Origin of the sequence: Halobacillus litoralis (assembly GCF_020524085.2) — a bacterium.
GTDB lineage: Bacteria > Bacillota > Bacilli > Bacillales > Halobacillaceae > Halobacillus > Halobacillus litoralis_E.
On the sequence record NZ_CP129016.1, the window covers coordinates 3,657,611 to 3,770,887 of the forward strand.

At 43.1% G+C, this 113,277-nt stretch carries 121 protein-coding genes, 3 pseudogenes and 1 other annotated feature (2 of these 125 only partly in view); of the genes and pseudogenes, 44 read left to right on the forward strand and 80 right to left on the reverse strand.

Annotated elements, in window-relative coordinates:
- Positions 1–576, forward strand: the 3' portion of a protein-coding gene (locus LC065_RS18755) for a DUF421 domain-containing protein (protein ID WP_226588161.1). Its footprint begins 102 nt before the window's first position; only the last 576 of its 678 coding nucleotides appear in the window; its start codon lies beyond the left edge, outside the window; it ends in the stop codon at positions 574–576.
- Here the strand turns inward: LC065_RS18755 and LC065_RS18760 are convergent.
- The 5 genes from LC065_RS18760 to LC065_RS18780 form a co-directional block, all read right to left on the reverse strand.
- Entirely contained in the window at positions 563–1,462 is a 900-nt protein-coding gene (locus tag LC065_RS18760) for an MBL fold metallo-hydrolase (protein WP_226588159.1), read from the reverse strand. The genes LC065_RS18755 and LC065_RS18760 overlap by 14 nt on opposite strands.
- Positions 1,463–1,484: 22 nt before the next feature.
- Complete coding sequence (locus LC065_RS18765; protein ID WP_226588158.1) at positions 1,485–1,784, reverse strand: hypothetical protein; 300 nt, start codon at positions 1,782–1,784, stop codon at positions 1,485–1,487.
- A gap of 36 nt (positions 1,785–1,820) precedes the next feature.
- Positions 1,821–2,036: a hypothetical protein gene (locus LC065_RS18770; protein ID WP_226588156.1), complete on the reverse strand. Its 216-nt coding sequence runs from the start codon at positions 2,034–2,036 to the stop codon at positions 1,821–1,823.
- Positions 2,033–2,362: a DUF1360 domain-containing protein gene (locus LC065_RS18775; protein ID WP_226588154.1), complete on the reverse strand. Its 330-nt coding sequence runs from the start codon at positions 2,360–2,362 to the stop codon at positions 2,033–2,035. Before LC065_RS18775 ends, LC065_RS18770 begins: the two co-directional genes overlap by 4 nt.
- A gap of 63 nt (positions 2,363–2,425) precedes the next feature.
- Complete coding sequence (locus tag LC065_RS18780; RefSeq protein WP_226588152.1) at positions 2,426–2,653, reverse strand: hypothetical protein; 228 nt, start codon at positions 2,651–2,653, stop codon at positions 2,426–2,428.
- A gap of 191 nt (positions 2,654–2,844) precedes the next feature.
- Here LC065_RS18780 and LC065_RS18785 point away from each other — a divergent pair, with 191 nt between their 5' ends.
- Positions 2,845–3,345 (forward strand): CotY/CotZ family spore coat protein, encoded by a 501-nt coding sequence (locus LC065_RS18785; protein ID WP_226588150.1) that lies wholly within the window; start codon positions 2,845–2,847, stop codon positions 3,343–3,345.
- A gap of 47 nt (positions 3,346–3,392) precedes the next feature.
- Here LC065_RS18785 and LC065_RS18790 read toward each other — a convergent pair whose 3' ends face one another.
- The gene (locus LC065_RS18790; RefSeq protein ID WP_226588148.1) at positions 3,393–3,944 is read right to left on the reverse strand and encodes a CotO family spore coat protein; all 552 of its coding nucleotides are present in this window, start codon (positions 3,942–3,944) and stop codon (positions 3,393–3,395) included.
- A gap of 182 nt (positions 3,945–4,126) precedes the next feature.
- Here LC065_RS18790 and LC065_RS18795 point away from each other — a divergent pair, with 182 nt between their 5' ends.
- The gene (locus LC065_RS18795) at positions 4,127–5,149 is read left to right on the forward strand and encodes an EAL domain-containing protein (protein ID WP_226588146.1); all 1,023 of its coding nucleotides are present in this window, start codon (positions 4,127–4,129) and stop codon (positions 5,147–5,149) included.
- Positions 5,150–5,202: 53 nt separating this feature from the next.
- On the opposite strand, the gene fabI is transcribed toward LC065_RS18795, so the two are convergent.
- The 3 genes from fabI to mgtE form a co-directional block, all read right to left on the reverse strand.
- The gene (gene fabI, locus LC065_RS18800; RefSeq protein ID WP_089653955.1) at positions 5,203–5,982 is read right to left on the reverse strand and encodes an enoyl-ACP reductase FabI; all 780 of its coding nucleotides are present in this window, start codon (positions 5,980–5,982) and stop codon (positions 5,203–5,205) included.
- A 637-nt stretch (positions 5,983–6,619) separates the two neighbouring features.
- A complete protein-coding gene (locus LC065_RS18805) occupies positions 6,620–8,482 on the reverse strand; it encodes a monovalent cation:proton antiporter family protein (RefSeq protein ID WP_226588144.1) in 1,863 nt (620 codons plus the stop codon).
- Between the two features lie 15 nt (positions 8,483–8,497).
- Complete coding sequence (gene mgtE / locus LC065_RS18810; protein WP_306163628.1) at positions 8,498–9,862, reverse strand: magnesium transporter; 1,365 nt, start codon at positions 9,860–9,862, stop codon at positions 8,498–8,500.
- Between the two features lie 262 nt (positions 9,863–10,124).
- Here mgtE and prpE point away from each other — a divergent pair, with 262 nt between their 5' ends.
- Complete coding sequence (prpE, locus tag LC065_RS18815; RefSeq protein WP_226588142.1) at positions 10,125–10,856, forward strand: bis(5'-nucleosyl)-tetraphosphatase PrpE; 732 nt, start codon at positions 10,125–10,127, stop codon at positions 10,854–10,856.
- Between the two features lie 61 nt (positions 10,857–10,917).
- Here the strand turns inward: prpE and LC065_RS18820 are convergent, their stop codons facing one another.
- The 3 genes from LC065_RS18820 to LC065_RS18830 are packed head-to-tail and all read right to left on the reverse strand — an operon-like array spanning position 10,918 to position 13,253.
- Entirely contained in the window at positions 10,918–11,772 is an 855-nt protein-coding gene (locus tag LC065_RS18820) for an RluA family pseudouridine synthase (RefSeq protein ID WP_226588140.1), read from the reverse strand.
- A 19-nt stretch (positions 11,773–11,791) separates the two neighbouring features.
- On the reverse strand, positions 11,792–12,598 hold the full coding sequence (locus tag LC065_RS18825) for an NAD kinase (protein WP_160912035.1): 807 nt from the start codon (positions 12,596–12,598) through the stop codon (positions 11,792–11,794).
- A gap of 16 nt (positions 12,599–12,614) precedes the next feature.
- The gene (locus LC065_RS18830; RefSeq protein ID WP_226588130.1) at positions 12,615–13,253 is read right to left on the reverse strand and encodes a GTP diphosphokinase; all 639 of its coding nucleotides are present in this window, start codon (positions 13,251–13,253) and stop codon (positions 12,615–12,617) included.
- A 133-nt stretch (positions 13,254–13,386) separates the two neighbouring features.
- Between LC065_RS18830 and LC065_RS18835 the strand changes: the two genes are divergently transcribed.
- The 4 genes from LC065_RS18835 to LC065_RS18850 all read left to right on the forward strand — a co-directional run bounded on the left by LC065_RS18835 (position 13,387) and on the right by LC065_RS18850 (position 15,581).
- Complete coding sequence (locus LC065_RS18835; protein ID WP_226588128.1) at positions 13,387–13,971, forward strand: CYTH domain-containing protein; 585 nt, start codon at positions 13,387–13,389, stop codon at positions 13,969–13,971.
- A 54-nt stretch (positions 13,972–14,025) separates the two neighbouring features.
- Positions 14,026–14,424 carry a globin domain-containing protein gene (locus LC065_RS18840; RefSeq protein ID WP_226588126.1) on the forward strand — a complete coding sequence of 133 codons (399 nt, stop codon included), beginning with the start codon at positions 14,026–14,028 and terminating at the stop codon, positions 14,422–14,424.
- The gene (locus LC065_RS18845) at positions 14,421–15,308 is read left to right on the forward strand and encodes a ClpXP adapter SpxH family protein (protein ID WP_306163629.1); all 888 of its coding nucleotides are present in this window, start codon (positions 14,421–14,423) and stop codon (positions 15,306–15,308) included. Before LC065_RS18840 ends, LC065_RS18845 begins: the two co-directional genes overlap by 4 nt.
- A gap of 90 nt (positions 15,309–15,398) precedes the next feature.
- Positions 15,399–15,581, forward strand: coding sequence for a hypothetical protein (locus LC065_RS18850; protein ID WP_226588124.1), 183 nt, complete (start codon positions 15,399–15,401; stop codon positions 15,579–15,581).
- A gap of 40 nt (positions 15,582–15,621) precedes the next feature.
- Here the strand turns inward: LC065_RS18850 and pepF are convergent, their stop codons facing one another.
- The 3 genes from pepF to mecA all read right to left on the reverse strand — a co-directional run bounded on the left by pepF (position 15,622) and on the right by mecA (position 19,544).
- Positions 15,622–17,430: an oligoendopeptidase F gene (gene pepF, locus LC065_RS18855; protein WP_226588122.1), complete on the reverse strand. Its 1,809-nt coding sequence runs from the start codon at positions 17,428–17,430 to the stop codon at positions 15,622–15,624.
- 65 nt (positions 17,431–17,495) lie between these two features.
- Positions 17,496–18,659 (reverse strand): competence protein CoiA, encoded by a 1,164-nt coding sequence (locus LC065_RS18860; protein WP_226588120.1) that lies wholly within the window; start codon positions 18,657–18,659, stop codon positions 17,496–17,498.
- A gap of 186 nt (positions 18,660–18,845) precedes the next feature.
- On the reverse strand, positions 18,846–19,544 hold the full coding sequence (gene mecA / locus LC065_RS18865; protein WP_226588118.1) for an adaptor protein MecA: 699 nt from the start codon (positions 19,542–19,544) through the stop codon (positions 18,846–18,848).
- Between the two features lie 295 nt (positions 19,545–19,839).
- On the opposite strand from mecA, the gene LC065_RS18870 reads away from it, so the two are divergent.
- Positions 19,840–20,505: a TerC family protein gene (locus tag LC065_RS18870; protein WP_226588116.1), complete on the forward strand. Its 666-nt coding sequence runs from the start codon at positions 19,840–19,842 to the stop codon at positions 20,503–20,505.
- Between the two features lie 85 nt (positions 20,506–20,590).
- Here the strand turns inward: LC065_RS18870 and spxA are convergent, their stop codons facing one another.
- The 8 genes from spxA to LC065_RS18910 all read right to left on the reverse strand — a co-directional run bounded on the left by spxA (position 20,591) and on the right by LC065_RS18910 (position 29,971).
- The gene (gene spxA / locus LC065_RS18875; RefSeq protein ID WP_008638741.1) at positions 20,591–20,986 is read right to left on the reverse strand and encodes a transcriptional regulator SpxA; all 396 of its coding nucleotides are present in this window, start codon (positions 20,984–20,986) and stop codon (positions 20,591–20,593) included.
- Between the two features lie 283 nt (positions 20,987–21,269).
- Complete coding sequence (locus LC065_RS18880) at positions 21,270–21,860, reverse strand: GNAT family N-acetyltransferase (RefSeq protein WP_226588114.1); 591 nt, start codon at positions 21,858–21,860, stop codon at positions 21,270–21,272.
- A gap of 760 nt (positions 21,861–22,620) precedes the next feature.
- A complete protein-coding gene (locus LC065_RS18885) occupies positions 22,621–23,841 on the reverse strand; it encodes a putative glycoside hydrolase (RefSeq protein ID WP_226588112.1) in 1,221 nt (406 codons plus the stop codon).
- Positions 23,842–24,010: 169 nt separating this feature from the next.
- On the reverse strand, positions 24,011–24,949 hold the full coding sequence (locus tag LC065_RS18890; protein ID WP_226588110.1) for an ABC transporter ATP-binding protein: 939 nt from the start codon (positions 24,947–24,949) through the stop codon (positions 24,011–24,013).
- Positions 24,946–26,004, reverse strand: a complete 1,059-nt coding sequence (locus LC065_RS18895; RefSeq protein WP_226588108.1) for an ABC transporter ATP-binding protein — start codon at positions 26,002–26,004, stop codon at positions 24,946–24,948. The genes LC065_RS18890 and LC065_RS18895 overlap by 4 nt, the downstream gene beginning before the upstream one ends.
- Positions 26,005–26,020: 16 nt before the next feature.
- On the reverse strand, positions 26,021–27,151 hold the full coding sequence (gene opp3C, locus LC065_RS18900; protein WP_226588106.1) for an oligopeptide ABC transporter permease: 1,131 nt from the start codon (positions 27,149–27,151) through the stop codon (positions 26,021–26,023).
- 8 nt (positions 27,152–27,159) lie between these two features.
- On the reverse strand, positions 27,160–28,086 hold the full coding sequence (gene opp3b / locus LC065_RS18905) for an oligopeptide ABC transporter permease (protein ID WP_226588104.1): 927 nt from the start codon (positions 28,084–28,086) through the stop codon (positions 27,160–27,162).
- Positions 28,087–28,267: 181 nt separating this feature from the next.
- On the reverse strand, positions 28,268–29,971 hold the full coding sequence (locus LC065_RS18910; protein ID WP_306163630.1) for a peptide ABC transporter substrate-binding protein: 1,704 nt from the start codon (positions 29,969–29,971) through the stop codon (positions 28,268–28,270).
- A 416-nt stretch (positions 29,972–30,387) separates the two neighbouring features.
- Between LC065_RS18910 and LC065_RS18915 the strand changes: the two genes are divergently transcribed.
- Both LC065_RS18915 and trpS read left to right on the forward strand, forming a co-directional pair.
- On the forward strand, positions 30,388–30,750 hold the full coding sequence (locus tag LC065_RS18915; RefSeq protein ID WP_226591593.1) for a DUF3899 domain-containing protein: 363 nt from the start codon (positions 30,388–30,390) through the stop codon (positions 30,748–30,750).
- Between the two features lie 53 nt (positions 30,751–30,803).
- Positions 30,804–31,000, forward strand: a binding site (T-box leader).
- A 58-nt stretch (positions 31,001–31,058) separates the two neighbouring features.
- Entirely contained in the window at positions 31,059–32,060 is a 1,002-nt protein-coding gene (gene trpS, locus LC065_RS18920; protein ID WP_226588100.1) for a tryptophan--tRNA ligase, read from the forward strand.
- Positions 32,061–32,089: 29 nt separating this feature from the next.
- Here trpS and LC065_RS18925 read toward each other — a convergent pair whose 3' ends face one another.
- Positions 32,090–32,851, reverse strand: coding sequence for a YjbA family protein (locus LC065_RS18925; RefSeq protein ID WP_226588098.1), 762 nt, complete (start codon positions 32,849–32,851; stop codon positions 32,090–32,092).
- A 90-nt stretch (positions 32,852–32,941) separates the two neighbouring features.
- Positions 32,942–33,142, reverse strand: a complete 201-nt coding sequence (locus LC065_RS18930; RefSeq protein WP_226588096.1) for a YuzI family membrane protein — start codon at positions 33,140–33,142, stop codon at positions 32,942–32,944.
- Between the two features lie 174 nt (positions 33,143–33,316).
- On the opposite strand from LC065_RS18930, the gene LC065_RS18935 reads away from it, so the two are divergent.
- Positions 33,317–34,318 (forward strand): LCP family protein, encoded by a 1,002-nt coding sequence (locus tag LC065_RS18935; protein ID WP_226591591.1) that lies wholly within the window; start codon positions 33,317–33,319, stop codon positions 34,316–34,318.
- A gap of 38 nt (positions 34,319–34,356) precedes the next feature.
- On the opposite strand, the gene fabF is transcribed toward LC065_RS18935, so the two are convergent.
- Positions 34,357–35,598, reverse strand: coding sequence for a beta-ketoacyl-ACP synthase II (gene fabF, locus LC065_RS18940; RefSeq protein WP_226588095.1), 1,242 nt, complete (start codon positions 35,596–35,598; stop codon positions 34,357–34,359).
- Between the two features lie 18 nt (positions 35,599–35,616).
- The gene (locus LC065_RS18945; protein WP_226588093.1) at positions 35,617–36,555 is read right to left on the reverse strand and encodes a beta-ketoacyl-ACP synthase III; all 939 of its coding nucleotides are present in this window, start codon (positions 36,553–36,555) and stop codon (positions 35,617–35,619) included.
- A 193-nt stretch (positions 36,556–36,748) separates the two neighbouring features.
- On the opposite strand from LC065_RS18945, the gene LC065_RS18950 reads away from it, so the two are divergent.
- Positions 36,749–36,928 (forward strand): hypothetical protein, encoded by a 180-nt coding sequence (locus LC065_RS18950; protein ID WP_226588091.1) that lies wholly within the window; start codon positions 36,749–36,751, stop codon positions 36,926–36,928.
- Positions 36,929–37,001: 73 nt separating this feature from the next.
- Here LC065_RS18950 and LC065_RS18955 read toward each other — a convergent pair whose 3' ends face one another.
- The gene (locus tag LC065_RS18955; protein WP_226588089.1) at positions 37,002–37,946 is read right to left on the reverse strand and encodes a BMP family ABC transporter substrate-binding protein; all 945 of its coding nucleotides are present in this window, start codon (positions 37,944–37,946) and stop codon (positions 37,002–37,004) included.
- Between the two features lie 87 nt (positions 37,947–38,033).
- Positions 38,034–38,555 carry a hypothetical protein gene (locus tag LC065_RS18960; protein ID WP_226588087.1) on the reverse strand — a complete coding sequence of 174 codons (522 nt, stop codon included), beginning with the start codon at positions 38,553–38,555 and terminating at the stop codon, positions 38,034–38,036.
- 132 nt (positions 38,556–38,687) lie between these two features.
- Here LC065_RS18960 and LC065_RS18965 point away from each other — a divergent pair, with 132 nt between their 5' ends.
- Entirely contained in the window at positions 38,688–38,867 is a 180-nt protein-coding gene (locus tag LC065_RS18965; protein WP_371933374.1) for a YjzD family protein, read from the forward strand.
- A 195-nt stretch (positions 38,868–39,062) separates the two neighbouring features.
- A complete protein-coding gene (locus LC065_RS18970) occupies positions 39,063–39,881 on the forward strand; it encodes an undecaprenyl-diphosphate phosphatase (RefSeq protein WP_226588086.1) in 819 nt (272 codons plus the stop codon).
- 22 nt (positions 39,882–39,903) lie between these two features.
- Here LC065_RS18970 and moaD read toward each other — a convergent pair whose 3' ends face one another.
- The 5 genes from moaD to LC065_RS18995 form a co-directional block, all read right to left on the reverse strand.
- Positions 39,904–40,182: a molybdopterin converting factor subunit 1 gene (gene moaD, locus LC065_RS18975; protein WP_306163631.1), complete on the reverse strand. Its 279-nt coding sequence runs from the start codon at positions 40,180–40,182 to the stop codon at positions 39,904–39,906.
- On the reverse strand, positions 40,179–40,640 hold the full coding sequence (locus tag LC065_RS18980) for a molybdenum cofactor biosynthesis protein MoaE (protein ID WP_226588082.1): 462 nt from the start codon (positions 40,638–40,640) through the stop codon (positions 40,179–40,181). Before LC065_RS18980 ends, moaD begins: the two co-directional genes overlap by 4 nt.
- Positions 40,637–41,155: a molybdopterin-guanine dinucleotide biosynthesis protein B gene (gene mobB, locus LC065_RS18985; protein WP_226588081.1), complete on the reverse strand. Its 519-nt coding sequence runs from the start codon at positions 41,153–41,155 to the stop codon at positions 40,637–40,639. The genes LC065_RS18980 and mobB overlap by 4 nt, the downstream gene beginning before the upstream one ends.
- A gap of 174 nt (positions 41,156–41,329) precedes the next feature.
- A complete protein-coding gene (locus LC065_RS18990; RefSeq protein WP_089654274.1) occupies positions 41,330–41,614 on the reverse strand; it encodes a metal-sulfur cluster assembly factor in 285 nt (94 codons plus the stop codon).
- Between the two features lie 104 nt (positions 41,615–41,718).
- Positions 41,719–42,483: an alpha/beta fold hydrolase gene (locus tag LC065_RS18995; RefSeq protein WP_226588078.1), complete on the reverse strand. Its 765-nt coding sequence runs from the start codon at positions 42,481–42,483 to the stop codon at positions 41,719–41,721.
- Between the two features lie 182 nt (positions 42,484–42,665).
- Between LC065_RS18995 and LC065_RS19000 the strand changes: the two genes are divergently transcribed.
- From LC065_RS19000 to LC065_RS19015, 4 genes are all read left to right on the forward strand, one after another.
- Entirely contained in the window at positions 42,666–43,484 is an 819-nt protein-coding gene (locus LC065_RS19000) for a Cof-type HAD-IIB family hydrolase (protein WP_226588076.1), read from the forward strand.
- 94 nt (positions 43,485–43,578) lie between these two features.
- Positions 43,579–43,725: a hypothetical protein gene (locus tag LC065_RS19005; RefSeq protein WP_226588074.1), complete on the forward strand. Its 147-nt coding sequence runs from the start codon at positions 43,579–43,581 to the stop codon at positions 43,723–43,725.
- Between the two features lie 2 nt (positions 43,726–43,727).
- Entirely contained in the window at positions 43,728–43,937 is a 210-nt protein-coding gene (locus LC065_RS19010) for a DUF3813 domain-containing protein (RefSeq protein WP_226588072.1), read from the forward strand.
- A 374-nt stretch (positions 43,938–44,311) separates the two neighbouring features.
- Positions 44,312–44,857, forward strand: coding sequence for a DUF6944 family repetitive protein (locus LC065_RS19015; RefSeq protein WP_226588070.1), 546 nt, complete (start codon positions 44,312–44,314; stop codon positions 44,855–44,857).
- A 32-nt stretch (positions 44,858–44,889) separates the two neighbouring features.
- Here the strand turns inward: LC065_RS19015 and LC065_RS19020 are convergent, their stop codons facing one another.
- Both LC065_RS19020 and LC065_RS19025 read right to left on the reverse strand, forming a co-directional pair.
- Positions 44,890–45,315 carry a hypothetical protein gene (locus LC065_RS19020; protein WP_226588068.1) on the reverse strand — a complete coding sequence of 142 codons (426 nt, stop codon included), beginning with the start codon at positions 45,313–45,315 and terminating at the stop codon, positions 44,890–44,892.
- Positions 45,316–45,332: 17 nt separating this feature from the next.
- On the reverse strand, positions 45,333–46,160 hold the full coding sequence (locus tag LC065_RS19025; RefSeq protein WP_226588066.1) for a DUF2785 domain-containing protein: 828 nt from the start codon (positions 46,158–46,160) through the stop codon (positions 45,333–45,335).
- Between the two features lie 133 nt (positions 46,161–46,293).
- On the opposite strand from LC065_RS19025, the gene LC065_RS19030 reads away from it, so the two are divergent.
- Positions 46,294–46,557 (forward strand): NifU N-terminal domain-containing protein, encoded by a 264-nt coding sequence (locus LC065_RS19030; protein ID WP_089654261.1) that lies wholly within the window; start codon positions 46,294–46,296, stop codon positions 46,555–46,557.
- 28 nt (positions 46,558–46,585) lie between these two features.
- On the opposite strand, the gene LC065_RS19035 is transcribed toward LC065_RS19030, so the two are convergent.
- The gene (locus LC065_RS19035) at positions 46,586–47,500 is read right to left on the reverse strand and encodes a BsuPI-related putative proteinase inhibitor (RefSeq protein ID WP_226588064.1); all 915 of its coding nucleotides are present in this window, start codon (positions 47,498–47,500) and stop codon (positions 46,586–46,588) included.
- 63 nt (positions 47,501–47,563) lie between these two features.
- Positions 47,564–48,412: a YitT family protein gene (locus tag LC065_RS19040; RefSeq protein WP_226588062.1), complete on the reverse strand. Its 849-nt coding sequence runs from the start codon at positions 48,410–48,412 to the stop codon at positions 47,564–47,566.
- A 181-nt stretch (positions 48,413–48,593) separates the two neighbouring features.
- Here LC065_RS19040 and LC065_RS19045 point away from each other — a divergent pair, with 181 nt between their 5' ends.
- The gene (locus LC065_RS19045) at positions 48,594–49,454 is read left to right on the forward strand and encodes a DegV family protein (protein WP_226588060.1); all 861 of its coding nucleotides are present in this window, start codon (positions 48,594–48,596) and stop codon (positions 49,452–49,454) included.
- A gap of 250 nt (positions 49,455–49,704) precedes the next feature.
- Complete coding sequence (locus LC065_RS19050) at positions 49,705–50,622, forward strand: DUF4349 domain-containing protein (protein WP_226588058.1); 918 nt, start codon at positions 49,705–49,707, stop codon at positions 50,620–50,622.
- Between the two features lie 127 nt (positions 50,623–50,749).
- Here LC065_RS19050 and LC065_RS19055 read toward each other — a convergent pair whose 3' ends face one another.
- From LC065_RS19055 to LC065_RS19090, 8 genes and pseudogenes are all read right to left on the reverse strand, one after another.
- On the reverse strand, positions 50,750–52,162 hold the full coding sequence (locus LC065_RS19055) for an alpha-amylase family glycosyl hydrolase (RefSeq protein WP_226588056.1): 1,413 nt from the start codon (positions 52,160–52,162) through the stop codon (positions 50,750–50,752).
- 261 nt (positions 52,163–52,423) lie between these two features.
- Entirely contained in the window at positions 52,424–53,074 is a 651-nt protein-coding gene (locus tag LC065_RS19060; protein ID WP_306163632.1) for a sugar isomerase domain-containing protein, read from the reverse strand.
- 10 nt (positions 53,075–53,084) lie between these two features.
- Complete coding sequence (locus LC065_RS19065) at positions 53,085–53,807, reverse strand: GntR family transcriptional regulator (protein WP_226588052.1); 723 nt, start codon at positions 53,805–53,807, stop codon at positions 53,085–53,087.
- 5 nt (positions 53,808–53,812) lie between these two features.
- The gene (nagB, locus tag LC065_RS19070) at positions 53,813–54,550 is read right to left on the reverse strand and encodes a glucosamine-6-phosphate deaminase (RefSeq protein WP_306163633.1); all 738 of its coding nucleotides are present in this window, start codon (positions 54,548–54,550) and stop codon (positions 53,813–53,815) included.
- Complete coding sequence (gene nagA, locus LC065_RS19075; RefSeq protein ID WP_226588048.1) at positions 54,550–55,731, reverse strand: N-acetylglucosamine-6-phosphate deacetylase; 1,182 nt, start codon at positions 55,729–55,731, stop codon at positions 54,550–54,552. Before nagA ends, nagB begins: the two co-directional genes overlap by 1 nt.
- Positions 55,724–57,650, reverse strand: a pseudogene (gene nagE, locus LC065_RS19080) (N-acetylglucosamine-specific PTS transporter subunit IIBC). Before nagE ends, nagA begins: the two are co-directional and overlap by 8 nt.
- Positions 57,651–58,323: 673 nt before the next feature.
- Positions 58,324–60,165, reverse strand: a complete 1,842-nt coding sequence (gene asnB, locus LC065_RS19085) for an asparagine synthase (glutamine-hydrolyzing) (protein ID WP_226588044.1) — start codon at positions 60,163–60,165, stop codon at positions 58,324–58,326.
- Positions 60,166–61,014: 849 nt separating this feature from the next.
- The gene (locus LC065_RS19090; RefSeq protein ID WP_226588042.1) at positions 61,015–61,374 is read right to left on the reverse strand and encodes a YisL family protein; all 360 of its coding nucleotides are present in this window, start codon (positions 61,372–61,374) and stop codon (positions 61,015–61,017) included.
- 161 nt (positions 61,375–61,535) lie between these two features.
- Here LC065_RS19090 and LC065_RS19095 point away from each other — a divergent pair, with 161 nt between their 5' ends.
- Entirely contained in the window at positions 61,536–62,732 is a 1,197-nt protein-coding gene (locus LC065_RS19095) for an ornithine--oxo-acid transaminase (RefSeq protein ID WP_226588040.1), read from the forward strand.
- Between the two features lie 39 nt (positions 62,733–62,771).
- Here LC065_RS19095 and LC065_RS19100 read toward each other — a convergent pair whose 3' ends face one another.
- Genes LC065_RS19100 through LC065_RS19110 form a run of 3 tightly spaced genes read right to left on the reverse strand, consistent with a single transcriptional unit; the run spans position 62,772 to position 65,680 of the window.
- Complete coding sequence (locus LC065_RS19100) at positions 62,772–63,275, reverse strand: GDYXXLXY domain-containing protein (protein ID WP_306163634.1); 504 nt, start codon at positions 63,273–63,275, stop codon at positions 62,772–62,774.
- Positions 63,272–64,471 carry a DUF2157 domain-containing protein gene (locus LC065_RS19105; RefSeq protein WP_226588036.1) on the reverse strand — a complete coding sequence of 400 codons (1,200 nt, stop codon included), beginning with the start codon at positions 64,469–64,471 and terminating at the stop codon, positions 63,272–63,274. The genes LC065_RS19100 and LC065_RS19105 overlap by 4 nt, the downstream gene beginning before the upstream one ends.
- A gap of 18 nt (positions 64,472–64,489) precedes the next feature.
- Positions 64,490–65,680, reverse strand: a complete 1,191-nt coding sequence (locus LC065_RS19110; RefSeq protein WP_226588034.1) for a DUF418 domain-containing protein — start codon at positions 65,678–65,680, stop codon at positions 64,490–64,492.
- Positions 65,681–65,766: 86 nt separating this feature from the next.
- On the opposite strand from LC065_RS19110, the gene LC065_RS19115 reads away from it, so the two are divergent.
- The 6 genes from LC065_RS19115 (at position 65,767) to LC065_RS19140 (ending at position 67,672) form a co-directional block, all read left to right on the forward strand.
- On the forward strand, positions 65,767–65,988 hold the full coding sequence (locus LC065_RS19115; RefSeq protein WP_160911940.1) for a spore germination protein: 222 nt from the start codon (positions 65,767–65,769) through the stop codon (positions 65,986–65,988).
- An 11-nt stretch (positions 65,989–65,999) separates the two neighbouring features.
- Positions 66,000–66,227 carry a spore germination protein GerPB gene (locus LC065_RS19120; protein ID WP_226588032.1) on the forward strand — a complete coding sequence of 76 codons (228 nt, stop codon included), beginning with the start codon at positions 66,000–66,002 and terminating at the stop codon, positions 66,225–66,227.
- A gap of 44 nt (positions 66,228–66,271) precedes the next feature.
- The gene (gene gerPC / locus LC065_RS19125) at positions 66,272–66,826 is read left to right on the forward strand and encodes a spore germination protein GerPC (RefSeq protein WP_226588029.1); all 555 of its coding nucleotides are present in this window, start codon (positions 66,272–66,274) and stop codon (positions 66,824–66,826) included.
- Positions 66,823–67,026 (forward strand): spore gernimation protein GerPD, encoded by a 204-nt coding sequence (locus LC065_RS19130; protein WP_226588027.1) that lies wholly within the window; start codon positions 66,823–66,825, stop codon positions 67,024–67,026. Before gerPC ends, LC065_RS19130 begins: the two co-directional genes overlap by 4 nt.
- Positions 67,019–67,390 (forward strand): spore germination protein GerPE, encoded by a 372-nt coding sequence (locus tag LC065_RS19135; protein WP_226588025.1) that lies wholly within the window; start codon positions 67,019–67,021, stop codon positions 67,388–67,390. The genes LC065_RS19130 and LC065_RS19135 overlap by 8 nt, the downstream gene beginning before the upstream one ends.
- 63 nt (positions 67,391–67,453) lie before the next feature.
- Positions 67,454–67,672 (forward strand): spore germination protein, encoded by a 219-nt coding sequence (locus tag LC065_RS19140; RefSeq protein ID WP_160911930.1) that lies wholly within the window; start codon positions 67,454–67,456, stop codon positions 67,670–67,672.
- Positions 67,673–67,896: 224 nt separating this feature from the next.
- Here LC065_RS19140 and LC065_RS19145 read toward each other — a convergent pair whose 3' ends face one another.
- From LC065_RS19145 to LC065_RS19165, 5 genes are all read right to left on the reverse strand, one after another.
- A complete protein-coding gene (locus tag LC065_RS19145; RefSeq protein WP_226588023.1) occupies positions 67,897–68,184 on the reverse strand; it encodes an HNH endonuclease in 288 nt (95 codons plus the stop codon).
- Positions 68,168–71,887 carry a helicase-exonuclease AddAB subunit AddA gene (gene addA, locus LC065_RS19150; protein ID WP_306163635.1) on the reverse strand — a complete coding sequence of 1,240 codons (3,720 nt, stop codon included), beginning with the start codon at positions 71,885–71,887 and terminating at the stop codon, positions 68,168–68,170. Before addA ends, LC065_RS19145 begins: the two co-directional genes overlap by 17 nt.
- Positions 71,887–75,387 carry a helicase-exonuclease AddAB subunit AddB gene (gene addB / locus LC065_RS19155; protein ID WP_306163636.1) on the reverse strand — a complete coding sequence of 1,167 codons (3,501 nt, stop codon included), beginning with the start codon at positions 75,385–75,387 and terminating at the stop codon, positions 71,887–71,889. Before addB ends, addA begins: the two co-directional genes overlap by 1 nt.
- Before the next feature lie 839 nt (positions 75,388–76,226).
- Entirely contained in the window at positions 76,227–76,763 is a 537-nt protein-coding gene (gene lepB, locus LC065_RS19160; protein WP_226588017.1) for a signal peptidase I, read from the reverse strand.
- A gap of 54 nt (positions 76,764–76,817) precedes the next feature.
- The gene (locus LC065_RS19165) at positions 76,818–77,465 is read right to left on the reverse strand and encodes a TVP38/TMEM64 family protein (protein ID WP_226588015.1); all 648 of its coding nucleotides are present in this window, start codon (positions 77,463–77,465) and stop codon (positions 76,818–76,820) included.
- A gap of 211 nt (positions 77,466–77,676) precedes the next feature.
- Here LC065_RS19165 and LC065_RS19170 point away from each other — a divergent pair, with 211 nt between their 5' ends.
- Positions 77,677–78,093 carry a YhjD family protein gene (locus LC065_RS19170; protein ID WP_226588013.1) on the forward strand — a complete coding sequence of 139 codons (417 nt, stop codon included), beginning with the start codon at positions 77,677–77,679 and terminating at the stop codon, positions 78,091–78,093.
- Here the strand turns inward: LC065_RS19170 and LC065_RS19175 are convergent.
- Positions 78,014–78,541, reverse strand: a complete 528-nt coding sequence (locus LC065_RS19175) for a competence protein ComK (RefSeq protein WP_226588011.1) — start codon at positions 78,539–78,541, stop codon at positions 78,014–78,016. The genes LC065_RS19170 and LC065_RS19175 overlap by 80 nt on opposite strands.
- A gap of 305 nt (positions 78,542–78,846) precedes the next feature.
- On the opposite strand from LC065_RS19175, the gene LC065_RS19180 reads away from it, so the two are divergent.
- A complete protein-coding gene (locus LC065_RS19180) occupies positions 78,847–79,293 on the forward strand; it encodes a DUF3939 domain-containing protein (protein WP_226588009.1) in 447 nt (148 codons plus the stop codon).
- Here the strand turns inward: LC065_RS19180 and LC065_RS19185 are convergent, their stop codons facing one another.
- The 5 genes and pseudogenes from LC065_RS19185 to LC065_RS19205 form a co-directional block, all read right to left on the reverse strand.
- Positions 79,294–80,040: an SDR family NAD(P)-dependent oxidoreductase gene (locus LC065_RS19185; protein WP_306163963.1), complete on the reverse strand. Its 747-nt coding sequence runs from the start codon at positions 80,038–80,040 to the stop codon at positions 79,294–79,296.
- Between the two features lie 968 nt (positions 80,041–81,008).
- Positions 81,009–81,308 (reverse strand): hypothetical protein, encoded by a 300-nt coding sequence (locus LC065_RS19190; RefSeq protein ID WP_226588006.1) that lies wholly within the window; start codon positions 81,306–81,308, stop codon positions 81,009–81,011.
- 116 nt (positions 81,309–81,424) lie between these two features.
- Positions 81,425–82,967: pseudogene (locus LC065_RS19195) on the reverse strand (fatty acid--CoA ligase family protein).
- Positions 82,968–83,120: 153 nt separating this feature from the next.
- A complete protein-coding gene (locus LC065_RS19200; protein ID WP_226588002.1) occupies positions 83,121–84,122 on the reverse strand; it encodes a lipoate--protein ligase in 1,002 nt (333 codons plus the stop codon).
- 66 nt (positions 84,123–84,188) lie between these two features.
- Positions 84,189–84,920, reverse strand: a complete 732-nt coding sequence (locus tag LC065_RS19205) for an MBL fold metallo-hydrolase (RefSeq protein WP_226588000.1) — start codon at positions 84,918–84,920, stop codon at positions 84,189–84,191.
- A gap of 120 nt (positions 84,921–85,040) precedes the next feature.
- On the opposite strand from LC065_RS19205, the gene yhfH reads away from it, so the two are divergent.
- Positions 85,041–85,169, forward strand: a complete 129-nt coding sequence (yhfH, locus tag LC065_RS19210) for a protein YhfH (protein ID WP_074735206.1) — start codon at positions 85,041–85,043, stop codon at positions 85,167–85,169.
- 368 nt (positions 85,170–85,537) lie between these two features.
- Here yhfH and LC065_RS19215 read toward each other — a convergent pair whose 3' ends face one another.
- A complete protein-coding gene (locus LC065_RS19215; protein WP_226587998.1) occupies positions 85,538–86,554 on the reverse strand; it encodes a LacI family DNA-binding transcriptional regulator in 1,017 nt (338 codons plus the stop codon).
- 188 nt (positions 86,555–86,742) lie between these two features.
- On the opposite strand from LC065_RS19215, the gene LC065_RS19220 reads away from it, so the two are divergent.
- Positions 86,743–87,687 (forward strand): nucleoside hydrolase, encoded by a 945-nt coding sequence (locus LC065_RS19220; RefSeq protein WP_306163637.1) that lies wholly within the window; start codon positions 86,743–86,745, stop codon positions 87,685–87,687.
- A gap of 38 nt (positions 87,688–87,725) precedes the next feature.
- Here LC065_RS19220 and hemY read toward each other — a convergent pair whose 3' ends face one another.
- From hemY to LC065_RS19240, 4 genes are all read right to left on the reverse strand, one after another.
- A complete protein-coding gene (hemY, locus tag LC065_RS19225) occupies positions 87,726–89,132 on the reverse strand; it encodes a protoporphyrinogen oxidase (protein WP_306163638.1) in 1,407 nt (468 codons plus the stop codon).
- 8 nt (positions 89,133–89,140) lie between these two features.
- A complete protein-coding gene (gene hemH / locus LC065_RS19230) occupies positions 89,141–90,070 on the reverse strand; it encodes a ferrochelatase (protein ID WP_226587992.1) in 930 nt (309 codons plus the stop codon).
- A gap of 34 nt (positions 90,071–90,104) precedes the next feature.
- On the reverse strand, positions 90,105–91,142 hold the full coding sequence (gene hemE / locus LC065_RS19235; RefSeq protein ID WP_226587990.1) for a uroporphyrinogen decarboxylase: 1,038 nt from the start codon (positions 91,140–91,142) through the stop codon (positions 90,105–90,107).
- 107 nt (positions 91,143–91,249) lie between these two features.
- A complete protein-coding gene (locus LC065_RS19240; protein ID WP_226587987.1) occupies positions 91,250–93,400 on the reverse strand; it encodes a transglycosylase domain-containing protein in 2,151 nt (716 codons plus the stop codon).
- Between the two features lie 94 nt (positions 93,401–93,494).
- Here LC065_RS19240 and LC065_RS19245 point away from each other — a divergent pair, with 94 nt between their 5' ends.
- Positions 93,495–94,001 carry an antibiotic biosynthesis monooxygenase family protein gene (locus tag LC065_RS19245; RefSeq protein ID WP_226587985.1) on the forward strand — a complete coding sequence of 169 codons (507 nt, stop codon included), beginning with the start codon at positions 93,495–93,497 and terminating at the stop codon, positions 93,999–94,001.
- A gap of 35 nt (positions 94,002–94,036) precedes the next feature.
- On the opposite strand, the gene LC065_RS19250 is transcribed toward LC065_RS19245, so the two are convergent.
- From LC065_RS19250 to liaF, 5 genes are all read right to left on the reverse strand, one after another.
- Positions 94,037–94,534, reverse strand: a complete 498-nt coding sequence (locus LC065_RS19250) for a thioredoxin family protein (RefSeq protein WP_226587983.1) — start codon at positions 94,532–94,534, stop codon at positions 94,037–94,039.
- Positions 94,531–94,956, reverse strand: a complete 426-nt coding sequence (locus LC065_RS19255) for a disulfide oxidoreductase (protein WP_226587981.1) — start codon at positions 94,954–94,956, stop codon at positions 94,531–94,533. The genes LC065_RS19250 and LC065_RS19255 overlap by 4 nt, the downstream gene beginning before the upstream one ends.
- Positions 94,957–95,110: 154 nt before the next feature.
- On the reverse strand, positions 95,111–95,737 hold the full coding sequence (locus LC065_RS19260) for a response regulator (protein ID WP_226587979.1): 627 nt from the start codon (positions 95,735–95,737) through the stop codon (positions 95,111–95,113).
- Entirely contained in the window at positions 95,734–96,798 is a 1,065-nt protein-coding gene (locus tag LC065_RS19265; RefSeq protein WP_226587977.1) for a sensor histidine kinase, read from the reverse strand. Before LC065_RS19265 ends, LC065_RS19260 begins: the two co-directional genes overlap by 4 nt.
- Before the next feature lie 13 nt (positions 96,799–96,811).
- Entirely contained in the window at positions 96,812–97,567 is a 756-nt protein-coding gene (gene liaF / locus LC065_RS19270) for a cell wall-active antibiotics response protein LiaF (RefSeq protein ID WP_226587975.1), read from the reverse strand.
- Positions 97,568–97,794: 227 nt separating this feature from the next.
- On the opposite strand from liaF, the gene LC065_RS19275 reads away from it, so the two are divergent.
- Entirely contained in the window at positions 97,795–98,232 is a 438-nt protein-coding gene (locus tag LC065_RS19275; protein ID WP_226587973.1) for a ferritin-like domain-containing protein, read from the forward strand.
- 136 nt (positions 98,233–98,368) lie between these two features.
- Positions 98,369–99,538, forward strand: a complete 1,170-nt coding sequence (locus tag LC065_RS19280) for a M20 metallopeptidase family protein (RefSeq protein ID WP_226587971.1) — start codon at positions 98,369–98,371, stop codon at positions 99,536–99,538.
- Here the strand turns inward: LC065_RS19280 and LC065_RS19285 are convergent.
- From LC065_RS19285 to LC065_RS19295, 3 genes are all read right to left on the reverse strand, one after another.
- A complete protein-coding gene (locus tag LC065_RS19285) occupies positions 99,503–100,237 on the reverse strand; it encodes an EcsC family protein (protein WP_306163639.1) in 735 nt (244 codons plus the stop codon). The genes LC065_RS19280 and LC065_RS19285 overlap by 36 nt on opposite strands.
- Before the next feature lie 108 nt (positions 100,238–100,345).
- On the reverse strand, positions 100,346–101,560 hold the full coding sequence (locus LC065_RS19290; protein ID WP_226587967.1) for an ABC transporter permease: 1,215 nt from the start codon (positions 101,558–101,560) through the stop codon (positions 100,346–100,348).
- A complete protein-coding gene (locus LC065_RS19295; RefSeq protein ID WP_306163640.1) occupies positions 101,553–102,296 on the reverse strand; it encodes an ABC transporter ATP-binding protein in 744 nt (247 codons plus the stop codon). Before LC065_RS19295 ends, LC065_RS19290 begins: the two co-directional genes overlap by 8 nt.
- Positions 102,297–102,405: 109 nt before the next feature.
- Here LC065_RS19295 and LC065_RS19300 point away from each other — a divergent pair, with 109 nt between their 5' ends.
- The 3 genes and pseudogenes from LC065_RS19300 (at position 102,406) to LC065_RS19310 (ending at position 104,097) form a co-directional block, all read left to right on the forward strand.
- Positions 102,406–102,864: an HIT family protein gene (locus tag LC065_RS19300; RefSeq protein WP_226587963.1), complete on the forward strand. Its 459-nt coding sequence runs from the start codon at positions 102,406–102,408 to the stop codon at positions 102,862–102,864.
- A 122-nt stretch (positions 102,865–102,986) separates the two neighbouring features.
- Positions 102,987–103,521, forward strand: a pseudogene (locus LC065_RS19305) (tryptophan transporter).
- Between the two features lie 168 nt (positions 103,522–103,689).
- Complete coding sequence (locus LC065_RS19310) at positions 103,690–104,097, forward strand: YtxH domain-containing protein (protein ID WP_226587959.1); 408 nt, start codon at positions 103,690–103,692, stop codon at positions 104,095–104,097.
- Between the two features lie 129 nt (positions 104,098–104,226).
- Here LC065_RS19310 and LC065_RS19315 read toward each other — a convergent pair whose 3' ends face one another.
- From LC065_RS19315 to proV, 3 genes are all read right to left on the reverse strand, one after another.
- Positions 104,227–105,162, reverse strand: coding sequence for a glycine betaine ABC transporter substrate-binding protein (locus tag LC065_RS19315; RefSeq protein WP_226587958.1), 936 nt, complete (start codon positions 105,160–105,162; stop codon positions 104,227–104,229).
- A 72-nt stretch (positions 105,163–105,234) separates the two neighbouring features.
- Positions 105,235–106,080, reverse strand: coding sequence for an ABC transporter permease (locus LC065_RS19320; RefSeq protein ID WP_226587956.1), 846 nt, complete (start codon positions 106,078–106,080; stop codon positions 105,235–105,237).
- Entirely contained in the window at positions 106,064–107,266 is a 1,203-nt protein-coding gene (proV, locus tag LC065_RS19325; RefSeq protein WP_226587954.1) for a glycine betaine/L-proline ABC transporter ATP-binding protein ProV, read from the reverse strand. The genes LC065_RS19320 and proV overlap by 17 nt, the downstream gene beginning before the upstream one ends.
- A 287-nt stretch (positions 107,267–107,553) precedes the next feature.
- On the opposite strand from proV, the gene LC065_RS19330 reads away from it, so the two are divergent.
- Positions 107,554–108,075, forward strand: coding sequence for a GbsR/MarR family transcriptional regulator (locus LC065_RS19330; RefSeq protein ID WP_226587952.1), 522 nt, complete (start codon positions 107,554–107,556; stop codon positions 108,073–108,075).
- A gap of 181 nt (positions 108,076–108,256) precedes the next feature.
- A complete protein-coding gene (locus LC065_RS19335) occupies positions 108,257–108,829 on the forward strand; it encodes an HTH-type transcriptional regulator Hpr (RefSeq protein ID WP_226587950.1) in 573 nt (190 codons plus the stop codon).
- A gap of 57 nt (positions 108,830–108,886) precedes the next feature.
- Here LC065_RS19335 and LC065_RS19340 read toward each other — a convergent pair whose 3' ends face one another.
- Positions 108,887–109,219 (reverse strand): DUF1878 family protein, encoded by a 333-nt coding sequence (locus tag LC065_RS19340; RefSeq protein ID WP_226587948.1) that lies wholly within the window; start codon positions 109,217–109,219, stop codon positions 108,887–108,889.
- A gap of 228 nt (positions 109,220–109,447) precedes the next feature.
- Between LC065_RS19340 and LC065_RS19345 the strand changes: the two genes are divergently transcribed.
- The 3 genes from LC065_RS19345 (at position 109,448) to LC065_RS19355 (ending at position 111,624) form a co-directional block, all read left to right on the forward strand.
- A complete protein-coding gene (locus LC065_RS19345) occupies positions 109,448–109,999 on the forward strand; it encodes a DUF3267 domain-containing protein (RefSeq protein ID WP_226587946.1) in 552 nt (183 codons plus the stop codon).
- 340 nt (positions 110,000–110,339) lie between these two features.
- A complete protein-coding gene (locus LC065_RS19350) occupies positions 110,340–110,522 on the forward strand; it encodes a hypothetical protein (protein WP_035510066.1) in 183 nt (60 codons plus the stop codon).
- Between the two features lie 163 nt (positions 110,523–110,685).
- Positions 110,686–111,624: a peptidylprolyl isomerase gene (locus tag LC065_RS19355; RefSeq protein ID WP_306163641.1), complete on the forward strand. Its 939-nt coding sequence runs from the start codon at positions 110,686–110,688 to the stop codon at positions 111,622–111,624.
- Positions 111,625–111,661: 37 nt separating this feature from the next.
- On the opposite strand, the gene LC065_RS19360 is transcribed toward LC065_RS19355, so the two are convergent.
- The 3 genes from LC065_RS19360 to LC065_RS19370 all read right to left on the reverse strand — a co-directional run.
- Positions 111,662–111,856: a sporulation YhaL family protein gene (locus LC065_RS19360; RefSeq protein WP_226587941.1), complete on the reverse strand. Its 195-nt coding sequence runs from the start codon at positions 111,854–111,856 to the stop codon at positions 111,662–111,664.
- A 139-nt stretch (positions 111,857–111,995) separates the two neighbouring features.
- Positions 111,996–112,547, reverse strand: coding sequence for a GbsR/MarR family transcriptional regulator (locus LC065_RS19365; RefSeq protein WP_226591585.1), 552 nt, complete (start codon positions 112,545–112,547; stop codon positions 111,996–111,998).
- A gap of 84 nt (positions 112,548–112,631) precedes the next feature.
- On the reverse strand, positions 112,632–113,277 hold the 3' end of the coding sequence (locus LC065_RS19370) for an ATP-binding protein (protein WP_306163642.1). It continues 755 nt past the right edge of the window; the window shows 646 of its 1,401 coding nt (coding positions 756–1,401); its start codon lies beyond the right edge, outside the window — the gene reads right to left on this strand; its stop codon occupies positions 112,632–112,634.

Genomic DNA, 113,277 nt, shown 5'->3' on the forward strand with positions numbered 1-113,277 from the left:
TTCGACTTCATCTCTGCTCTTGTCCTTGGGGAACTTGTCGGTAATGCTTTATACGACAAAGATGTTGGAGTCCTTAATGTCGGCTTTGCCATCTTGTTATGGACTATTCTCATCTTCACCACGGAAGTGATTACCCAAAAGTTTAAAGGAACACGTAAGATATTGGAAGGAAGTCCTTCCCTCGTCATATATAAAGGGAAAATCGATCGTGATCAACTTAAGAAGAATAAGTTGGACCTTAATCAACTTCAGCATTTATTACGCTCCAAGGATGTTTTTTCTATCCAGGAAGTTCAATACGCGGTGCTTGAGACAGACGGTACAATCTCTGTCCTTAAATCCTCCCAGTATCAAAATGTCACACGTAACGATATGAATTTAGCCCCTCAACCCGTCCCTCTCCCTCGTACCATTATCAGTGATGGGGAGATCATTTGGGACAATCTCAAAGAAGCAGGCTTTGATGAGAAGTGGCTTCATGATCAACTGAGAGCACAAAGTTTTAATGACACTGCACAAGTCATGTATGCCGAACACAAAGAAGGCGAACCGGACTTATTCATCATTGGTCTGTAATATAAAAACTCCACGTGTTGTTCATAATGCGGTCCTCCACGAGGCCCGCTTTTTTCAATCCAATCAAGTAAGCGGTGACCGCTGTTCTGAATAGCAGCCATTGGGACAAACCCTGAGCTTCAACGTTATAGTGTTCGCACATAGCCCTAACGATTACCTCATGCGCAGCTGGACCTTCTTCAGACAGGTATTGGTGCAGCCACGCGGACAGCTGCTCATGGTAATCCATGTTGTTTTGGATCGTCATGGAAGGAGAAGGCTCAAACTTACCATGCCCGGGAACTGCCCCCGAGCATGGAATTTGAGAAAGGCGGTCCAAACTGTCCAACGCCAAACTGACATCTGTCATGAAGGGAATCTTATGTTTTTTCAGTGTCTCTAAACTAAAATAACTGTCAGCTGCAAAAAGAATGTCATTGACTTTCAAGGCTAACTGATGATAACTATGACCAGGAAGGTGGTAAGCTTCCGCTCTTAACGAACCAAACCCTACCTCCCCTTCTTCCACGACCTCATCCACCCTTACAGATGGTCCTTCTAAAAATTTATTATGTAACTCTGGCAATGGATCATTTCCTCCGAATAAATAAAGAGGTTCCATCCCTGGGTTTCTTAAAATAGCTTCTTCAAACACAGGAGCGACGGTATGAACTTCGTAGTTTTCCTGAACAAACCTCGCCCCTCCATAATGATCTGCATGGGCATGGGTAATAAAAAGGTGCGTCAAAGGAAGCTCTCTTTTCTCGAGTTCCTTGAGCACCTTTTTCACGGATGAAGCATCGATTCCTGCATCGATGAGTACCCCATTCATCCCTTGATGTACATATCCAATATTGACCGTACTATGATAGTAATAACAACATTCATCCAGCTGTTGAAAAGACATATCCACGACTCCTTTAGCTTTTTCATACAGTTTCGCTAAAGTACCGCCCTTTTCCTGTCATATTGGAAAGAATCTTCTCTGTACCGCTTCTTTGAAACGAGGAATGAACACTCTTCATGGCATGGGTATTCTTCGTTATATGGAGCGTTTTCCGACCCTGGTCTTCCACACGATCTTGCTCAGGAGGGTAATTGTGCTTCAAATTGCTATCCAACGTGGCTTTGAATACTTTCTCAAGGACAAAAGGTGAACGTTCATGCTGGGTCGTTCTGATTTGATAATCCTGATACTGATAATGATTCACAGGCAGAATATATCCCATATCGACGCCTCCTTTGTTTATCTTTACCTTTTTTTCCTACTCAAAGAAACGTTCCATCTTCCCCATCTGTTTGGTCAAAAACTTTTCCATGTCTGTCATCCGCTTGGAGAAACGACGATCCCATGCCTGAAAGTCTTTTTCCCACTCATTGAATTTTTTTTCAGGCTGTTTGATGATTCCATTCATTTTCGACGTTTCTACATCAATCTCCTTTAATACTTCATATAATGATTTTTCCTTTTTATCTGTCATTGTCGATCAACCCATGTATAGATGATGGATTGTAATCCGGCAAGGGCCAGCAACAGCACCAACCACTCTCCGTACGGAACAATAATATAGAAGAAAAGCATAATTAAAGCAGACCACACACCGACACACCACTGACAACTTAACCCTTCTCCGATAAAACCTTTAGGTTCCACCCATTCTTCTTCTACGCCGTGCTCATTCTGAATCACCTTGACCTCGATAAAAGGACGGCGGATCCATTCCATAATATAATCTCTAACAATGAGACGGGTCAGACGGAAAGTAGCAAGGGCCAGCAATAGGATTTCCATCACACTTAACATCATTCTACCTCTCTCCCATGAAGAAAAAGCCACTACGATCATTGTAGTGGCTTACTCTTTATTTTCTTAAAACCAACGAAATCCCCCACGGCGATCGGAAGATTCATCCTCATGGCGGCGGTTTCTAGAACTGCTTTCGTTACTTGATTCTTCTCTACGTCGTCTCGGGCCGCCGAAAAATGGATCGACACGGTCGTCACGGTCATGACGGTCATCGCGTTGTGGCTCAATGACAACATTGTCCGCTTTAATAACGAGGTCCTTCACGTGGATGACCTTCTTTTTATCAGACATTCCATTCACTCCTTATTCGAATTCACTTTTAATCTATGGTTTTTTCCCCAGTTGGGTATAGTCTCCTGCCCATGAACAACAAAAAAAGTCCGGATTAAGAGAAAAGAGACAAATGCCCACACCGACCCAGACACATTTCATATTCTAGTAAAGACAATACGTCAATGCGTATGGAAAGGGGAAATTAGAAAATGAGCTGTGGAAAAAGATTCGATTCAGGTTCATGTGTGATTGATATCCTTAAAGATATCGTCGATGCTCAGAATGATGTCATGCACGATTGCACGACAAGCTGTGAGCGTTCAATCGCAGACCTTTTAGGTGACACTGGTGGAGGGTCCGGCTTCGACACGGTTCCTGTCATCCTTTACTGTAAAGATGGATGCACACCTTTCAAAGGCTACGGTTCAAAACGAAGCGGCGATGATTGCAAAGTGAAGGGAAGCTTCTTCTTCAGAGTTAAATCTGTAGATGATGATGGTTGTGCCATCCTTGAACTTCTTTTTGCTGAACGCCGTCATGATGATGACGACGAAGATGAGGTTGAAGGATCACGCCGTCACAAAGGCTTCGATCCAAAATCACCAGCTGACCAAAGCTGCAAAAACCTTCGCGCTTCAGGCATCTGTATCACAGTGGACTTAAACTGCTTCTGCCACGTAACATGTCTTCCGGCAGCAGCAACTCTTTAAGATTCATAAAAAACCGCGCACAGATGCGCGGTTTTTTTTAAAATTCACTAAAACCCTAGAAGTCTAATATCTTTAATGTCTTCAAATACTACCTCCCGCTGAAACGGACGTTGAAAAACTTTCATGTGCACGACACCATCTACATAATCCGTAATGTACCCCCGGTAATTTTCCTCTTCTGTCGTTACTTCACATTTCATTTTAGGCACGTGAGGGGAAAGGTTGAAGAAATATAAAACTTTTTCCTCCAGCGTCATGTCATGGAATCGTTGTCTTCGATCTCGTGGTGCATCCTTTTCCACCTTTTCTTCTGAACTAACAGCTGAAGCATCCTCATTCCTTTCGTCTCCACCCGCCTCAGGCTCTTCAGATTTGTTCAATTTAGCCAGCTCTTGACGGTGAGGGGAGTTTTGTCTGCGCATCCGTATTTCACGTTCATTCGATGGAGCTTCTGCCGGCGGCTGTTCTGTCTTCTCTTCTGCTTTAGAAGGACGCTGACTTCGAAAGCTTGTTTGCATGGGGACTTCTGCTGGTTTCAAGCCCTTAGGCTGGACAATATAAAGCATCGGCTGCTTAGCAAGTCGCTTTTCTTCTGCCATCAAGATCTCTCCTTTTCCATTCGGTCATCATTTTATGTATATGCCTAAGTCACAGACCATGTTCACTTTTGTCCTCATCTGACAAAATCTCTCATGATTTTACACAAATTTAACACAACCCGGTGATTCTTTTATCTTACGGTTGTTAAGGTAAGTGTAGACCACCGATTAGGAGTGTTTTCATGAGCCTTGCTCAACAACGAGAGCGCAAGTCCACAGAAGATGTACTCGCTTCTTACATGAATGAGGAAAAGCTTTTTATGCATTATCAACCCATCATCGACATACATAAAGAAAGCGTCATCGGTTTTGAGGCGCTGACAAGATTTCCGCCGACCACTTATTTCAAAAGCCCTGTGGAACTCTTCCAATTCGCGGATCAGACGAACCGGTTATTTCAACTTGAAAAACATACACGGGAGCTTGCCATCGACTCAATCACCGACCACTTGCAAAATGAACAGCAATTGTGGGTGAATTTAACTCCAAATGTCATTCATGACGATTCTTTCTCTCCAGGTTTCACCCATGCCGTATTAAAAAATACAAGCTTGAACCCGGACCAAATCGTCTTTGAAATCACCGAGCACTCTGCCATTTCTGATTTTCAAAGCTTCCGAAAGCTGCTGACACATTATAGGGAACAAGGATTTAAAGTAGCCATAGATGACGTAGGTGCCGGTTATTCCTCACTGCAGATGATTTCTGAATTAAAACCGGACTATATGAAAATCGATCGATCCTTGATCATCGATATCGATCAATTCCGTGAAAAACAATACATGGTAGAGGCTTTACAGCATATTGGAAAGAAGTTAGGGGCTGGAATAATTGCCGAAGGAGTGGAAACCGAGGGCGAGTGTCTTCAATTGATTCAAATGGGGATCTCCCTTATGCAGGGATATTATTTTGCAAAGCCTGGATATCCTCCTCCCCCGCTACCAAGGTCCATATCTGAACAATTGAAACAACAAAGAAATAGCAAGATGTTTCCTTTAAATATTGATAAGGGTACTACATTTTCTGAACTGATGACATGGATATCGGCTTATCAAGGAAGCTATGATCACCACTCCGCACTGATCCATGATACTAATGGAAAAAAAGTGATTCCATTAACAGAAGTGGTGCGATTTGTTACCTTCAATCATTCCAAAAAGGAAGCAACCGTATGGACACACCTTCAATCCTGGTTTAATAAATGACGAAAACCCGTTTCTACCTAAGGTAGAAACGGGTTTTCGTCTTGAAGATTGGATTAGTAAGCGACAATACTAAATCCGGAATCCACATGAATCACTTCTCCGGTCACGCCGCGAGATAGATCACTCATTAGATAATAACCGGTGTCACCGACTTCTTCTTGAGTGACAGGGCGTCCCAATGGCGCACGTTCCTCAATCACCTTAAGAATTTGATTAAAATCACCGACGCCCTTAGCGGAAAGTGTACGGATTGGCCCAGCGGAGATAGCATTCACTCGAATGTTATGTTTACCAAGATCGTTCGCTAAGTATTTAACACTTGCATCAAGGCTCGCTTTCGCTACACCCATGACGTTATAATTCTTCACAACTTGTTCCCCTCCAAGATAAGTGAGGGTTACGATACTTCCTCCATCTGTCATCAACGGTTGGGCTGCACGAGCGACCGCTGTTAGAGAATATGAGCTGATGTTGTGAGCAGTAAGGAAACCATCGCGACTTGTGTTTAAGAATTCATCCTTCAATTCTTCACGATTGGCAAATGCGATACAGTGCGCAAGGCCGTGAATCGTGCCTACATCTTTTCCAATTTGTTCAAATGTCTGAATGATCGCTTCATCGTCTGTCACGTCACATTCATAAACAAGTGACTCCTCGCCACCTTCTAGAGTATCGGCAAGATCCTGTACCGACTTCTTGAACCGCTCCGATGCAACTGTGAAAATTAAACGCGCTCCAGCCGAGTGAAGCGAACGGGCAATCCCCCAGGCAATGCTTCGTTTGTTCGCCACTCCCATGACGACATACGTACGTCCTTCTAATGAAAAGTTCATATTGAACACCCTCCTTGAGGTAGTAGAATCTAAATTAGTATTTGTTATTAGTACCTGCTCCTATTTTAAACCATAAACTTTTGAAAAACAAACTTCCCTTTATCCTTTCCCTATTTCCGCTCACATAAGCCCATTACCTATCCAAAAATAGGATATTAAATGATTATGTTATTCAATATAATGGCAGGGTTATGAAAGACTTAATTTCGAGATTTTTTCTGAGTGGATGGGGGCTACGGGGAATGACTCGCTTTCCGCGGGAGCGCGATGAGCCTCCTCAGGCTGACGCCTTGTGGGGTCTCACCTAGCACTCTTTTCCCGCTGGAGTCTCCCCATTCCCCTCCGCCCCTTTGCTATATCAGTGTCTCGAAACCACTTCACGAATAATCAGCTATTCAGTTTGATGGGACTATAAGTACAGAACTCTAATCCCAGGTATTTGGATCCTGAAAGCTTGATACAGAGCGTTTTATGCTTGTAACAATCGAAGTAGCGGAAGACAATTTAACTTTGTAAAGGGGTTCCCCAAGAACAACACAATCGTCTCGAAAATGAATCTTCAAGAAAAGGGAGCTATAGTGGAAGAATGGAAATAGAAAAACCGCTCCTTCTCGTGATGAGAAGGAGCGGTTGAGGGTTAACACCATTCACAATATTCCAGTTCCATTTTCAGTTCTTCCACGTACTCATGAGAACCTGTGACGATCAGGCGGTCACCCATCTTCAATTCTGTATCCCCGTGAGGCACGATCGAATCTTTGCCACGGAAGATTCTGACCATAATGACATCTCCGGTAAATGGAAATTCGCGGAGGTGAATGCCATTATAGACTGAATTGTTCATGTTAATTTGATAAAGCGCACTATCTTGTTTGGTTAAGATATCTAAAACATTCGGTGCTTCGATCATCGCTTTAAGGAGCGCTTTAGAAGACAAGAATACGGAGAACACATTGATATCGAGGTCTTTCATTTCCTGAGATAAGTCCGGAGACTCTACTCGGACAATGATCCGCTCTACTCCTTGCTCTTTCGCAAAGCGGGCAATCTCCGCATTTCGTTCTTCGTCACCCGTAGAAGCAACTAACAAGTCTACCTCGAAGACTCCGAGTTCCTTCATCTTCTCAACATCATAACCATCTAACTCTTTAATATCAAAGCAATTACGACTGATCCGTTCATCAACTTTATCCATTTTTGTATGGTATAGATGCGTTTCATAGGCATGAATATCCAGCTCTCGTACAACCGGTAAGGTCATGCGGTTGGATCCGATAAAGGATACGACCGTTTTATGGTCTTCGTCTTCGAATCGTCCATAAACCTTTTTAAAGACAATCGGTGCCACTAGACATGTCAGGACAGCCACTAGGATCAGTGCGCCTTCCATTTGGTCATCGATCATTCCTTCCCGCTTTCCAATGGCAGCCGCAGCAATCACAAGAGAGAGTGTGGAAGTAAGGATAAAACCTGAGCCAAAAACGGTTTTCTTATCATACCACTTACTCAAGATTAAAGCAGGAACAATCTTCGAGACGAGCAAGGCTATAAATAGCAACGGAATCAATATGAGGACACGGGAATCAGTAAATAGACTCCAAATATCAATTTCCACACCAACCATTACGAAGAAGATAGGAATTAAGAATCCATAACCGAAGCTGTCCAAACGCTTGACCATCTCAGGGTTAGGAGACAGCAGGGACACGAGTGTACCTGCTAAGAAAGCACCTAGGATATTTTCTGCTCCTACCGTTTCAGATAAAGCGACGAGAAGAAGGATGAGCGTGAACACAGCACGCGTATCGATCTGAATGGTCCCTTTGGCCATCGTCTCCACGAACGACTGATGACGAAACTTTTTGCCGATGTAATAGAAAAGGACACCTGCTGCGAAAAGCAGGAGCAGTAACCAAGTGTTTCCACCGCTCTCCCCATAAATGGATACGAAAACAGCAAGCAGAATCATTGTCACAAGGTCAGCAATAACTGCAATAAGGAGAATCGTCTGACCGATCGTTGTCTTCATCATTTGTGCATCCTTCAATGTCGGAACGACCACACCTAATGAAATGGTAGAAATGATCAATGTCATCAAGAAGGCATTGTCAATAAAACCTGCCAACACGAATAGATAAGAAAGTGCCAGAGAAATGACGAAGATGCCTATGAAAACAGTGGTCGCCACCCACACCGGATTTGGCGCCCCTGTCCCTTGGTTTTCCGGCTTAGCTTTCTTCTTTCTACTGGCAAAAATAGAGAAATCAATTTCTAATCCACTAAGAAACATCAAGAAAATGAATCCTAATGTGGACAGGATCTCTAACCAGCTTCCTTGCTCTACGATGTCAAATCCACTTTGACCGATGATTAATCCTACGATGATTTCTGCTACTACAACCGGAATGACATTCAGTTTAAAGCGGTGTAGTAAGATGGGAGTTATGAATGCTGCGATAATTACAATAACTAAAGAAGTTACTGATGCACCATGTTCCATACTCGCCCTCCTTCCTTAAATCAATAAATTCATGAAAGCTGTCGCCAATCCAAAGTAAATCAGGATGGAGATCAAGTCATTCACTGTTGTAATGAATGGACCTGAGGCAACAGCAGGGTCGATCTTTAAACGATGCATAAGAAGGGGAACGAGAGAGCCAGCCAATGTTGCTACAACCAAGGTCATAAAGATGGACAATCCGACTAATACGCCTAAGAAAAAGTTTTCATGCCATATATATACAATGAGAGTAATTAATACACCACAGGAAAGTCCAGTAATAATACCAGTTCCTGCTTCTCTCATCATCATTTTCCATTTTCCTTGCTTTTCAATTTCCCCGGTAGCGATACCGCGGACAGCAACGGCTAGTGCCTGCGTTCCTGTATTTCCCGCCATTCCGGCAATCAGCGGAATAAAAATAGCGAGGATAGCTACTTGATCCAAGGTGTCCTCAAAACGGCCGATCAGACTGGCTGTCAGGCTTCCTAAAAAAAGTAAAATGACAAGCCAAGGCAAACGCTTTTTGGCTGATGCAAAAGCATTGTCATCAGGACTGTCGACGTCAGAAACGGCAGCAAGTTTAGAATAATCATCACTTGCTTCTTCTTCCATGACGTCCATAATGTCATCGACGGTGATGATTCCTAGGAGATGGTCCTGCAAATCAACGACCGGCAAGGCAAGAAAGTCGTAGTCGCGCACCATACGTGCCACTTCTTCCTGATCTTCACCGACTGAGACCGATACCACTCGTTCATTCATAACATCGGATATCAGCCATTCTTCTTCAGATATAATCAAATCCCTCAACGAAATAACACCGACGAGCCGTTTATCTTCATTGATGACATATGTGTAATAAATCGTCTCGGCGTCCGGGGCTTCTGTTCTCAGATGTACCATCGCTTCCTTGATCGTCATACCGGCCTTAACGACAACGAATTCTGTTGTCATTATTGACCCGGCGGTTTTCTCTTCATAATGAAGCAGGTCTTTGATTTCGTCAGCTGCATCATCATCCATGATCGTCAAGAAACTCGCCACTTTATCTTTATCTAATTCGTTTAAAATATCAACGGCATCATCCGTCGACATTTCAGCGAAGACTTGCGCAGCAAAAGCTGGGGCCATTTCAGTAAAGAAGGGTTCAATTTCATCATAATCGATGTGCTCCATGACATCTGCAACCTCTTCCGGAGAGAGGTAGGTGTATATCTGCATCCGTATTTCTTCATCTAAATCTTCAAAGATCCGGGCCTGGTCATATGGATGCAGTTCGAGAAATTCTGCACGGAACTGGTCGATATGATCATTGAACAAGGCATCTTTAATATTGGTCCAAACCTCTTGGCGCTCCTGGTCATCTAAGTGTTCCATAAGCAACCCTCCCCAGTGTCTATTTCGTTTTTGACCGTTTAATCTTAATGGCGATACTGATGTTTGTCAACGAAAGTTACTCAATTTCTAAACAGCCAAATTCATCACATAAATGTAGTTTAACAGAAGAAATCATTCTTAGGGAACAAACTCCTCGTATGTTTAGTATTTCAAAGGCTTGGGAAAAATATCTTCTATATATAGGACAGTGCCAAATCCCTTATGGATAAGACAATTATTGAATGACTAAAGGAGACTGACCATGAACTACGACATAATCGGGGACATCCACGGCTGCTTTGAAGAGTTAAAACATTTATTCGATGAACTCGGCTACGAATGGAGCGATGGTCTCCCGCAACACCCTGACGGACGAACTCCAGTCTTCGTCGGAGATATTACTGACCGTGGCCCCTCATCCATGGATTGCATAACCTTCGTCTATCGTTTAGTTACTGAAAAGGGAGCCCATTATGTCCCGGGAAATCATTGCAACAAATTGTACCGCTTTTTCATAGGAAATCCAGTCCAAGAAAAGCATGGACTGGAGACCACCGCTGAGGAATACCGTTCCCTATCTAAAGAAGCACAGAAGGAGATCAAACATCAATTCATACACTTATATGAACAATCTCCTCTGCACTTGATTTTAAAAGATGTGGATGCGGTTGTTGCTCATGCTGGAATCCGTGAAGAAGATATCGGACATAAAAGTAAAAAAATCGAAACGTTCGTTCTCTATGGAGACATTACAGGTGAGAAGCTGCCGGACGGTCGTCCTGTCAGGCGAGACTGGGCACAGCATTACACAGGGAATCGTTGGATCGTTTATGGACATACCCCAGTCCGTGAACCCCGTTTTGTTAACAAAACCGTTAATATAGATACAGGGTGTGTGTTCGGAGGCAAGCTGACCGCTTTCCGCCTGCCCGAAGAAGAAATTGTCAGTGTACCATCGAGCATGCCTTTCGTAGAAGAAAAGTTCAGATATTAAAAAGCAGGAGCACTCGAGTGCTCCTGCTTTTTTATAGACCGTCAATTGATCACAATGCTTCTCAAGCAAATTGTTCCCAATGTTTTGGTGGTTCTGATGTAAAGGTCAACTTTTTCTTCGTCCATGGATGGATGAAATGAAGCCGTTCACAATGCAAGGCTTGACCATCTATACCTCCCATTTTGTTCCCGCCATATAACGTGTCTCCGGCTAAAGGATACCCTCTATGAGCCATATGGACACGAATTTGGTGCGTCCGACCGGTGAGAAGCTTAAACCGGACACGGGAGTAATCATTCTCCTGATTTATCAGTTGGAACTGAGTTTTTGAAGGCTTACCCTCCGGTGTTACGACTCTTCGAATGATGGAGTCTTCTGCACGACCGATTGGCTCATCAATGAGACCTTCCTTTTCCCTCAATTCCCCTTCAATAATGGCTACATACTGTCGTGATATCAAGTCCAATTTATTGGAAAGCAGCCTATGACTATACGCGTGTTTAGAAATTAACATCAATCCAGAAGTATCTCTGTCCAGCCTCGTGACAATATGTGCCGTGCAGGGATACCCTCTTTTTTCATATTCGAACAGCAAGTAACTTGCGATTGAAGGCTCTTTTTGGTCAAAAGGGGGGACTACAGGGATTCCTGCGGGCTTGTTAAGGACCATAACATCTTCATCCTCAAATATAATCGGTAATGTTCCCTGTTGAGGAAAAATCGCCCCTCTTTCTTCTTTAGGAAAAACGACGACGACTTCATCCCCGGTCTCTAATGGACGCCACATTTCCTCCTGATAAGATCCATTGACCAATACCGCACCTTCCATACGGACCTTCTTTATCAACTGACGGGAAAACTCACCTGCTTGCAACAAAAAATCACGAATGGAAGAACCCGTGTAAGCATCTGTCACCCGCCAACTCTTTTTCACATCACTCTGAGTAGTCATCAGCTACAAAGGAGTCGTGGACACGTTTCCAGAAAGGGAATGGACGGAACCGTGCAAACCGTACTTTTTCTTCGGCCACGCGGCATTGAATGGATTTTACGTCTTTATAGGTACGAGTGATGTGATCAATTGTGAAAAGAAAACTGCGGTCGTGCTTTGGCTTGAACATGCATGTATGATGACTAGGTAAAATCAACGGGGACCCAATCGTACGGAACACACGGTTATTGATGGAAGCCATTTCAGCAATTTGGAAGGCTTCAAGGGAAGGGTGCAAAATAGCTCCTCCCAGCGCTTTATTATAAGCCGTACTCCCGGATGGTGTAGATACGCAGAGTCCGTCACCACGGAACGTCTCAAAATGGTCGCCTTTGATTTCAATGTCCATAACAACCGAACCTTCTGATGTCTTGATCGTACACTCATTCAGTGCAAGGTAACGGTCTTCTTCTCCCCCGCTTTTCGGGCGAATGGTAACTTCAAGGAGCGGGTACTCGACCACCTGAAATGGAGTCTTCGCAATTTCTATGATCAGCTTTTCTAATTCTTCCGGCATCCAATCCGCATAAAAACCGAGATGGCCGGTATGTATTCCAATGAAAGCTGTTTTATCCAATCGGTGAACATAGGTGTGGAAAGCTTCCAACAATGTACCATCCCCACCGACAGAAATGGCAAGATCGGGTTCATCTTCATCGTATTCCAACTTAAACTCCGTCAAGTAGTTTTTAATTTTCGAACGGATTTCGTTCGATTTCTGATCACCTTTTGAAAGGATCGAGAACTTCATCGGTCCACCCACTCCTTTAAGTTTTTCTAGGGTTTTTCTTTTGTTCTTCTTTTCTTAAGAACGCGCGTTGAGCTTCTTGAATCTCGCTTTTTATTTTGGACATCTCTTCATCCAACTGAAAGGCAGCCTCACCGGCACGTTTGAGACGTGATTTAATTTCTGCTGGTATTTTCCCCGAATACTTATAATTTAATGAGTGTTCATTGGTCGCCCAAAAGTTCATGGCAAGAGTACGGATTTGGATTTCCGCCAACACTTTTTTCTCTCCATGAATGGTTTCCACAGGATAACGAATAATGACGTGAAAGGATCTATACCCACTATCCTTTTTCCTTGAAACGTAATCTTTCTCTTCTACAATTTCAAAATCATGGCGGTTCCGAAGCATGTTAACAACCGCATAAATGTCATCAACGAATTGACAGACTACTCTCACACCAGCTATATCCTGTAATTCTTCTTCGATATTTTCAGGATTGATCGCTTTCCGTCTAGCCTTTTCAATAATACTTGATTTCGGCTTGACGCGTCCGGTTACAAATTCAATAGGAGATTGTTCCTCCTCATATTCAAACTGCCGGCGCATGCCTTTTAATTTAATTTTTAATTCTTCCACTACTTGTGCATAAGGTGCTATAAATATATCCCAATTCATCAAGCAACCACCTTTATGTATCCAATCTTCATAGTAAATATGTGCGTTTTGTTCATCATTCATTGTATCATAAAGTTAGCCTGCAGAATAAGCAGAGCGCCTGACATTATACTACGATCAGGAGGTCTTAACCATGGCACAGGAAATTGAAATCGAGTTTAAAAACTTATTAACAGAAGATGAGTATGAAAAAGTTTATCATTTTTTACCATTCAAATCAGTTGAACTCATGGAGCAAACCAATTATTATTTTGAAACAGAAGAACTAAATCTTAAGCAGCAGGGAGCTGCATTGAGAATTCGTCAAAAAAATGGGCAATGGACATTGACTCTGAAGCAGCCTCATGCAGAAGGTCTGCTTGAAACTCATGATTCGCTCACAGAAGAAGAAGCTAACCTTTGGATTCAAGACAAAATGACAGACAAACCTCACGTGTCTAAACAACTGAATGGTCTGGGTATTCCCTTGGAAAATCTCTACTACCTCGGTTCTCTTACAACGAGACGGAAAGAGGTTGAATACAAGGAGGCCACCGTCGTCCTTGACCACAGCCTTTATTATGACAAGGAAGATTATGAGTTGGAAGTAGAGGCCCGTTCTAAAGAGACCGGGAAAAAGGTGATTGAAGAAATTCTGCACGCATGCAATATTCCAAAGCGTGAAACAGATAATAAGATCAAGCGTTTCTACGATAGAAGGCGACTGCAATCAGAATAGTTGCTGTTCTCTAGCCCTCATTGCTAAAATGATGAACAGACAGGAAGGGATGCTATGCAACAACGAGAAACGTTTTTTGAGGAAATTGGCAAAGATAAAATTGATGAGCTTGTCGAAGCGTTTTATAAACGTGTTAGTGAGCATCCGGATTTAACTCCAATCTTTCCGGACGATCTCACTGAGACCATACGAAAACAAAAACAATTCTTAACACAGTTTTTCGGGGGGCCACCACTCTATGTTGAGGAGCATGGCCATCCGATGTTACGGGCAAGACACCTGCCTTTCAAAATTACCCCGACAAGAAGAGATGCATGGTTATCCTGTATGTCCGGTGCCATGAATGAGGTTGATATTCAAGAACCTCATCGTTCTTTCATGTTTGAGAGGCTAACGATGACCGCAAACCATATGATGAATTCACCAGAAGATGAGAAAGGAGAATCGATGTGAGTTGGAAAAGTTTAAACAGTGACAGCGAAAAAGCAGGAACAGCAAGCGGTTTTTTCGATTTACTGAAACGACCGATTGAGATCTATGTTTTCATTGATCCCCTATGCCCTGAATGCTGGTCACTGGAACCCTTCCTCAAAAAGCTCACGATCGAATACGGACGCTTCTTTACTCTCCGTCCGATCATCAGCGGGAAGCTTGCTTCGTTACACCAAAATAAAATAAAAAAGCCTGAAAATTTGAAAGAGGCGTGGGACAAAACCGGTTCACGTACAGGCATGTGCTGTGACGGAGATGTATGGCTTGAAAACCCTGTATCCTCCCCGTTAGCCACAGCTCTTGCAGTAAAAGCCGCTGAATTGCAGGGAAAAAAAGCTGGTATGCGTTTCTTACGGAAAGTACAGGAGTATGTTTTCTTGGAAAAACAGAACATTTCAGATGAATCAGTTTTAATTGAGTGCGCCGAAAAATCCCGTCTTGATGTATCTGAATTCAAAAAAGATCTCCACGGAGACGCCGCAAGAAGGGCCTTACAGTGTGACTTAAAACTAGCTCATGAGATGGACGTGGATTCCACTCCCACCATTGTCGTTTTCAACGAATCAGAAGAAGATGCCGGCTTAAAAATCACAGGTTTATACACTTACGACGTTTATGTGAAAGTGTTGAAAGAAATGCTGCAAAAAGATCCAAAGCTAGGAATCAAACCAGCTTTGGAGGATTTCTTGCAACACTATCGCTTCGTCGCCAACAAAGAGATTGCCGTCGTATATGACTGGACGGAACAAGAAGCCAAGCGAGAAATGAAAAAGCTGGTACTCAAGCAAAAAGTCCGTGAAATCCCCGTTAAACATGGAGCTTTCTGGCAGTATATTGAAAGTTGATCAAACTCCCGGAAACGGGAGTTTTTTCAATGGCAAAGTCATGTGCACCCATTCCCCTCCATAAAATGAACCATGGAGGTGTGTGTGGAGATGAAAATGAAAATTTGGGTAGTTCTTCTCTTCGTCATCAGTATTTTATTCCTTGCTGCTTTCCACTTGTTCGCGCTCATGAACTTATACCCTATTTACATTAGTTCCCCTTTATTGTTCATTGCGATATACTTAGTCGTATCCATACCATCCCACAAAAAAACATTCCGCGGTTTTAAATAATGAAACCCACAGAACCATTTGTTCTGTGGGTTTCATTGTGTTATTTCTTCAGAAGCTGTTCCATTTCGTTTAATTTTTCTTCAAAAACATCCAACGCAGATAAGATTGGATCTTTCGATGTCATATCGACACCGGCCTGCTTTAGCACCTCAATCGGATAGTCGCTGCTACCCGCCTTCAAGAAGTTCTTGTAGCGTTCAACCGCTGGTTCTCCTTCTTCAAGGATCTGTCCAGCTAATGCCTGTGCAGCTGCATAGCCGGTAGAGTACTGATAGACATAGTACCCCATATAGAAATGCGGGATACGCGCCCATTCAAGACCAATTTTTTCATCAATCACAATGTTATCTCCGAAGTATTTCTTGTTGAGATCATAATAAATTTCCGTCAGTTTTTCAGCCGTCAAAGCTTCGCCATTCTGTGCCTGCATATGAATCTCATGTTCAAATTCAGCAAACATCGTCTGGCGGAAAACCGTCCCACGGAATCCTTCCAAAAAGTTGTTCAACAAATAAAGCTTCTCTTTTTCACTGTTTGTTTTCTTAATCATGTAGTCATTTAGAAGCGCTTCATTACAAGTGGAAGCCACCTCTGCCACGAAAATAGAGTAATTGCCATAACGGTACGGCTGATTTTTATGTGTGTAATAGCTATGAAGAGAATGCCCGAGTTCATGGGCTAAGGTGAATAAATTGTTTACATTATCCTGCCAGTTCATAAGGATATATGGGTTTGTTCCATAATGACCTGATGAATAAGCCCCGCTTCGTTTCCCTTTATTCTCCTCAACGTCAATCCAGCGATTTTCAAACCCTTCTTTTACTATATTGACGTATTCTTCACCCAGCGGCTCCAGGCCTTTGGTGACCAATTCCTTAGCTTCTTCGTAAGGAATTTCCATCTCTGCATCTTTCACAAGTGGTGTATACATGTCATACATGTGAACCTCATCAAGGTCCAGCACTTCTTTACGAAGCTCTGCATAGCGATGTAAGAGAGGTAGTCTTTCGTTTACTGCTTCCAACAGGTTATCATAAACCGACTCCGGGATATTATTGCTGTCTAGTTTCGCCTGTCGTGCCCGGTCATACTTCCTTACAGACGCGTTGAAGTTGTTCTTCTTCACATGTCCACCGAGTGTTGATGCAAATGTGTTCTTGAACGATCCAAACGTATCGTACATGGCATCAAATGCAGATTTCCGCACTTCACGATCATCTGACTTCAAAAAATTGATATAGCGCCCGTGGGTTAGATCAACCTCTTCGCCTTTTTCGTTTTTAATGGTAGGAAAAGTGAGATCCGCATTATTTAAAGCGCCAAAAGTTTGTGAAGGGTTGGCACCAATCTCTGAGAATCCAGCCAACAATTTCTCTTCCTTTTCACTCAGTACATGAGCACGTTGGCGTGTAATCTCATCGAGTGTGTGTTCATATAGCTCTAGAGGCTCATAAGATTCAATAAAGTTTTTCACTTTCCCTTCAGGAAGAGCAAGAATCTCCGGAACGATGAAACTCATAGCAGATGCAATCTTCGTGTATAAGTTCTCAGCCTTTGCATTCATCTCCTGATAATGTGCATTCGTTGTATCCTGGTCATTTCTCATATGGGCATAAGTGTACAACAAGCCTATTTTATTGGAAATTTTATCTTGAAAGGAAAGAAGCTCATAAAGCTGTTCTGCTGATTCCCCCAGTTTCCCCTGGTACTTTTCTAATTCAGGAAGCAGCTCTTTTGCTTCTTCTAATTCTTTATACCATTCTTCATCTGTTGCAAACATGGCTTCTAGGTCCCAAGTTTTCTCAACAGGTATTTCTTCTCTTTTGGGTAGCTCTTTCGCAGACGACATCCAACATCCTCCTTCAAAATAATTCGTCACCCTAAAAATTTCTCGATTAAGGTGCAAATCCCTTCTTAAATCTTAATTCTTTGTAAATTTTTCAACTGTTCCAACGTCCTGCGGTCATCTTCCAATGCATCCTCCACTCGTTTATGGAAGGAGACCTGTTTCTTCTTGATATAATTATTCTTCCCTGTTTTTTCTATGATATTTAATTGAGTAAGTAAGTCTAGATATTGTTGGCTTAAATGAGGGACATATCCGTTTAAAGTCGAAGGGGTCTTCAAGAAGGGAAAGTCGACGAGGGCTCCTATGGGCAGGTGGAAGAAATGATCGAGGAAAAGGCGGGTTTGCCATATATACGGCTTCCCTCCGGCTTGAACCTGCCCAGGAACAGGTAAATAACAAATGCTCGGGATCAGCGAGAAGTGATAACCCCTTAAGTAAAGATACTGACGATATTGCCGTTCATCAGAACTTACTTGACTCTGATACACCGTGCGATTTTTATACCATAACCTCTCCAGGTCTTTTAAGAAATGATCATCACCGTGGCTGACGGATACTGAGGAAAATAACTGTGCAAAACTCAGGTTCGTTATAGTTGAAGAAAATGTGTTTGCAAAAACCCGGCGTCCACCTGTGGATCTTGCATTGGAAAGAACACAAATGATGTTTTTTGAAGCATGAAAGAAATATAAGTGATAATTATCATGGAAATAATAAAGAAAGGAGCGGGTAAAGTCACTAAGAGAATAATGATGGGAGTTCGAGGAATGAAGGTGCTTTGCACCGAGAATCCAAAGAGGAAAGATCCCCGCATGAAGGTAGGAGAGTGTTCGTTTATTAATTTCGCGCTTTGAAACAGTCGCACACTGATACTCAATCGCAATTTCCTTTTTATTAGCGATTAAGTATAAATCTGGTCGTTGTCTAATCTCTGGCAAGTATTGCTCCAGGTGAACGTCATACCCTTGATTTTTCAACCATGTAAATAACCGCCATTTCCCTCGATCATGTTCGACAGTCTCCCCTCCTTTTATCTCCGTACAATTGCTTTTAGGTAGATGTGAAAAGTGAGGGACTGTACGTGTTCCTGATCGTATCCTCAATATTTCATGACAGACAGGACAAAAATAAGGGGTTTTCCTTGCGTATTCTATTTCCACTTGTGTCAGTTGGTACAAAGATTGTAATTCTCCATTTGTATCCAAAGCATACAACACCTGTTTATTCACCTCCTACCCCCTTTATTCGACATAAAACTTCAATAATCCTGCTTCTCACGCCCACTTGGAATATGTAAAAAATAATAAAACTTGACATCTCGAATCTAGGCCTTTTAGTAGAAAAATGCTCTCTTAGGGTGAAAAGATACCATTTAAGACAAAAAAATAAGCACACGGAGTTGTGTGCTCATCGAATTAATCGACAGGGAAATATTCTTTTACTGATTCCAATGCCTGCTCGTTAAAAATCGTTTTTCCATACTCCTCTAACCTGTGAACCGTAAGGGATGACTCATGTCCGTATTCCATAAGTTGACTCAACACATTTTCTTGGTCATCATCACTCATATTCTCATCATTAAATTGAATATATAAATAGTAACGATCTTCATAATGGAATAAGCGCTGCTCCATGGATTCAGCCGGTAATACGTAATGGCTCAGTTGGATCACATCTTCAAAATCGTTGAACTTGAGAGTGAACGTCAGAGGTTCATCTGACTCCTCCTGATCCTCATCGTACTCATTCCTTTGATCATAGTCTTCGGAAGAATGGAATTTATCATCAAGCAGTGATTCCAGTTTTTCATCCACTGGAACATCAATTGCCTTACCGTCCTCATTCGGAAGTTCGAGCTTTTGGCCATCCTGGGAAACTTGTGCCTTAGTAACGATCACTTCTAGTCCTTTGTCCATCGCCTGAACCTGAATCCACAATGGCCCATCAGCTTGGAAGTTTTCCTGATCGTTCACTTCATCCATCATTTCCCAAAAAAGCTGTTCACTGCGTTCTCGGTTATACCAGATTTCTTCTCTGTCAAAACCTCTTTGTTCTACATCTTGATATGTTACGTAAAATTTAACGGTATTTTCATTAATGCGTTCGATTTCCATACGTTTCTCTCCCTTCTTGTCATGTTTTAAGGGGGAAGGGAACACTCACCCTTGCGTCGCTTATAAAACCTTACCCGTTAGGCCAAAGCTTCAACCGTAAAGATGTGTAGAGATAAGGGTTGATGTACTTCTATTGTATGACAGCAAAGGCTGTTTGGAAAACAAAATGCTCGATTTCAGCATATAACCATTTGTGCCATGAATAAACATGGAAATAGACCCTCATTCGGTTGATTGACTTTTCATTTTAGCTTATTCCCTTAGGTTTGTCACTACATAGCAGGAGGATTTTTCAATGAACTGGGACTTGCTTGAACCATTACTTATCATTATCAGTATTGACATCATTCTCGGCGGTGATAATGCTGTAGTCATCGCACTTGCCAGCCGTAATTTACCCCCTGATCAAAGAAACAAAGCGATTTTTCTAGGGACAGGCTTAGCCATCGCTGCCAGAGTCCTTTTGACTATGGTTGCTCTTTATCTTCTCCAAATCCCTTACCTTCAATTAATCGGTGGGGTGCTTCTCTTTTATATTGCCATGAAACTGCTAACTGATACAGAAGAGACCGATCACATTAAAGCAGGAGACAGCCTTGCTGCTGCTGTTAAAACAATTGTGTTTGCAGATATCGTGATGGGTTTTGATAATGTACTTGCCATCGCTGGTGCCTCTCACAACAACATCATTCTCGTCATGATCGGGCTTCTCGTATCTGTCCCTATTATTGTCTGGGGAAGTCGAATCATCCTCGTGCTCATGGACAAGTTTCCACTCCTCATTTATTTCGGAGCTGGGATTCTGACCTATACAGCTGCCGAGATGGTCATGGAAGACCGCTACATCCTCCAGTATATGGAGAATTATCCATTTATCCATCAGTGGTTTGCCGTGGTTATGGTTATTGCAGTCGTTACTCTAGGGTATTTATCCAACAAAAGAAAAGGCACGGCAGTCTAACGAAAAAAGCACCCATTTTCTATGTCAGAATAAGGGAATTAAAAAAGCTGCGATGGTATGTTCACCATCACAGCTTTTTTATTTATTAATTGACTAAGCGTTGAGCTTCTTTCAATTGGAATGTGCGAACACTTCTAGGTAAGAAACGGCGAATTTCATCTTCGTTATAACCTACCTGCAGTCGTTTATCATCCAAGATGATTGGACGACGTAACAATCCAGGGTTCTCCTGAATCAAGTCAAAGAGATCTTGCATCGGCAGCTGATCGAAATCCACCTTCAACTTTTGAAATACCTTTGAGCGTGTAGAGATGATTTCTTCCGTTCCATCCTCCGTCATACGTAGGATTTCCTTGATCTCATCCAACGTAAGCGGCTCAGAAAAGATGTTTCGTTCAGTGTAAGGAATATCGTGCTCTTCCAACCATGCTTTAGCTTTTCGACATGATGTACAACTTGGTGAGGTATAAAGTGTAACCATACAGAAACTTCACTCCTCAATATTTTATGGTAGAACTTTAATTGCTTTTTAATTGTAATCAATATAATCTAACCATGATTCTACTATAACACACCTGTCAAGTTTCATCTATAAAAACACGAACATATGTTACAAAAAGCAATTTTAAATCGTTTCCATGTACTTATACCACGTTATATGTAGGGTTAAACATCTTTCTAAGAGAAAGATTAAAAACATTCTATTTTCAACTACTAGCGTTCCATTGAAAATACCCACCATAATTAACGGTGGGCATACATGATCAGTTTTTGGTTTTATCCAGTTCTTTTAAGATGTTTTCTGTATCACGATCTTCATCATGAGTCAGAACTTCATCAACAGGCTGGTAGGACTTCCCGTAAAATTCTTTATCCTTATACGTATGAATTTCTGTGTACATCTCTTTCATTTGTTTGTAGATTTGCTCTTCAGAGGCATCTTCTGGAGACCAGTAAAGGATTTCCATCTGATTAAGTTCGTCTGTAACCACAGAACGTCTTGTGTATCCGATAGATTTTGCATGCTTGAATCCTTCACGTTGATAAAAACGGAGCCTTGCTTCGGTATCCGAGTCCTCATAGTCGACAGGTTCCACTTCAAGGATGATCGGCTTCCCTTTCGCCTTCATTTTTTCGATGAGTTTATGACCAAGACCTTGACCACGCGAAGCAGTGGAAACGTATACATAGTCGATAAAAAGAAAAGAATCAAATTCCGCGTACATAAGGACGTGGTTTTCTCCCTCATCTTTGTAGTACACATTACTTTTTTCTTTCAATAATGCTTCCATGTGTTCTTTCGATTTCATTTCCTCTACTGGGAAATACTCGTTCAACTTCTCATACCAATTCATTGATCTACTCCCTTATGATTAGTCATTCTCTATTATACCGAATAATCATTCAGTTGTTAAATGCTATTCTATACACTTACTTTTGCATTTGTAGTGTCAGCTGTGTATAGAATGTGGAAGAATCCTTTAAGGTATGCTTTATTTATCCATTTCCTAAAATGTCCTCTAAGAAACATCCTTCATCCTTTTTTACCTTTAAAAGTTTCAGATAAGCTCCCTATACTTGAAGACTCGATTTCGAGATGCTTTTGGGTTTCGTTGCCGAGGTTGAGCGTCAGGGGTGGCTGGGAAGCTACTCGCTTTCCTGTGGGGGAGTGGCGAGCTTCCTCCCACGGGAGTCTCGCAGCTTCCCAACCACCCCATTCGATATAGGTGAGAAACGAACCCCTGTACCAAGAAGGAGGGCTCCCATTATCCCCTCCCAAGCAAGCACAAAGAGCTCTGTATGAACAATTTTCGCTCTAAATTCCCGCTGACGAGAGTAAATATCATCCACTTCCCACAATCATATAAACTGATTTTTCCAGTAGAGGTTTCGAGAATCTTCCTTGGTAAAGGGGCGGAGGGGAATGGTGAGACTCCTGCGGGAAAAAAGTGCAGGGTGAGACCCCACAGGACGCAGTCCGAGGAGGCACACCGCGCTCCCGCGGAAAGCGAGCTATTCTCCGTAGCCCCCATCCACTCAACCAAAGTCTCGAAACTGAGTCTTCCACAAGACTGCCATTATCTTCAATAAAGGAAAAAGTGTGGAATCTTTTTACTAATCTAAGGGTGTATAGTCTACGCCTTTCGTGTAGTTGTTTCCAGCATTCCATAGGAGGAATTCGTTGATCCCGTTCTCGTTTAAAGCACGGATTTGAGCTTCCACCTCGGCTTTCCCGTATTGTTTCGTAGGTCCAGAGTACAGCCACGGAGCTTCGAAATCCTGAAGCCAAGGACGGGAAGTTGGTGAATTCTCCAATGTTTCCAATACCTCGTTCTCTACTTTAGCGTATTCACTTATTAGACGGTAAGGTTCGGTATCTGGTTTGGAGATTCCAAAATACGGTCCCCAGTGGCTTGGATAAATCATAGAAGAGATGACGTCAACGTTGGATGAGATTTTTGAGAAATTCTGCCCGATATTCGGTGCTTCTGTAATAGTCGCTGCATAACCAAAGATATCCACAGATACATCAACCCCATAATACTCCAACTCTTTACTGGCATATTCTACAAAGTCCGTAACAGCCTGTACACGTTTTTGTACGTTGTCTATGTCCATATCTCCATATTTCCCTTGGCCGTATTCCAATACACCATCACGGCTTCCAAAGCCCTCTGGGAAGCGAACATAATCGTACTGAATTTCCTCAAATCCCATTTCTGCTGCTATTTTGGCAAGCTCTACATTATATTCCCATACTTCTTCCATAAATGGATTGACGAATGATTCACCTTTTCCATTTTTCCAAACTTGACCGTTTTTTGTGAAAGATAAGTCTGGACGCTTTTCCGCTAGTAAGCTGTCCTTAAATACAACCACTCGAGCAATTGGATAGATTCCCTTTTCTTCTAGTTCTTCTAACATCGCACGAGGATCATCTATAAACCCTTCAGCAACGTCCGCATAAGGAGAACCTTCTTCAGGCTCGAACGTGATGTTCCCCTTATCCTCCTTTATATCAATGACCATGGCGTTCAGTTCTGTATCTTCAACCAGCTTCGTAAGCTCTGCCATCTTCGCTCCACCCGCAGAAGGTCCCGTTACAAAAATACCTCTGACGGCATCTGGGTATTCGAAGGTCAGTCCAGAGTTATATGTAAACCGTGCTGCTGGACTAGGAACGGCTAATTCCTTCAAACCCGATTGTTTTTTCGTAAGCATCGCGACCTCTTTCGCTCCTTCTCCACCTTCGGCCTTAACGTTATGTAATGACCCCATCATTCCGAAAAAGAGAATCCCCGTGAAAATAATCATCCATAGTTGTCTTTTCCCCATGTGCATCCTACTCCTATCCTAATTTCTTCTAATCTTTATTATAAAAGAGGATGAGCATTTATAACAGAGCTGCCTGACATTTTTTCATAATTTTTCCCTATTGCACAACCAATTTCCTAAACATAGATAAAAAAAGACTCTGTCACTTCGACAGAGTCTTTTCATCATTTTATTCTCCCGTACCGTGCTCACGTTGGTACTGCTCGAATTCTTTTGTAGTACAAAGAACATAGTGACCAGGACGTACTTCCCGGAACTCTGGTTCTTCACTTGAATCATGTTTCGTAGGATCATAAGTGAAACGCTCACGAGAACGTTCGTAATCCGGATCGGGTAATGGAATGGCAGATAGTAGAGACTGTGTATAGGGATGAATCGGGTGCTTATACAATTCATCTGCATCCGCAAGCTCAACCATTTTACCAAAATACATAACGCCAATTCGATCACTGATATATTTGACCATCGACAAATCGTGGGCGATGAACAAATAAGTTAAGCCTTTTTCGTCTTGAAGCTTTTTCAAAAGGTTAACCACTTGTGCCTGAATGGAAACATCAAGGGCAGATATCGGCTCATCAGCGATGATGAAGCTTGGATCTACTGCGAGGGCACGGGCGATACCGATACGTTGACGCTGACCGCCACTGAATTCGTGCGGGTAACGGTTGGCGTGCTCTTTATTCAATCCGACCGTTTCCAACAACTCGTGGACTTTTGCTTTACGGGCTTTTGAATCTTTCGCTAGCCCATGGATGTCCATTCCTTCTGCAATAATATCTTCAACCTTCATACGAGGGTTCAATGAGGCATAAGGATCCTGGAAAATCATTTGCATTTCACGGTTAAATCTTTTCAGGTCTTCACGAGACTTTTTCCCATGTACGTTTTCCCCATCAAAAATAACTTCTCCATCTGTTGCATCGTACAAACGAATGATGGTTCGTCCGGTTGTAGATTTACCACAACCAGATTCGCCAACCAGACCGAATGTTTCTCCTTTGTAGATGCTGAAGTTCAAACCGTCCACAGCTTTTACTACACTATGCCGGCCTGTTTTGAAATGTTGTTTTAGATTTTTGATTTCGACTAGTTTTTCTTGACTCATACTCGTTCACCTTCCGAACTGCTGGATGAATTCGCCATACCTTCCATACGCTTTTTCACCGCTGCTGGTGGTTCAATCTTCGGTGCATGCTCATGAAGCAACCAAGTAGCTGCGTAATGTGAATCACTAACCTTGAACATTGGTGGTTCTTGTTCAAAGTCGATCTTCATCGCATATTGGTTACGCGCAGCAAAAGCGTCTCCTTTTGGTGGATCCAGTAAATCTGGCGGCGTACCAGGAATAGCGAAGAGCTCTTCATCTTCACTATCAAGAGAAGGCATAGAACCTAAAAGCCCCCATGTGTACGGGTGTTGAGGATTGTAGAAAATATCATCTACTGTCCCAATTTCGACAATTTTACCAGCATACATAACCGCTACTCGATCGGCTACGTTTGCTACAACACCAAGGTCGTGAGTGATGAAAATGGTTGCTGAATCTGTTTTCTTTTGAATATCCTTCATCAGCTCCAGAATTTGAGCTTGAATGGTTACATCCAAGGCAGTTGTAGGCTCATCGGCAATCAAAAGTTTCGGGTTACACGCCAATGCAATGGCAACAACCACACGTTGTCTCATCCCACCAGAGAATTGGTGAGGGTATTGTTTCATACGATTTTCGGCATCTGGGATACCCACAAGTTCGAGTAATTCCATGACACGTTTACGTGCCTGCGGCTTACTCATTTTCTGGTGTTTAATCAGACCTTCCATGATCTGATTTCCAACTTTCATCGTCGGGTTCAAAGAAGTCATAGGATCCTGGAAGATCATCGACATTTCTTTACCACGAATCTTCTGCATTTGTTTTTCAGTCATTTTTGCAAGGTCACGGCCTTCAAAAATGATTTCTCCTTCTTTGATACGACCCGGCGGTTTTGGAATCAAGTGCATGAGAGCTTTAGTTGTAACGGATTTACCGGAACCAGACTCTCCTACAATCGCTAAAGTTTCACCTTTTTTCACATCAAAATTTACGCCACGTACTGCTTTGACTTCACCACTGTAGGTGTCAAAGGAGACGTGCAGGTTTTTAACATCTAGTAGTTTTTCCATTTTGTACACCTACCTCCTATTCGCGCATCTTCGGATCGAATGCATCACGAAGACCATCAGCTAAGACGTTAAAGGCAATCATGATAAGGGAAATTATAATTGCCGGGAACAATAGAATGTGCGGATAAATCTGCAAGGATTGGAATCCGGCATTGATTAGTGTTCCTAGAGAAGCCATCGGTGTTGGAAGACCAAGTCCGATAAAGCTTAAAAATGCTTCAAAGAATATCGCTGAAGGAATTGAGAACATCGTATTGATGATAATCAATCCTAATGTGTTTGGAATCAAATGTCTTTGCAGGATACGGCTATCCTTCGCACCTAAAGTGCGGGAGGCCAGTACGAATTCCTGGTTTTTCAGCTTTAAGATTTGCCCTCGTACGATCCTGGCCATCCCTATCCACCCAGCTATTGCTAGTGCAATGGTAATGGATAAGATCCCCGGTTCAAGAATCAGAATCATCAGGATTACGAGAACAAGGTTCGGAATACCGACAAGTATTTCAATGAAACGCTGCATGTAGTTATCGACACGGCCGCCATAGTAGGCAGAGATTCCGCCATAAGCTACACCAATAAACATATCAATAACTGCAGCTAGGAATGCGATGTATAGAGATACACGCGTTCCCATCCATGTACGTGTCCATTGATCACGGCCCAGACCGTCTGTACCAAACCAGAAGTTTTCGTCCATATCTTTCGCACCATAGACGTCATAAGTGGCTCTAACTTCTGCCGCCTCACCATTGGAGCCATCGTTTAATACTTCTGTCGTGATAAACTCTTCCTGATTGTTAAAACGCATTAAAGCTTTCTTTTCTGCATCTTCCAATGTGCCGGCGGATTGGACATCAGAAAGTGTCCCATCCATTCCAAGCCAACCAAGGCCTTCCACTTTAGGTGGCATTTTTGCACGAGAAAGGTCTTGTTCATACTGTCCATAATCATTCATATATGGACCAAAAGCAGCCATTAATGTCAAAACAATCAACACAGCCAGGCCAATCATCGCTCCTACGTTCTTACGTAGACGGATGAAGGAATCCTGCCAAAAAGATAGGCTCGGCCGAGAAATTTTATCTATTTCTGTCTCTTTTGTTTCTACGGGCACAAATAAATCTTTCGATGGTTTATGGTTATCCATATCTTAGATTACTCTCCTTCCGCCAGTCGAATTCTAGGGTCAATGACTCCATAAAGCAAGTCGATGACCAGGATGATGAAAATAAATAGGAAAGCAATTAAAAGGGTTGTTCCCATAATGATTGGGTAATCATTCATATTGATCGCCTTAACGAACTGCTCACCAATTCCAGGTACGGCAAAGATATTCTCAATAACAAGTGTACCGGTCATCAACCCTATAGCTAGCGGTCCCAACACTGTAATCAATGGAATTAAAGCGTTTCTTAAACCGTGCTTAAATACAACACCGACTTTATTCACACCCTTGGCACGGGCTGTCACAATATAATCAGATCCCATAACCTCAAGCATTTCTGTTCTCATAAAACGGGCAGCAATTGCAATTGGGAAGATGGCCAACGAAACGGTTGGTAGTATGGTATATTCCCAGCCTTCCCACAGGGCAACTGGCAACCAGCCAAATTTAACGCCAATGTAAAATTGTAGCACACCAGCAAATACAAACGATGGAACCGACTGCCCTAATACAGCTAGGAACGTCGATGTATAATCCATGATGCCATTATGATAAATGGCAGACACTAACCCTAACAACATACCGATAATTGTCCCAATAACCATTGCTTGGAAACCAAGCTGCATGGAAGGACCGATACGCTCCATAATGATATTCGTTACTTCACGGTTATCAAACTGGAAGGAAATACCCAAGTCACCTTGAGCTAAGTTGACCATATAGTTGAAATACTGCACTGGAACTGGATCATTCAATCCGTATTTTTCTAACACGACTGCTTGCTGTTCATCTGATAATTTATCTGCAGCACTTAGGGGAGTACCTGGTAAAAACTTCATCAGAAAGAACGTTAAGGTAGCAATCAAAAACATCGTTATAACCATATAAATTAAACGCTGGGTAATATAACGAGCCATTTTAACACCTCCGAATGTGTGTACCTACAAACTTTCTCTTCTTGTTGTAATTGACAGAAATTTGTCTATAATCTGAATAATTTGATGGCAGGGAAAAAGAGAGCATATGCCAACACGTTGGACATATACTCTCTCCCCCCTTTAAAGCAAGCCTATATGTGGTTGGGAATTCTTATTTCAATTATTTACCTTCGATATAAGCATACTTGTAAGTGTAGTCAGGTCCCATTGGCTGAGCAATTACACCTTTAACATAAGGCTTCCAAAGTTGAGCAGATGCACGCTGATAAAGTGGAGCAAGAACTGCATCGTCTTGGATTAGAATTTTTTCAGCTTCTAGGAAAGTTTCAAAACGTTCAACAGGCTCTTGTGCAAGCTCATTGTTCGCTTTTTCAATTAGACCATCGTACTCTTCAGAAGAATAACCAGTCTTATTGTTTCCACCATCTGTGATAAACATGTTCAGGAATGTGTTCGGGTCGATGTAGTCAGGACCCCAACCAGAGTTCTGGATATCATATTCCATGTTTTCATCACGCTGAAGGCGCTCTTTAAAAGGTACAGATTGAACTTTAACAGTCAAACCTTCAAGCTGCTCAAGCTGGTCCTTGATGTAAGCGTCCAAGTTTTGAGCTACTTCACTGTCGCCACCTAGGTAGCCAAGTTCAATTGAATCTTGACCAAGCTCTTCTTTAGCTTTAGACCAAAGTTCTTGAGCCTGCTCTACATTTGTTTCAATTAGATCACCGTTAAGTTCACGGAAATCTTCATCAGTTTCAGGGTGTTTCGTGAAGTTCTGTGGTACGTGACCAACAGCAGGGATAGATCCGTTGTTCAAGATAACATCAACCATGGATTGACGGTCGATGACCATTTGAATTGCTTTACGAGCATTAACGTTACCCAATACTTCGTTTTCATGGTTCATCTTCAAGTAGAACAATACTGGCTCTTCTTCAATTTGGAACTCGTCAGAAGTACGGTATTGGTCTACAAATTCTGCAGAAAGACCAGTACGGTCAATTTCACCAGTGTCATAAAGGTTTACAGCTGTAGATGTTTCTTTAACAACTTTAACGTTGATTTTTTCAAGTTTTACATTTTCTGCATCCCAGTAATCCTGGTTCTTTTCAAGCGTCCAGCCTTCACCGTGGCTCCACTCAGTAAGAACGAATGGACCGTTGGAAAGTAGCGCGTCCGCTTCAAGTGCGTAATCTTCACCTTTTTCTTCAACAAATGCTTTGTTCAATGGTAGGAATGTACCGAAAGCAGTCAAAGATTCGAAGTAAGGAACTGGCTTTTCAAGCTCTACAACAAGTGTGTAGTCGCCATCAGCCTTAACACCAAGCTCTTCGACAGGTACTTCACCGTCAACGACAGCTTGTGCGTTCTTAATAACTCCACCCATCATGTATGGGCCGTACTCAGAACCTGTATCAGGATTTACAGCACGTTGCCAAGCGTAAACGAAATCGTTCGCTGTGACAGGATCGCCGTTTGACCAAACAGCGTCTTCACGAAGGTTGAACGTCCATGTAAGACCGTCTTCACTTACTTCGTGGTCTTTTGCAATTCCTGGTTCTGGCTGAGCGTTCTCACCTAGACGATAAAGACCGTCTGTTGTAGAACCTAGCCATTGGAATGCTACAGCGTCAGTTGCAAGAGATGCGTCCATTGTTGGAATCTCTGCACTGTCTACAATGTTAAGTACTTGTTCTCCTGAAGCTTCTCCGTCTTCACCGGAAGTATCTTCAGTGTCTGTTGTTTCCTCAGAGTCAGCATCGTCTGTGGAATTTGACGTATCGTCTGATCCACCAGAACAAGCTGCGAGGAACATGCTAAGTACTAGTGCAAGTACTAGCAATAACCAATTTGTCTTTTTCATGATCGAAAATGACCTCCCCTAAAAATTTTCTAAAAATTTGTCGTGGCGTTTTGTCCACATATCGAATTATACAAGTTTTCTAACTATTTTGCATTACCTTTTTTTTTGAAAACTCCCAGGATTCCCACCATTATTACGTTTCAGTAACACAAAATGAGACTATATACCCAGTTTATTTTACAATATTATAAGCATAAACTTATTATTTATAAGCTGTTATGCATAAAAAAAGATATGGGATTTTGAAACATTGTTATTTATTACGGTTATACGTTAAAGCGTTTGAATAAACCATACAATATTTTACCAAAGCTGAATTTTCTGTTTATTTATTGTGTTAACAATTCCTTCATACTTGCTAAACGTGCTATAATATAGGTCGAGTTTGTATGAAAGGTGGAAATGATGTGACCATCATGAAAAATAAATGGTTGATGTTCGGTTTAAATATGGCGATCGTTACGATCCTGTTTATCGCTCTCGCCCCTGCTTACGATTTATTTCATTATATTAACCAGCTCTTCTACATCGCATACTTCTATATATTCATTGGTATTATCATGTGGGTCGTTCGTGGTGGATTCTTTGATGGAATCACTTACGGGTTCAGACGTTTTACTAACCGAATGTCTAAACAAAGAGATTACTTGGATGATTGGGAAGAGAAACCCCTCCCCTCTCAAACTGTCCACCAATCTCTACCCAAGTTCTTCTTGTTCCATGGGACATTGTTAAGCATAAGTTTACTGGCTTTACTTTTTCTTTACTATTCAGGATAAGTGCTTGCATACAATGAATGAATCCGATATAATACTGACTTACTAATATAGTACGAAAAGCAATGAAGAAGGATAAGTACGTAGGGTGGATCCTTTACAGAGAGGCTGTGGTCGGTGAAAACAGCTGAGGACGCTATACGGAATTGGGCCTCCGGAGCTTCAAATGACGTAAATCGGCGTTAACGATTCAAGACGACTTCTTTTTATTTAGAAGTAATTAGGGTGGCACCGCGGATCATTCGTCCCTTCCATTACGGAAGGGACGAATGATCTTTTTTTGTTCGAAAATAAACGATGAGGTGATGATGATGACAAAAACAATCTTCTCTGGTATTCAACCAAGTGGTACGCTAACACTTGGAAACTACATTGGAGCTATGAAACACTTTACAGATTTGCAGGACGATAACCACTGCTATTTTTGTATTGTGGATGAGCACGCAATAACTGTCCCGCAAGAGCGCTTGAAATTAAGAGAAAACATCCGTTCTCTGGCAGCTCTCTACTTAGCTTCAGGAATTGATCCTGAAAAAGCGACCCTTTTCATTCAATCCGAAGTTCCCGCTCACACCCAGCTGGGTTGGATGTTACAGTGCGTCAGCTACATTGGTGAACTGGAGCGTATGACGCAATTCAAGGACAAATCTGCCGGCGGAAAAGAAGGTGTATCTTCAGGACTCCTTACTTATCCTCCACTGATGGCGGCAGATATTCTCCTTTATAAAACGGATATCGTACCTGTCGGGGATGATCAGAAACAGCACTTGGAACTCACAAGAAATTTAGCTCAACGATTCAATAATAAGTTCAATGACATTTTCACCGTTCCAGAAGTAAGCATTCCCAAAGAAGGTGCGCGAATCATGTCTCTTCAAGAGCCTACGAAGAAAATGAGCAAGTCTGATGAAAATCAGAAAGCGTTTATTTCCATGCTGGATGATGAAAAGAAAATTATGAAGAAAATTAAGAGTGCAGTCACAGATTCAGATGGCATTGTGAAGTATGATAAAGAAAACAAGCCTGGTGTTTCTAACCTATTGACAATTGAATCTGCTTGCAGTGGTGCAAGTATCGAAGAGTTGGAGCAAAAGTATGAAGGAAAAGGATACGGTGATTTCAAAGTAGGGGTAGCAGAAGCCGTTATTGCTGTTTTGAAACCTATCCAGGAACGTTACGAAACTTTAATCCAATCAGAGGAACTGGATGATATCTTAGATGAAGGTGCAGAGAAAGCATCCTATGAAGCAAACAAAATGATCCGCAAGGCAAAGAAAGCCATGGGTCTTGGCCGCGTGAAGAAGAAGAAATAGCAAAAAAAAGCCAGAATTGAGTATTCCCCTCAATTCTGGCTTTTCATATGTTGAGAAACCCCTTCATTCTCCCCTTGCCATATCGTTTCAAAGAAAGCCTGCCCTTTCACCATCTTTTTGCATAGTTCTTCGTGAGCCATTGACCATCCATTACATGTTCCTTCATATAAACGGTCCCATGCTTCATCATTTGAGAATTGCTTTATGGTCGGATATTGCGCAGGGTTCCATTCCGTCAGCCAATAGCGGATTTCTTCGGGATGATCTGATTGCTTCAACTGATCGAGTGCCATCATCAAAAGCTGTTTTAGTTGTCGTTCTCTCCGTGTCAATCCTGACATTTTCCTAGGGTCTAATGATAATATATGATGTTCTTTTAAAACTTTTTCTTCTATTAAATAGTGCTCAGGTTCTTTTCCTTGTACCATTTCAAATACAAGACGCTCTTGTCTGGGAATTAAACGGCTCTTCTTAACTGGAAGTGTGTAGCCAATCGTATCAAATACCAGGACATCCTTGCCATTCGTTACAACTGCTGCATATTCAACCGTGTGACGTTCTTGATTTTTCTTCATGTACGTTTTGCGATGGACATCCTGAAGCAGCGATGCTGGTAGATCTTGCAAATCATTCTCAATAAAATTGAATAGTTCATCACTGATTAAAATCAAAGGAATTTGATCGATCAGCTCAATTCCATCCTCTTTGCGCCATTCATGAAAACGACAGACGTTATACCCATTCTCTTCACCTTCAAACCAGTTCACCCACAGATCATGCATGTATAACATTTCGGACCCTCACTTTCACTCGGTGATCTCTTTTGGTTACATTATGACCAATGCTGGCTTTTTTATTCTTTGAATCCATATTTTAGAAAATTAATCTTCCATAAGAATTAAGGCTGTCGTAATGAATATCAACCCGACAGGAAAAAAATAGCACTCTACCCGTGTGCGGATCAGGATAAAGAATTCAATCCAATTCAACCCGGCAGGAACGAGATTCAAATACGTGATTGTTACCGTTCCTCCTGCAACAGCAAAACCGAAACCAGTTAATAGCAGCATCCAGTACCACATAACTTCATCCCCTTCGGCTCGTCCTCCTATTGCTATCTTATGAAAGCAAATGCCTTGTCATGCGGTGAATTCCCTTTAAATCCTAGTCTTTACTTCATTGGCAAGAACAGGTACATTTAATACCAGGCAGAATTTAACAAACAAGCTTTTTTAGTGGATACGTTTGAAAGGGTGATGAAAGTGTCGCAGTCGAGATCCTTGCAGAAACGCAGCAAGAAAAGGCGAAAGCGCAAATTATTTATTGGTATGTATGCTCTTATCTTTTTACTAATCATCAGTTACTCTGGGTACGAATACTTAGCAGGTAAGCATCAAGCAAAGAGTCAACAGGCTTCCGCTGCCGAAAGTATCGATCAGGTAGAAGCGGTCGAAAGTATCTATAAAGAGGACTTCAATGGAAGAGATAATGGGGACGGTAAGATGACCGTTCTGTTATTAGGAGTCGATCAACGAGGGGCAGAGATTGCAAGGACGGACACGATCATGGTCGCAGAATATGATCCCGTTTCAAAAGAAGCAAAGGTCGCTTCTTTAATGAGGGACCTTTACGTTGAGATCCCCGGGCACGGATACAACAAACTGAATGCCGCATTCGCTTTAGGGGGCCCTGAACTTCTCCGTGAGACTATTGAAGTGAATCTAGGTATTGAAACCGAATATTACTCAATCGTGGACTTTCAAGGGTATACGCAGATTGTAGACACTTTATCTCCAGATGGCATGAAAGTGGATGTAGAAAAGAACATGCAGTACCGATCTGGAGATGGAACAACAGACATCCAATTACACCAAGGAACACAGACCCTAAACGGAGAAGAACTCCTTGGTTATGTGAGATATCGCAGTGATGCACGAGGAGATTTTGCCAGAGTAGAAAGACAGCAGAAGGTTATTCAATTGTTGAAGGATGAACTCCTCTCTTTTCAAGGAGTTCTGAAAGCTCCACGGTTGATTGGGAACATTCAGCCTTATATTGATACGAACCTAGGTGGAAGTAAAATGATCCAGGTTGGTAAAGACCTTTTGCTAAATCCTGTGGAATCCATGGATATGATCAGCATCCCTACCACTGATAATGTATGGGATGAACGGAAGCCTTACCCGATCGGGCTGGTGCTTAATCACGATGAAGAATCTACGAAACAAACGCTTCACCAATTTTTTGAACAGGAATAAAGAAACCCGATGTCTGGCTTGCAGACATCGGGCTTTTTTTATTCTTCGTACTTTTGGAAAATAAGACTAGCATTGTGGCCGCCAAACCCGAGCGAGTTACTCATCACAGTGTTCACGTCTTGTTTACGTGCCTCATTCGGAACATAATCAAGATCACACTCCGGATCTGGAGTTTCGTAGTTGATCGTTGGAGGCAGTATTCCATCGTTAATAGCTTTTAAAGAAATGACTGCTTCAACCGCACCTGCAGCACCTAAAAGGTGACCAGTCATAGATTTAGTCGAAGAAATCGCAAATTTATTCGCATGTTCTTGGAATACTGTCTTGGCAGCATGTGTTTCGAATTTATCATTCAGTTCTGTGGACGTTCCGTGAGCGTTCAAGTAATCGATATCTTCCGGTTTCAAACCAGCATCATCAATCGCTTGTCTCATTGCACGCGCCGCACCGTCTCCTTCAGGTGCCGGAGAAGTGATGTGATAAGCATCTCCTGTTGAACCATAGCCTTTCAGCTCGCCATAGATTTTCGCTCCACGTTTTTTCGCGGATTCCAGCGTTTCCATGATCAAAATCCCTGCTCCTTCACCCATGACAAAACCATCACGGTTTTTATCAAATGGACGACTTGCTGTTTGAGGATCTTCATTGAGAGACAGGGCACGCGCAGCTGCGAATCCTGCAAAAGACATTTTGTTCATAGGCGCTTCCGTACCACCAGCGATCATGATGTCCGCATCGCCGCGTTGGATCACTTTAAAAGCATCTCCAATGGAGTTTGCTCCTGATGAACATGCGGTAACTGTACAGGAGTTGATCCCTTTAGCACCGAGAGCAATGGATACTTGACCTGCAGCCATATCAGGAATCATCATCGGTATGAAAAACGGACTGACGCGGCGGTAGCCTTTTTTCTGGAATGTCTCAAATTGAGACTCGTATGTTCCCATTCCGCCAATACCGGATCCAATCCAGACGCCTGTTCTGTGAGCCACATCATCTGTAATTTCAAGGTTCGCATCCTCAACGGCCATATGGGCAGCGACCATCGCATATTGGACAAACGGGTCCATTCGGCGCGCATCTTTACGATCTACATAATCAGAAGGGTCGAAGTCTTTCAGTTCAGCTGCCACGTGTACAGGATAATCTTCTTTATTGACCTTAGTGATTTCCCCTACTCCGGACACACCATTTTTAATACTGTTCCACATTTCTTCTACCGAATTACCGACGGGAGTAACGGCTCCCATTCCGGTAATGACAACACGATGTTTATCCATCATTTTATTCCTCCTTGGTTACTTACCCCATCGAAGGGCAACGGCTCCCCATGTGAGCCCGCCACCGAATCCGACAAGAACGACTAGATCATTTTCTTTAATCTTACCTGCCTTCACGTCCTCTGACAAAGCGATTGGAATAGACGCTGAAGATGTGTTCCCATAACGCTTCACCTGCGTAGACATTTTTTCTTCAGGGATTCCTAAGCGTTGCCTTGCCGCTTCCATTATTCTTATGTTCGCCTGGTGTGGCACTAAATAGTCAACATCCTGTTCACTCAGTCCAATTTTTTTAACAACATTGACCGAGGACTCAGGCATTTGTCTCACCGCGAACTTGAATACTTCACGACCATTCATAAACAATGTGTCCTCAGGTGTTTGATACAAGTGAGGTCCACCCGATCCGTCTGCCCCAAGTTCAAAGGAAAGAATTCCTTTATCATCACTAACCGGTCCAATGACTGCGGCTCCTGCTCCATCACCAAAAAGAACGCATGTGTTACGGTCGGTCCAATCTGTAATTTTAGAAAGTTTCTCAACCCCTACGACAAGAACATTCTTGTAGGCATTCGTTTCAATGAATTGCTTAGCTGTGATGACACCATACATGAACCCAGCACAGGCGGCACTTAAGTCCATAGCCGCCACTTTGTTAGCACCAAGCCTATGTTGAAGCATGGCAGCTACAGATGGGAATGGTGTATCCGGTGTAACTGTAGCAACGAGGATCATATCAAGCTCCTCTGCTTTCATATCCGCATCTTTCAAAGCTTCTTCTGCTGCACGAAAAGCTAGGTCAGAAGTATCCATATCATCTGCAGCGATGCGACGTTCTTCAATCCCTGTTCGTGTACGAATCCACTCATCACTCGTATCCACCATTTTCTCCAAGTCTTTATTCGTCAGAACTTTTTCAGGCGCATAGTGTCCAATGCCCAAGAATCCTGCATTCATATATTCATCCCCTTAAAGGTAATATCTAATATCAATTCTTATGACTTGGTACTAATTTTAATTCATCTTGGACTAATCTGCAAGTTTTCTAACAGAGGATCCTTGAACTCGTACTTCTTTTTATTTTCTGTTGTACCTGCCTACAAAATACAGGGCGTTCTTTCATAAATTGTAACAGAGGAGGTGTGCTTGTATGGGCAAAAGAAAGTCATCCCCATTTGATGATTTTTGGGGATTCCGTCAGCAAGAAGAAGAAAACGAAGGGACGAAGAATTCGCAACCGAAACTCAATGATCTCTTTCAAGAAGCTTCAAAAACATGGAAATCCGTGTCACCGATGATCAAACCAATGATGGATAAGTTCAAGAAATAAAGATTAGTTCCCTAAAACTGACTTGAATTCATAAAAAAACCTCTGAAGCTGTTTATCTGCTTCAGAGGTTTCTTTATGGAAGTTCTCCTGTTTCTTTATAAGTTTCTACGACTTCTTCCATTCTACTACGGAATTTTTCTGGAATAGTTGGGCTGTATTCCCCCATTTTTATTGCGCCTTCCTGAAAATCGAACGTAAGCATTTCCCCAGGTAAGTCTCCGTTCATATAACGCTCCATCGCTAGTTTATAAACTTCATCTACCTTTTGGACGGTACTTGTGAGCACCGTATTTTCAGCAACGGAAGATTGGTCCTCTACATAACCGATGGCATAACGCCCGTCATTTTGCGCCTGTTCAATGACCGCAACATTAAAAACATCTCCGGCTGGATAAAAAACATCCGCGCCCTCTTCTTTCATCGATTCATAATACATGAGGGCCATTTCTGTATTTTCCCAGCTGTTTGTAAGTGAAATGTCGACTTCGGCCTCCGGGTTTTGATGAATCACACCTTCATAAAAACCTTCTACTTCTGGTTGCCATTCAAATGCTCCAATGATTCCAACACGATCCGATTGTGTCATCTCCCCGGCTATCATGCCTGCAAAAAATCCCATGGCTTGTGCATCGAAATTGAGGCTTGTTACATTTTCCGCTGAGAATTGGCCATTAAAGTAGACGAAATCCATCTCAGGATAAACCTCATGCAATTCCCTGAAGTGATTGCCATACAAGCTGCTATGACCGAAGATCACGTCAATGCCTTTGGCGGCAAACTCATCAATTGCCTCGGCGGTATGTTTATATGTGCGTATTCCTTCTTTAAAATAAATGTCTACTCCATATTCCTCCTGGATGGCTTGCAATCCTTTGTATCCCTGCTGTCCCCATGCTTTATCATGAATGGTCGTTTCGACAAGCATGCCGACTTTTATATCTTTTTTATAATCCGGAAGACCTTGACATGCGACAAGGAAAAATAATAGAGAGAGGATCATGATGGACTGTAATTTCACATTCAAGCACTCCTAAGTACCTACTTATATCCTCTCCCTATTCTACATTTTTTTCATGACAAAAGTAAATGACCAACATTGAAAGCATTAGATTCTCTGAAGCAGCAACTCACACCGCCACAATGCCTCCACTCTTTCTTTAACGATCCCCTTATCATCCGCTCGTTTTTCTAGGCGAAACGGTTGCTGATCTAAAAAGCTTTTTAGGAAAGTATCCATAAAGTCTCCAATGTAGGTCGCCTGTTGATCCGTAATCCATTGGAGAAGCTCATCTTTTTCCTTCGCCCCTGTCTTACAGATATCCATCCATTCACCATAGAGAAGGGGGATTTCAATCCAATCCCTTTCTGTATCTCCCTGCCTGACTAACAGGCCGTCATCGACCAAGTCCACTTCCCATTCATCATTCGATTGTTGGACATGATTTTCTTTATCACTTCGTTGAAAAAAATGCTGAAAATTACTATTTCTGCCTACATACATATATAGTAGATCACTCTTCGAATCCACGATGGGGTCGATACCGATGACTTCGATTCCTTCTTGAAGAAGACTTGACGTCAAATGATATCCAATCCAATGAAAGCAAGGGTTAATGGTCACCATCATAGGCTATCCTCCTCTTCCTTGTCTTCCTACATATTATTCAATGGAAACCTCAATCATGAAGCGATTTCATATTTCCTTTTCATGTACTCTCTGATATGATAAGGATAGATTGTGTATAAAATGAGGTGAATAATGATGCGGATGATTTGGACAATCATTTGGGCTTTCCTATTGAGCTTAATGGCCGCTTATGTAGTCAGTAACATGGCTGGGAGCAGTTTCGCTTTCTCCCAAGTCATCATTATGACAATTCTTTTCACCCTTGCTGCAGTTGTTCTTGGGGAAGGAATCATCAAAGAAGAAGAAGCATAAGCCACACTCAAGCGTTGCTATCCTTCGGGAGGCAACGTTTTTCATTTGGAAAATGATGAAATCCTCCTCTAGCCACAGGCACAAGGTTCCTTTATAATCGGAGAATACGTGAACAAACTCACAATTGTTCTATCAACATAAATAGGAAATATAGATATACAAAAGGAATACAGACGGGCAGGAGGAACAAATAGTATGGAACAACTATGGTTGATTATTAAATATTTATTTTTGGGGATCTTTCAAGGATTTACTGAACCAATACCGATTTCATCCAGTGGCCATTTGGTCATTGCACAGGAATTACTAGGGGTTGAACTGGAAGGACTTACCTTTGAGGTACTAGTGAACTTTGGGTCTCTTGTAGCGGTTTTAATCATCTACCGGGAAGATCTCATTCGATTGATTCAAAATGGATTCGGATACTTATTCCATCGCAGCCAACGCGATCAACAGCAGAAAGATGATTTTGATTTCATCATCTATCTAATCATAGGAACGATTCCGGCTGGGGTGCTCGGCGTTCTTCTAGGAGATGCTATTGAAGTTTTATCTACCGTTCAAACAGTAGGCATCACCTTGATCATCACAGGAATTGCCCTTTGGTTAATTCGTAACATGAGAGGACGTAAAGGCGACGGACAATTAACGTGGAAGGATGCCTTGATTGTTGGGATTGGACAAGCAGTCGCTCTGATACCGGGAATAAGCCGCTCAGGAGCAACGATTGTTGCCGCTATGTTTTTAGGAATGAAACAAGAAACAGCTCTGCGTTTCTCGTTCTTGTTATTTATCCCTGTCAGTCTCGGCACCATGCTACTATCCATTGAAGATGTCATTCATCACGCAAGTGCTGAAAATGCCTGGTTCGCTTATATTATGGCCTTTGCGGGATCTGTCGTCGCTTCGTATTTCTCATTAAAATGGTTCATGGGCATCATGGCTCGTGGCAATCTGAAATACTTTGCGTTTTACTGTTTTATCGTAGGTGGACTTGTCGTGCTATTCTTATAAATTTTAAAAAGCCAGTACAACTCTAATGGTTGTACTGGCTTTTTCTTATAGAATGACTGCATGGATTTAACCCCCCACTAACCGGAGGAATAAAAGCGATAATATCTCCCTCTGTGATGGTTGTATCCTCAGGAGCAAACTCTTCATTGACTGCCATCATACAATTGTTCACTTGGTCGAGCGAATATTCGGAGCGCACTTTTTCTTTTACCTCTCCTAAAGTCATACCTGCTGCAGCCAACCTCACTTCATCCGTTCCAATCGCTTCCTTCAATCCCGCAAAAAATAAGAGTGTATTCATCTGATTTCCTCCTTTAACGGAACCCCCGGCCGGACCTCTTTTTGATCTCCAATCCACTCTTCACCGTCTTCCCAATGTTCCTTTTTCCAAATGGGGACGATCTCCTTGATTCTTTCTATTGCATAGCGGCTGGCTTCATAAGAGTCGTTCCGATGGGGAGTGGAAACAGCAATGATTACAGCAATATCCGTAATTTCAAGACGTCCGATCCGGTGGGCTATGGCTACTTCTGCACTCGGCCATCGCTGTTCGATTTCTTTGGAAATCTGTTCCAGCTTCTTTTCAGCCATATCTTTATATGTCTCATATTGCAAAAAAAGTGTCCGTTTGCCCTTCGTAAATTCTCTTACAGTGCCAATAAATGTATTCACGGCACCCGCCTCTCTTCTGATTACCCTTTTTGTTACTTCTTCAATCTCAAGAGGTTCTGTTGTAATCCAACAACATTGTTCCATCATGCCCCCTCCTTCGCTAGACGGTAGACTTCTGGTAAGCGCTTTCTCCACTCTTTGAGAGATATGGCAGGAAAAGATATTTGATCAATCATGCGCTCATCCCAGCAAATGACTAATTGGATATTCGTCAACTGGCCAAGCAGAGGAAGATCTTCTTCCCTTTTTATAATGACCGCCTTAGGGTAGTGATCCTGCTTGTATCCTTCCACAGCAATTAGATCAGGAGAGAAATGCTCATAAATCTCCACGAGTTGCGTGAGCGGAAAATCATCTTCGTGAGATAATTCAAGCTGAAATCTCCGTGGGCTGTCCACCCCTGTCAAAAATGCGCCCGATTCATGCAGACGATAACTATCTGTATCAAGATGCATGACCTTCAGCGGTTCCTCATGACCATGGTGCTTGATTGCAGCAACTTTCTCACCACGGTCTGTTCCATAGGCAATTAAATCTGAGAGCAATGAGGTCTTTCCAGTGTTTTTGTAACCGACAATTTGAAAAACCGGCGTTTCGGCCATTCGTCTTCCCTCCTTGGTAATCACTCGCACACGTTCAATAACAATGGGGCTTGGATGATGTGCACTGGACCGCGAACGGAACAGAAAAGACAACGCTCTTCGCCGGATCTAACTTCCTTTGTTATGTAAAAACCCCTACCGTCGTTGATACGGCAGGGGCATATCTTCCATAAATCAATCTGGAATTCCAAGAGCTATCTTCGCATAACGGCTCATACGATCTTTGGTCCAAGGTGGATTCCAAACGATATTGACTTTAATTTCATTCAATTCAGGCAAGTCAGCGAGAGATCGTTTGACATCCTGTTCGATATGACCCGCAAGCGGGCAGCCCATCGCCGTTAAAGTCATCGTTACCGTTGTATCGCCATTGTCATCTATATCGACGCCATAGACCAATCCTAAGTTGACGATATCAATGCCGAGCTCAGGGTCAATGACATTCTCAAGGGCACCCATTGCATTTTCTTCAAGTGCAGTTGTACTCACATTAGTTCCCCCTTCACAATTCTTCAAACTCTATTATAAACAAAATTTCAAAGAGAATAAAATATTCCCACTGGTTACAATACTAACTCCAACCAATTGACCATTTCTATGACAGCAAAACGACTGACTTTATGATCACGTCCGACCTCTCTTAGAAAACGAATATTTTCAGGGTTCTTATATTGAGCAATCGCTTCATTATAGAAATCATAGGAATGATCGAATGGAACAACTGGATCCGCATCGCCATGCCAGAAAAACAATGGACGTCCATAAAGCTTATCCATTTGCTTAGAAAGGTCAATACCTTCAAGTGAGCTGTATAATTCATCAAGGTCTGCTTGTTTCAAAGGAAGTGAAACGCCGGAGTTTTCCACATCCTGTATGAGCTTACGGGCAAATTCAACTGGTTTTGGCGACCCCATCATAACAGCAGAAGCTTGAATCCAGGGATACATCGTCAATGCAGCACTCGTCGTGATGCCTCCCATGGACGTTCCGCCGACACCAATGCGGCGATCTTTAATTAGATCCTGGCGATCGAGTTCATCTTTTATATCTTGAAGCTCTTTCAAATTTTGATACACGATATCCCAGAACTTGAAGTTCAGTTCCTGCTTCGGCAGCTCTTCGTCACGTTCTCCATGATGAGCGCTATCAGGAAGAATGACCCGGTACCCCTTTTGAGCAAGGAGATATGCTTGGGGTAAATTATGCTCTTTTGCAGAGGTAAATCCATGGAAATAAATGAACACAGGCAATGGCTGATCTTGTATCGTGGAATCGACAACAGTTAGAGCAGGTACATTTTTATAAGTATTACGGTAAATCCCAATCATTGTTCCTATTTCCTTTCTCCAAAAACTTTACGTTTTGTTTAAGTTGTGTTTATAAATAGTTTATATAATATGTATCGTAACACTGCCATCTTTAATTGGAAAGTGTTAGGTTTTCACTAGGGAAATTCTTTACAATCAACCGCTCTCCCCGATAAACTATACATACAAATGAGGTGAAGATTATGGAACGACATTTGATTGCATTAGATTTAGATGGAACATTATTAACCGATAATAAAGTCATTAGTGAAAAAACGAAAAATACCGTCCTCAAGGCTATGGAACAAGGTCACATCGTAGTCATAGCGACAGGAAGACCACACAGGGCGAGCATCGATTATTATCATGAACTCGGGCTTGAGACACCTATGGTCAATTTCAACGGGGCGCTGATTCACCATCCGAGAGACCACCGTTGGGATGCCATTCACTCTCCATTAGGGATCCGTACCGCTCATAAGATCATTCATACCTGTCATGAACTCGGTGTTAAAAACATTCTCGCTGAAGTGAAAGATGATGTGTATCTGGATCAATATGACGAGGAAATCATGAGTATTTTCCAAACAAAAAACGATTCCATTACCGTCGGGCGCCTTCAATCAAACTTGAAAGAAGACCCGACATCCATCCTCATCCATCCGGAAGAAGACAAAATTCAAAGGCTCCGCGATGAATTGGACGATCATGCTTCTTTAATCGATCACCGTAAATGGGGTGCTCCCTGGCATGTCATTGAAATCGTGCGGGCAGGCATGAACAAAGCTGTCGGGTTGGATAAAATCGCTCGATACTTTCACGTCCCAAATGATCGGATTATCGCCTTCGGTGACGAAGACAATGACTTTGAGATGATTGAATATGCCGGAGTGGGCGTAGCGATGGGAAATGCCATCAATGAACTGAAAGACCTTGCTAATCATGTCACTCATACCAACGAAGAAGATGGAATCGGTGCATTCCTCGATGATTATTTAAAAATTAATAAGCGTGCAATATAAGGTACATTTTTCCTCGCGTAAAAAAAGGCCCTTCTGCCATACTAAGCTTGAACGTGAAAGCGTTCAGGCTTATTTATGACAGGAGGGTCTTGTCATGGAGCAGCAAAAGAAAACCAATCGTAAACAGGATCGCTGGACAGAAGTTCGAAAATTCGACGAGAGCGAGATGGAGCCGAAAAGACTTTCAGAAGCGAATCGTAAAGAAGTCGAAGCTGACCAGCATACGGTAGGAGGGTTTTAACCATGGAGAAAAACCTTTTTGAAAACGCGCGCGATGCGGTCAACCGTTTCACACAAAGACGTGGGGGCAAACACGACGCGACTAGCCAAAATGATATGGAAGCCGCGAAACAAGCGATTCAGTCTGCCTATAGCCAATGTTCTCAAGAAGAGAAACAACAGCTACAGCAGTTTGAACAAGAAGTGGAAACTCACCATAACAACTTACGATAACCATCGTAGAGGATCAGGCCGTTTACAAACGGCCTGATCCTTTTTCAATAAAAGTTTCGTTTTGTTGAAAACTTCTGCCATATTGTTGAAGAACCATGAGTAATAATAGGTGTTTTCATTTATGAAGTTATAAACTTTTCTTATCGGGTATATAATGAGTACCCCCTAATGATTTTCTAAATACATCGAAGCGCCCGATTGAGTGCACAATCGGGCGCTTCGATGTATTTATTGACATTTTCACTTTTCATCATACTGACCCTTTTTTCTCTTTACTAAATTCGTTATGTCGAGCGCTTACATTAGGCTATCCTCCTCTTTTCCTTATCACCATCAGACCATTCCGGAGTACCATAAAGAGAGGAGGAATAAACATGGGCAGTAAGAACGACCAAACCCTTATCGGCTCTTGGATTGTTGCAGCGGGAACAGTTGCTTCAGCGGTAAATGCGTCGATCCATGCCAATACTGGTGACGATGGTGAAGGTCTTGATCTCATCGGGAATACCCTGCAGGCCACGGGAAATGGAGTTGTTGCGAATGATTCAGACTCTATCCTCTCTGCTTCAGGTAATATCATTCAAGCAGCAGGAAACTCTACGATCATTTACAGTATTCTAGGGGATTTAGATAGAAGCACCGGTCTGAACCTTGTTATAAAAGGAAATTTGTTACAAGCACTAGGGGGAGTTGTTGGATTTTCTGAAACCTACGAGGCGGATCCTTCTTTGACGAATGTGTACAAATTAAATGGAGATTTATTACAAGTCGTTGGAAATTCTATTCAGGCTATTGCTGCAGGACGTGAATTGAAAGAAATGGACGCCAGCCATTTTTCTGCACTTGGAAGTTGGATACAGGCAATTGGAGCCATTATTGTAGCCCTTGCTATTACTAAACAGGAACGGAGCCGAGCATAAAATACATAAAGGCCGGGAGTATTCCCGGCCTTTTACTCGAATCGATAATAAGACTTTTTCAATGTGAATGCATATAGGACATGCCCAATCAACCAATACAGAATCGCTGTCCCATCTGTCAAAGCAGGGGTCTCTTTAATGGCTAGTATTGTCAGGGGTACATAGGTGGTGGAAGCAATGGCTGTAAGGAGAATAGCGAGTCCCCAACGGTTGTGATTGGTTTCCTTCAACTTATGCATAAAGGCATAACTATATAGGATACCGATGATCCAGGAAATAATCATATGGAAAAGCCACTCCATGAAAACAGGCCATTCAATGTCACCAATCACAGGGATAAAATCCACATTCATAAGCAAGGTGTACACTTGCTTCCCTGTTATTTTCTCTACAAACCACATATACAAACCAAGAACAACACCCGATGTTGTTCCTATAAAGATTCCCCATCGAATCATAAGCATCCTCCAAGGTTTTAGTAAGCTTCCTGTTTCCTAAGTTCCCTTAATAGCATCTCTAAAACCTGTCTGAGCTCTCGATAATCCCCTTCGAGCATACGGAAGTAAAGAGCTCTCATAAAGTGTTTGCTGTTATTGATGATGATATCCTCATTTGGGTCCTGCCAGGTGTCCCGGACGTAAAGCAATGTTTCCAGCCATCCGACCCGCTCCGCATGGCTGATCTTACCAAACATTTGCATGACCGCTGTCACCATCCGCTCCTCTTCGTCAAAAAGATACGGATGGTCGATCAGGAACTGATTTCGGATTACAGGCAGCATCTCGAGAATTTCTTCTTTTGTTATTTCTTCACAGGCAGCGACACTATAGATCGCGTCAGCCGCATGCGCCATCGCATGGGCCCACCCTTTATCTTTCACATATCCGCGATGATCTTTTTCCTGCTGCATATATTTTTTCAAGTGATCCCATACACGATGGACTTCTTCTTCCTTCAAAAACGGGGAATGTCTGTGCTTTTCCATGATGGGCGGAATGAGCAATACGGAAAAACTACGTTTAAACACAGCATCCTCTTCTTTTTTTGATGTTCCGATTCGGTAAAATAAATAGTTTTTGTTCAAAACAGACTGCAAAATATTCTTTAACTGTTCATTTGAATAATGACCGCGTTCAATAAACGTTGTAAATATAGAATGGATCAAATCATCTCGCAATACAGGATGGACAGATCCGATTTTTTGTAGCATCATAGTGGTGAGCTCTTGTAAGTTTTGACCTTCAGGCAGCGTGTAATCATTATCTTTGATCGGCTGTAACACTTCAATCAATCTTGATTCCATCGCACACACCTCCTAAACATTGCTCTCATTGTACCACAGATATAGGGCAATCATATATCCAAGAGGTTCAGAGTTTTGAAGGTTATTATTTTTTGATAAAATAAGAGGAGACGTAACAGAGGAGGACACTATTATGGCAATTCAAGTACAGGAAACACCAAATCCTAATGCACGTAAATTTACGACTGAGTCTATGATTTTCCAAGGGGACGGCAGCGTGTCTGTCATGCCTGGTCAAACAAGTGAACACAAAATCATGAATGACTTGATGGAACTTGACGGCGTTGATAACGTTTTCGGCTTCCAAAACTTCATCACAGTCAATAAGCTCCCTCAAGCCGACTGGGACGAATTGACTCCTAAAGTAATGAGTACACTAGAAGAATACGGTTATTAAAAAAAATCCGCCATTATGGCGGATTTTTTTATTCTTCCGGTTGGAAGTTTTCTAATGGGATGTAATTCACATTCGTAGGACTTCCATCTTGTGCACTTTCTTCAAACAATGTAAGGGTCAGTGTCCCAAACATCGGAAGGTCTTCTTCAGGAATATCAATCTCAAGCTCAAATGTAGACCATGAAGGAGCACCTTCATCGACTTGGAAGGCTGTTGGTTCTACTTGCACATTATGACCGTCTTCGACACTGTACATGAAGCTTCCTTCAAACACACGTGCCTCTCCTTTAACTACATAGGAACCATTTTCTCCTGTGACAGTAAGATCACGGAAAGCCTGGCCATCTCCATCATGGTGAGATGTTGGGGTTTCTTTTTCAGAGCCTTCTTCCGCTGACTCTTCGTCCTTTTCTGTGTCCTCTTCAATCGTAAAGCTTTGAGTCACTTGGAAAGGATTCGCATCCAATGGCTGGTCATTGATCGTATTCACAAGAAAAGTCATGGTTGCTTCATAAGTTCCAGGCTTTTCAATTCCCGTCCACGTTTCTTTCACATCAAAGACATCCCCTTGAGACAATTCTTCTGTCGTCAATTCTTGGGTGAACATTTTATCAGCAGAGAAGGTGTACACACTCTCTCCCGCTTCATTCTTGACCTGAATTTCATACTTTTGACTGGAAGTAAATCCTAGCGTGACCGGCTCGTCCCCCGCATTTTCTAAGGAAAAGTTGAAGGTTGCCGTGTCTGCTGTCGTATCAATCGTCGCGTCCATGGCCATTTGTTCAATAAGAGCCTCCATATCCACTTCTGGTTCCTGTTCAGATGGTTCCTCCGTCATCTGATCCTCCTTTTCTTCTCCACTCGCTTCATTTTTTGTTTCATTTCCACATGCTGCTAACGAAAGCACCATGGTTCCTAATAAAATGGCCAAAAACTTTTTCATGACCCCACTCCTCTATTTTTTTCTATTTATTACATGAGTCGTTTGTTTATGGAAAAGGTTTCACTATTGGTCATCTTTTCTGAAGAAACCGAAAATACCAGTCGTTTGCACAATGTTTGTGAATGCTTGAGGATCGACTTCCTGAATAATATGTTGCAAATCGTACAGTTCATATCTGGTTATGACCATGACAAGCATATTCTTATCCTGCTGAGTGAAAGCTCCTCTAGCTGGCAACGTAGTAATTCCACGCACCATATGTCCGTGAATCGCTTTTTCTAAATCGGCTGCTTTTGATGTAATAATCATCGCCGTCAGTTTCTCATGACGTGTGTGAACCGCATCAATGACCCGTGTCGTCACATACAATGTCAGCAAAGTGTAGAGCGCATTCTCCGGCTCATACAGTAATCCTGCAATAGCAATAATCGCGCTGTTAAGTATAAGAAAATAAATGCCGATCGGGCGGTCTTTCATCCGGGACAGTACCATCGCTACAATATCGAGACCACCGGTGGAGGCACCCCATTTCAAGGTGATTCCCACACCCATTCCGCCGATGACTCCACCAAACACTGCATTCAGAATGATATCCTCAGATAGTTGCTGGACAGGAATCAATTCAAGAAATAATGTGGTAAAAGCGACTGAAATAGCACTGTAAACGGTAAAACCCTTTCCTACCTTTAACCAACCAAGAATGGCGACCGGAATGTTAAGTAAGAATAGTAGAATACCTGTACTAATCGGGATCCCGGCAAAATCATTCAGAATACTTGTGAGCAACTGGGCAACCCCCGTAAACCCACTCGCATAAACATTAGCTTCAATCAAGAATAAATTCAGCGAAACCGCATTTAACACGGCGCCGAACAGAACAATCAATATACGTTTTATTTCAACAGTAAACACAAGCGAACCTCCTAGCCTAAATTCATCTATTCATTTTTATCACCGTAGTAGAGTAAAATCAAGATAATTTTGGTAGAATCATGTAAAGTTTTGTCGAATGGTTTGCGTCCAGTATATTTTGACTATCTCACGTTTTGTGCCTAAACTAAAAGTACATCCTATAAAATAGAAGGTGACGCGTATGCATTTACAAGTATTGTGTGATTCTGCAAGTGATTTGAACCAAGAAATGTTCCAGAAACTTTCCATCCAATCCCTACCATTAAAAGTCATCATTAACGACGAAGAATATGAAGACGGCATCGATATCACTCCAAAAGAAGTGTACGACCGGATGCGGAATGGAGAAGCACCTAAAACGGCCCAAGTATCCCCTCAAGCTTTTCGAGAAGCGTTCACTACCTTAGCTGAAAAAGGTCAGCCTTTCATTTATTTTGCTTTCTCTTCCGAACTATCAGGTACATACCAAACGGCAAAAATGATTGAACAAGAAGTAAAAGAAGAATATGAGAACGCCCAATTTGATGTCATTGATACAAAAGCCGCTTCGCTTGGCTACGGGCTCATTGTTCTAAGAGCCGCAGAAATGGCAAAGGATGGTGCTTCTTACAATGAAGTGCTTGAACTTGGACAATACCACTCCGCTCATATGGAACACATCTTTACAGTCGATGACCTGGAATACTTACAGCGCGGAGGTCGTGTAAGTCGAACAGCCGCATTTGTAGGAGGGTTATTGAAAATCAAGCCACTCTTGCATATGGAGGATGGAAAACTTATTCCTCTTGAAAAGATCCGCGGTTCGAAAAAAGTAATGAAGCGCATGCTCGAAGTTATGGATGAGCGTGGAGCAGACCTCCAAAACCAACGGATGGCCATCAGCCATGGAGATGACTTGGAACGAGCCGAACAGCTTGCGGAAATGATCAAAGAAACCTACGGCACAAAAGAAATCCACATTGATTATGTGGGAGCAACCATTGGAGCCCATTCCGGACCCGGCACCATTGCCCTGTTTTTCTTGAATGACACTTATAAATAAACATTCCCAAATACATGTAACCCTACTCCCTTAATTACGAATAATAAGTTAAGTGTGGAAGTGTCCTGGTAGACACGACAAGCATAAGTCAGGCCACGTCGTGGCGTTTTTTGCCACAGAGTGGAAGGACTTATGTCTCGAGTGTCTGGACACTGACGCCGGATAACTAAAGGCGCAGGGAGGTTTGGGATGCTCTTCAATGGAGCATTCCACCTCTTGCCTTGCCAAGTCTAATTTAGGGGGTCTTTTTATGTCCAGAAAAAGAAAAATGATCTTACTTATTTTCACCCTCATCATGCTGCTCGCGGCGTGCAGCGGAGAAGACAGCAGCGGAGAGATTACAAGTGAAGAATCGACTAATGAAAGTACTTTGGACCGTACCAATGACTCGTTGGACACAGATACAGAAGATGCACCGAAAACGGGGCTAACGGAAGCAGCAGAAAATGAAACAGAGCAAACGGAAGCTCAGCAAGAGAGAATGATGATCTACGAAGCACACATCGATATTGAAACTAAAGATTTTGACATGTTCCAGGAGAACCTTCAGACACAAATGAATGAATATGAAGCTTATATGGTGGAAACCAATGTTCACAGGACCGAACGTGGAAACAGGCAGGGTCATATTCGGATCCGCGTCCCTCAACCAAATTTTGAGGCCATGCTAAGTGGGTTCGAAAATATATCAGACCAAATCAAATCCAGGAATATCAATAGTAGAGACGTGACGAAGAACTATGTGGATCTTGAATCCAGGTTAAAAGCAAAGGAAGAAATCGAAGCAAGACTTCTAAGTTTTTTGGAAGAAGCCAGCGCAACAAAAGACCTAGTGGAAATATCTCAGGATCTGGAACGCGTCCAATCAGACATTGAATCTCTTAAGGGGGAGATGAACTACTTAGAAAATCAAAGTGACTTTTCCACTATAACCATTTCCTTTACTGAAACCAAAGTCATCGTTGGTGGTGTCGATCAGCAAGACTTGAACACATGGGAGCGGACAAAACAAGCCTTTTTCAACAGTATCAACGGGATAGCAAATGTTGCTTCCTGGCTGTTCGTAGCAGCAATAGGTTACTCACCAGTCCTTGTTCCCGTTCTACTTGTCCTCGCCTTATGGATCTGGAGTCGCAAGAAAAGAAAGGGCGAGTCTGCTGACCAATAACCCCTTTCCACAAGTTGTACGTTTGGGGTTGGAAGACACTAAAGAAGATATAGAAGACGTTGACGTTGAACAGATAAAGCGGCAAAAACATACTCAAAAAAAACAGGCCTACATGGGGCCTGTTTTTTTACGTTGTATCAGCTTTACGATTCTTCAAGCTGATCACGATGACTGCTAGGACAAACAAGGAGAGTACTCCACCTACGAATCCTATAAACAACCAATTGTAGCCACTATTCGGTTCCACAATAAAAACATCGGCTGTTTCACGCTCCATTCCGAGCCGGTAGGTGCCATCGCTTTGCTGACGGACAAGACCATCGTGAAGCAAGCCTCTCAATTGGTGGTCATCTTCCAGCCCTTCCAGGGTCATCGTTCGAGTCTCTTTAGCATTATTGATGGCAATAACCATTTCATTTCCCTCATAGGTGCGTTTAAAAACGGCTAGCCCGTCCTCGTTATACACTTCGCGGTAATCCCCTCTGGTGAGGACTGGAAACTGTTCTCTCATTGAAGTCAGTTTTTCTATCCGTTGTTTCAGCTTTTCATCTCCGGCCTTAAAATTCATCATCGGGAGGTTTTGCGGATCTCCCCCATCATCTAATGGTGTTTCCGTTCCGTAGTACACCACCGGAATACCCGGCGCTGTAAATACATGCGTTAAAGCCAACTGCCACCTTGTGATAGGGTTTTGTCCTTCTTCGACAGCTTCATGTGTAAAACGGGACACGTCATAAAAGTCAAGCAGATGCGGTTGTGTAAGATCTTCTTCTGTTAAAAGATTGTTTAAAGTGTTTCCAGCTTGACTAAAAGCCTCTCTAGTCACTTCTCTGAACGTATGACCTTCTCTGATTGATGAGTTGTACACAATGAGTGAATCATCCTGTAAGGACGTTTCACTTAAATCCGAATCATTCGTGATGGTCCTGAAACCATCTACCCCTGTTTTTTCTTTCCAATAATCCATTGTTTCTTTGAAGTAAGTGCCTACATCTTTCTGATTTACATCGACTTGAAGCAATTGATCAAACCACGGATGCTCGCTTGAGACCTCTTCACCTGTCAGCCACTCGGACTTAGCTTCATTCTCTGCCCACGGATGGTTTTCAGATACAAATCCAACAGGAAGATCAAAAATCACTTTTATATCACGGGCATGAGCTTCTTCCACAACTTTTCTCGCTTCTTCCATCGTGCCGAAATGTTCTTCAACATTACGGAAGTCTGAAATATGGAAGCCGTGGTAGCTATCTCCCTCATTCTGCATAATCGGGGAAAGTTGAATAGTAGTAAAACCCAATTCTTTTATGTAATCCAATTGATCTACAATCCCTGGTAAATCTCCACCGTGATAAACCTTGGGATCTTCCAAATCTGCTCCATTATTGTTATTCATATCTCCGTTCATGAACCGATCGACAACAATATAATAAACGCTTTCATCCTGCCATTGCCTCTCTCCACTTTTTTCAGCATCCGCCACGATAGGTAACCCCAGCAAAAACGGGAGGCATGCCAACAGCATTATTGCTCTTCTCATCTTTTGTGTCCCCCTTACAGATGTCATACCTCACTCTAGAGTATCCCTTCCAACCTTCCTCCGTCAATCTCCTTCCTGATTCTCCATGAAATTGACACAGGTCAACTAAAAAAACAGACCTATGGAAGGTCTGTTTCTAACCGAACGTGTTTATTTAGCACAAACTACAGATTGTTGGATAGAACAACAACCCTCATTCAGAAAGAGATGCGTTTGTAGGCCTGCATCACATTTTGGTTATGTTGGTCAGAGCCATCAACATTACCACTTTTGAAAACAGGGGGGTTTTTCTCCACTTTCTGCGATTCTCTCAATCGTTCTTGTCATAAGCTCATGTAAAATCCCCGCTCCTACTACTGAAGAAACTGGTGAATAGGATTGATCCCCTTTTTGCATGATCGTATCCCCAACTGGAACTTCCATGTCAATGACCTCATCTACGATATCCTCAATCCTGTAGTTACTGTGGTGTCGAGAATGTTGACTTTCTTTATAATCCAGAGAGGTTAATCCCACAGTGTACAAACCTCTTTCCTTACAATAAATTGCTGTTTCAATAGGAGCTGGATTTCGTCCGGATGTAGAAATAATGAGGACCGCATCTTTTTTCTGCAAGTCTTCCTTCTCCAAATAAGGCTGAACCAAGCCAGATTTGCGTTCATTTTCACTAGCTTGCCTTGCTCCTCGATGCAGCATCAATTCTTCTATCCATATCGGATGCACAGGTACAAGTCCTCCCGCCCTGTAGAATACGTCCTGAGCAAGTAAACTGAAGTGGCCACAACCAAATGTATGGACAATCCCTCCTCCTTGGATGATTCGTGAAAGGTTTTCACTAACTTCAACAAATTTACTAAACTGGGAAGATTCAATGTCCAACAATTTCTGGGATACATTTGTTAAATAGCTCATCTCGAACTCCTTATCGATCAATATCCGTGATGAATTTATACCGATCGGCACGGTAGGTGGATTTAACGACCTCAAACGGAACGCTTTGAGCAAGAAAGCTTTTTCGCTCAATATGAAGCACTGGGGAATGAGGAAAAATATTTAAGTGTTCGGCTTCTTCCTCATCGGCAGCACGCGCTTCGATAATCTGGCGTGCCTGGCTGATGGCCATGCCTAAATCGTGCTCTACATAATGATAAATCGATCCATGCACAATATCTTCGGTTAAGTTCGGCAGTAATTCTTGAGGCATAAACGTAGTTTCGATGGCCATAGGTTTGTCCTCGGCTATCCTTATTCGCTGAATACAGTACACTTTTTCCTCTTCTTCTAAATTCAGCTTTTCCCGGATATCTCTTGGTGCTGCAATGACATCAAAGGCTAGCAGTTGACTGCTCGATGTCATTCCTCTCTGTTTCATGTCTTCCGTAAAACTCGTCAAACCTTTTAGCGGCTGTTCGAGTTTCTTTTCTGCCACATATGTCCCTTTTCCTTTTTCACGATAAAGTACTCCTGCGTTCACCAAATTCGTCACTGCCTGCCTTACGGTCATACGACTGACTTCAAACTGCTCGGAAAGCTCACGCTCAGACGGGATCATTTTACCGACCTCATACTCTTTTTGCTCTATTTTTTGCTTCAGATACTCTTCAATCTGATAATACAGTGGTAACGGAACGTTTTTCTTTAACAAAGGATTCACCCTTTCCGTTGAACTTTCTTATACGCATCCTTATCCACAATTAAAGTAATGTCATCATGGCTTTTCAGTGAAGAGGCAGGAAACTGCTCATCAAGCTCCCACTGGATCAGTTGGAGGATGGCTTCCGCCTTTCGTTCTCCGGAAGCCAAAAGAATGATTTTTCTACTTTTCAATATGGAACGGATGCCCATCGTAATCGCTTTTGTCGGTACATCTTCCATAGATTCAAAGAAACGGGCATTGGCTTCCCGCGTTGAATCGGTCAGGTGCACAATATGTGTCTCACTATCAAACGAAGTGCCTGGTTCATTAAAACCGATATGTCCATTCTCTCCAATGCCGAGTAATTGCAGATCGGGTGGCCCAATCTGGTCGATCACTTTTTCATAACGACTGCACTCTTGTTCCAAATCCTCGGTTTTACCAAAAGGAATGTGAGTGTTTTCAAGATCGATATTGATCAATCGAAACAAGTGTTGGTCCATGAAATGTCGGTAGCTCTGAGGATGTTCAGGAGCCAAGCCGACGTATTCATCTAAATTGATTGTACTTAAAAGAGAATAATCTGCACGTCCCTCGTGATAGCCCTTGATCAATTCATGGTAGGTACCAAGAGGAGTTCCACCTGTAGCTAATCCTAGCACAGAATCCGGCTTTTCTGTGATTTGTTCTTCTATCATTTGGGAAGCTGTCTGACTCATTTCCTTATAATCATTCGCAACAATAACATTCATCAGGCTCCCCCCTTACCATCATAACTGATAACTCCGCGGCAGATCGTTGTCACTACACGACCCTCTTCATCTAAAAGGACCAGGTCTGCATCTTTCCCTTTCGCAATACTTCCTTTTCGGTCATACACCCCTAGCTCACGAGCTGCATTGGCGGAGGTCATTTTTACTAATTCAGCTGGATCCACTCCAGAAAAGGTGCGCATTTTTCTAGCCGCTTCTTCCAGTGTTAATATACTGCCTGCAAGCGTGCCGTCAGAAAGGCGGGCTTCCCCATTATTCACCGTCACATTCTGTCCCGCAAGATCATAGGTGCCTGCAGGAAGACACTTGGCCCTCATCGCATCTGTAATTAGTATCGTTCGATCACTCCCAAGGATTTGATAAGCTAACCGGACTGCTTCTGGATGAATGTGGATGTGATCGACAATCATCTCAACGAGAAGCTCCCGGTTCGTTAATGCTGCTCCAACCAAGCCCGGTTCCCTGTGGTGTAGACCACTCATTTGATTGTATAAATGTGTCACATGACTCGCGCCTTTATCAACCGCCTCATTCGCTTCGGCCAAAGTGGCCTCGCTATGACCCAATGAACAGATGACACCTTTTTTCCTGACCTCTTCAATAAAGGGAAGAGCGCCCTCCAATTCAGGAGCCAAGGTTACGAGTTTGATTTGTTGTTGACTATCTTTCTGCCAATTTTCAAAAAGGCTGAGGCTTGGTTCGGTAATATGCTCCGCAGGCTGCGCCCCCGCTTTTGACGGTGAAATAAAGGGACCTTCGAGATGAATGCCAAGAACTTCCGCTTGTCCATCTCTTTGCTGATGTTCCATATACGTTCCCACATTTGTGACGGCTTGAGTAATTCTCTCTTTTGATTGTGTCATGGTTGTGGCAAGAAAACTCGTCGTTCCTTCCTTAGGTAACTGAACGGCCACCCCACGCAATGCTTCTTCAGTAGCGTCCATCACATCATGACCATTCGCCCCGTGGATGTGTACGTCAATGAATCCTGGAAGGAGCGTAAGGTTTCTGCCTTTCCCATCAATGACAGAATCCCCTTCCTTAATGACGAACCCTTCCTGAATTTCTTCTATTTTCCCATCACTCACTGTCACAGAACCAGAGGGAATCGTCCCGTTTTCCATTACAACGGTTACATTCGAAATGACCAAATCACTCATTTCCTTTGCCTCCTTCCTCTACTCTCATTACCCCTTTTTGTCCTTTTTCCAAATATCCTTTTTTCAAAAGTTCCACAGTAGCTCCTTCCGCATTTGTGAAGATGAACGGTGTCACGATCGAAGGCGCATTCGCTTTGACAAATTCAAGATCCACACGCAGCAACGGCTTTCCTTGTTTCACCTTTTGCCCAGATCCAACAAGTGCTTCGAACCCATCTCCATTCAACTTAACCGTATCCAAACCAACGTGCATCAGCATTTCCAGTCCATTCTCCAGTTCAAGCCCAATGGCATGTTTTGTCGGGAAAACTTGAAGGACCTTCCCATTCACAGGTGAATGAAAAGTATCGCCAGACGGGTCGATGGCAAAACCTGGTCCCATCATCCCTTGGGCAAAAACATCATCCGGGACTTCAGAGAGAGGAAGTACGTTACCATTCAACGGCATTTGAAAATCTTCTTCTTTTACTTTTCTAGATGGAACTTTCTCTACAGCTGGAACTTGTTCATCCTGTACACCTTTAGGAAGGTGATATCCATGTTCCATTTGTTTTTTCATTGCATCCGCGACAAACTCGACAGAAGTACCTACAATCACTTGAAGATTCCTTTTTCCAAGTTTCATGACTCCACGTGCTCCTTGACGCTTCAACTCTTTTTCATTGACTTTCTCACGATCTCTCATTTCAAGGCGGAGACGAGTGGTGCAATAATCTAACGTTTCTATGTTTTCAGGACCACCTAACGCATGGAGATAGTAGGAAGCTTTCGCATCATAATCACTGCTTTCTGTTTCAGTGGATTCCTTTTCCACTTCTTCGTCTTCTCTCCCTGGTGTTTTCAAATCCAGTTTGATAATAAGGAAATAAAAAATAAGGAAGTAGATCGCTCCCATAAATAATCCAATTAAAATCAGAGTGAACGGATTCTGTGCAATATTGTAGTTCAGTAAGAAGTCAATTAAACCTGCCGAAAAACCAAAACCATGTCTGACATCAAACACAAATGCAAGAATCATCGACACACCAGTCAGCAAGGAGTGAACGACATATAAAAGTGGAGAAAGGAACATGAAAGAAAATTCAATTGGTTCGGTAACCCCCCGTAATAAAGGATGTCAAACCAATACTCAAAAACATTCCTCCGACCGCTGCTTTTCTCTCTTTTTTTGCTGCCGCATACATAGCTAGACAGGCAGCCGGCAATCCGAACATCATGACAGGGAAAAAGCCAGCCAGGAAGTAACCAGCGGAAGGGTCGCCATTTAGGAAACGATTGATTTCCCCGCGCACAACTTCTCCAGCCTCTGTCGTAAATGTACCGAAGTCAAACCAGATTAATGCATTCATGACATGGTGTAATCCAACCGGAATCAGAAGACGGTTCAGCACACCATAGACACCAACTCCAAGTTCTCCACCGTTTAAAATCCAGTTTGCCGTAGAATCAAGAACAGCTTGTGGATACACCCATACATATCCGAATACAAAGGAAAGCACGACCATAACTGCTGAGGTGATGATCGGAACGAAGCGTTTACCTCCAAAGAAAGAAAGGAAGTCCGGGAATTTCACATCATTGTACTTGTTGTACAACATTCCGGCGATCACACCAGCAATTACGCCGGCAAAAACCCCCATATCCACGTCCTTATTTATAGCTTCTATTCCACCATCCAAGACCAAGTAACCAATAGCACCCGCTAAAGCAGCTGCCCCATTCCCATCTTTCGCAAACCCCATCGCAATACCAATAGCAAAGATAAGAGCCAAATTACCGAGAATCCCGTTACCAGCTGCCGTTATAAACGGAATATTCAACATATCTTCCATCCCTAATCGCACAAGCAAAGCCGCAGCCGGCAATGTAGCGATTGGGAACATTAATGATTTACCTATTCGTTGTAAAAAACTTAGCATTGTCGCTAACCTCCTTCAAATTGAAAACGTTTTACTGAAGTTATCTTACCACCATGTTTTCTAGTTGTCTATACCAGTAAGTGATGTTTGAATATTCTATAAAAAATAAGATATTCTCCTTACCTACATTTTCTACACATTTCTATGATTTAACCTTATTAAAGAATATGGAAGGATTGTGGAAGACTCAGTTTCGGGATGTTTGTGTGCGTGTAGGGGCTCCGGGAAACCGTTCGCCCCTTGGCCGTATGAGTGTCCCGAAACCAATTCTAGAATATGCAGGCATTCAGCTTGGTGGGAGTATAAGGTTAAAACACCCCCATGACCAGGTGTTTGAATCCTGAGAGCTTAATACAGAGGCTTTATGCTTCTAACAGTGGGATAGCGGAAGACAATCCAACATGGTATAGGGGTTCGTTTCTCACAACAATGAATGGGGTGGTTGGGAAGCTGAGAGACTCCCGCGTGAATGGATTGGCTGGCGAGACCCCACAGAGCGGAGCTCGAGGAGGCTTGCCGTCATCCCCGCAGGAAAGCGAGCTGCTTCCCAACCACCCCTAACGCTCATTATGGCAACGAACCACGGAAACATCTCGAAACTGAGTCTTCAACTAAAGGGAGCAATTCTGGGATTGGAGGAATTGAAAAAACCGCCCTGGCTTGGGCGGTTTGGTTAGAAGGTGACTTTGTAGGTTCTGAGCCAGTGGTCAATCTGACAAAGATGAGCAATGAGCTGCGGCCCTGTCATTAGCTGACCGAACCAAGGTGTATCAATCGACTTCCCTTCCGAATCATTCAACTTCCGCACTTGATCACGATCAAAAATATCAAAGAGCGGAGCATTCGGATCCGCAAGTGTCTCTTCCATCCATGTACAAACAGCCTTCGTATAGTCAGGATGAAAGGTCTTCGGATACGGGTTCTTTTTCCGGAAGAGTACTTTATCCGGTAGAATTCCACGGAGTGCCTGACGCAGAAGACCTTTCTCCTGATCATTATGAAACTTCATGCTCCATGGTACATTCCATACATACTCAACAAGGCGGTGATCGCTGAAAGGGACACGCACCTCAAGACTTGCCCCCATACTCATCCTGTCTTTCCGCTCCAGTAAAGTTTGCATAAACCAGTTCATATTCAGGTATGACATTTGCCTGTGCTTTTTACTATCTTCATCTTCACCTGCAAGCAGCGGTGTTTCTGCAACGGTTTCCTGGTATCGCTTCAACATATACCATTCAATATCAATATCCTCTTTTAAGTCTTGACGGACAAGGGTAACCCTCTCATTAAGGGAGCGAATCCATGGAAATCCTTTTCTCTCTTTATCTTCTATTCGGTAAAACCAAGGATACCCTCCAAAGATCTCATCCGCACATTCTCCGGATAAGGCGACGGTCACGTGACTTTTAATTTCCTCACAAAACCACAATAATGATGAGTCCACATCTGCCATACCCGGCAGATCGCGGAGTTCTACTGCCCGTTTCAAACGTGAAACAAGATCCTCTGTCCTTGCTTCCATCACAGAGTGTTTGGTTTGATTTTGAGCACTGACTAGATTGATGAACGCTTCATCACGGTCTGGTTGGAACGCATTCTTTTTGAAAAATTTCTCTTGATCTTTATAGTCGATGGAAAACGTCTGCAGCGCACCTAACTGATCTTGTTTATATTTTTCAGCTGCCACGGCCGTTATGGCACTTGAATCGACGCCTCCTGATAAAAATGTTCCAAGTTTCACGTCAGAAACGAGCTGGCGCTGAGAAGCATCCATAAATAATTCGCGTACACGCGCAACCGTCTCATCGAATGAATCTTCATGAGGAGCACTCTTTACGTTCCAATACCTATCGACCTTTAGTTTCCCATTTTCAAAGACAGCTCGGTGACCCGGGCGGATTTCATTGATTTCTTGGAAAATCCCCTCCCCGGGAGTTCTCGATGGTCCCAAGGATAAGAGTTCATGGAGACCGTTGCTGTCCACAGCAGATGACACATCAGGATGGGCTAATATGGCTTTCATTTCAGAGGCGAACATGACCCCGTCACCTCTGTCACTGTAAAAAAGCGGCTTGACCCCCAAGCGGTCTCGAGCAAGAAAAAGGCGTTCACGGTTTTTCTCCCAGACACTGAATGCAAAGATGCCATTCATATAGTCGACACATGCCGTTCCCCATTCCATGTAACTGACGAGCACTACTTCGGTGTCTGAATGAGATTGAAACGTCCAACCTTTTGCCTTTAATTGGTCTCTAACATCGTCTGTATTGTAAAGCTCACCGTTATAGCATAAAATGTATTCTTCATCCTTGGCCTTGCGGATCATCGGTTGTTTACCTCCGGCAGGGTCTACAACAATTAAACGTTGGTGACCGAACGCAGCAGGTCCCTCTACCCATTTCTGGTAGTCATCTGGTCCGCGGTGCTGCAACGTGTTTGCCATTCGATCCAATATTGAAGCTTTTTCCTCTGTTTTATGTGATGCATCAATCCATCCGACAATTCCACACATCTAGCCTCACCATCCTTTTTCCATACGAAATGCGCAAGTCACGCTCCGGCGCTGGATTTTTACATAAAAAAACCATCATGACTCACTATATGATGGCAGTGTTTTTCTTATGAAACCCTCCTGCACTATTAAAGGAAATGGCAGGATTGTGTAAGACTCAGTTTCGAGATATGTCCGTGGTTCGTTGCCTTGTTGGGTGTTAGGGGTGGTCGGGAAGCTACTCGCTTTCCTGCGGGGATGACGGCAAGCCTCCTCGTGCTACGCACTGCGGGGTCTCGCCAGCCAATCCATTCCCGCGAGAGTCTCGCAGCTTCCCAACCACCCCATTCGGTGTAGGAGAGAAACGAATCTCTTCACTGTGGGGGGTCTCCACTAACATGATGTTATTAGCATAAAGCGCTAAATAACAAGCTTTACGCATGCAGAATAGCTTTCTGGGGAGTTGATTTCCCTCCAATTATTATGCGGAGGGTTTCGAGATACTTATATGGCAAGGGGCGGAGGGGAATGGCGAGACTCCTGCGGGAAAAAAGTGCAGGGTGGGACCCCACAGGACGAAGTCCGAGGAGGCTCACCGCGCTCCCGCGGAAAGCGAGCTATTCCCCGTAGCCCCATCCACTCAACAAAAGTCTCGAAATTGATTCTTCAAGTATAGGGAGCTTTTAAGGAAGAGAGAAAAAAGTTACATAAATGTGTTGACATATACAGTGAGAATGATTATCATTGTAATTGATAATAGTTATCACCGTTATCCCCCCCAAAATAACGGACAAACATCAGACACAGATACAAAGCCCCCTTTTTTCGATATTAAAAAGCTGCATGCGACGGTCGCATGCAGCTTTATTTTTATGCTGGCAGAATTCCAGCTGGTAAGAAACCAAACCCGAGAATGATCGCGATGATTCCAGCGATGGCAAGCTGTGCCCACCAAATGCCTGTTGGTTTCTTCTTCTTGTATTTGACAGCTACCATTTCCATGGAAGCAATAGTCCAAAGACCGACAAGCAATTTAATAATCACAAGCGGGCCGTATTCGGCGTAACTCGCAAACAGTGAACCACCGGAATAAAGAATGAGCAAATAAAAAAGACGAAGAATCATGTGAGAGATCTTTGCCGCTTTTTCACTGCCTTTACGGCTGAACATGGTTACAAGACCAACAAGTACGAATGCGATGACCCATGAAGTAATATGTAAGTGCGCCATATTTTGTTATCCTCCTTTTCATTTGAATCTACGGTTATGATACCATGACTGTTCCGCATATTCCTATTATTTTGATGCAGACTTCATTTTCGAAATTATAAGAAAATAAAGAGCAAACCTGTTATAATTATGAAAGACTGAAATGAAAATGGAGGGATTGCATGTCTGTAATTAGTAGTCAGAACATTATTGATCAAACCCAGGAATATGGTGCGAAGAACTACCATCCACTTCCGATCGTCATTGCTAAAGCGGAAGGTGTATGGGTGGAGGATCCTGAGGGAAATCGTTATATGGATATGTTAAGCGCTTACTCTGCTGTCAATCAGGGGCACCGACACCCGAAAATCATTCAGGCGTTGACCGATCAGGCGAATCGTGTAACCTTGACTTCACGTGCCTTTCACAACGACCAGCTCGGTCCTTGGTATGAGAAGATTTGTAAGCTGACGAATAAAGAGATGGCTCTTCCGATGAACACAGGAGCTGAGGCTGTTGAAACAGCTATCAAAGCGGCGCGACGTTGGGCTTATGATGTTAAAAATGTGGAAGAGGACAAAGCGGAAATCATCGCCTGTACAGGAAACTTCCACGGCCGGACGATGACAGCGGTTTCCCTTTCTTCTGAGAAAGAATACAAACGCGGTTTTGGACCAATGCTTCCGGGCATTAAACTCGTTCCTTACGGAGATATCGATGCTCTCAAAGAGGCGATTACAGAAAATACAGCCGGCTTCATGCTTGAGCCGATACAAGGGGAAGCAGGCATCGTCATGCCACCGGAAGGCTTTCTTAAAGAAGCCTATGACGTTTGTAAAGAGAACAATGTCTTGTTCATTGCTGATGAAATTCAGGCAGGTCTCGGTCGAAGTGGTAAGATGTTCGCTTGCGATTGGGAAAATGTCAGCCCTGACATGCTCATTCTCGGTAAAGCTCTTGGCGGCGGCGTCTTCCCGATTTCCTGTGTGGTTGCAAACAGGGAAGTCCTTGGCGTCTTCAATCCAGGGTCTCACGGTTCCACATTCGGTGGTAACCCGCTTGGCTGCGCCGTTTCAGTTGCTTCCCTGGAAGTCATTGAAGAAGAAAAACTGGCGGAACGTTCTCTTGAACTTGGAAACTATATGATGCAGGAGCTTAAATCGATCAACAACCCGAAAATTAAAGAGGTACGTGGAAAGGGTCTGTTTATCGGTGTCGAAATGACAGAACCTGCCCGCAAGTACTGTGAAGAATTAAAAGAGAAAGGTCTGCTCTGTAAAGAAACACATGAAAACGTCATCCGCTTTGCTCCCCCTCTCGTGATTAAGCAGGATGACCTGGACTGGGCCATCAGCCAAATCAAAGCAGTTTTAAGCTAAGTATGAAAAAAACGGCAGCCTCAAAGGCTGCCGTTTTCTTTATTTAAGAGAAGCAATCTTCTTTTGTTTCCTGGGGGCCAGAACGACCTCCACCTCCCGCTCTTCTCTCTGCTCCCAAAAAGTCCCGGTATTTTCTTCAATGTAATATCTTCCAAGTCCAATATCCACTTGATATTGTTCGAGTGAAGGATCAGACCATTGATACTTAGAAGAAAGCACCACTTGGTTGCTTTCTGTTTCAGGCCACAGAGTGGAGGCTTCTACAAGCTCGTAGATTTCACCTTCATTTTCCTCGAGTAGTAAAAACACTTTTTCTCCTCGATTCAATGGTTCTTCGACCAACCATTTCTCTTCAGGAATTTGTTCAATAGCATAGTCCAGTGTTACATAATCCCCGTAAAAAGGATCCCGCGGGTCCACAGGGGCTGTCTTGAGTGTAATCGTCTGACCCCAGAAATCCATCACATAATAAGAGGCGGACATGAGAAGGAGAAACAAGAGTTGTAGAGTGACAAGCCCATAAAACCACCAGCGCTGCTTCATTTCTCATCCCCTCCTTTATGGATCGTGCGCCGTTTTTTCTCGAGGAAGTAACTGAGCACAAACAATAAAACGCCGCCGATCAAGAAGAACAACGAGCGATCCATGAAATCCCAGGCGAGTTGAAAGTAAGCAATAAATGTAGTCAGAAGAAAAGCGATCGTCCCTTTATTGACCCACCTTGACACTTCCTGCTGATAACCTGAGACCAGCCATAGCAGGGAATAAAGAAACAAGATGAGGAGCGACAGCATATCTCCTGATTCAAAACGAAAGACAGGGACAAACAAAAGCAAGTCAATCCAGTAGTAGTTGGTCGAACTCATAGCAGACCTTACCACAGAGAAGAAAAACAAAATGGCCCAGGCAAGGAAGAAGTAAAGCGATGACTCCGTCAGTTCCCCGACATATTCGTTTCCAAGGAAAAAAACCTGTAAAGTCAGCATGGTGAAAACGGATAGAATGCTCAGCGTCTTAAATACTCGCACATTTCCTTTTTCAAGTAAGAAATCCTCAACCACATACAGCAGTAAGAAAAACGCAATCAACCAATAGTAGGGCATTCCTTCACTAAATACGAGAATGACAGCGTGAAGCATGTAACTCGCTCCAAATGCTGCTAATTGAGTCACTTTCCTTGAGCTCAACACGAACCATCCCAACCCAAGAATGAATAAAAGGCCAAGCCATATGTGAAAGTGCTGAAAAACAATTCCGCTGTACAGCTGTCCCACCGTCATAATTACAAGTGTCGCGTAAAAAAATGAATCGTCTTTAAAAATAATAAACAAACCAAAGGCCACGATCGACCATAAGAAAAATGGAAAAGCACTATAGGACGTGTAGTGATACATTTGACCGACTAGAAAAATACTGGAACCAAAGATCAGAAGAGCAATCAAAATGAGGCTGATACCGACACGATTGGATTTTTTCCTGTACACCCAGTCTCCACACAAATAAAAGACCGTGAGTGAAGTAAGAAGGATCACCATTCTCCCAATATCCGTCAAATACGACCAGTTTGATGCGACGAAAGTCAAAAAAGCAAGACCTATGAAAAGAGCTGCAAAAGTGAGCAGAACGGGTCTGTTTTGTTTTTTAGGGTAACGTTCCAGCAATTGCTCACGTTGGACTTCACTGATAATCGCATCGTCTACCCATTTCTTGCTTTCTTTCACGAGGTGATCACGATTCAAGACATCTGCCCCCTTATCTTATGAAGCCGCCTCACTCTTTCGTTTCAGTGGCTGCTTCTTCCCGTACGTCAACGTCCGCCATAACCATTCAAGCGGACCATAACGGAACTTTTTCAACCAAGCCTTGCTTACAAAGATTTGACCCGTAAATATAACCAAAACGATCATTAAGCTACCGATCGGTGGGACATCACCATACCATCCAAAACCGACGGAATAAAAAAGGATAAAACTGATCAGCGACTGCAAGATGTAATTCGATAGAGACATCCGGCCTACCCATGTTAAAGGATGAACGATACGGGCACCAATTGATGTCTGAAACAATAGAGTAATAGATGAGACATAAAATATAGCTGAAGCTGAACCGCCGATACTATCCTGAGCCAGCTGAAACCATTCCGGACTTCCGAATAAATGCGGCCCTGCTTTGAAAATGAGGAACAATATACCCGTCAGCACCCATACATTTTTAATGGATCGCAAATGGTCGATCGGTTTATGAAGCCATCGCTTTCGGCAAAAATACATCCCGAATAAAAACATCGGAATTAAACTTAAAGCGAGAAATGGGAGATTCCCCCATTGATTGGCATATACCCAATCCGCTAAGTTTTGACGCCAGATATCAACAAGCGATCCGCTTCCATAGTTCACCAAGGCTTCCTGAATGGCCGGCCGGTGGACGATGCCCTGCACCTGATCCCTGACCATGTATAGCGAAAAAGTCAGTGGCAAAACAAGGAAGGCCAGCATGCCGAACGCCCAGTACAGCAACGCTTTTTCATTCACATTGAAAAAGGCCAACAAAACAAGTCCCAGGACTCCATAAGAAAGCAGAATATCCCCATGCCAGATAAGGAAAGCATGAATGAGACCGAATCCTGTAAGTACAAGGAGACGCCTGAAAATAACACGCTGGTATGAAATTTGTTTTTCTACGAGACGATCCTTCATCATTTGTATGCCAAAGCCGAACATGAAGGAAAACAGCGTATAAAAACTGGCTTGAAAGAAAATATCAATAAAGTTCTGCACGGTATGACTGAGAGGCGATGGCCAAAATTCCGCTGCGCCACCATATAAAAAATATGGTGCGTTAAACGCAGGTACATTGACCATAAAGATTCCGAGAATGGCGAGCCCTCTGGCCGCATCGACCCAGTCGAGCCTTTCCGATTCCCGGAGAGGCGAACCTTTCCTTTTCATATGTATTCCCCCTATGATAGTTATTTTACTTTTCTTACGTCATTTAGACAATGAAGTTTCATAAACTGTAGAAAGGAGTTTTCGTTATGCCAGCAAAAGTCGGAGCCGTTAAAGTCATTTCTCTTTCGTCTTCAAGTATTTTTAACATCGGTGACGTCTACAATATGGCCCCGGAAGCGACAGCAAAGACTTTTGCCGGTGGAGGTTCCTTCAATACCGGTGATGGCATCCGAATCAACATCAACCGATCGGATACGTTCATTAATGATTCCGAGTTTATTGATCAACCTATTGTAAATAATGCATAGGAGGTGTGTCTATGAATCTTACTGTTCATCAGTCCATCTACATCCACATCCTAAGAATCGGCTCGGTAACGAATTCATCTGTTCTTCAAATCGGAAGCTCCGGGGTCATCCAATCAAAAGCTGATCTGTACAACACAGGTGGCTATACAGGACCTGGACCCAAAGCCCAGCCGAAAGACGGAGAGGTCACCATCCCAGAAGCAGAAGGCGGCACGCTTGTTCCACTTTCCATAACATAGATGTCCCCCTCTCTTCATAAAGATAGGTTAGGGGGTGAGCGCACTTGAACCAATACAATTCATGGCAATCGTGGATTCAGCAAATGATGAACCAGATGGAACAACAGCAGAAAATGATTGAACAATTACAAAAACAAATCGAGCAGATCCAGTCCATTGAACACCCACCAAAGACGGTTATTGAAAAAATTGAATATAAATTTGATCAGCTGAAAATCGAGACGCTCGAAGGAACCCTGCAAATCGGACTGACTCCAAATGGATCCGATCTCTCTGAAATCGGTGACTTATATAGCAACCAAGGGAAACAGTTACCACAAACAGATGATCAGGCCCTCCATTTTTTACAGGAATATATGGTGGCCGACATTCCAGTCTGGATGAATCAGTATTGCCGTGATCATGATATACAAGTCAGTGAGGAGCATAAAGAACGTATGATTGCAGATGTTCGTAAACAGCTGCCTCAGCGCATGGAATATTACCGTAATCAAGAGCCAGAAGCTCCACCCGAAACGCTCTTCCATCAAATTCAAACAGAAATCCAACATTCCATAGCGCAATACTTCGAGACTCTTCAAGGAGATGATGATCGTTGAATCATATTGTACACAACTATGGCCTGCACGTAGGGAACATCCGCGTGACAGGCGTTTCTGGTTCATCCGTCTTTTTGATTGGAGATAATAAAACCATCCGTCTTCAATCTTTCTTTGACACCCCTCCTGAATCTCTGATTATAGGTCCTTTTGAAAATGTTGAAGAAGATTCTAATGTGGAGATGGAACCAAATGATTAAGAGGATGGTTTACACGCAGAGCGTTGACATTACGTCTGTGCTTATTGGCTCCATCGTTGATATCGGCGATGTTTACCGTGCCGCTCCATCTTCAAAAGTTTTGGCTGTACAAAAAGAAGAATTAGAATTCAAAGCTGACATTTATGATTTCGAGGATTTCCCTATCTTTTCACAAGAGAGCTCCCCCCCGTTACCTCCTGTTCAAATTAACTCTTTCCATTATCAAAACCGTCCCATTGAAGTGGATCATGTGCGTATCCTCGGGGTCTCAACGGCTGGGATCTTCCAAATTGGGGGCATCGACCATATCGACGCACTCAATTACACAAAACACTTCCGCATTCTGCAAGAGGATGAACAATAGCTGCCCATCATGCATACCTTAAGACTATAATGCTTGAATCGCACCAAAAAGGAGGCGATTGCGATGCCGGCTATTGTCGGACCCATCAGTATTAACAGCGTCGGTGGTGGTGTAGTTAACTTTGGAGATTCTTTCTATCTGTCCCCGAAATCTACAGGCAAAACGAATGCCGGATCGGGAGCTTTGAACACTGGAAACTGGATCATTACGAATAACGGTCTGAGCTCTACGAACCCATTTGACCCAGACGTTGCCGATCAAAATATCACAGCAAATGCTTAGAGGTAGTGAAGCGTCCTTGTTCGTAAGGGCGCTTTTTTGTTCTTTCGTTTGCCGTTTTGAGTTAAGTCACTTTTCCTCAGCGTTAGGGCGCTTTCCACTCGCGTTAAGTCACTTTCCTTCGGCGTTTGGGCACTTTCTTGCAATCTGTTATTCCTGTTCATGTGTTTATGAAGGTATGCTGCACTGCCTCCCGAAAAAAGAAACCGGACGCATGTCCGGTTTCTTCACTTCCTTTTTCTTCGATTCGATTTTCTTGTCGTTATTTTCTTCTCCGGGTCCTGCTTTTTCACCCATCGTAAATACTTCATCATATCCGGGTGGTCTTTCAAACGTTCGACACTATGATAAAAAGCAGCCAGTTCTTCATTTGTAAATAATGCATGAATCTGACGATGACAAGCACTGCACAGCATCGCCGTCGGTCCTTCCACGCCACCGTATTGTTTCGGTATTAAGTGATGTTCTGTCGTCTTGACCGGTGAGCGCGAACATAAATCACAGGTCTCTCCCATGAGTATCGACCTCCACCATGAAGGATCCTTCAAAGAAATACAAACAACTCTTGCGGACAGGCTGCTTCCAAATCTTTTCGAGAGCCGTTTGGTACAAGCTTAATTGTGTTCGGTACCTGTCCGCCAATTTCGCTGCTGCATCGTCTGCACCTTCAGGAATCGCATCCGATTTATAATCGAGAATCATCCAGCCATCTTCATATGGAATCATAGCGTCAATGACACCTTGAATGAAAACCTGCTCCTCCGTTGTTTCTTCCCAGTCTGCGTAAACCTCATCGGCAGGCAAAGTCAAACTGAATGGAACTTCACGTTCAATCTGATCCGTTTGTAATACATATTGCCCTATATCGGTTTGGAAAAAGTCCGCCACGGCATGACAGTCAATCACATCAGCTTCTTCGCGCCGGAGTACTTCCTTGAGAACCAAGTGCTCCACGTACTCCTCCACTTCCTCGCTCGTCCAGGGTTTTGTAAAAGGCAGATGTTGCATGACGGTGTGCATCGCTGTTCCGCGTTCCGCTGCACTCATCTGTTTTTCCTCCTGCATGAAACGAGGGCGTTTAACGATTGGTGCACGGTAAGGGACGAGCAGCTGGTCGCTTGAGTATTCGTCCTTCGTCTCACGCTGACGTTTGATTTCAGTCACGGTCTGCTTGGCTCTGGTGTGAGCTGCTTTGACATGAGGGTACACAAAGTCGAGGCGTTTCACATAGGATTCATCCACCTCATCAGAAACCGCAACCGGTTTCCATTCCTCAACCGCGTGCTGCAGCTGTTCATCCCGTTTTTCTTTCACTTCGTCAAGGACACTAAATTCACTTCCATGAGCAATGTGCACCCGCCATTGAGATTCGTCATAGTGAATTTCTTCAGCCGTCATCACTTCCACATCTCCCCGAAGGTCCATTGTGTGCTGATGACGAATTAACGAGGGACCGACCCAATCAAGGTAAGATTTTGCCTCCAAACGATCGTGTGGTGGGAGCACCCAGTCACGGGCATCCACAAAGTTCTGCCATTTCTCCTGTTTCTTTTCAAAAGAAGCGACATTGCCGACCATGACAAGCTTCTCCTTCGCTCTTGTCAATGCTACGTATAAGACTCTCATTTCCTCCGCTAAAAGTTCGCGCCGTTTGGCTTCTTTCAACGCGTGATAAGCAAGCGTCGGGTACATGAGCCTTTTTTCTGGGTTGATATAGCGTGAGCCGAACCCGTAATCTTTATGCAGTAAGTATCGGTTCTTCAAGTCCATCATATTGAACTGCTTGTCCATGGATCCAAGAATGACGACAGGGAACTCAAGTCCCTTACTTTTGTGAATGGTCATGATCCGGACCACATCTTCCTGCTCACCAAGGGCACGGGCCGCTCCGAGATCATCCCCTCTTTCTTCCATCCGCTCAATAAACCGAAGAAAGCGGAACAGCCCGCGGAAAGAGGTGGCTTCATAGGAGCGGGCACGATCGTACAAAGCCCTTAAATTCGCCTGACGCTGACGCCCTCCCGGCATTCCACCGACAAAGTCGTAGTAGCCCGTTTCACGGAAAATGTCCCAAATGAGTTCAGATAAAGCTCCTTGACGCGCCCGTTCCCGAAAGCTTTTCAACAGTCCCAGGAATTCGTCCACTTTCCGCCCTAGTTCATCCTTGGCTGTATAAGCCTGCATCGCTTCGTAATAGGTCGCGCGCTTCTTTGCAAGACGAATTTGTGCAAGCTCATCTTCATTTAGACCTACAATCGGCGATTTGAGCACAGAGGCAAGCGGGATATCCTGCATCGGGTTATCGATTACTTTGAGGAGGCTGAGCATTACTTTGATCTCAATCGCTTCGAAATATCCGGTAGAGAGCTCTGCATAAATCGGGATGCCTTGCTGCTTCAGTTCGTCCAGAATGGTCGAAGCCCACGTCATCGAACGCATCAGGATCACGATGTCCCGGTATTGTAATGGACGCTTCGTCCCGGTTTCTTTATCCACGACTTGAAGAGGTTCCGCGTCTTCATACCCCAGCCATTTGCGAATCATCTTCCCATAGGCGCGAGCTTCGAGCTGGGCTTTTTCTAAATCCTTATAAGCCTCATCCTCTTCACTGTCGCTTTCCTGTGATTCCCTGTCAATAAGGAAAAGCTCCGCATCAGCATCATCAGCTGTTAATTCATCATAGATTTTGTTGCTGTAAATGAGCTCCGCTTCCTTTTCATACTCCATCTCTCCGACTTCTTCATCAAGCACCTGACGGAAAATATAGTTCGTTGCATCCAGTACTTGTTTACGGCTTCGGAAGTTACGAGCCAGATCAATACGCTCCCCCTCATTTTCATCATTTCCGTAAAGCTTGTACTTGTTTAAAAATAAGGAGGGTTCTGCATGCCTGAACCGGTAGATACTCTGTTTCACATCTCCCACCATAAATAAGTGGCCGGCACCTTTTCCTTCCGTCAAAAGTCGAAGTAAGGTTTCATGGACAAGGTTCGTATCTTGATATTCATCAATTAACACTTCTGAAAACTGCTTTTGGAAACTTTCCGCAACCTGAGAAGGCACAAGGTCCACAGGAGTCGCTGTATCATCAAGCAATATATGCAGGCAATAGTGCTCCAAGTCTGAAAAATCGACGATCGCTTTTTCTTTTTTCAACTGTTCGTATCGCTCTTTAAAATCTTTCACGATGACGGCAAGCTGTTCCATGACGGGATGCAGGTCCTGCATATCCTTCAAATAACTTTCCAGCGAACGTGAGAACCATTCATCACGAACCTCATTCCACCGTTTCTTATAACGGTCCCGAATCTTTTTCGCCTTTTCTTTCTTATCTGCATTACAGTCCATTTTCTTTCGAGATAGCGTGGCGAATTTCTGTCCAGCCATAAAACTTTGCATCTCTGACCAGGAATGAGCAAGTGCTCCTTTTGCCTGCTGGATCAGCTCAAGGTCCGACTCTGCCGTTTCCGCATAAGCATAGGGGCCATCCGGTTCTCGTGTGAGTTCCAAGACTTGCCGGGCTTCTGTTTCCATCGCTTTCAGCTGACTGATCACTTCCTGTTTCAACAGGTTGAGCCATGGCAGGTCCACCTCACTCTCAACATCGGCCACGTTGTACATGTCTACCATTTGATCGATCCAGGCATCCGGCCACGGGTTTTGCGTCGCGAACGTATACAAATCAAGCACTAATTTTTCTACATCCAAGTCACTCCGGTCGCTTGAAAACCTTTCAACCACATCGAAGAAGCGCTGCTGCTCTTCGCCTTCTTTCCCGTACCAGTCCTCAAACAGCTCCTCAAGAACCTCCTGCTGAATCAAGTCCGATTCGACCGTATCGGCAATTCTAAATCCAGGGTCAAGATCAAGCAAGTAGGCATAGCGACGCACCACTTCCATACAGAACGAATGGAGCGTGGAGATGGAAGCGTTTTGCAGCAAGGACAGCTGCTTTTTCAAATGGTGGGAGCCTGGATTTTCTTCTAAAGCCTTCGCCAATGCCTGGCCCACACGATTCCTCATCTCCTGTGCCGCGGCATTCGTAAACGTCACCACAAGCAAGGAGTCGATATCGACAGGGTCATCTTTATGAAGGAGCTTTTGAATAATCCGCTCGACGAGAACCGCTGTCTTCCCCGAGCCAGCCGCCGCAGCCACGAGGATGTTCGATCCATGCGAATAGATCGCCCGCTCCTGTTCTTTTGTCCAACTGACCATTATGCATCCTCCTTCCCTTTCGTCAGTCTCTCCAGAACATCTTCATCTTTCATGTCCTGCAGTTTCCGGTAGTTGTGTTCTTCTAATGTCGGGTCGAACTGACAGACAGATCGGTACGAACAAAATTCACAGGCGACCTGCTGGTTTTTCTGAAACGGATCAAGATCGACAGCTCCGTCCGTTATTCTCGTGCCCGCTTCTGTCATCAACCCGCGGATGTACTGTTTCAGTTGTTCGAAACGCTCCTCATCCGCTGTTTTTGAACTCTTATAAAATCCACCCTTTGCTTTCAAAGCGGCAGGCACGATTTGGCTGTATCCCTTTTCAAGACCTGTATCCATCATTTGAACGACACGTTCATTTTCTAGAAGCAGCCCTTGCATTTTGAACTTCTTGAAAATCTCTTCTTCAATCTGCTCATCTTTAAGTAGCTGTTTCCCTGTAATCATCGGGTTGTGCACATGGAAATAAAGCACGCCTCCAGGGGTTGCATTTTTTCCGAGCCAATGTTCAGCGTTGGTCAGTACAACGTCTAAATAAGCGAGCATCTGCAGCGACAAACCATAAAAAACGTCAACGAGACTCAAGCCTTTGCTGCTTGATTTGTAATCAATGATCCTCAAAAATAAATCTTCTTCTGAAAGAGCTTTATCGACACGGTCAATACGTCCACGGAGCATAAGTTCATATCCATTCGGCAAGTTGAAAGACAATGGAGGCAGTTTCGCATCACCACCGGTCCCGAAGCCAAGCTCCAGACCAACAGGGGAAAATTGACTACTCCTAGCCTGCTCACTGAGAACGAACGTCGCTCGTGCAATGACTTGCTGCAGCTTCTTCTGAATATATTGATAGCGGTTCGAACTCTTTAAGATTTGATTTTGTAAGATTGGTGCCAGTGTATGGGTCGCTTTTTCTGCATAGAGGTTCGTCTCCTGACGATTTAATTGAGAAAAGTCACGTCCTTCAGCCTGAACCCACTCCGTGATTTGCTTGAGCGCTTCGTGGAAGAGCTGACCGATGTCAGGGGCATCCAACTTATAAGTTCTTCGTTCTTCAAGCCCGAGACTGTGCTGAGCGAAATACTGATACGAACAACGATGATACGTCTCGAGTCGCGAGACACTCGTTTTCACTTGTTTATCAAACAGCTTCCCTGTCGTCTCTTTTGAAAGAGGCACCGGTTTATTTTTGTAAAAAAGGCTCTGCAATACACGATTCGTCAATCCATGGGAAGATTCGTGCACAATATACCAGTTCAACAATTCCCACCAGACCGGCTGCATCTTATATCCTTTCAAATAGCGGGCAAACTGCGAGGTGAGTGCCGACCTCGTCTTTTGCGGATTCGTAATGAACCGTTCCGCTTCGTACAAATCATCAGGATCCTGTAAAAGCACATGCTCCTGCGTATTGGGGAACAACTCTTCGATCCGTTGGATGAGGGTTGCCGGAACCTTAGACTTCCCTTCTTCGTTACTGAGCGGATAGCTGATCCACAATTGATCTGCGGGCATCGTCAGAGCCAAGTAAACATAAAAACGATCATCCAGCAGCTGGCGATTACTTCCATCGGCAAGCTGAATGCCGTGCTCCGCAAGCAAGGAACGCTCCTGTTCGGAAATCATGCCATCACTTGGCGGCTTCATCGGCCACATTCCATCGGTGACGCCGAGAAGGAACGCCGCTTTAATCCCTGTCATCCTTGAACGGTCGACACTTCCAACGATCACATGGTCCATACTTGGCGGAACGTGGGCGAATGTCAGAGATTCCAAACCACTATCGATGGTACTACGGAAGACTTGGAGCGACATTTTTTCATCACCAGCCATTTCCACCATTTCATCGAGCAATTGCAGGAAATCATCCCATACTTGCGCCTGTTCACGCCCCCGCTCAATTTCCCCTTTTTCATCATAAAACGTACGCCAGGACTCGAGTTGATCCGGAACACGCAGACCTTCCAGCCATAAATAAATGACCCGTGCCCGTTCTTCAATCGTTTTGGCTGTCCTAAGCTCTTCATCAAACGGCTGCAGCGCTTGGCTCACTTGGTCACGGTACGCATTGATCCGGGTTTGTTTCGCTTTTTCTTCATCCGTTTGTGCAGACTGTTCAAATCCACGAAAGCGCTGGTAAATCCAGGGCTCATCTGAAAACCATTGACTGCGCGCCCGTATGCCGTACTCCAGTACGTAATTCTCCAGTTCGTCAATCGCATCTTCATTCAATGGATGCCTGCGGTCTGTCGCTGGAATAAAGCCGGTTTTTAATAGTCGAAAAACAGCATCATAACGGAAATTCCCTTCCACAACATCAAGACCAGAACGGACGAGTTCAATCATGGGATGGTTGAGCATCGTCCTTTTTTCATCGATGAACACCGGGATATCATAATCATCAAAGAGTGTTTCAATCAGACTATGGTAAACGTCCGGCTCACGCATCAAAATGGCTATATCCTTATAACGATAGCCGTGATCACGAACGAGATGAAGAATCTCCTGTGCCACCCCTTCGACTTCTGCACGAGGATGAACCGCTTCTGCAATCTGAATCGGTACTTTTCCTTCAAACGGATCTGCCGGCCTTACATCATAATACTTTTCCAAATGTAGAAAGGCGGGCTGGTCTTTCATACGACCTGAGGTATGGTCAAGCACCTCCGTATCTTCCAGCCGGACCCCCGCTTCCTCAGCCACCTTTTTCAGGTCAAGGTACGTTTGTTTCGTTTCATGAAAAAGGTCAAGCTCAGGATTTTCTTCTCCTGCCGGTTCTTCTGTCGTCAAGGTAACATGAACCGTCTTCACCTTTCTCAGAAGAGTTTCAATGACTTGATACTCCTGAGGCGTAAAGCTGTGGAACCCGTCGATGTACACTTCTGCGCCTTCTAAAAAAGAAGCCTCAGGAATTTTACTGGCCAGAAGCTTTAGCTGATCTTCACTATCTATGTATTGATCTTTCAGCGCATCAACAAGACGGTCATAAATATACGTCATATCATCCAGCTTGTCCTTCAACCCCTGCTCCTGACTCGTGGTGTGAACGAACTGATCAAGCGCGTCCATTTGTGCTTGAAGATCCTCCGGTGTAATACGGTAACGCTTGAATTCTGTGATCATCCCCTCCAATTGTTCAATGAATCCCTGCTTCTCCACCGCTTTTTGAAAAACACGCCAATCAGACGTCCGTTCCTCAACAATTTTGCGCAGCATCATCTGAACCCCTGTAGAGGTAATGAATTTTTTCGTCCCCCCTCCGGTTTCATGGAGCACTCTCCATGCAAGCCGTGAAAAACTGAAGACTTGGGCACGAATGGACCCCTCCACTCCTTGTCTTTTGAGAAGGCCGTATTCCTGTTGGAAGGTCATCTGATCCGGAACGATGTAGATGATCGCCGGTCCTCTTGGGTCATCTTTCAGTTTAGCTTCTATTTCATTTAAGCAACGCGTACTTTTTCCTGCTCCTGAACGACCGAGCAAAAAACGCAGCCCCATACCGACCGCTCCTTTCTTTCTCATTCTGTATTTATTTTATCATTTTTGCACCGTTTATGATGCTTTCCCGCTCTTCAACAATCCTTCCGTTTGTGGAAGACTCAGTTTCGAGATGCTTTCGGGTTGCGTTTGCCATTTGGGAGTTAGGGGTGGCTGGGAAGCTACTCGCTTTCCTGTGGGGGAGCGCCGAGCTTCCTCGGACTGCGTCCTGCGGGATCTCGCCCTAACTCCTTCTCCCACGGGAGTCTCGCAGCTTCCCAACCACCCATTCGATGTATTTGAGAAACGAACCCCTACACCGAGAGGAAGTGTCTCCCACTCTTCCCTTCCTAAGCAGGCATAAAGCCCTCTGTATCAAGCTTATACGTTTTGAATGCCCACTTGGGAGAGTGAATATTATCCACTTCCCACAATCATACAAGCTGATCTTTCCAGAAGTGGTTTCGAGACACTGATATAGCCAAGGGGCGGAGGGGAATGGCGAGACTCCTAACTTAAGTGTGCAGGCGCCTTGACCAGCGGCGTATGGACTGGACGGAGCTGGTGGAGATAAAGGAAACACGCAGAGCGGAGTGATTCGATGTTGACTTATCGTACAGAAGCGAGGGAAGTCTCACTAGCCGCTAGGCGCCGGAACCGGATATTTAAGAGGAAAAGAGTGCTAGGTGAGACCCCGCAAGGCGTCAGCCAGAGGAGGCTCATCGCGCTGCGGAAAGCGAGCTATTCCTCGCAGCCCCCATCCACTCAACAAAAGTCTCGAAACTGAGTCTTACACAATCCTGACATATAGTTGAATAACGATAGACATAAAAAAACCGCCCTTAAAGGACGGTTGCGTTTTAGAACTGCACGCCGAGTTGGTTCATAGGCCAGTATCGGACATCCACTTTTCCGACGACTGTATCAGCGGGTACAAAACCGAAATATCTACTATCCAAGCTGTCCCGTCTATTATCCCCCATCACGAATAAGTGACCCTCCGGGACCTTTTGGTGTCCCGTCACCTCTTCCAACGTGAAATCTTCCGTAAAAGGCAGTCCATCATTCGGACGGAGTGGATCGAGGTAACTTTCATCAACGCGTTTACCATTGATATACAGCTGATCCTCTCGAACAGCAATCTCATCCCCGCCGATTCCTATCACGCGCTTCACATAATCTTCTTCTTCATTTGCGTGAAAGACAATAACCTGCTGCCTTCCGATATCCCGCCAATCATAGACAGCTTTGTTGACCATTAATAAATTTCCGTCATAGAGCGTCGGCTCCATTGATTCGCCGTCTACAATATAGCTTGCGAATAAATAAGAGCGGAACACAAAAGCCAGCAACAGGGCGAATAATACCGTTCTGATCGCTCTTTTATATTTTTTCATTGTTTGCGCCTCCAGGTGTTATGCTACAAACATTTTACCCTTGCTGAGACAAACTTAATCCACACTCTGCGCTTTCTGTTCCGCCTTCATTTGTATTCTCTTTTCGATATACTTTCCAAGCACCCAGAAAAGCAGAATGCAAACGCCGACAACAATGGATTTCACTGGATTCTGCGCAAACGATGCAATGCTTGAACCTACATAGGCAATCGTAAAAATCATGACAGCTTTTCCTAAAAGGACGGCTAGAATAAATTGTTGTCTACTGACATGGGATAACCCAGAAACCACATTAATGATGGATGAAGGTGAAAAGGGAAAGCACATGAGCAAGAACAACGGTCCAAACCCATGCTCCTCCACCCACTTCGTCACTCTCTTCACTTGCTTCTGCCTTGTAATTTTCCTGAACAAACGCTTGTCCCCTAGTCGGCGAATAATAAAAAATACGCACAAAGATCCGAAAACAGCCCCAAGCCATGAATAAAGAAACCCTTTGAATAACCCATAAACGACAGCATTGGCTAAAACAAAGGCGACAAGTGGCAAAATCGGCAAAAACGCTTCAATAAGAGGAAATAGGATGCCCGGGATTGGCCCGAACCGCTCCAACCCTTCCAACTGCCTGATGATGTAATCAAATAATTGGTCATTCTCCGCTAAATGGCGCCATTGGTTGATTTTTTCAAACACTGAATCCATGATGCTGCTCCTTATGTACACTAGCGACCAGTGTATGCTTTTCTTTATTTTATCTGAAATTCCGCTCCATGCCTACCAGTATGTGAGCCCTTATCTAGCATTTCCCCTTCCTGCCATTTTCAACCTTTTTATAAAACTATCTTGCATACATTGGACCTTTCCGTGGTATAATACAAACTAGAACACTTGTTCGTATTCGGAGGAGAATGACATGAGGTATCTAAAACAAAACGAATTGGATCTCGCTTCCCGCTATTTGTTTTTATCTATGGCCATTACTGTAATCAGGCAGGATCGAAAACACATGGAACAAGGGAAATTCAAAATTAAGGAGCCGTACATGGAGATGCTCGGTAAAATGGAACTGGAAGCGCGAAAAGAGCGGAGAGAACTAAGAAAGCAAATGGACCAAATGAAGTTGCAGGTCGTTGAATCCGGCAGGAACGATTCCTTTACCTCTTTCCTTTTTTTGGCTCATGGATATGAGGAAAAGCGCAACTATTTCAATCCAGCCATCAGGAAAAAAGTGGAAAATATTTTGTTCGAGCTTATGAGAAGGTCTCAGCGATCCGTTCGACACGATGATCAGCAGCCACAGGTGTCGAATGGAACCGGTCCTCAAGAATGACGCGCAAATGGGCGGTTCGTTGAACTTGATTGGCGAACATACCATCAGAAACGGGAAGATTGACGGACATCCCGTTCGTAAATTGAACAGTCGTCGTTTTATTGGACTCTCCACGGTAGGAGCGGATATATTTGTGGGCGATCCAGGAGCAGTCTTTTCGTTTCGGGGAGATAATCGGGAAGAAATAAATGCCCATCGCTTCTGATATGACAATCGGGGGTTTGTGTGTGTAACCGGTCAGCTGCTTTGTGCCAGCGATCCGACCATCGAGGCTGCTTGCAAAGTAACGGCAGGAACGATCGATTAGATCACTTGGACATTTTGAAATGACAAAACGCTCATCCGTCTCCAAAACTTCCGTAACAGCTCGTCCATCCTCTCTGTTTTTGGCTATAAGAGCAATGGTCTGCGGATTAATCTCGTATTCTTTTCCATGAACATATGTCATCCACTACAACACCTCTTTCATTTCAAGTGGCGGCAGTCTGCACGTAGGTCGAATCTACCGCTCATATTCTTTAATTTACCAAATCAACCAACAAAAGTCTAAACATTCTTAAAAAATGTTTCATTTCGACGATTCTGCTATACTACAATTACACCTTTTCTTCTTTCTGCCCTTTGTTTCCTCTCTGCTCTTCACCACGACCAAAGTCAGGATTAAGTAATGTGAAGAAATCGAGTTCAGGCTGAACCGGTTGATCTTTCATTCGAAACACCTCTCAAGCAAAATTTCATTAAGGAGGAATACACATGTGGAGTCGAAAAAACAGGAAGCCGAAACTGGAGAAGAAGGATTTATCCATACATGATGTCCGAAAAGCCGTTCATGCTTATGCGGATGCCAAATCCAGCGATGTTCCACTAAGTGTGATCATCAACGAGGACCTTACCTTAGATTATGAACTTTTAGCTCCCTACTTAAAGGCTGTGCCCATTCAAAACTTCTACATGTCACGGGAAACCTATGAATTGTTTGAAGAACAGGACCGGGATCTTGCGCTGGATATCGATCTCGTTCAACATGCCGTCGATCAATATATGAAACAGACGCAGGAGCCTCCTATCATTGATGATGACCCATACAAACGGATAAGTTATTATAAGCTCGAAAATCATCATTTGTTACAACGAAGACCAGAACGTGACTTTTATCTCACAAAAGAAGAATTTATGATTACCTACAAAAAACCTGAATGATCATCGATCAGCCGTTCCTAAAGTCATCCCACCATCCACAACAATTTCCGTTCCCGTACAATAGGAACTGTCGTCAGAAGCAAGAAATGCAACAGCTTTAGCTATTTCCTGGGGCTGCCCAATTCTACCGAGCGGGATAGAATTATAAAAATCCGGTACCCCTTTTCCCTCTGTCGCCATCTCAGTCTCCACGCCGCCTGGGTGAACCATATTGACCCGAACTCCAGACGGACCGAGTTCAATAGCTGCTGCTTTCGACATAGCCACCACAGATGCTTTGGTTGCCGCGTATGCAGATGAATGTCTAATCGGAGCGAAAGAAGAAATGGACAAGTTATTCACGATGGAACCCGTGCCCTGTTTAATCATATAAGGAACAACTGCCTGCATTCCGAAGAATACCCCAAGCTGATTCACTTGGATCAATTGCTCATACTCCTCCGTTTTCATCTCTATAAAAGGCTTTCGGATTAAAAGACCGGCGTTATTCACAAGCACATTCAGCCGCCCGAATTTCTTGACGATCTCAGCTGTTGCAGCCAGCCATTCCTCATTCTTCGTTACATCTAATTGTACAGCAAGTGCTTCCGAAGATCCTGTAGATGCAACCACCTCTTCAGCAAGGTGGACATCCCGTCCTCCAAATGCCACCGATGCTCCAAGAGATAACAAATATTCTGCAATGACCTTTCCCTGTCCACGATTTGCACCAGTCACCAACACAACTTGACCATCTAACTTTCTCATCACACTTTAAGCTCCCTTCCATCCATCATTCCGTTATTTTAAACAACACAAGTAGCAAAGCTCATACTTTCAAATCCAAACCTCTGCCACACACAAGTTATTTAAGTAAGGGGCAGAATTGTGGAAGACTTAATTTCGAGACTTACTTTCGGAGGTTCGTTGCCCGGGTTGAGCGCCAGGGGGCTGGGAAGCTACTCGCTTTCCTGTGGGGGGTTCCTCGGACTTCGTCCTGCGGGATCTTGCCTATCTCCTTTCTCCCACGGGAGTCTCGCAGCTTCCCAACCATCCCTTTCAATGTAAGGGAGAAACGAACCCCTGTACCAATGGATGGTCTTCCACTATCCAACTGTTAAAGGTATAAGGCGCACTGGATCAAGCTCTCACGTGCTGTGGAGGTTTTATAAACCACTTCCCATAATCATACGATATGGCAAAGGGGCGGAGGGAAACGGTGAGACTCCTATGGGACGTGTGGGACAGGTGAGACCCCGGAAGGCGTAGCCTGAGGAGGCTCACCGCCCGCCCCATGGAAAGCGAACCTTTTCCCGGAGACCCCAGAACCACAAAACGTCTCGAAACTGAGTCTTCAAGAAAAGGGGGCTTATATTTAAAAGGCCAGACACAAAAAAAGTGCCCATGCTCGCGTGAGCATGGGCCAAAAGAGACGACTGGTTAACTTTTGAGTGAGGGAATAAATTGTTGGAAAAGATCTTTTGAGAGGAAAGACTTTTCCGTGACACTCATCAGTAAACAACGTTACTGACCTATTTATGACAACCAAATCATAAATAGTTATGAGATAAATAAGCATCACCGCTTATCTGTTTCTATTGTAATATATCCTAGGTCCAGCTTCACCGAAAAAAAGTTGCGGAGGTCCGCAAACTGGTGCGAATTTTCTAGTAAATGACATAGGACAACTTTAAAATCTAGTTATATTGGACGGATAATCCGATCCACCTCCTCTGTCAGTACCTCTTCTTCTTTTCAAATTGACGCTGTTGTGTTTCAAGATCAAGTAGATTTGCATGGGTCCCTTTCCTAATTCCCCTCACTTCTTGATGAGAAGATTGAATTTTCTTTTGAAAGAACCAATCCACAAGTAAGCCATCAAAAAAATAGTCGGCAATCGTCAAGCCATCAGATATATGAATATGAATATCATAATGATTGCCGAGGTTTTCAATTTCATTTGCGAATTTCCGCAAATATCTTTGTGCGGTATGGATGGCGGTGTCCGCATCATCCACTCGAGATCCGTAGCACATAACCACCTATCAAACATCTCGAAACTGAGTCTTCAAGTATACGGAGCTTTAGGTGGAAGAGAAAATTTAAAAAGCTCAAAGTCTATTCGACTTTGAGCTTGAATAGGATCTTAAACTTATTTAGAGTTCGTTAGTTGTTCCCGTAAATTTTTGCGAAGAATTTTCCCAGTTGTGTTTTTAGGAAGCTCCGACATAAATTCAATACGCGAAGGGACCTTATACTTCGCTAAATGATCACGGCAATATTCTTTTAGTTGGGTTTCTGTCAAAGTTGGGTTTTTAGATACGACAAAGCTTATGACTGTTTCACCCAGCTCAGGATCGGGTGCTCCTACGACCGCAACTTCAGTGACATCTTCGTGTTGGTACAATACTTCTTCTACTTCTCTCGGGTAGACATTATATCCTCCAACAAGGATCATATCTTTTTTTCGATCGACGATGTAAAAATATCCGTCTTCATCCTGTCGTGCCATGTCTCCTGTATATAACCACCCATCACGAATTGTGACTGCAGTCTCTTCAGGAAGTTTATAATATCCCTTCATGACGTTCGGACCTTTAACAATCAATTCGCCTACCTCACCAGCAGGCAGCTCTTCACCAAGTTCATCCACCACTTTATTTTCTACATTTTTTATATTTTGCCCGATGGATCCTGCTTTTCTTGGTCGATCCAGGGGATTGAAAGCTGTAACAGGTGAGGCTTCGGAGAGTCCGTAGCCTTCTGAAACACGTACGTTGAACTGTTTTTTCGAATGATTCCAATAAAGCGACCGGCAAAGAGGAACCTCCAGAAATGCAGAGGCGCATGTAGCGGAACGTTGGCGCCTGTTCTTTACCTGTCTGTAATAAATAGTTATACATGGTCGGAACGCCGGCAAACACCGTTGCCTGGTGTTCTTCTGCCGTTGCAAATACTTCTTGAGGAGAGAATTTAGGTACGATTAGTACGGTTCCGCCATTCATGACCGGTGCATTTAAGCAGACCGTCAAGCAGAAAACATGAAACATCGGTAACGTAGCAATCACACGATCCTCCGAGGTGAATTCCAGGTAATCCGCTACATCCGTCGCATTCGAGTATAAGTTTTGATGTGTGAGCATCGCTCCTTTTGGTTTCCCTGTCGTTCCAGAAGTGTAAAGAATAACTCCCACATCCTGATCATCGAGTGGAGGGGTTTCATAGTTTAAACGGCCTTCAGCGACAACACTTGTAAACGATTTCATTTTTCCGTTCAAAGAAGAAGTCTGCAAATCCACCCCTGTTCCGGTGTCTGCTACGAAATAGTGGCCGACATCAAGATCCTGGTCCATCACTTCAAATTTCTCGATCAGTACATCCATCGTGATGACAGCCTTAACGTCTCCATTTTTCAAAATGTAACTCATTTCATCAACGGTGTACGTAGGGTTAATCGGTATGACGGTTGCCCCTGCCCGGAGTGCTCCGTAAAGTCCGATCATGAACAAGGGACTGTTCCCACTCACAAGCGCCAGATGATCTCCTTTTTCATAACCTAGTTCAGACAACTTAGAAGCGAATTTAGTGACTGTTGCATCAAACTCTTGATAACTCACCCGCTGGCCTTGAAATATGTAGGCATCTTTAGCAGGATGACGCTGAGCCGTAAGCGACAGTTGTTCGCTTAGATTCATGTATGCTCCCCCTTAATTATGAATGAATAGTCATTCATTTTATTAATTTTCAATATAATTATAAAATACTGAAAACTTTTTAGCAACATTTGTCGCCATAAGGCACTTGGAGTGAAAAAAAGGAACGATCCTTAGATAGGACCGTTCCTTTTATTAATAGACCATATCAAGAAAGTCTTCTTTGCTGATTTTACCCAGATAGTGAGAAACATCCAAGTCACCTAGAGTTTCAGATATCGCCTGGCGTTCATACTTCGTACCAATTAATGTTTCTTCAATCTCATTGATGTCCCCAACACCAAAGAAATCACCAAAGATCTTCGCGTTCTGAATATGCCCTTTGGCTACATCCAGACGAATGTCATAACTTCCGGCACCTTCAATTCGCTTCGTATGCTGAATGTTGAATTTCGGGGACTTGCCGTAATTCCAATCCCAATTTTTATAGCGTTCTTCTGCGAGCTTGTAAATGTTATCCCAATCCTCTTGCGTCAATTTGTATTGAGGAACATCCTTCACATCTTCAACATCGAAAATATAGCGAAGGATCAAGTTCTTGAAATCTTCCATAGATATCTTTTCATCAAGGAATTCAGAGATATTCGCCACACGACTACGAATGGATTTTATCCCTTTCGACTTGATTTTCTCTGTTTTCACATTCAGCGCAGAAACAACGTTTTCGATCTCTGAGTCCAGCATTAATGTACCGTGACTGAACATGCGGCCTCGCGTGGAGAATTGAGCATTCCCTGAAATTTTCCGTCCATCTTCTGCAACAATATCATTACGTCCTGACAGCTCTGCGTTTACACCCAATTTTTTAAGTGCTTCTGTTACAGGTTTTGTGAATTTAGCGAAATCATGAAAACTGTCCCCGTCGTCCTTCGTAATGAAACTGAAGTTCAAGTTTCCGAGATCATGATATACCGCACCTCCGCCAGATAGACGACGAACGACATGGATGCCGTTCTCCTCTACATAGCTTGTATTGATTTCTTCCACCGTATTTTGGTTTTTACCAATGATGATGGAAGGTTCGTTGATATAGAACAGTAAGTAAGTGTCGTTGATATCAAGATTTTTTAATGCGTATTCTTCTATGGCCAAGTTAATGCGAGGATCATTGATCCCCTCATGGTCGATAAAAAGCATGCGTTTCATCCTTTCAGTCCGTATTGTCCATGTACCATTGTAATCGTTTAAGGGCGTGGAAACAATTCATTTACTCCATGTAAGCCCTTCATCCGCCAGTTGAATGGTTCCGCCGAAGATATCCTCCGCTTCCTGACGCAACTTCGTCAACTGGCCAAAGTGCGGCAGATGACTGAGCCACAAGTTTTTCACATTGGCCTCTTCAGCAATAGTGGCTGCTTCCGTACTCGTCATATGACCAGCTTTCATCCCCTCCATGCCTTTATAAAAGTTTGTATCTGTAATAAGAAGATCTGCATTTCTTGCAAATGTCGCCCACTCTTTAAAATAGCTTGTATCTGCTGTGTAAACCGCCGTGTCGTCACCATCAGAAATTCGCATACCATAACAAGGTACTGGGTGATTCGTTTTTTGGAATTGGATGGAGAAAGGCCCTACTTCCAACGTTTTATCGGGATCATAAGCTATTCCCTTGGTATATTGATGTGTTAGTGTTTCAAACTTCTTTTTCTCCTCTCTATGACCATAGATTGGAAGTGTTTCGTTTGTTTCTGCAAGGGTATTCTGAACAAGACAGGCATATTGAAGAGGCCCAATATCCGCAATATGGTCATGGTGATAATGAGAAAGAACGACCGCATCAAGTTCCTCTACCTTCTTAAACTGTTGCAACCTGGATAACACACCACTCCCACAGTCGATAAGCATCGAAAAACCATCTTTTTCAAATAAATAGCCAGAAGTAGCACTACCCGCTGCAGGATAAGCTCCCCAATAACCGATAATTGTCACTTTCATTTTCATCACTCCTAAAACTTTTTGCCTAATTGTATATTGTTTTATAACAGATGGTTGATTTCTGAATATTGTTATAATACAATGGTTTTACATTAAAAATTAATTGGAGGCGATTTACAGATGATGAGTGTTCTTGAGTTCTTCCGTAACCTTCCGAAAAAGCACTGCTCCAACTGTGGAAATGTGATCCAGGAAAAAGCTGACTGCTATGGCAACATTTGCGACGAATGTGACCACCCGGCCCGCTAAGTCTAGTATTCCACAAAAAACATAACAAAGAACATCAGATTTGGAGCAGCTGTAAAAAGCTGCTATTTTTTTTGCCCATTTCTTCCCTCTTCCATAATAGCTCCCTATTTTTGAATACTCAGTTTCGAGACTTTTGTTGAGTGAATGGGGCTGCGAGACTCCCGTGGGAGAAAGGAGATAGGCGAGATCCCGGAGGGCTTTAGCACGAGGAAGCTCGGCACTCCCCCACAGGAAACCGAGTAGCTTCCCAGCCACCCCTGACGCTCAACATGGCAACTACCCCCGAGATATCTCGAAACTGAATCTTCTACAATCCTGCCATATATCGAAATAACCCAACAAAAAAACTATCCATCCGGCAGGCAGTGCTACTGGATGGATAGTTTTTTTCGTTTTGTAGAATTTCTTACAAGCAGCTGATGAGGATAAACATATCTGTTCGGGGCAAGGGCCCCGGGATGTAATAGTTGTTGGATTAACACTTCAACCGTTTTATCGGCCATTTGTTTTACTGGTTGTTCAACCGTTGTCACAGAAGGAACCATCAATAAAGAAATCATCTGGTTATCAAAGCCTACGACGGCTAAATCATCAGGAATTATCCAATCGGAAGAGGAAGACGCTTCATAAATTAAACCAGCCGCAACCTCGTCGGATCCAGTAAACACCCCATCTACATGTGGAAGCTCATCTTTAATCATATGGAAGACCTTCTGGCCATCACTAACGTCCATGGCCCAGTCAATGGCTAATTCCTCTTGATAAGGAACTCCGTGTTCAGACAAAGCTTCGATAAAACCTTCTTTCCGTTTTTTTGCCAAGTGGCTTTCCGGACCGCCGCTTACATAGGATATGTGTGTACACCCCTGTTCCAACAAGTGAAGGGTTGCTTCGTATGCCGCTTGCTTGTGGTCCATATGAATCATTGGAATACTGGACTCGTCCATATATTCATTGCAAAAGACAATGGGTCCACACTCTAAAAAGGATTTAACATCCTCCCATTCATTAACAAGGGAAGCCATAATGACACCATCCACTTGCTTCGTCTTTAATAATTGTAGATAATCCATTTCTTTTTTCTTGGAATCATGTGTTTGACAGACGATTACTTGATATCCCCACTCGGAAGCCTTTTCCTCCATCGCCTCTATCAAATTACCGAAAAAAGGGTTCGTCAGTCGTGGCAAGAGAACGGCAATCGTCTCCGTTTTTTGACTTCGAAGACGACGGGCGGAAGAATTGGGGACATATCCAAGGTCGTTCATGGCTTGAATGATTCGCTGTCTTTTTTCATCTGTCACGTAAGGCTGATCATTGATGACTCGGGAGACCGTTGTCCTCGATAATCCAGCCAGTTTCGCTACATCTTCAATCGTAGCCATACTTACTCCCCCTTGATGCTTTCTTGAAAACGTTTCCAATTTTAATCATACTAATCATTCGTGTTTCTTGCAAGCCCTTTCATATATTGAGATAGATTTTACTACCAACTCCAACCCTTGCAATTAATCTTGAAAACACATATTAACCTTACACCTTAAATAAAATGAAAATAGGAAAAAATAGGGAGTTGGTTCACCTGAAAAAAGTTCTGATCATCGCTGATCCTGGTGTGGATGATGCGTTTGCCATTATGTATGCCCTTTTACATCCAGGAATTGATGTTGTAGGTATCGTCGCAGAATATGGGAACGTGCGTCAGGAAATCGCCTTAAGAAACACCGCCTACTTGCTACAATTGGCTAATAAAACTAATATTCCAATTATTAAAGGTGCGGATAAACCACTGACAGGCACAGAGCCAGAGTTTTTCTATGATATCCATGGAGCCCACGGCCTCGGAGAAATCATCCCAACCGTTCAGACACCTGACCATAATCGTTTCCAGAGAGTTTACGAACTCATCCATACATATGGGAAAGATTTAACCATAATAAACCTCTCTCGATTAACCTCTCTCGCTCTTACCTATATTCAATCTGAAAGTAATATCCATACAGCTGGGGATGTCTATGTCATGGGGGGTGCCTTCTTCGTACCTGGTAATCGTACTCCAGTAGCAGAAGCAAATGTATATGGAGACCCTCAAGCCGCTAAAATCGTAGCTGCTCATGGAGAAAATGTCACCTTTGTCCCATTGAATATCAGTAACCGTGCAGTCATTCCCCTGGATACGGTAAAGAAAGTCGCAGCAGAAAACGATACACCTTTTTCAAAAATCATTTATCCCATCATGAATTACTACAGTACCCAGTATGAATCCATCATTCATGGAATTGATGGCGCTCCTCTTCATGATGTGACTTTATTCTCCTATTTAATGAATCCTAAAGATTATAAGATTGTAGAGCGGCAAGTAAGTGTGAATGCCATCGGTCCATCTAAAGGACTCACCTATGCTGACTTCCGACCCGCACCTGATTATATAGAAGGCTATCCCATGCACAATATTATTATAGACTTCGATCGAGAAGCCTTCATCGAAGACTTTATCAGAATCATGACAGCTAACTAGTTTATAAAAAAGGAAGCACTCCTAAGAATGCTTCCTTTTTAATGATAGAGAAAGTTTATGACATTTTGAACGGCTGTTTCTCCCTGGTCGATGCAATCAGGCAGACCGATCCCTCGGTAAGAGCCACCTGCAAGGTAAACGCCTGGAAGGTCCTTCTCCATTTGTTCCGTAATCTCACTTACCCTCTGTTTATGACCCACCGTATATTGAGGCATCGCGTCATACCACCGGGTGACAATAGAGAATTCAGGTTTAGCCGTAATATTCATCGTTTTGTTTAGATCATTCAAGACGATCGCTTCAATCTCTTCGTCCGTTTTACCTACCACTTCATGGTCGGAAGGTTTCCCAACATAGCATCTCAAGAGAACTTTCCCTTCAGGTGTCGAATGAGGCCACTTTTTATGGGTCCATGTACAAGCGGTAATGCGGAAGTCACTGTTTCTTGAGACCACAAAACCGGTCCCGTCAATATCCTTTTTAATAGCTGAGGCATCGAAGGCCATGGCGACGTTTGCTACAGATGTAGCATTGGTTTCTTTAAACGGTTCTAAGAAATCATACTGAGACAGCATGCGCTGCACGGCATAATGGGGAGCGGCTAATATAACTGCCTCTGCTTCTCTTACCGTTCCATCACTTAATAAAAGATGATAACCATTGGCTTTCTTTTCGATATGATCCACCTTTACGCTTTTTTGGACAGTTCCAGGCTCCAATTTTTCTTCGATTGCATCCACAAGAGAGCCGAGGCCGTTTCTTAAAGTACGGAACATGCTCGGTTTCTTTTCACCTTTTTTCGGATTCTTCATCGGATACGTCTGACGCAACCCTTTAATAAGACTGCCGTATTTCTGTTCGAGGTCATAAAAGTTCGGAAACGTGGATTGCAAACTCAAACGATCAATATCTCCTGCATAAATGCCGGACAAGAGCGGTTCTATTAGGTTTTCAACGACCTCATTACCCAGTCTTCTTCGGAAAAACAAGCCGAGGGACTGATCTCCTTCGACCGTTTTTTTCGACTTGACCAAATCTAAAGCAGCTCTTGCCTTTCCTACTGGACTGAATAACCCAGAAAAAAGGAATGGGCGGATCCTCGTCGGGATTCCCATAAAAGAGCCGCTTGGCATTTTATGAAGTTTGCCATTCACCAAAATGTAGGACTGACCTGTACCGTTTGGCACAAGTTCCTCCCCGAGACCTACTTCTCTCGCAAGACGCCCGGCACTTTCTTTACGGGCGAGAAAAGAGTCCGGGCCACGCTCGATTGTGAAGCCATCTTTTTGTACCGTATCGATTTTCCCACCCAGGTGATCGCTGGATTCCAATAATTGAACATCCAGTGGATAGCCTTGCTCCTGTGCTTCTTTTTGTAAGTAGTACGCAGAGGTTAACCCTGAGATTCCTCCGCCTACGACGACGACACGCTTTTTCCCTTCCATAAAAAAATCTACTCTTTCACTTTATCCACGACGACATCAGCAAGTGTCTGGATAAACTTTGGATGAGTATTTGGCATTTCTGGACGGTAATAGTTTGCTCCTACTTTATCACAAACGACTTTACACTCGTAGTCGTTATCATAAAGAACTTCCAAGTGATCGGATACAAACCCAACAGGAGCGTACACAAAGCTACGGTATCCTTTTTCATGATAAAGTTCTTCTGTTAAGTCCTGGACATCCGGGCCGATCCAAGGGTCTGGTGTGTTGCCTTCACTCTGCCAGCCGATTTCATATTGTGTAATTCCAGTAGCTTCTGAAATCAATTCCGCTGTTCTCTTCAATTGATCAGGATAAGGGTCTCCCCCTTCCAAAATCTTCATCGGTAAACTGTGAGCAGAGACAATCAGGCAGGCTTTTTCCTTTTCGTCTTCCGTCATCTTAGCGTATTCCGCTTCAATGACATCTTTCCAATAATCAATGAAACCAGGCGCGTCATACCAGCTTTCTACAGAACGAATAGAAATGCCGTGCTTTTCTGCTTCCTCTTTGGCACGACCATTGTACGATTTCACGCTGTACGTGGAGTAATGGGGAGCAAGCACGATGGAAACGGCTTCTTCTATTCCATCTTCCGCCATCTGGGCCACCGCATCCTCTACAAATGGTTCAATATGCTTCAGTCCAAGATATACTTTAAATTCAACCTCGTCTTGCTTTTCATTCAATGCATCCTTTAATGCTTCCGCCTGATCATCTGTAATACGGGCGAGCGGTGAAATGCCGCCAATAGCGTCATAACGATCACGCAAATCCTGAAGCATCTCATCAGAAGGCTTACGTCCGCGTCGGATATGTGTGTAATACCTTTCTAGGTCTTCTTCTTTGTAAGGCGTCCCATAGGCCATTACTAATAATCCCATTTGTTTTTTTGCCATGTTCCTTCACCTCTTCATCTTTTTTAAACCACCATTAAGACTTCTTGGAATAATCATGAATCAGTTGAGTCAACCGCTTTAATGTTTCCGGTTTAATGTCCGGAGTTACACCGTGACCGAGGTTAAATATGTGTGCAGGGTGTTGTCTTCCCTCATCAATGATTTTCTTTGCTCTTTCCTCAATGGTATCCCAGTCCGCTAAGAGCATTGAAGGATCCAGGTTTCCTTGAAGTGGCTTTGTGATCCCTTCATTTCTTGCTTCTGTGATTGACATGCGCCAATCCAGCCCAAGCACATCAACGGGAAGGTCATCCCATTCATGAATCAGGTGTCTAGCACCTACACCGAAAGTGATCAGTGGCACACCTTCCTCTTTCAACTCAGAGAAAATCCGCTGCATCACTGGTTTAATAAACGTACGATAATCTTCGACATTCAAAGAACCAACCCAAGAGTCGAAAATCTGAATGGCACTGGCTCCGGCGGCGACTTGTGCTTTTACATAAGCAATGACCATGTCTGCCAGTTTGTCCATAAGTGCGAACCATGTCATTGGCTCACTGTACATAAGTGACTTGGTTTTATTGTAATTTTTTGAGGGTCCACCTTCAATCATATAGCTCGCTAGGGTGAATGGCGCCCCACTAAAACCGATTAACGGGACCGTAAGTTGTTCTTTCGTTAATAGACGAATCGTGTCCATTACATAAGGCACATCATCTTCAGGGTCAATCGTTCCGAGCTTTTCAATATCAGCTTTTGTTCTTGTCGGATTATGGATGACCGGTCCGATCCCTTTTTTAATTTCCACATCCACGCCAATAGCCGGAAGTGGAGACATAATGTCTTTGTAAAGGATCGCTGCATCAACCCCATACTGCTCCACGGGTAGACGTGTCACATAAGCGCACAGTTCAGGATCGTGGGTGATTTCAAATAATGAGTACTTCTCTTTAAGTTTGCGATATTCCGGCTGGGAGCGCCCGGCTTGGCGCATGAACCAGACAGGGGTATGGTCTGTCTCTTCCCCTCTGAAAGCTTTTAAAATCGTGTCATTTTCAATTTTATTCATCTTCAGAACTCCTTTTCCCGTTCAACATTTATCCGCTTACAACTATAACGATTTATTGTTCTTCTGTATAGAAAAATGAAACATTTGTCATGATTTTGTGCTTTTTTTCACAGATCCCAACTGAGGCTCACCGTATTGGAGGGCTGGCCTTTCTTCCCTGTCAATGGATCTACGGGTACAACATAGTAACTTGTCTGATCAAAGATACCAAAAGCACTGACCTTAAACTCATTCTTTCCTATCACTTCACCAACCTTAACATCTTCTCCGTTTTCTTCTCGGAAAATACGGTAGACAATTCGCTCATCGTCAGGAGCGGACCAACGAATCGTACCTCTTAATGAAGCAAGGCCAGACAAATTCAGTCTCCCTGTTACGTCCGTTAAAACGGGAAGATTTACAGGTTCAGGCAGGCTTTCTACACCTTCGGGTTGTTCAAAAGTTGCAGCCAGATTTTTCTCCTGATCGATCCTTGTTAATATTTGTTTCATGAGGCGGGTTGGATAAGCACTGCTTCCATCAATCTCTCCTGATTGATCGTAGCCCATCCAAAGCGACCCCGCATATTCCGGTGTGTATCCGGTAAACCACACATGCTGATTCTGATGAGTCCCTGTTTTCCCTGCTAATGCCTTAGAATAGTTACCAGCCTGTGCTGTTCCTTCCTGCACAGCCGTCTGAAGGATCTCTGTTAAATACCAAGCGGTTTGTGCGTTGAATACCTCGGTTTCATCAGAAGCATGTTCATGAATCACCTTGTCGTTCCGATCAAGTATTTTTGTAATGGTATAGCTTTCATTTCTCTTTCCGTTTTGAGCAAGCGAACCATAGGCTTCCGTCATCTGCAGAGGAGTGTATCCGTCAGACAATCCACCAAGAGCAATGGATAAACCATCATCTTCTGTCGTTAGACCAGCTTTCTCCAAATATCCTTTGGCATAAGAAATACCAATTTGATCAAGCAGCCATACGGCTGACACATTCTTGGACTCAATTAAAGCCTGGTACAACGAAACTTCGCCTTCATATTGGCTGTCATAGTTATTTGGAGAATAATCATTAGCGCCGAACGACTGCTTTTTATCAGATAAAAGACTGTATGGATCATAATCTCCTGTCATCATGGCCGGACCATAAACGGCAAATGGTTTGATGGTGGAAGCAGGAGCCTGCTTCGCCCTTACACGGTTGAAGTCACCGTGTTTAAAATCACGCCCTCCAACGACCGCAACCAGCGCACCTGTCGAGTGATCCATAAGGGTGAAAGCTCCTTCGATCGACTCGGATGAACCTGGAACAAACTCACCGTTTTTCATTTCTTCTGCAGCAATTTTTTGGATGGAGGGGTCCATTTCTACAACCAATCGGTATCCCCCACGTTTTAACTCATCGCGAGATATATGATACTTTTCAGCTGCTTCATGGATGACAAGGTCCACATAGCTGTTGGACCACGTTTGATCTATATCCTCAGCGCGCTCGACAGCTAGCGTCGAACCTTGCATTTGCTTCATAACTCCTGCATCAATTTCCCCTGTATCGTACATCCTTGATAGCACAACATTTCTTCTCTGCTTGGCATTGTCAGGATGATCGAACGGCGAATAAGTATTCGGTGCTTTAGGTAAACCAGCAAGCAGCGCTCCCTGAGCAACCGTCAGTTCAGAAACCGACTTTTGAAAATAGTGCTGGGAAGCAGCCTCAATGCCATACGTCCCTTCCCCGAAATAAATGCGATTCAAATACAGTTCTAATATTTCATCTTTTGAGAAGTTGCGCTCCAAGTAAAGAGCCGCCATAACTTCTTTCGTTTTTCTCATCCACGTTTTTTCATTAGAGAGAAAAATGTTTTTGGCGAGCTGCTGAGTGATCGTACTTGCACCTTCCACTTTTTTCATAGCGATGATATCTTTATATACCGCTCTCATAATCCCCTTAAAATCCACACCGGAATGTTCTCTGAAGCGGCTGTCTTCTATACTTATAAACGCACCCTTGACGTGTTCGGGAACTTCTTGAATAGATACGTTCCTTCTGTTTTTCGTGTAAATCCGTTCAATGACTTCGCCTTTGGTTGTCTCCACCGTGGTCATTTCATCAAGGATCAGATCCTCTTCATCTACAACAAAGCGTCCTCCGAATAATATGATCAGGTAACCAATACCTATGATCATCATAAGAGCTAGGACGAGGATGGCCGGCCACTTCAATCGTCCGGACCATGAAGGTAAGCGTTTCTTCAAATCTTTGATGTTCAAATTACGTGCATCCTTTCTGTTCTATCCTTCAAACTTGCCACCAAGGAACCCTGCTTGCTAAACTGAAGATACCGCAGGAAAGGAGACATCGGCTATGAAAGTATCGATGACCAATGGTACATTGAATTACTTATCCAAACTGAGTCAACAACACCCTGAAACATCTCTGTTTTTCATGCAGGATCAAGACAAAACGGTCGCCTATTATGAAGGGGAAGATACGTCGATTTTTGAAGAAGGACGTATCTATGAAACCGTCGATCATGTCGGTACGATGCAGGCGACGGGTTACGTTGTCATGAACAACATCCCAGTCAGGGACGAAGGACGTCCCGTTTTTGAGGACCGCTTTAAAAAAAGAGCGGGAAATGTAGAAAATCGTGAAGGCTTTCAAGCCATAAGAATCCTCCGCCCCTTAAAAGGCAACACTTACGTTGTCCTTACTCAATGGCGCAGCGAACAAGACTTCGAAGACTGGAAGAACTCCAAGTCCTTTGATGAGGCCCACAAAAAATCGGGTCCTCAGCACCAGAAGAAGCCTTCGTTTATTGATGGCGATGCGTACATTACAAAATATCAAATGATTGTACTCGAAGAGTAGCATAGGAAAAGTGAGCGGAAAACCGCTCACTTTTTTTATTCCTCTTCTTGTTCTGGTTCACTTTCCATGACTTCCTGCACAAAGAAATCGTCTAAATCCCGAACAGATTGTTCACCTGAAACTCGCGCCTGTTCTTCCCCGTTTTCGAAATGAATAAGGGTAGGTGTTCCTTCAATCCCGTATTTGTTCCACTCTTCTTTAAATTCTAATACGTTCATTTTTTTGACATCCAGGTCGTATTCATTCACGATTGGCATCATTCTTGGAGTTGTACGTTGACAGTGTACACATTTCGGATCGTAAAAATAAACGGTTGTAGGCTCTCCTGATTGAATTTCTTCCTCCAGAGCATCTGGCTGAATTTGGTTCTGATAATTAGGGTCATCCAGTTGATCAATAGTTGCCTGTTCCAAGTTTTCTTTCCCGTACGGGTTATCTGCGGTTTTCTCTGAATTTTGATAGTTCACAACAAATACAAGAACTACAACAAGCACCACAAGGGCACTTGCAAAGATGATCATACCTTTTTTCATGCGTCATTCCTTCCTTTCTTTACAACGACAAATAAATGAACAATAAAGATGATGATAAAAGCGGTGCCTGCTAAAAATGGAATCGTCACAAATCCGAAAACATTAATGTATTGACCATTACAAGGAACGAGCCCGCATGAATCTACCGCTGAAAGCGATGGGATCTTCTGTAGCATGTAATGGTAAATGGAAACGAAGATACCAATTCCGCTCATAATGATTCCAGGGAAAGCAACATCCCATTTCTTTTTCCATAAGGCTGTACCATAAATGAGCACCAGCGGGTACATCAGTATTCTCTGATACCAGCACAACTCACAAGGAGCATAGCCAAGAACCTCTGAGAAGAACAGGCTCCCGACCGTAGCAACGAGTGATGTTGCCCATAGGAGAAACAGCGCTGTTTCCATACTTTTTTTCATGATTTTGTATCCTTTCTACCTCTCTCTCATGCCATTATACTAGGTATTCTCTCGAAAACAAAGTAGTTTCATAGTCCTCCACATCATTGTCATTTTCATATAAAAGGTTGAGTCTTGAAAAAGAAAAAAACCGCCTATAAGCGGTCTTCTTTCTTCACCCTTTAAGCAGTCCATTCCGATGGGCATATACGGCGGCCTGGGTGCGGTCCTGCACCTCTAGTTTACTTAAAATGTTACTGACGTGGGTCTTCACTGTTTTGACACCTATATAAAGCGCATCGCTGATTTCCTGGTTCGTCATCCCTTCACCCACGCATTTCAACACTTCCAGTTCACGTTTTGTAAGCTCCTCATGCGGTTTTCGATCTTGACGGAAACGAGTCATCATTTTTGTAGCGACTTTCGGCTCAATCACATTTTGACCAAGAGCCGCTTTGCGGATGGCTTCAGCTATTTCATCGGCTGAAGATGTTTTCAGCATATAACTAAAGGCACCTGCTTCAAGCGCCGGAAAAACCTTTTCATCATCGTAATAACTCGTCAAGATGATAATTTTACAAGATTCGGTTTTCATGATTTCTTCTGTCGCTTCAATTCCCGTCCCGTTATCCATAATTAAGTCCATGAGAACAACATCCGGTTTTTTCTCTTTTACTAGCGCTGCTCCTTCATATCCGCTGCTTGCTTCTCCAACAATGTCCAAATCCTCTTCCGTACTTAAATAGGCAATGACTCCTTTACGGACGACATCGTGATCATCAATAACTACGACACGAATCATTCCTTTTCCCCCTTTTCATTAACTTTTACAGGAACACGAAGATCAATATGTGTACCTTCCCCTTTCCTCGAACGTAAGGAGTACGTACCGCCAATTTCTTCACACCGTTCGCGCATCGTTTTCAATCCATATGAGGCTTTATTGGCTTTTTTATCCTCTGTATCAAAACCCACGCCGTTATCAGCAATATGTAGGAAGATCTCCTTTTGGTCATGAGTGGCTTCCACCTTCACCTCAGAGGCATTAGCATGTCTCAATATATTGGAAAGGGCTTCTTGCACAACCCGGAACAACTGCTCTTCTACGGATGTTGGCAGATCTCCTAAATCCTCCATATCCACATCAAATTCAATTTGACACTTTTGACGTAATTCTTCAATCAGTGTTTTAATCCCCTCCGCTAGCGGTTCCCCTGATAAATGAACAGGCCTTAAGTGAAGAAGGAGCGCCCTCATTTCTGTTTGAGCCTGAAGCGCCATTTGAGTAATTTCCTGAAGCTGTTCTTTTGCTTTTTCCGGCCGACGATCAAAAATCTTTTCTGTCGCCTGTGCCATCATTGTCAAAGCGAATAACTGCTGACTCACGGCATCATGCAAATCACGAGCAAGTCGTTGCCGTTCTTCAATCGTGGCCGCTTTATGAGCCGTACGTGCCAGCTCACTTTTTTCATCAGCGAGCTTTACAAGCGACTCCTTCTGCTGCTCCAACTTCTCGCCAAGGACATTCAATTCATCCCCTACAGCAGCGATCTCATCATTTTCATTAAAATAAATCCTTTTACTGAAGTTTCCGCGCGAAAGCTGGGTAATCATCATCGATATGTAATCCAGCCGGTGTTTGACATCCCCACTCGACCGGAAGCCCGCATAAAGAGACATGATAAACCCAAGCACCACATAAAGCAGAATGAACATTAAAATGGCCCCTGCACTCAGCCAACCGGGCTGAAACCATACGTAAATAGATAATAAGATACTGAGCAGGATAAACGTATTTAAAATAAGTCCATAAAGATGTGAACGGATATACATGTAACGGATACTATTCAAGTGCTTTAACATGCTCCCCCACCTTTCACACCTGATCGATTCGAATCGAACCGACTTTAAGATCGACACCAATGGTTAACCGGCGAGTGGCCATAGAATAATCATCGGTTTCATATTCCACACTTCTGTGCATTCCATCAGCTTTCTGTCCGCCGACACGGATATCCCCTGTCTTCACTTTCGCCTCCACTCGGAAAGGGACATGCTTCGGGACCAGCATTTTGACATCTCCGACCCAGCCGCGGACGACAATTGGTGTATCTCCATCAGGAATGAAGGCACGTGTGAAATCGAATCGGTAGTCACCAACTCCGTTCCATAAATCCATCGGTTCCACCTTCCAGTTCTCTTCATTATAAGAGTGGTCTCCAATCATCATATGCTTGGACTTCAGCTTGTTTGAAGAAGAACCTTTGGAATCATATTCAATTTTCACTTTAGAGCCGTTTTTCCCTAAAAACATACTAAATCCAAAGTATATGAAAAGAAGAGGCCAAAGCTGCCACACATCACCAAAAGAGAATACAAAAACCCCTAACCGATCTAATAATAAGAGCGTACTGAAGATGGTGAGGAATGAACCGATGATCCAACTTCCTCCTTTTTTCAATACCGCATCCAACCAAATCTTTAAACCAATGACGAATAGAATAATCGGATAAATATTGCCCCACGTCCATCTCATTTCCAGGGAAATAATGTTCAAATTCGACAGAAGAAGCACAAATCCAAATCCAACTAATAATAATGCGATGACGATTTTTGAAAATTTATTATGCATAATGCTCACCCTTTTTTAACCTTCCGTGAATTACATTCGACAGAAGTCCTTAATTTCCTTTTCTTTTAGTAGTTCTTACATTAGTTATAGCTTAATCTTACTTAGAAACAGGGATTTGTAAAACAACCCTGAGAACGGAATTTTCTCCGCCTCAGGACGGAGGTATGTTTAAACCGAAGAGTGATGGGAATATTTAAAATAGAGCATATAAGAAAGGATGTTGTTGTATGGATCAAAAAATGCAAAATTTAATCGATGGACTCAACGAAGACTTGGCTCATGAGTATGCAGCTTCTATTATGTACACTTATAATGCTGCTGTCGTTACGGGACTATATCGTTCTGTCCTCAAGCCATTTTTCGAGAGCGAAGTAACCGACGAACAAGGGCACGCTCTTTACCTAGCTGAAAAGATCAGCACTCTGGGCGGAACTCCGACGACAACTCCTGCTGAAGTCAAGCAAATGACTGAAGTAAGACCGATGTTAGAAGAAGCACATGAAGCTGAGCGCCAGACGATTAAGCGATATGAGGAACGCAAAACACAAGCAGAAGAACTCGGACTGACTGAATTATCTGTGAAACTGGATGATATGATTGCAGATGAAACCGGTCATATGGAGGAAATCGGTCGTTTACTTCAAGATTCCCGCTTACAAGATTAATTTCTCACCCCCTGTCTTAGACCGGGGGTTTTTTATTGTCACTCTGCACGGCATATATTTGAGAATATTCTGAATGTATATTACAATTTATAAAAATAGTTGCCAAACTTCATCAAAGTGACAAGGAGGAGTAAATATGTGGGAGAATGTCTTCCAAGCCATCGATGACCAATATGAGAAAATGGTTGAAACCCGCCGTCATCTGCATCAATACCCAGAAGTATCATTTAAAGAGGAAAAGACGGCACAGTTCATCGCCGATACATATGAGAAATTAGGAATCCCTTATGAAACTCAGGTTGGGGGAAATGGAGTTCTAGCCAGACTTCAAGGGGGAAAGCCAGGGAAGTCGGTCGCCCTTAGAGCAGATTTTGACGCCCTTCCTATTCAGGAGGAAAATGACGTCCCATATAAATCCAAGAATGATGGAGCTATGCATGCATGTGGTCACGACGGCCATACCGCAGCTCTTCTAGGGCTGGCCGAAGCACTTGTATCTCAAAAGGATGAAATTCCAGGCACCATCGTTTTCCTACATCAGCACGCCGAAGAATATGCGCCCGGAGGAGCAAAACCGATTGTCGAATCAGGAGCTCTCAGTGATGTAGATGCTGTGTTCGGCACTCATTTATGGGTGAATGCTCCAATGGGAGTCATCCAAACGGCAAAAGGACCTTTTATGGCCGGAGCGGATCGATTCGAAATAAAAGTTCAAGGGAAAGGTGGACATGGAGCCCAGCCGCATCAAACAAAAGATGCCATCGTCATCGCCTCTCAAGTAGTTTCTTCCTTGCAGCAAATCGTGAGCCGCCGGGTAGATCCATTGAAAACAGCTGTGCTGACAGTAGGAACGTTTGAATCAGGAACCACGTTTAATGTCATAGCAGATTCAGCAACCTTAACCGGCACGGTTAGAACATTTGATCCTGATGTGCAAACTTTAATCATTGAAGAGATGGAAAAAATTATAAAAGGCACATGTGAAGCAAACGACGCAGACTACGAGTTCACTTATGAAAAAGGATACCCGCCTGTCGTCAATCATCCTGAAGAAGCGGACTTAGTTTTACAACATGCTCACAAGGCTGATGCTTCTTTACGCACAGAAGAAGTCGAACCGGTCATGGCTGGAGAGGATTTCGCTTACTACTTATTGGATAAGCCAGGCACTTTTTATTTTACAGGTGCTCAAATTCCAGATCATTACTACCCTCATCACCATCCGAAATTCGATTTCGACGAAAAAGCACTTCCGCACGCAGCTAAAACATTATTCCAAACCTTTATTAGCTATCAAGAAAGTTAAAGTAAACGGAGGCGGCTGGACTGAATGGTCGTCTCCCCCTAATTGTTCTAATAATCTCCCATTCGCAACATACCCTACAACGGCTCCAAAACCCGGGAGCAATTGAAGAAGTTTCACAAGGTCCAAGGTATCTCTATACTCGATTTGTAACGTCTTCCAGTCCACGTTCTTCTCTTTTATTTCTAAATCATTCCAACCTAAAACCTTACGCTTCACTTCCCCGCGGACCTGGTCACTGGAAAAAGCGAGCATGAATACGTGAAGCAAATAGACCCTCTCCTCATAAGAGCGAACATTCCAACCATAAATCTGAGCTGCATCAAATAAAAACTTCATCTTTATGCCTAATAACAGCGGGAAATCAGCCGCTCCAAGCCAAAAGCCTCCAAAACCCGTTCCAGCCCCTTCCAAGGATGCAGTTTTCTTATATTTTTTCACTAAATCACGGACTTGCCTCTCTCGTTCTTCAAAGCTCCAATCTGGATGGACCTTTACAGGGCGGATGTACTCTGAAGATGTTAAAGCAAGCTCAATCATGGAACGAATACTATCCGTTACCACCGTGTGGACACGATCAGGAATCTTTTCATTAATTCTTGACTGCACCTGCTTTGAACTTCTCTGAATAATTGAGGAACGCTTGTCCAATGATTTACTCCAACGTAAAGCTTCCTCTTTCGCCTTCTCTTCATAATTCATGTGACACACCTCCGGTTATTTTATAGGAACAATTTGTTATTCATATTTACGAGTGTTTATTTAGATATGGATATGAAACAGGGAAGACTGCTTAAGTAGTCTTCCCTGTTACGTCAATTTCTTTTTCACATAGTTTTGTATAAATAGATAACTGAAGATACTTCCGCCTACCCATACAAGAACAAGCCCTATAGGATTCCATTGGAATATAAACAATAAGCCGAAGAGGAAGGTCTGAAACAACATAATCTGCTGTAACCATTGCAGGATTGCTTTTTCCTTCCATTCTTTCTTAACCGGGTATAGAGCCAGCCAAGCAATAGTGCGGTGGTGATTCCACAAGGTCATCATTTGAAATGCACTTAAATAGAGAAAAAGAATGGCAAACGCGACCTTCACCCAAAGATTGGATACAAACCAAATGGCCAGTGCACCAATCACTATGAGGCGGATATACATACCTAAATAATCACTGCTTCGTATAAACGTGATTTTATACAGATAAGAAAAGGTCTGGTTTTGCCTGTAAGGAACCCGATCTACTATCGCATGCACAAGCGTGTGGCGCTTTTTAACTGTATTTTTCAAATGAGGAACATCTGTGAACATATTGGCGATTCTATAAAAGGTCCTCATCCTCTGCTGATCTTTTTCTACAAGTAAGTCCCAGGCGAGTCCAGCTTTTTGTCTGGAGAGGGTATACGTGTAAAGCACGACACCTACAAGTAGCACGGTTACGATACTGGCATAAACCCACTCACCTTGAGCGAGAAAATAAAAAATGGTAATGTTCAATACCGCTTTAATGACCTGGTCCATGAGTCGTGTTCTCGGGTTTCTCTCCTTCAACATCCACCAGTTAGACATCATGTTCCAAATCTTAATAACAAGGACTACACCAATCATCATTAAGTAATACCGCGTACCGAGTTCTGGGTACGAGGCAAAATACAGGGGACCAAGTGCTGCTGATATTAGAAAGATGACATAAAGTTGGACAACGTAGCTGTAATATAAGCAGCGACGGAAGTAATCATCCAGCTGATATTCAGCAGGAAGCAGGAAAACTAAGTCCGGCTCTTTGAGGAGCGTACGAACAGGGCTATACCCTGCGATGAATCCAAAAGCTAAGGCTATAATCCAAGCAGTAGGAAAATCTTCCGGAAGGTCTTGGAGCCATTGCTGGTAATAATAAGCGAGCGCCGAAATAAAGAACAACATGGCAACGGCAATGTGGCCATTAAAAATATACTTTAAATAACGGCTGGTCTCTTTCGTATGTTCAGAGAAACGATTTGTCCAAAACTCTCTGGCATTAATCATGCTGCTCTTCCTTTGTCAGTTGCACGTAAATATCATCAAGGGATGCTCCTGACTGACCAAATGATGTTCGCAGCTCCTCAAGTGTCCCTTTAGCTCTAATTTCTCCTTCATGGAGGATGACAAAACGATCACAATATCTCTCAGCAGTTGCAAGAATATGAGTCGACATTAGAATTCCTGCCCCTTTATCTTTCATATCCTCCATCAACTGCAGGTAGGACTGTATACCAAGGGGATCCAGACCAACGAAAGGTTCATCAACAATATAGAGATCCGGTTCAATTAAGAATGCACACATAATCATAACCTTTTGGCGCATCCCTTTAGAGAAGTGTACAGGGAACCACTTGAGCTTTTTCTCCATACGAAATTCTTTAAGAAGAGGATGCAGTCTCTTTTTGAAAACATCTTCCGGCACATTGTAGGCCATGGCGGTCAAGTGTAGATGTTCATACAAGGTCAATTCATCATATAAAATCGGCATCTCCGGGATATAACCAAGCTGCTGTCGATACTCTTCCGGGTTTTCTTCGAAGGATGTTCCATTAATGGAGACTTTTCCCTTCTTCGCCTGCATCATTCCTATGATGTGTTTGATCGTGGTACTTTTCCCTGCACCATTCAACCCGATAAGGCCCACAATTTCATTTGGATTGACATCGAAAGAAATGCCGTTCAATACATTTTTATGAGTGTATCCTCCGTGGAGGTCTTTAATATGTAATAAAGGTTCCATCTAATCCCTCACTTCATTAATTTTCCTGCACAAATTTTATCATACTTTCTCATCCGTTACACTTTTCACACGCCGTCTTCATCGAGTTTTCACTCATTGATATGGTACAATGCTATCAAACGGAAAGGAGTGTTTGCATATGGCAGATGAATGCATTTTCTGCAAAATCATTGACGGAGAAATCCCTTCAGCGAAAGTGTATGAAGACGATGAGGTGTACGCTTTTCTTGATATCAGTCAAGTTACGAAAGGTCACACGCTAGTTATTCCCAAACAGCATTGCCAAGACATTTACAACACACATCCAGAAACAGCAGAGAAGCTGTTCTCAAGAGTGCCGAAGATCGCAAATGCAATTAAACAAACCTATGCTCCTGTTGGTTTGAACGTCTTAAACAACAATGAGGAAGCAGCAGGCCAATCTGTTTTCCATCTACATATCCACCTTATTCCGAGATATGGTGAAGGAGATGGATTCGAGGCGAAGTGGGAAGTCCACTCCGATGATTACTCTCCAGAAGATTTACAAGCCATCGCTGGTGAGATCAATCACCACATCCCTGGTTAAATGGATTGATTTCCTAAAGAGAAAACTGCTATAATACTAGCATGCAATCGCAAACGGTCATGAGGGCACGTTTGGATGGCAAATTTCAGATGAGATTAGAATAGTTGAGGAGAGATGTTTAAATGAATATTCGTGTTTTAGTCATGTTGTCTTTATTTGTAGGAATTGGTGCTGTTCTGCATGCCGTCGCACCCCCCATTCTTTTTTGGAATGCGACCGGATATGATGCTCGCTATGATGTTCCTAGGGATCTTATTGTTCCCTAAACCATCTTATGTCCTATTGTTATCTTTAGCGACAGGTTTCATCTCAGCGATGACAACCACCGTTCCAGGCGGCCAACTGGCCAATATCATCGATAAGCCCTTCACAGCATTTGCATTTTTCGGGCTTGTCCTATTGACTAAAAAAATATCACATCAAAAATTCGTACAGCCTGCTTTAGCAGCCATCGGTACGATGATCAGCGGCTCCATCTTCTTAGGTGTTGTCCTTTATATCATCGGTCTTATGGAAGCGAGCTTCGGCCTCATGTTTGCTACAGTTGTTCTACCCGCAGCTGCATTTAACGTATTGTTCGTAGCTATCATGTATCCGATTGCTCAAAAAATCTTAAGACGAACAAACCTTACTAAAGCAGCTCAGACAGCCTCTTAAAGAGGATATACAGAATGAACCTTGACTTACACCAAAGGCACTACATCGAATGTAGTGCCTTTGCTTTACCTTCTCGTCCGAAGAATATTTTTTATGTTTTTAAGGTTTCATTCATACATATTAAGAGAAAATATAAAATAGAGAGTGATTGAAAGGAGACTGACTGATATGCCGAATGGAAAATCATTAGCGCTGGGATTTTTAGTCGGAGGAGTCGTTGGAGCTGCTTATACGTTATTGAACACCCCTTCCTCCGGTCGTGATTTTAGAGAAAATGCCAAACTGAAAAGCGAGAATTTGAAAAATACGGTTCTCAGCTTAAAAGAAGAAGGAATGCAATTGAAGGATCAGATCGCCCAAACGTCTAAAGAAGGGGCAGAGCTGATCAAAGAGCTTTCTGAAGATGTAAAAACATCCATTGAAAGCTGGAAGCGCACAGTCGAACCACATCAAAAAAACATCCAAAAATATCTAGAACAAATCGAAGCAAGCTTGAAAGAACTGGAAGAAAAAGCAAAGGCTGAGCAACCAGACCATACGACACAACCTAGTCATGATGTCATCAACCATCAATAACCTATCGATCCCGCCTCGAGCGGGATTTTTTATGTTTGTCCCTTTCCCTTATTTATATTCCCCCCCTTTCGTTCTATGCAAAAAAAAAAGCGTGTAGAGATTTACTCTCTACACGCTTTTACAAGCTGATTACTCAGCCGCTTCTAAATCTTCAATAGAATCGACATCCATATATTTAGGAACAACTAGACCAATCTTAGCACCTTCAAGGTTCGCTCCAAGGTCTTCTAGATTATCTTTATTTTGCTCGTACTGATCACCATGTGTTCCTGGCAACCATGCAGCCACCATGCCATCTGCTTCACCAGCTGCCACAGACTCCCACATTGGGCCATTATCCAACGGTGTAATCGTTACATCAAAGCCTTGTGCCTTCATGACTTCTGCAACGACATTCGTTGACGCAATCTCAGAATCCCAGTTTACAAGTACAAGTTCAACCTCAGTACCGTCCACTTCTTCTGTACCCTCTGTCCAAGCTTCTACTTTATCCTGGTTATTAGAAATCCAATTTTGAGCTGCTTCTTCCGGGCTTGCACCATCAGTAATCTCAAGCATAACTTCTTCCATATCCGCTGCTTCCCAGTTGAACTGATCTAAGATTTTATATGCGTTCGGCTTCTCATCTTCCAGCCCTTTACGAACCATTGTTTTAATTTGTTCTTCCCCACCAAAAACTTCTTTTGGATCTTCAAGGTATTTCAAGTCATACTTCGCGAATTTCCAGTGTGGAGTCCAGCCAGTAACAACAATTGGTTCTTCGTTCTCAATAGCTTCTCCTAGAGCTGTTGCCATTGCACCGGAAGAAGATGTAGCAACTTCCCATCCACTAAGGTTTTCGTACTCTTCTGTCGCTTGTTCTGCAGAACTCACGACACCTGCGCCTGCTTCAATTCCGGTGATTTCATAGTCCATTTCTTCTCCATAATTCATTTCAGAAGCGGCTTCATCACCGTTAGAATCTCCAGTAGACTCTGTACCTTCTTCCTCTGAAGATCCACAACCTGCTGCGACAAGTGTTAAAGATAGTCCGGCAACCATGCCAAAACGTTTCCAGTTAAACATGTAAATTTCTCCCCTTATAATGATTTTTATATATAGATAAAAGGTCTAAGGACCCTTTTCTAACCCTATTTACTAGTCACCCCGTTGGGTGTTCAAGTTTTGTGTAAAACGATCTATGATAATCGCAAGAATAACGATTCCGAGACCTGCTACGAAACCAGTTCCGACTTCTGCACGCTGAAGCCCGGTAATAACCGTTTGTCCAAGTCCCTTCGCACCAATCATGGATGCAATGACCACCATGGATAATGCAAGCATCACAGTTTGGTTAATCCCAGCCATGATTGTCTTTTTAGCCATTGGCAATTGGACTTTAAATAATTTTTGAGTTCCAGTCGTACCGAATGCATCAGATGCCTCAATCAATTCATGGGACACCTGCCGAATTCCAAGGTTGGTAAAACGAACAGTCGGTGGTGTTGCGAAAATGACAGAGGCAAACACCCCTGGCACCATACCGATACTGAAGAAAGCTACAGCCGGAATTAGGTATACGAATGCGGGCATCGTCTGCATAAAATCAAGGACAGGTGTAAGAATTTTCTCTGCCACTTTGCTTTTAGCCATCCAAATTCCAAATGGAACTCCAATAATAACAGAGATCAAACTTGCAAAAATGACAAGCGTAAACGTGTTCATCAACTCTTCCCATAACTCCTGATTAGCAATGAACCAAAGGCCAATCACTGAAAAAGCAGTTAAGCCCAATTTTTTCCCTGAAGCAAAGAATGCTAGAACACCTACAACAATAATGAACAGCCAAATGGGTATGCTCATTAACCAATCTTCTGCTACGATTTCAATGAAATCTCCAAAGTCTTCCTTTATAAAATCAAATAAGAATTCAAATGTATCTGTTGTCCACTCTGTCGCTGCATCAATCCACTCAGCTACAGGCAGTTTAGGAATCAAACCCATTTAAATTCACCTCACTTCCAGCTAACGCCGCTAGTACGGCTCCTCTCACGATTACCCCTTTCAATTTTCCTTCTTCAATGACAGCTACAGGTACCGGGGAATCATGGATAATATCAAAAATTTCCTGCATTGGTGTTTGAGGCTCAACCTTCGGCACATCTGTGCGAAGAATACCATTCAAGTTATCTGAATCCTGCTTCACAGCATTAGAAACATCATCGGCGGTTACATAACCATGAAGATTTCTTTTTGCATCCGTAACATAAATGCTTGAAAGACCTTCCTTACGCATCCGTTCAAGAGCTGTACGAGGACCATGCTTTTGTATATCTACTGTTTCTGGGCGTTTCATAATATTTTCAGCCGTCAACACTTTGGAACGGTCTACATCCTCAACGAACTTCTCAACGTAATCGTTGGCTGGATTCACTAGGATCTCTTCCGGTGTGCCAATTTGAACGATGCGTCCATCCTTCATAAGAGCGATCCGGTCACCAATTCTTAACGCCTCATCAAGATCATGGGTAATGAATAGAATCGTTTTCTTCATGGATTCTTGCAGCTCCAATAATTCGTCCTGCATTTCTTTACGAATCAATGGATCCAGAGCAGAAAAGGCCTCATCCATCAGTAGAACTTCTGGATCGTTCGCAAGGGCTCGTGCAAGACCTACACGCTGCTGCATACCTCCGGATAGTTGACCAGGAAATTGATGGATGTATCCACCTAGTCCGACCATCTCTAAAGATTTCTTCGCTTTTTCTTTACGCTCATTTTTATCAATCCCTTGGACTTCAAGCCCGAACTCTGCGTTTTCCAGCACTGTACGGTGTGGGAAAAGACCAAAGCGTTGGAATACCATGCTCAACTTTTGACGACGGACATCTCGTAAATCTTTGCTGTCCATCTTAGCCAAATCCTGACCATCGATATATACACTACCTTCTGTTGGTTCAATTAATCGGTTGATTAACCGGACAAGCGTGGATTTACCACTTCCGGACAGCCCCATGATGACAAAGATTTCGCCTTCTTCTACATCAAAGGACGCGCGGTTAACACCGACTGTGTTGCCGGTTTTTTCAAGGATATCTTCTTTTGATAAACCCTCATCTAAGTATTTGGTAGCCTTTTTGGCATTCTTACCGAAAATTTTCGATAAGTTTTCTACTTGAATAATCGGCACGTCGATCACCTCTTCTGTTTTTGTTTATTATGGTACGTTTTGCCGTTATTATTTCCGAACTCAATCAAGCACCTTACATAATGTAACCTATTTGTAATAGAAAGTTCAAACGATAAATACTTTTAATCAAGTACAAAAATTACGTACAGTTGAAACTGTACAAAGTTTAAGGCATGAATTACGCCATTTTACTTCTAAATCCTTTATATTTAAGCCCTTTCAGTAATTTTTATAACAATGGAAATTATAGTAACGTTGTACATAGATTTTTTGCGAAGGAGGATCTTATGGTAGTAAAAGACCACCATTTCCTTGAGGACATGCATACAAAAGTCACACATGAATTTTCTAAAACATTGGAAATGTTTGGACTTACCCCCGCTGATGCACGGTTGTTTGTTACTCTCTATCTGCATCAGGGTCCAATGACGTTAGATGAAATGAGCGAAGCTTTGGGTAAAAGTAAAACTTCAATGAGTACAGGCGTTAGAGGCTTATTAGATCAAGGTCTGGTCGAACGAGTATGGAAGAAAGGCTTCCGTAAAGACCTCTATCAAGCTAATGAAAACTTATATCGAAATTTCATGTCTTCCTATATAAATAAGTGGCAGTTAGCTGCAAGTGGACAAAAAGATACGCTTGAAAATATGGAAAGCGAGTTAAAAGACCGAATACAGGATTATGTCAATCAAGAGCAGATGCAACAAGCGGAACAACTGTACAGACGGATGGAAGATATGGTCCGTTTTCACGAATGGATTGCTGAAGCTTTCAAAGAGTTAGATCCTAACGAAAAACCTTCTGATTAACCCCTCCCCCCCTAACATGCAGATCCATTTTTGTCCGATCTGCATGTTAATTATTTTTTCAGCACATTATATCTTGATAATTTACAAAAATTTTATATCATTATAAGTGGGTAACTCTTAAAAACTAATAGCCGATTGAGGATAGAATAGTTTTAAAAAATACCTTAAGAGGGTGAGGTAAATGAAGGACAAAATCTCAAAAAGAGAAGCCATTTTCTACAGTCATAAAATGGCTCAACTTTCCAAAGCACTATGGAAAGCCATTGAAAAGGACTGGCAGGATTGGATTAAGCCATTCCAATTGAACATCAACGAACATCACATTTTGTGGATTGCTTACCATTTGAAAGGGGCGAGCATTTCTGAGATTTCCAAGTATGGTGTCATGCATGTGTCAACTGCCTTCAATTTCTCCAAGAAGATGGAAGAGCGCGGCCTCCTTCAGTTTTCTAAACGTGAAAATGACAAAAGAAACACGTATGTAGAATTAACAAATGCAGGGGTTGAACTTCTAGAAGCAACGCTGAATGAGTATAACCCAGAAGATAATTCTGTACTGAGAGGCGTTATGCCCATGACAGAAATGTATGGAAAGCTTCCTGAGTTCTTAGATTTATCTGCTTTGATTAAGGAGATCTATGGAGACGAATATATAGAAATCCTGGAACGTTCACTAGAAAACATTGAAGAAGAAGCTTTAGTTCAACAACCGACAGATATTGAGGATTATAAGAAGAAATCAAGGTCCTCATAACAGATAGGAGCATAAATAAATAGAACCCTTTCCAATAAACATTGATTGGAAAGGGTTCTATTTATTTTGAAGATGAATAAGTTGGTTCACTAATTCCGGGTAAAGCCCCTGTTGATTGAGTGCCTTTAACGCTTCTTCTATAGGGAGTTTATAACAAAGCATGCCGGCAAAGTGAAGCATTAAATTAGAATGATCAATCAAACCGTTAGCTACGTCTTCTTCGTAACGTTCATTCAAAATTTCTAACAATTGCAACGTTTCTTTATATTCTTTTTTTGTTAAGGTTTTTTCAATAACTAATTTCGTAAAAGGATATCTCTTCATCTCTTCGACTTCTAGTAATAAATTCAAGTGGAATGCAAAGGTTTCGCATCGAATTTCCTTCTCCAAAATACTCCCTCCACAACCTGCTGTCACCCTTGTCATACCAAGGTTTATAAGATCTTACAACAAAAGAGAAAAAAGCAAATATTTTTTTTACAGAAAACCTATTGCTTTTTCTCTTCAAACATACTATTATTCGTCTTGTGCCAAACAAACGAAACATAAAACGTACTACTATCATATCGATATTCATAATAAATTCACAGTATTTTTTGTTGTAAGGGAGGGATTCTTATGATGAACTGCTGGAAAACAGTAAACATCAATAAAGAATTCGGTCTGAACCGTGTTTACCTGATGTCTTTTCTTACAGGACTACTTTCATTCCTAATTTTATATCTGCCGTATTCAATGATACACGGTACGCATGAGATGCATGATCACGGTTTTCTACCGTTGTTGGTTATTTTGTTTTTCTTACCAGCGATGCACCGCCTGATGCATATGCTGCCTTTAATGCTCAGCTATAAGCGGTTACGGGTAAAGTTCAAATTCAGAAAGCGATTTGTACCGACTTTCACCTATCAGTGTAAAACTCGATTATCAAAGAAGACATCAATCATGATGGCTCTTGCACCAACATTTTTGATTACAGTTCCTGCACTCATCATGGGATATGTCTTCCCTCATTACTTTGCTTATCTCGTACTCTTTGCATCTGTGAATATCGGATTATCTTTCTCTGATTTTCTTTATTTAAATTATTTCGCTAAAGCACCGAAAAAGTGCTTGATCGAGAATGCCAAAGAAGGCTACGATATCCTCATTCATCAGCCAAAAGCATAAAAACAACGTTCACCCTTATGAACGTTGTTTTTTTATGCCTTCTTACAGAATATGGCAGGATGCTTAAAGACTCAGTTCCGAGACTTTTTTGAGTGGGTGGGGCTACGGGGAATAGCTCGCTTTCCAGCCACCCCTGACTCCCATTATGGCAAACGAAACCCGAAAGCATCTCAAAACTGAGTCTTCCACAATCGGGAGCTTTAGTTGAAGTCGGAATTTGTCTTTTCGTTTCTGGATCGGACTTTTTTTGTTCTAACAGGGAAATCCGACCCGCTTTTTTCTGTTCAATCCACCTAAACTTTGATAGAGTAGTTTCATAGGGAATAAAGGAGGTACCAACATGGCATTTGGATTCAGCTTGTACGCGCTCGTCATTTTATTCGTGTTTAACTCACTCACACATTCCTTATGCACAAAGACGAAAATGTCGAACGAAAAACAAACGCGTGTTTTCCGCACGATCAACGTACTAATTACAATATTACTGATCTCTTCTTATGTGGAAGTGCTTAATACACTCTAAGAACAGGCCGAAGTTGGCCTGTTTTTTCTATGTCTTGTTTGAATTGCTATATTTTCACAACACAGTATAGAACATTGCCTATATAATGTGTTATATTTACTGATAGGCTGTGAGCAATCTCTACGTCACGAAATTCACAATAAGTTTTAGGAGTGTCAGGATTATGAAAAAAATAGCCATCACGGCTGCATTGGCAGCAAGCGTATTTACCTTGTCAGCATGTTCATCCAATGCAGATGAATCAGAAGCCGTTGTTGAAACCAATGGTGGAGAAGTAACGAAAGAAGAGTTCTATCAGGAATTGAAGTCTCAATATGGTGAGCAAGTGCTTCAGACTCTTGTCATGAAAGAAGTTCTTGCAAATAATTATGAGGTTTCAGATGAAGAGGTTAACAAGGAACTAGAGACGATCAAAGAACAATACGGCGATAATTTTGAAAACATTCTTCAGCAAAATGGCTTTGCCGATGAAGAAGCTTTCAAAGAAACGATCCGTATGAGCCTACTTCAAGAAAAAGCGGCTTCTGAAGGAATTGAAATTTCCGAAGAAGAAATGAAAAGTTATTATGATCGCATGAAGACAGAGGTTCAAGCGAGCCATATTCTAGTCTCTGATGAACAAACAGCGAAGGAAGTTAAAGAAAAAATCGATAATGGAGAAGATTTCGGAGATTTAGCTGCTGAATATTCTTCTGATGGTTCTGCTCAGCAAGGCGGGAAGCTTGGTTGGTTCGGACTAGGAGAAATGGTTGCTGAATTTGAAGATAAAGCCTACGAATTAGAGCTAGGTGAAGTAAGTGAACCTGTACAGTCTCAATTCGGCTATCACATCATCAAGGTGACGGACAAGCGTGATAAAGAAGATATCAAGCCTTATGAAGAAATGAAGGAAGAAATCAAGCGTACATTAACGAGTCAAAAAGTCGATCAAGCTGAGCTTCAGAAGAAGATGGATGAGCTTATGCAGGACTCTGACATTGATGTAAAACTTGATGAGTTTGAAGGGCTCTTCGATAAAGAGGAAGCTCCAGTAGAAGAAGGTACAAATCCAGAGGGAAATAACTCTGAAGACAGTACTTCTGACGAAAATACAGAAGAATAATAAAGATCAAAAGCCAGGTGAATGATTCACCTGGCTTTTAATCTGACATCATGGCACTTTTTCCCCGCCGTTCTTTCTCTTTCTCAATCCTCTTTAAATACACTTGCCCTTCCCGTTCGATATACTCTTGCTCGAGGTTGTGCTCCGCTCTCATGGCGCGGATGGCCATATACCCGCTTATGAATATAAAGACAATACACAGAAACACCCAAATCGGAAGACCGAATAACATGAATTCATCCTCCCTGCTCCTTTTGTCTCTAGTCTATGAGCGATTGCGGGCAAATATGATACAAGCTCCCCTTCCGTTCACTGCAAAAGAGTACAAAAAAACCGATACAGACAGCAACGTACTGCCTCCATCGGTTTTTTTACTTTTTATCTTTTTGATCAATTTTCGGTACGTATTGGAAGATCTCTCCTGATTCTACCACATGTATGAATCTCATGAGCCAGCGATAGTAATTTTGAGCATATTCCAGTCGATCAATATCCTCAGTTATTTTCGCTTGAAGTTCTTCGTCCGTGGTCTTCTCTTGCAGCTCTTGAAGCTCCTGGATGGCTTCATCCGCTTCTTCAATATTCGTCTCTGTATGATGTCTCCAACGGCTCCCAAACAAGGAAGTGAATGATTTATACCAGTCTTCTTCTGACTTGTAAAGGTCTTTACGTACTCCTTTTTTAAAGGAAGGTTCGACCATCTTCATATCTGATAAAGCACGGACGCCTGTTGACATACTTGTCTTACTCATCTCCAAAGCTTCCCGCATGTCATCCAATGTCATGGGTTCCTGCGAAAAGTACAGCACTCCATACAAGCGACCAATGGACGGGGTTACACCATAAAGGCTCATATTCTTAGCTATGACTTGGATAAATTGTTCAATCGTTTCTTCGTATTTGTTCCAATCTGTATTATTCATTTCTGGCAATGGAAACCCTCCATTTGCTTATTCCTCAGTAATCTTAAAACATTTTATCATTAATGTCCTTACATTGCGACCATATTATTGATTTTCACTCAATCGCAGGACGTGAGGAGATTGAAACACTTCTTCCAAATCTTCTCGCCAAGTAAAAAGGATGACTTGGTGCTTTTTAGATAACTGCTCGAAAAGTTCGATCATCAGGTGTAATCTCTTTTGGTCAAAATGAACAAAGGCATCATCAACGAGAAACGGCAGGGATAAATCATCCGCCATTGTTTCCCCCAGAGCCATGCGGAAAGAAATATACAATTGATCTTTTGTGCCTCGTGAAAGTTCCATTGGATAATAAGTGAACCCTTGCTTACTAATGACCTTAATGCGATCATCATCGGGGGAAATTTTCACATCCGTATAATTTCCGTCCGTCAGTCTATAAAAATAGTCTGTAGCTTTCCTTAAGATGCGTGGCAAATATTTTTCTTTATACGCATGCTTCGTTTTCTCCAAAGCCTTCCATGCCAGTTGATAAGCCGCCCATTCTTCTGATTGTTTTTGAAGTTCAGCTTTTTCTCTGTGAAGTTTGTGGGTAATGCTTGAGCGTTCGTCGGAATGCTCAAGCTGCTGAATGGCACTCTGGTTATCTGCCATGGCTTGCTGATTCTTTTTTTGTTCATCTTCGACCTTTTTCTTTTCGCTTTTAAGTCGCTCGAGACGGGCAGAAAGA

Excerpts from the sequence above, each read along its gene's own strand:
- opp3b (WP_226588104.1), bottom strand. The coding sequence starts at position 28,086 with ATGGCTCGTTATATTACCCAGCGTTTAATTTATATGGTTATAACGATG.
- LC065_RS19365 (WP_226591585.1), bottom strand. The coding sequence starts at position 112,547 with ATGAATAATACAGATTGGAACAAATACGAAGAAACGATTGAACAATTT.
- mgtE (WP_306163628.1), bottom strand. The coding sequence starts at position 9,862 with ATGGAACACTTAGATGACCAGGAGCGCCAAGAGGTTTGGACCAATATT.
- LC065_RS18895 (WP_226588108.1), bottom strand. The coding sequence starts at position 26,004 with ATGGAAAAACTACTAGATGTTAAAAACCTGCACGTCTCCTTTGACACC.
- LC065_RS19180 (WP_226588009.1), top strand. The coding sequence starts at position 78,847 with ATGTGGAGTCGAAAAAACAGGAAGCCGAAACTGGAGAAGAAGGATTTA.
- LC065_RS18850 (WP_226588124.1), top strand. The coding sequence starts at position 15,399 with ATGAAAATGAAAATTTGGGTAGTTCTTCTCTTCGTCATCAGTATTTTA.
- LC065_RS19110 (WP_226588034.1), bottom strand. The coding sequence starts at position 65,680 with ATGAAAAGGAAAGGTTCGCCTCTCCGGGAATCGGAAAGGCTCGACTGG.
- LC065_RS19245 (WP_226587985.1), top strand. The coding sequence starts at position 93,495 with ATGAAAGTATCGATGACCAATGGTACATTGAATTACTTATCCAAACTG.
- opp3C (WP_226588106.1), bottom strand. The coding sequence starts at position 27,151 with ATGGATAACCATAAACCATCGAAAGATTTATTTGTGCCCGTAGAAACA.
- LC065_RS19060 (WP_306163632.1), bottom strand. The coding sequence starts at position 53,074 with ATGAGCTATTTAACAAATGTATCCCAGAAATTGTTGGACATTGAATCT.
- LC065_RS18990 (WP_089654274.1), bottom strand. The coding sequence starts at position 41,614 with ATGGGTGCCCTTGAGAATGTCATTGACCCTGAGCTCGGCATTGATATC.
- LC065_RS19350 (WP_035510066.1), top strand. The coding sequence starts at position 110,340 with ATGGCATTTGGATTCAGCTTGTACGCGCTCGTCATTTTATTCGTGTTT.
- hemH (WP_226587992.1), bottom strand. The coding sequence starts at position 90,070 with ATGGCAAAAAAACAAATGGGATTATTAGTAATGGCCTATGGGACGCCT.
- LC065_RS19265 (WP_226587977.1), bottom strand. The coding sequence starts at position 96,798 with ATGTTAAAGCACTTGAATAGTATCCGTTACATGTATATCCGTTCACAT.
- LC065_RS19000 (WP_226588076.1), top strand. The coding sequence starts at position 42,666 with ATGGAACGACATTTGATTGCATTAGATTTAGATGGAACATTATTAACC.
- LC065_RS18870 (WP_226588116.1), top strand. The coding sequence starts at position 19,840 with ATGAACTGGGACTTGCTTGAACCATTACTTATCATTATCAGTATTGAC.
- addA (WP_306163635.1), bottom strand. The coding sequence starts at position 71,887 with ATGGTCAGTTGGACAAAAGAACAGGAGCGGGCGATCTATTCGCATGGA.
- LC065_RS19140 (WP_160911930.1), top strand. The coding sequence starts at position 67,454 with ATGCCGGCTATTGTCGGACCCATCAGTATTAACAGCGTCGGTGGTGGT.
- addB (WP_306163636.1), bottom strand. The coding sequence starts at position 75,387 with ATGGGGCTGCGTTTTTTGCTCGGTCGTTCAGGAGCAGGAAAAAGTACG.
- LC065_RS18765 (WP_226588158.1), bottom strand. The coding sequence starts at position 1,784 with ATGGGATATATTCTGCCTGTGAATCATTATCAGTATCAGGATTATCAA.
- fabF (WP_226588095.1), bottom strand. The coding sequence starts at position 35,598 with ATGGATAAACATCGTGTTGTCATTACCGGAATGGGAGCCGTTACTCCC.
- nagB (WP_306163633.1), bottom strand. The coding sequence starts at position 54,550 with ATGAATGTTATTGTTGCGAATGATTATAAGGAAATGAGTCAGACAGCT.
- LC065_RS18825 (WP_160912035.1), bottom strand. The coding sequence starts at position 12,598 with ATGAAGTTCTCGATCCTTTCAAAAGGTGATCAGAAATCGAACGAAATC.
- LC065_RS19005 (WP_226588074.1), top strand. The coding sequence starts at position 43,579 with ATGGAGCAGCAAAAGAAAACCAATCGTAAACAGGATCGCTGGACAGAA.
- LC065_RS18795 (WP_226588146.1), top strand. The coding sequence starts at position 4,127 with ATGAGCCTTGCTCAACAACGAGAGCGCAAGTCCACAGAAGATGTACTC.
- LC065_RS19200 (WP_226588002.1), bottom strand. The coding sequence starts at position 84,122 with ATGCTTTTTATCGACCATGAGGGGATCAATGATCCTCGCATTAACTTG.
- LC065_RS19190 (WP_226588006.1), bottom strand. The coding sequence starts at position 81,308 with ATGTGCTACGGATCTCGAGTGGATGATGCGGACACCGCCATCCATACC.
- LC065_RS19045 (WP_226588060.1), top strand. The coding sequence starts at position 48,594 with ATGCATTTACAAGTATTGTGTGATTCTGCAAGTGATTTGAACCAAGAA.
- LC065_RS19250 (WP_226587983.1), bottom strand. The coding sequence starts at position 94,534 with ATGAAAAAAGGTATGATCATCTTTGCAAGTGCCCTTGTGGTGCTTGTT.
- LC065_RS18775 (WP_226588154.1), bottom strand. The coding sequence starts at position 2,362 with ATGATGTTAAGTGTGATGGAAATCCTATTGCTGGCCCTTGCTACTTTC.
- LC065_RS18960 (WP_226588087.1), bottom strand. The coding sequence starts at position 38,555 with ATGATGGTGACCATTAACCCTTGCTTTCATTGGATTGGATATCATTTG.
- LC065_RS18805 (WP_226588144.1), bottom strand. The coding sequence starts at position 8,482 with ATGGAACATGGTGCATCAGTAACTTCTTTAGTTATTGTAATTATCGCA.
- LC065_RS19120 (WP_226588032.1), top strand. The coding sequence starts at position 66,000 with ATGAATCTTACTGTTCATCAGTCCATCTACATCCACATCCTAAGAATC.
- asnB (WP_226588044.1), bottom strand. The coding sequence starts at position 60,165 with ATGTGTGGAATTGTCGGATGGATTGATGCATCACATAAAACAGAGGAA.
- LC065_RS19310 (WP_226587959.1), top strand. The coding sequence starts at position 103,690 with ATGCCGAATGGAAAATCATTAGCGCTGGGATTTTTAGTCGGAGGAGTC.
- LC065_RS18970 (WP_226588086.1), top strand. The coding sequence starts at position 39,063 with ATGGAACAACTATGGTTGATTATTAAATATTTATTTTTGGGGATCTTT.
- prpE (WP_226588142.1), top strand. The coding sequence starts at position 10,125 with ATGAACTACGACATAATCGGGGACATCCACGGCTGCTTTGAAGAGTTA.
- LC065_RS19165 (WP_226588015.1), bottom strand. The coding sequence starts at position 77,465 with ATGGATTCAGTGTTTGAAAAAATCAACCAATGGCGCCATTTAGCGGAG.
- LC065_RS19185 (WP_306163963.1), bottom strand. The coding sequence starts at position 80,040 with ATGAGAAAGTTAGATGGTCAAGTTGTGTTGGTGACTGGTGCAAATCGT.
- LC065_RS18935 (WP_226591591.1), top strand. The coding sequence starts at position 33,317 with ATGAAAGTGTCGCAGTCGAGATCCTTGCAGAAACGCAGCAAGAAAAGG.
- spxA (WP_008638741.1), bottom strand. The coding sequence starts at position 20,986 with ATGGTTACACTTTATACCTCACCAAGTTGTACATCATGTCGAAAAGCT.
- LC065_RS18785 (WP_226588150.1), top strand. The coding sequence starts at position 2,845 with ATGAGCTGTGGAAAAAGATTCGATTCAGGTTCATGTGTGATTGATATC.
- LC065_RS19010 (WP_226588072.1), top strand. The coding sequence starts at position 43,728 with ATGGAGAAAAACCTTTTTGAAAACGCGCGCGATGCGGTCAACCGTTTC.
- LC065_RS19260 (WP_226587979.1), bottom strand. The coding sequence starts at position 95,737 with ATGATTCGTGTCGTAGTTATTGATGATCACGATGTCGTCCGTAAAGGA.
- LC065_RS18760 (WP_226588159.1), bottom strand. The coding sequence starts at position 1,462 with ATGTCTTTTCAACAGCTGGATGAATGTTGTTATTACTATCATAGTACG.
- nagA (WP_226588048.1), bottom strand. The coding sequence starts at position 55,731 with ATGAGTGATTTGGTCATTTCGAATGTAACCGTTGTAATGGAAAACGGG.
- lepB (WP_226588017.1), bottom strand. The coding sequence starts at position 76,763 with ATGAAAAAATATAAAAGAGCGATCAGAACGGTATTATTCGCCCTGTTG.
- LC065_RS19050 (WP_226588058.1), top strand. The coding sequence starts at position 49,705 with ATGTCCAGAAAAAGAAAAATGATCTTACTTATTTTCACCCTCATCATG.
- LC065_RS19100 (WP_306163634.1), bottom strand. The coding sequence starts at position 63,275 with ATGAAGCAGCGCTGGTGGTTTTATGGGCTTGTCACTCTACAACTCTTG.
- LC065_RS19115 (WP_160911940.1), top strand. The coding sequence starts at position 65,767 with ATGCCAGCAAAAGTCGGAGCCGTTAAAGTCATTTCTCTTTCGTCTTCA.
- LC065_RS19030 (WP_089654261.1), top strand. The coding sequence starts at position 46,294 with ATGGCAATTCAAGTACAGGAAACACCAAATCCTAATGCACGTAAATTT.
- LC065_RS19355 (WP_306163641.1), top strand. The coding sequence starts at position 110,686 with ATGAAAAAAATAGCCATCACGGCTGCATTGGCAGCAAGCGTATTTACC.
- hemE (WP_226587990.1), bottom strand. The coding sequence starts at position 91,142 with ATGAATAAAATTGAAAATGACACGATTTTAAAAGCTTTCAGAGGGGAA.
- LC065_RS19175 (WP_226588011.1), bottom strand. The coding sequence starts at position 78,541 with ATGACATATGTTCATGGAAAAGAATACGAGATTAATCCGCAGACCATT.
- LC065_RS19300 (WP_226587963.1), top strand. The coding sequence starts at position 102,406 with ATGCTATCAAACGGAAAGGAGTGTTTGCATATGGCAGATGAATGCATT.
- LC065_RS18840 (WP_226588126.1), top strand. The coding sequence starts at position 14,026 with ATGCAACAACGAGAAACGTTTTTTGAGGAAATTGGCAAAGATAAAATT.
- LC065_RS18950 (WP_226588091.1), top strand. The coding sequence starts at position 36,749 with ATGGGCAAAAGAAAGTCATCCCCATTTGATGATTTTTGGGGATTCCGT.
- LC065_RS18885 (WP_226588112.1), bottom strand. The coding sequence starts at position 23,841 with ATGGGGAAAAGACAACTATGGATGATTATTTTCACGGGGATTCTCTTT.
- LC065_RS19320 (WP_226587956.1), bottom strand. The coding sequence starts at position 106,080 with ATGGGTTTGATTCCTAAACTGCCTGTAGCTGAGTGGATTGATGCAGCG.
- LC065_RS19280 (WP_226587971.1), top strand. The coding sequence starts at position 98,369 with ATGTGGGAGAATGTCTTCCAAGCCATCGATGACCAATATGAGAAAATG.
- LC065_RS19205 (WP_226588000.1), bottom strand. The coding sequence starts at position 84,920 with ATGAAAGTGACAATTATCGGTTATTGGGGAGCTTATCCTGCAGCGGGT.
- LC065_RS19215 (WP_226587998.1), bottom strand. The coding sequence starts at position 86,554 with ATGGCTACGATTGAAGATGTAGCGAAACTGGCTGGATTATCGAGGACA.
- LC065_RS18835 (WP_226588128.1), top strand. The coding sequence starts at position 13,387 with ATGGCACAGGAAATTGAAATCGAGTTTAAAAACTTATTAACAGAAGAT.
- moaD (WP_306163631.1), bottom strand. The coding sequence starts at position 40,182 with ATGAATACACTCTTATTTTTTGCGGGATTGAAGGAAGCGATTGGAACG.
- LC065_RS19360 (WP_226587941.1), bottom strand. The coding sequence starts at position 111,856 with ATGTTATTCGGTCTTCCGATTTGGGTGTTTCTGTGTATTGTCTTTATA.
- LC065_RS18980 (WP_226588082.1), bottom strand. The coding sequence starts at position 40,640 with ATGATGGAACAATGTTGTTGGATTACAACAGAACCTCTTGAGATTGAA.
- LC065_RS19135 (WP_226588025.1), top strand. The coding sequence starts at position 67,019 with ATGATTAAGAGGATGGTTTACACGCAGAGCGTTGACATTACGTCTGTG.
- LC065_RS19255 (WP_226587981.1), bottom strand. The coding sequence starts at position 94,956 with ATGAAAAAAAGTATGGAAACAGCGCTGTTTCTCCTATGGGCAACATCA.
- pepF (WP_226588122.1), bottom strand. The coding sequence starts at position 17,430 with ATGTCGTCTGCGAAAGAGCTACCCAAAAGAGAAGAAATACCTGTTGAG.
- LC065_RS19095 (WP_226588040.1), top strand. The coding sequence starts at position 61,536 with ATGTCTGTAATTAGTAGTCAGAACATTATTGATCAAACCCAGGAATAT.
- LC065_RS18780 (WP_226588152.1), bottom strand. The coding sequence starts at position 2,653 with ATGTCTGATAAAAAGAAGGTCATCCACGTGAAGGACCTCGTTATTAAA.
- fabI (WP_089653955.1), bottom strand. The coding sequence starts at position 5,982 with ATGAACTTTTCATTAGAAGGACGTACGTATGTCGTCATGGGAGTGGCG.
- LC065_RS18930 (WP_226588096.1), bottom strand. The coding sequence starts at position 33,142 with ATGTGGTACTGGATGCTGCTATTAACTGGTTTCGGTTTTGCTGTTGCA.
- LC065_RS19025 (WP_226588066.1), bottom strand. The coding sequence starts at position 46,160 with ATGGAATCAAGATTGATTGAAGTGTTACAGCCGATCAAAGATAATGAT.
- LC065_RS19285 (WP_306163639.1), bottom strand. The coding sequence starts at position 100,237 with ATGAATTATGAAGAGAAGGCGAAAGAGGAAGCTTTACGTTGGAGTAAA.
- hemY (WP_306163638.1), bottom strand. The coding sequence starts at position 89,132 with ATGGAAGGGAAAAAGCGTGTCGTCGTCGTAGGCGGAGGAATCTCAGGG.
- LC065_RS19170 (WP_226588013.1), top strand. The coding sequence starts at position 77,677 with ATGAGGTATCTAAAACAAAACGAATTGGATCTCGCTTCCCGCTATTTG.
- LC065_RS18880 (WP_226588114.1), bottom strand. The coding sequence starts at position 21,860 with ATGAATTGGTATGAGAAGTTGAACGAGTATTTCCCAGTAGAGGAAATG.
- liaF (WP_226587975.1), bottom strand. The coding sequence starts at position 97,567 with ATGCATAATAAATTTTCAAAAATCGTCATCGCATTATTATTAGTTGGA.
- mobB (WP_226588081.1), bottom strand. The coding sequence starts at position 41,155 with ATGGCCGAAACGCCGGTTTTTCAAATTGTCGGTTACAAAAACACTGGA.
- LC065_RS19035 (WP_226588064.1), bottom strand. The coding sequence starts at position 47,500 with ATGAAAAAGTTTTTGGCCATTTTATTAGGAACCATGGTGCTTTCGTTA.
- LC065_RS18945 (WP_226588093.1), bottom strand. The coding sequence starts at position 36,555 with ATGAATGCAGGATTCTTGGGCATTGGACACTATGCGCCTGAAAAAGTT.
- LC065_RS19330 (WP_226587952.1), top strand. The coding sequence starts at position 107,554 with ATGGTAGTAAAAGACCACCATTTCCTTGAGGACATGCATACAAAAGTC.
- yhfH (WP_074735206.1), top strand. The coding sequence starts at position 85,041 with ATGATGAGTGTTCTTGAGTTCTTCCGTAACCTTCCGAAAAAGCACTGC.
- LC065_RS19090 (WP_226588042.1), bottom strand. The coding sequence starts at position 61,374 with ATGGCGCACTTACATATTACTTCATGGGTCATCGCATTCGTACTTGTT.
- LC065_RS19015 (WP_226588070.1), top strand. The coding sequence starts at position 44,312 with ATGGGCAGTAAGAACGACCAAACCCTTATCGGCTCTTGGATTGTTGCA.
- LC065_RS19275 (WP_226587973.1), top strand. The coding sequence starts at position 97,795 with ATGGATCAAAAAATGCAAAATTTAATCGATGGACTCAACGAAGACTTG.
- LC065_RS19345 (WP_226587946.1), top strand. The coding sequence starts at position 109,448 with ATGATGAACTGCTGGAAAACAGTAAACATCAATAAAGAATTCGGTCTG.
- LC065_RS18770 (WP_226588156.1), bottom strand. The coding sequence starts at position 2,036 with ATGACAGATAAAAAGGAAAAATCATTATATGAAGTATTAAAGGAGATT.
- LC065_RS19145 (WP_226588023.1), bottom strand. The coding sequence starts at position 68,184 with ATGGGAGAGACCTGTGATTTATGTTCGCGCTCACCGGTCAAGACGACA.
- LC065_RS18995 (WP_226588078.1), bottom strand. The coding sequence starts at position 42,483 with ATGATTGGGATTTACCGTAATACTTATAAAAATGTACCTGCTCTAACT.
- LC065_RS19055 (WP_226588056.1), bottom strand. The coding sequence starts at position 52,162 with ATGAGAAGAGCAATAATGCTGTTGGCATGCCTCCCGTTTTTGCTGGGG.
- LC065_RS18965 (WP_371933374.1), top strand. The coding sequence starts at position 38,688 with ATGATGCGGATGATTTGGACAATCATTTGGGCTTTCCTATTGAGCTTA.
- LC065_RS19335 (WP_226587950.1), top strand. The coding sequence starts at position 108,257 with ATGAAGGACAAAATCTCAAAAAGAGAAGCCATTTTCTACAGTCATAAA.
- LC065_RS18925 (WP_226588098.1), bottom strand. The coding sequence starts at position 32,851 with ATGTTATACATGCATGATCTGTGGGTGAACTGGTTTGAAGGTGAAGAG.
- LC065_RS18790 (WP_226588148.1), bottom strand. The coding sequence starts at position 3,944 with ATGGCAGAAGAAAAGCGACTTGCTAAGCAGCCGATGCTTTATATTGTC.
- LC065_RS18910 (WP_306163630.1), bottom strand. The coding sequence starts at position 29,971 with ATGAAAAAGACAAATTGGTTATTGCTAGTACTTGCACTAGTACTTAGC.
- LC065_RS19020 (WP_226588068.1), bottom strand. The coding sequence starts at position 45,315 with ATGATTCGATGGGGAATCTTTATAGGAACAACATCGGGTGTTGTTCTT.
- LC065_RS19290 (WP_226587967.1), bottom strand. The coding sequence starts at position 101,560 with ATGATTAATGCCAGAGAGTTTTGGACAAATCGTTTCTCTGAACATACG.
- trpS (WP_226588100.1), top strand. The coding sequence starts at position 31,059 with ATGACAAAAACAATCTTCTCTGGTATTCAACCAAGTGGTACGCTAACA.
- LC065_RS19315 (WP_226587958.1), bottom strand. The coding sequence starts at position 105,162 with ATGTTTAACTGGAAACGTTTTGGCATGGTTGCCGGACTATCTTTAACA.
- LC065_RS18890 (WP_226588110.1), bottom strand. The coding sequence starts at position 24,949 with ATGAGTCAAGAAAAACTAGTCGAAATCAAAAATCTAAAACAACATTTC.
- LC065_RS19295 (WP_306163640.1), bottom strand. The coding sequence starts at position 102,296 with ATGGAACCTTTATTACATATTAAAGACCTCCACGGAGGATACACTCAT.
- LC065_RS18915 (WP_226591593.1), top strand. The coding sequence starts at position 30,388 with ATGAAAAATAAATGGTTGATGTTCGGTTTAAATATGGCGATCGTTACG.
- LC065_RS18830 (WP_226588130.1), bottom strand. The coding sequence starts at position 13,253 with ATGAATTGGGATATATTTATAGCACCTTATGCACAAGTAGTGGAAGAA.
- mecA (WP_226588118.1), bottom strand. The coding sequence starts at position 19,544 with ATGGAAATCGAACGCATTAATGAAAATACCGTTAAATTTTACGTAACA.